Genomic DNA, 115343 nt, shown 5'->3' with positions numbered 1-115343 from the left:
CGTCATACATAATCACATCGCCCGAGTAGAACCAGTCATCACGAATGGCTTTTTCCGTTTCCTCAGGATTTTTATAATAGCCCGAGAAGGCAAAGGGCGACCGGTAGCAAACTTCACCCGTCTTGCGCTTGCCCAAAGGTTCGCCGGCAATCCGTGCTTCCAAGAGGGCATCGGCCCGGCCCACCATATTCTGCCGATCCGCGATCTCATTACGGGGTTTCTCGTCATGGTAGAGGGCAAAACCAGCCAGCACTTCCGTTTGGGCAAAGGAGTTAATGATTTGAAGCTCTGGCTGGCTGATCCGCTTCAAGTCGTCGACTAATTCCGGAGGCAAGACCGCATAGCCGTAGAGAATGGTCGTCAAATGGCTCAAGTCATAGCGCTCCGGCTCGGCGTCATAGGTTTCCACAATGGCCCGCATGGCATTCGGGCTGCCTGGCCAAAGGGAGGTGACTTTTTCCTGGGTCATGGCATCTAAGAGCGCTTCAAAATCCAGCTCGCGGCCAATCACCAAGGCCCCGCCGTGCAAGAAGCAAGACATGGGGAGCGTCTGGTCCGCACAGTGGTAAACGACCGGCAAGAAGCTCACCATGCGGTAGTGGTGGGGCTGCAGCACCCCGCGGCTAAAGTGCATGCCATAGCGGTAGCCGGCTAAATAACTGTATTGGTGGGAAATCATCGCCCCCTTTGGCATGGAGGTGGTCCCAGAGGTGAAGAGAATTTCCCAAACATCGTCGCCGTGAATTTTCACCTCCGGCTGGCGCTCGTCTTGGCCGGCAATAAAGTCGGCAAAAGTTTTAATATCGTCTACGGACTCCCCGTTAATGGGAATCACCAAGTCCACGTTCCGGTCCAGCGGCGCCAAGGCCTCCTGCACGCGCTCCACAAAGGGGCTGTCGCACAAAAGCAAGCGCGGCTCCACGAGGTCCACCAAATAAGCTAAGACATCCGCCGAGAGATTCGGGTTCACCGGCACACTCACCCAGCCCGCCTTGGCCATGCCAAATTTAGCGATCAAGGCCTCGTTCGTATTTTCACAGAGGTAGAGGCATTTTTGCTCTGGCGCTGAACTCACTTCGAGCAAGGCCTGGGCAAACTGATTGCAATACCGGTTCAACTCGCCATAGGTCAAGCGTTGGAAGCGCTCTTCTGTATAGGAATCGGGCGTTGACGCAATCAAGGCCACGTCTTCCGGCCGACTCGCCCCATTTCGCTCTAGTAAATCTCCGACTGCCAAGCGATTAAAAGGCGTGTCATTCCGCCGTCCCGTCAAATGATAAACATCTAAACTCATAAGGTCCCCCTTCTTCACAAAGCAAAATACAATCACTCCTATTGTAGTGGCTTTTGCCTGGTGGACTCAATGTTTTTGCTGGTGGCGGCAGGGAGGAGGCCGTATGAACCAAGCCCCCCTCCGCCAGCATTTTCAATGGCCGAGTCCACAAAAGCTTGCGACTGCCCACTTCTTGGCCCCCTAATAGAAAAAAAGCCCTGACCTGCAGCGATGTGCCCAGCTCCGAGTTGAGCTTTTGTCGCTGCTTTAAGTACATTATTTGTACCCTTAAGGAAACAGGTTTTGTACGATTAGTGTTTTCCAAGCAAACAGAGCAGCCAGCAGAAGCCGTCTGATGGACGCTTCTGAGTCCATCAATTGAGGCCCCAAGCCAAGCCCTCTAAAAATTAAAAAACACCTGCTAAAGTAACTTAGCAGGTGAAAACGGGGACGAATATTAAACTTTGGCTTCACGACTAAATTGGTGCTCCTTTAAAATTTTAATGTGGAGGGCCAAGGCACCAATCATTAAGACGTAAGCCAAGCCCATAACGTAAGCATTGGGATGGGCAAAGGCGGAGTCGGGACGTTGTTGGACCATGACTCCGAAAAGCATCCAGAAAGTGGGCACGGTCAAGGCGAAATTATCATAGCGGTCATAGAGCCAGAAGATCGCAGCACAAGCCACCACCAGCAAAATGACCGTCAGCACCATGTCGAAGTAGGAGAAGCTGTTGAGCCCCCACTTCACCATGAGGGTCATGAAGTTAACGAAGGCGAGGAAAACCACCCAGCCGGCGTGGAAGCCCACCGGAATTTTCAAGAGCCAGGGCGTCCGATCATTCAGATCGGCACGCTGTTGGATGAGGCGAACGAGGCCTAAGAGTGCCCCAGCATAAACCAGGACCGCCAAAAAGGCGAGGAAAACCAGGTCAAAAGACCAAAAGACGAGCCACAGGAGGCTGGCCAAAAGCCACACCACATAGTAGGGCATGACTCGCTCGTGGTAGAAGGCTTGGAAAGCTTGGGAGCCTGCCTTAAGCCAGGGCAGAGCTAACGTAAAGGCCATGGCGATAGCAATCACGACCCAAATCGCAAAGGTAAAATCAACCGGAACGAAGAGATTGCCATATGCATTCAAGATCTCAGCTTGACTATGAGGGAAGCCTAGACCCAACGCTGACAAAGCACTCACCAAAAGGGTGACAATAAATAGAATAACTGCCGTGGTGTACCAGCGGTTTTTGGAGGTAAACATCATATGACCTTCTTTCTTTAGGGGCGGGATAACTCCCAGGTACTTTATTACACTTTTATTATATAAGTATTACAATAGAAGGTCAAGGAAAAACAGTTATCATTATCCAAGAAAACCTTTTTATTTTAAGTTTTCATGCCTTGTAAACACGGGCAGACTTTCGAGGGGTGTTATAACAGAAAAACAAAACACCTGTAACAGATTATCCCCCTGTCCAGGTGTTTCAAAACAGCTGTGTTTTTTAATTTAACGATGAGCGCGATGCTCTTGATGGATTTTCAAATGCAGGTACAAGGCCATAAAGAAAAGGACGATACCTAACAACATGACGAAAATATTAGAATAGTAGAAACTGGAACTGGGCCACTGCTTCGCGATGATACCAAAAAGCGCCCAAAGTGCGGGTACCGTCAAAGCAAAATTATCAAATTGCCGGTAGAGGTAGAGGATCGTTGCACAAGCGACGACTAAGAGCAGCGTTGTTAGCATAATGTCCAAAACCGAGTAGCTGGCAATCCCGCCTTTGATCAGGAGGGTCATTAAATTGGCAAAGGCCGCAAAAACAACCCAACCGGCATGCAGGCCCACAGGAATTTTTAACAGCCACGGCCGTGTATTGGAAAGCTCCAGCCGCCCTGCCAATAAGCGCACCAGGTAGAGGAGGCTTAGGGCGTAGACGACAATCGTCACCAGGGCGAGGAAAATGAGGTTATAGGACCAGAAGATGATCCACAGCAAATTCGCTCCCAGCCAGAGGACATAGACCGGCATGATTTTCTGCTGGTAGAAGCTCTGGAAGGTGCGGGAAAAACCGCGCAGCCAAGGCAAGGCCAAGGTCACCGCCATGCCCAGGTAGATGAGCCCCCAAATGGAGAAGGTGAAGCCGGCTGGCGCCAGGTAATTGGCGTAGGTGTCGGAGATCATTTTTTGGTCGTAGGGGAAGAGCAAGCCCGCTGCCGATAGGTAATTGGCAAAGAGCGTCAAGGCAAATAATATAAGAGCGATGGAATGCCAACGCCTGTTTTTTTCTAACATAGCTGACCTACTTTCTAAAATGCTGGGCGTGTGCCCGTGAGTCACGATTACATTTATTATAGTGGGGCTTGGACGCTGCTCCAATTGATGTGCTCAAAAGTTTTAAAGGCAGAGGACAGAAAAAAAGCCGACCACAAGGCCAGCTTTGGATGCGGATAACAGGACTTGAACCTGCACGAGCGCTTGCTCACTACCGCCTGAAGGTAGCGCGTCTGCCAATTCCGCCATATCCGCTTCAGTAAAATTCATAACATCCCTATTATACTCCTAAACAGAAATTTTTAAAGGCCTTTTTCAAAAAAAGAAAAAAGCTGACCAGCTAGGGCCAGCTTTAGGCTTAGTCGGTTTCTTTTTCTAAGATTTCACCGGTTTCGAAGTCAAACTTGTATTTTAATTTTTGCCCGTCTTTGTTTTTGAGTTTCAGGTCAAATTTTTTCCCTTCACTTTTGACTTTGAGCTCGTATTCCTTAACCTCGTAGCCAACGCCGGCCTCCTGTTTTGCTTGCTCGATATAATGGCCCACCTTATCCAGATCGGCGGGCGTAATTTCCGCCTTTTCGTCTTGTTCGACTTCCTCAGACTCCTTCAAAACGTCGCCGCTTTGCCCATCGATGGTCATTTCGTATTGCTTGCCCGCTGCTAAACCTTCGATATTGTAGGTGGTTTTCCCGTGGTCTTCTTCAAATTCAATTTGGTCAACCTTGGCTTGGCTGTATTTTTCCTTAAAGATACTGAAAGCTTGTTCAATATCCACACCCAATGCTGGGCTGGTCTCACTTTCCTTGCCTTCTTGGTGGGACGGGGTGTCTTGAGAGGCTGCTGTTTTAGGGGCTGCAACCTCCTTGCTGCTCGGTGTTTCCTGGGCATCATTGGCCGTGCACCCGAAGAGTAAACCACCGGCCAATAACAGGCTACCTGCTAATTTTTTCATCTTCTTTCCTCCTTCACTGTGCTTCTATTTATAGGTGATTTCGCCACCTTTTGCAACAAAGAAGGCCGCAAAAAAATTTAAGTCTTGCTTAAGGAAAAGCCGGTAAGTCGAGAGTAAGCTGGGAATGCTAATTTACCGGGGAAATTCAATCTTGATCAGGTCGCCGGTTTGTGCGTTAATTTTAATTTCCATTTCTTTGTCGCCTTGGGCATCGGTGTACTCAATCTCCCAAACGGTCACCTCACCCTTGCGCTCCAGCTCCCACTCATAAGGTCGATAGCCCGCTGGCACCTGCGCCGCTGCCAGATCCATCAAGGCCTCCAAAGGCTGCAAGTGATCCAAAGCCACCGCCTTCTCCCGGCGCCGCACCCCACCCCGGTACTTCTCCTTCAAGGGCTTGGGTTTTATCTTAAAAATGGTTGTCGTCGCCGCATTAAAAGCAAATTCATAGCGGGTGTCATCGTTTAAGCCACGCATTTCGTATTTGAAGCGGGCCCCGTCAAATTTCAATTCCAGGGACTCAATATCGGTTTCTGGAAAATGCTTTTGGAAAAATGCTATGGCTTCCTCCACACCCACCAATTCCTGTGCGGCTAGGTTTTTAAAGTATTGCTGTAAGTTCATCGCTTTCTCCCCTTTCTTCACCCTGAGTATAGCATATTGGGCTTATTATTTCTATTTAAACGAATGGCCGTCACCCTATACTAAAAAAGCCCGACGCGTGTCGAGCCTTATTCCTCTTCTTCTGCTTTTGCGGCGTCCTGATCGCCTTGCGCCTTGGCTGTTACCTTTTTTCCGGCTTCGTCTAAACGTTCACCGCTGTTTAAGTCATAACGCCGGCTCATTTTTTCCGGCAAGTTCTTCGTTGAAGCGACGGGCGCTGCCAAGGTCACTTCCACCTGGGGGCGACTGCCTTCGACAAAAATTTTGAAGGTGAGCTGCGTGTAGTCGCTCCCGTTTTCGGCGGTCATTTCCTTAAGCACGGCCTTCACCTGCTGATTGAGCCTGGCAGAAGGCAGGGTGAGGGCAGGCGTTTGGGGGGCTGTGCCCCTTTCTGCCTGGCGCTTGCCACAGCCTGTGTGACCGTCAAGAGTCATCATATACTGGCCGGCCTCATCCTGGCCCTGCAAATGGTACACGTAGTGGTCCGCTTCGGGGGCCAGGGTGATCTGTGTGAGCTTTGCGTCGGGGTAAAAAGCCTGAAAGTGCGTCACGGCGTCCACCAGCCCAAATTGCAGGTAGGCCAGGCTATTCGCTAAGGGCGACCCATTGGCCGGCAGCAAGGCGCGTTCTGCTGGGCCATTTTGCGGGCGCTCAGCCTCTTCCTTAGCCCCAGCCTTGGCCTCCCGAGCGGCCTCCTGTGCCGCTTCCTTCACATCCTTAGATTTGACGGTACTCTTGTGCTCAGCCACCGGTGTTTCCTCACTCACCGGGGTCAGCCAGTCGCGCACCGTATGCTCAAGGTTTTGGCAGCCTGCCAGGATACTCACGGCTAGTAAAATTATCGCCAGACTTTTTTTCACTTTCCTCACCTTTTCCCTCTCAGAGCACCGCTCTAAGCCAATCTCCTAGCCCCTTTATACAATAAAACGCCCCCACATGCAATAGAAAGTTAGGCATGAAGGGGTAAAATAAGCTTTTAACTAGCCCTCGCTAAGAACGAGGGACTTTCATCAACCACAATAGAAAACTAAAGCCAGGTTGGCCTTTTTAATAGCGCAAAGGAAAACAGGCCGCCGCGCCCGTTTATGATGACTATCCCCCGCTTTCTTGTAAAATTCTTACTGGCGAAATTGTTTCACGCTACCCACCAAAGAGGCGGTCCCAAGCTATTGTGATGATATCAGCTTGGCTTCTCCCCTCTCTGGCCTCACTACCGAAAATAGAATTCATAAAAACGGTAGCCGATGACTACCGTTTGCTTTGTGCCTTATTAATATTCATGTTGCTTCATGAGTTGTTGACCTATTCCCACCGATAGGAAGAGGAGCACGACAGCCAAGAGAAGCAGGCCACCGCTCAAAAGATAGGGCTGGTGGGTGGTCCAGTCGTTGAGTTGCTGGACGAGGACTTGCCGGTGACTGCTGAAAAAGCTACTAGCCAAAAACAAGAGGAAATAGGTGATGACCATCAGGATACGCCCCTTTTCAGCACCAAATTTCAGGATAAAAGGAATCTGAATGGCAGAGAAAAATACCGGCACAAAGAAAGCCAAGGAAGCCAACAGGATAATGAAGGATCTGGGCTTACCATCGCCTCGCAAAATGATGACGGTCGCTATAGCAGCGAGGAGCGCCAAAACCAAGGTTAGCATGTACTTGCTCCAGACATAGGTGCTTCTAGAAATTGGGGTGGTGAAAATAAATTTCCCTGTCCCCGCCTGGGCCTCGCCGCCAAAGGAAATGCCATTCGCCAGCACTGGTAAGTAGACAAAGAGGGCTGGGATCAGGAGCGGATGCCCTTGACTGACCGCATAGATGCCAACGGCCCCTGCTACCAGAAGTAAAAGCAAGTAGGTGGCTTTCGCTTGAACCAGATCTTTGTAGAGTAGAGCTTTCATTGTTCTGACCCCCGAATCGTATAAACCATAATATCTTCAATACTGGGCTGCACCCCGTCCACACCATGAGGCAGGCAGTCCCGTTTAACGAGCAGCTCCTGGCCAAAAGCATGGCGGCGCCGGCCAACAATGGCCTGGGCAGGTAGAGCTTCGGCCTGTTCATCCGTTAAGGTGCAGAGGGCATAAGCCTCCTTAAGCTCGTCTTTTTGGGCAAAAAAATGAATGTGCCCTTCATGGAGGAAGGCAATATAGTCGGCTGCCTTCTCCAAGTCCGACAAAATGTGGGAGGAAATGAGTACCGTATGCGTCTCATCCTGCAAGAAGTCGAGGAGCAGATCCAGCAACTCATCGCGCACCACCGGATCCAAACCAGAGGTCGCCTCGTCTAGAATGAGTAATTTGGCTCCGTGCGAGAGGGCTAAAGCCAAGGATAGTTTCATCTTCATGCCCCTAGACAGGCTTTTCACCCGCCGTTTTTTCGGGAGTTTGAAGCGGGTCAGGTAGCGGTCAAACAAAGCCGCATCCCAAGTGGCAAAGGCCAGTTGGGCAAAACGCCCTGCCTCGGCCACCGTCATCGCGAAGGGCAAGTGCAAGTCATCAAAAACCACTCCCACCTGATTCATTAAGGCCGGCTCCTGGCCTGGGGTCTGCCCCAAAATCTTCACCTCACCCGCATCCGCCTGCACCAAATTTAACAGGGCCTTGAGGGTGGTACTTTTCCCGGCCCCATTTTCGCCGATGTAGCCCACCAAGCAACCGGTCGGCACCGCTAGATTTAGTGGCCCGAGCGTAAAACCGGGGTAATGCTTCCTTAAATTCTTAATCTCAATTGCATTCGTCACCATCGCTATCCTCCCCTAAAGTGTCTAGTATCTGATGGACATCATCTATGTGAAGCCCCACCAAGCGTGCCTGCTGCAGGGCACTGATCAGGGAGGCTTCCACCTTACGTAACTGCTCTTCGCGAATCAATTCCTTATTCTGCACAGAAACGTAGCTGCCCTTGCCTTGAACCGAATGAATAAAACCTTCCACTTCCAAGTCATCATAGGCCCGCTTCGTTGTTATCACACTGACCCGCAACTCCTTAGCCAAAAAACGAATCGATGGTAATTTTTCGCCGGCCGCTAATTCGCCCGCTATGATGGCCGCTTTGAGTTGTCTTTTGATTTGCAGGTAGATGGGTACGCCACTGGCATTGCTGAGTTGAATGTTCAACTGTCCCCTCCTCTCTTCTGACTACACTGTATCTACTGTTTATATATTATATTAACACTTATATACAGCCAAGGCAAAACCGGTCAACAAAGTTTTAAGATATTGGATAGCGATTTCATTTAGGGAATAAAAAACAGGAGAAGGACGTCTCCTGCTAGAGTAGAATATCATCGTACTGGCTTGTTTGATGAAACAAGTGCAGCACGCTTGGTCAGGTTGCGGTCACTTTGACTTTGGCCAGTCGGGCTTTCGCCAGGAGATAAGCGACTAAGTCCTCGTCTAAGCCTTGGCCAAGGTAGGCTTCTTTCACGCCGAGAAAGTCGATAATCCAGATGTTGGGAGAAGCCGATACGGTCAAGCGTCCAACTTCTCGCTGGTGATCGTAAGCCAGCACGGTGTGCGTGCCTTGATCATATTGAAACTCCATGCCTCCACCTCCTCTCTCCCCAAGCCGCTGAGTTACTGCCGGACTTCATCCCATTTCCTGCCATAATAAAAAACACTGGGGCAAGCCCCAGTGTGCGACCCGTGAACTATTTTTTTACCACGTCATCAAATTCATCCGTTTCTCTAAACAGGCGTAAGGCGTAAGGGCAGGTGGCCATCACTTGAACCTTGGCTTCGCGGGCGCCGTTGACCACGGCTTCAACCAGTTGTCGGGCTATGCCTTGATTTTGGTAGTCCTTCTCAACGCCGGTGTGGTCAATAATCCAGATGGTTTCTGAGGGGGAATACGTACACTCCCCAATTTCTTGCTCGCCATCGTAGGCAGCGGCGCGATGTTGATCTTTTTCTAGCGTGATTTTCATGAGCGGCTCCTATTTGGTGGATTCTTCCACGATACGTTTGACATCAGGATCAGCAGCAACATGCTCCATGAATTTCTTCACATTGGGATATTCCTGCCAGGATTTAGGGGTGTTGACCGTCCAACGCGTTAAAATGTAAGCATAGGCATCCAGAACCGTTTTCTTATCCTTGTACAAATGTTCCCGACCGTCGAGCAATTGGTCAAGGCGGGTCATGACTTTATCGATTTGCTTATAAGAAGCTTCCTTCACATGGGCTAATTCTTCATTCGCCGAGCTGGACGTGAACCGTTGGGGCATGAAAAGCGGCCAGAAAGCAGGGTGGACGTCGCCAGTCAAGAAGGCCCCGAGTTCGTTGAACAGGAACTCATCTTCCACGCCTTCGTCAGCACCTAAATCGGCTTCCGGATGGCTAGCGGCGACATATTGCAAGATCGCATTGGCCTGGGTTTTGATTTCGCCATTTCCGCTATCCAAGGCGGGCACGGCACCCAAGGGGTTAATTTTCTTGTATTCGGGGGAGTTGAGTTGCACCCTTTCAACTTCGTAATCTGCCCCTGCCCATTCGAGGGAAATCCAAACCGCTACGGCACAGGTCCCAGGAGCATAGTATAATTTCATTGACATCATAAGCCTCCTAAGAATATTTTAACAGGTCGCAATTTTGACTTGTTAAGGTAAGCATAAGCAATATTCATTTCAAAATCAAACTATCTGCTTGAAGCCTGCCAGCAAGCTACCCGTAAGGCCTTCCCAAGGCTTGGCCACTCATGTTAGAATGAAGGAAAACACGAGGAGTGGGGATACCATGTCTAAACCAAGAAAACCAGTCACTACCGCTTACACTTATGTAGCGGAAGTGGAAGTTCAGCGCACGCCTTGGCCGCGAGAGCGCGTGTGGTGGGGGACACTGTTGGGGGCCTTCTTCGGCAGTTTCCCGGGCGCCCTCTTGGGGACTCTCGTGGCCTATGCCCTCATTTTGCAGCACAATGCCCGGCCAAAAACCACAAGCGTCAAAAAGCGCCTGCCCCTAAGTGCAGATGCTAAAAAAGCTTGCATAAAAGCCGTGCAAGAACTGGAAGGTGACTACCAGACGGCCATGGGTTTCTTGGGCGAGACCACCCACTTAGGGACCTTTTTTAAGTACTTAAAACAAGCAAAAGTGGCAGCCTTAACGAGCTTAAAATTACGAGCCGACTATCATTTGCCGAATAACCTAGCGCCCCATCTGCCATCTGCCGAGGAGGCGGCCGCCTTGGAGGGGCATTTTCTGGCTGACTTCATCCCCCGCTACTATCAAAAGGCGAAGGCAGAGGCGCAAAGCTTGAAAACCCAGCAAGGGATCGAAAATCGCCTCGAGCGCTGCCGGGCGGACTTGCTCCAATACGAGCAGCACCTTAGCCCGCAGTCCTTGGCTTTAATCGAACAATTGTGGGACAGCCCGAGCAAATAATAAGCCGTGAAGCGAGCTCTGTCGAGCCCCCCGCTTCACTTTTTTATTTGGGTTTTTCACTGTAAGTCGCCAGAAAAGTAGGAATATTCAATGCCTCCAAGCGCCCTTCCCCATTGGTGTCATCAAAGAGCGCCCTCAGGATAAAGCCGGCCTCCAACTGGCCGTTCACCTGCTCTTCAATGGTGTGGGAAAATTGCATGCCAAAGTCGCCCGCCGCCAGCTGCTGGCGTTGGTCGGCATTTTTCAAGGGATTGAAGGGTAAATGATTAATAATCTTCGTTTCCGTCTCATCAACAATGTAATTGACCCCAATATCAAGGCCCGCTAACAGCCGGCCGCCAGGCTTTAAGATGCGGTAGCACTCTTACCAAATGGGCTTCACCTCCGCCACATAGCAATTGGATACCGGGTGGAAAATCAGGTCAAAATACTCGTCAGGAAAGGGCAGGGGCTGGGTCATATCATAGTGGATGATATCGATATCGTAATGCTCTTGCTTGGCCATCTGCGCCTCGGTCGCTAATTGCACCTTAGAATAATCCAAGACCGTGCAATGGGCGCCAGCACAAGACAGGAGAGGCATCTGCTGGCCGCCTCCACTGGCCAAGCCTAAAATTTTCCGGCCGCGAATCTCTCCCAGCCAGGCTGGGGGCACGGCTTTAGTGGGCGTGAGGTAGACGTCAAAATTGCCTTGTCGGGCCTTAGCACACGCTGCAGCGCTCACCGGCTGCCCCCACTGCCAGCCGGCTCTAGCCCAGCGATCAATCGTTTCTGAATTACTTTTGGTATAGTCCATGGGTTTTCCTCCTTTGGAAAAGCACACCTTACCTCACCTTAGTTTACCATAGGCCGGCCCTTAAGCCCTGGGAAAGGCTTGCCAGCTTGACGGAGGCTTAAAAGCAAAAAACCAGTCCGTAGACTGGTGAAGGGTTGCTTTAGGGGCGTAGGGTTTGGGCGATATCAGCACGCAAGGCTTCTAGGCTGGGGATATCCAATTCATCCATGCGCTGGGGCAAGGCCGCAATCAATTTCGGGCAGATGTAAGGATCGGTGAAGTTGGCCGTGCCCACGGCTACTGCGCTCGCACCGGCCATGTACATCTCCAAGACATCATCCACGGTCATGACACCCCCCATGCCAATAATCGGCAGGTCCGTTTGCTGGGCAACTTGGCGGATCATGCGAATGGCGACGGGTTTAATGCCTGGTCCGGATAAGCCGCCGACCCCGTTGGCTAGAATGGGCTGGCGGGTATGCAAATCAATGCGCATGCCCACCAAGGTGTTAATCATGGTCAAGCCGTCCGCCCCACCAGCCTCTGCTGCTTGGGCCATTTCCACAATGTCCGTGACATTCGGGCTGAGTTTCACGTAAACAGGCACTTCAGAAACAGCGGTGACTTTTTCTACCAAGCTTTTTAAGATTTCGGGGTGGGTGCCAAATTGAATGCCGCCTTCCTTCACGTTCGGGCAGGAGACATTCAGCTCAATGGCATGGACATTCTCTGCCTTAGAGATCCGGCGGCTGGTTTCCACATAGTCTTCGGCTTGGGATCCCGCCACATTCGCGATAATGGGGAGGTCCTCATACTGGGCGAGGAAGGGCAATTTCTTAGCCAGGACTTCTTCCACCCCCGGATTCTGCAGGCCAATGGCATTCAGCATGCCGGACGGCGTTTCGGCCACGCGCGGCGGTTCATTGCCAAATTTCGGCTTTAGCGTGGTGCCCTTAATCATGATCGAGCCTAATTGGTTCAAATCATAAAAACGGGCGTACTCCTCCCCAAAGCCAAAGCAGCCGCTGGCGGGGATGATCGGATTCTTCAATGCTAAGCCGGGCAGGCTCACTTGGAGTCGTCCCATTAGACAATCACTTCCTTCGCATAGAAAACAGGGCCATCTTCACACACTTTGACCGTATCGAGGGCGGATTTAGGCGTGTGGCAAATGCAGGCGTAGCAAGCGCCTGTCGCACAGGCCATGCGCGCCTCCAGGGATAATTGCACATTATCCAGCTCGGCAAAGCGCCCCATCACACTGCGGAGTAAGCCCGTCGGTCCACAAGAGAAGACTCCAGCTAAATTCTCTTCTTCTTCCGGCAAGTGTTCCATGATCAGGCCAGCTTTCCCGTAAGAGCCGTCGTCGGTTGCCACCACCGTCTCCCCTAAGGCTTGGAAAGCCTCCTCGTAGTAGACTTCCGCCGCTGTTTTAAAGCCAAAGAAGTGCTTTAGGGTCACGCCTTTTTCCTTGAGATCAAGGGCTAATTGGTAGAGGGGCGGCACCCCAATCCCACCACCAATAACGTAGACTGTTTGGCCGGGCTTTAGGTTGTCGAGGTGGAAGCCATGGCCTAAGGGACCCATGATATCAATCTTCTCACCAGCCTTGAGTTCACTAATGGCCCGTGTCCCATCGCCTTGAACCCGGTAAATCATGGCAAATTCCTGCTTCTCGTGGTTAATTTCATTGATCCCCAAAGGCCGGCGCAGGAGTAAATCAGCCCGAGGCGGCAGGAGGTGGACAAATTGACCCGGCTCATGCATTTGGTCGACTAAGTCACCCTTGACCACGAGCTTGTAAATATCCTCGGCAATTTCCTCCTGTGTAACAATCGTCATCGCTTCTGTTTTCACCGTGTCTGTCCACTCTCCTAACGTTTAAAAACCCATTGTCCTCTACACATCGTTTTTTCAATCCGACTTTGAACCCTTTCTCCTAGCCAAGGAGTGTTGCGCCCTTTCGAAGCAAAATAGTCATCCGTCAAGGTATCAGTCGCCTCTAAATCAATCACGGTGAGATCCGCTGGCTGGCCCACTGCCAAGGCACCGCCCGGCAGGTTAAAGCAAGCTGCGGGCCGGCAGGTTAAATGATCCACCAAGTCTTGCAAGGTCAAGAGTCCCTCTTTCACCAAATGGGTGTAGAGCATGGGGAAGCAAGTTTCCGACCCGATGATACCAAAGGGCGCCTCTAAGAAGCCGGCTGCCTTGTCCGCTTGGGTGTGGGGGGCGTGGTCGGTGGCGATGCAATCGATCGTCCCGTCCAACAACCCCGCCCGCAAGGCCTCCCGATCCGCTTGGCTGCGGAGGGGCGGATTCATCTTGTAATTGGCATTCTTAGGATCGACGTCGTCTTCCGTTAAGAGCAGATGGTGCGGGGTCACTTCACAAGTCACGTGAATGCCCGCCCGCTTGGCGTCCCGAATCACGCGCACACTTTCCTTAGCGCTAACATGGCAGACGTGGTAGTGGACGCCCGTCGCTTCAGCTAGGAGCACGTCCCGGGCAATTTGCGTAGACTCAGTCAAACCCAGCATGCCGGGCAGGCCAGCGTCTTTATTTTTCTTCCCAGCGTGCATCACGCCACCATAGAGCAGGCTGTTGTCTTCCGTGTGGGCGGTTAAAATCCCGTCCACCGCTGCCACCGCCTGCATGGCTTCATACATCGTGCCTGCTGTTTGCACGCCCACGCCATCATTGGTGAAAGAAACCGCACCAGCAGCAGCTAGGGCTTTGATATCAGTAATTTCCTCACTGGTTAAGACCTTGGTGATGGGGGCATACTGCTCGACGTGAATTTTGGCGTCTTGGGTGTTGCGCTCCACCATCGCTTGGAAGGCTTCCACCGTATCTGGCACCGGCTGAGTGTTGGGCATGGCACAAACGGTCGTAAAACCCCCCCGTGCGGCCGCTTCGGCACCTGTTTTCACCGTTTCCTTCTCGGTAAAGCCCGGCTCCCGGTAGTGCACATGCAAGTCCACAAAGCCCGGAGCGAGGAATTGGCCGTTTAAGTCTTCAATGGTTAAGTCTTCGCTAGCTAGATGATCTTCTAAATCTTGGCCGAGCGCTTGGATGGTATCCCCCTGTACGAGAATATCCATAGGAAGCAGTTGGTTTTTCCCATCTAGCACCCGTCCATTTTTCAGTAAAATTGCCACATTGACCTCCTAAGAGAGAATGCCTTCTAAAATCGCCATCCGCATGTAAACCCCATTGGACATTTGTTGAACGATGCGGGATTTCGGCGCTTCAACTAAGCTGTCGGCAATTTCCACGTCCCGATTCACAGGGGCGGGGTGCATGATAATGGCGTGGTCTTTGAGCCGGGCCCCGCGTGCTTCGGTGAGGCCGTATTCTTGGTGGTAGTTTTCCTTAGAGAAAGGCGAGTGCTCGTCATGGCGCTCGTGTTGGACACGCAGCATCATCATGACGTCCACCTTTTCCACGAGCTCATCGATCGGTAAGTGTTCGCCGTAATGGTCAAATTCCTCAGGCACATACCATTCCCTTGGCCCAGAGAAGTAAACTTCAGCCCCGAGGCGTTTGAGCATCATCATGTTCGAGCGGGCCACGCGGGAATGGCGCAAGTCCCCCACAATAGCCACCTTCAAGCCATCGAAATGGCCAAATTCCTGGTAGATGGTCATCAGGTCGAGCAGACATTGGCTAGGGTGCTGGCCACTGCCGTCCCCACCATTGATGACGGCGGCGTGCACGTGAGGGCTTTGGATGAGGGGCTCGTAGTATTTGTCTTCGGAATGGCGAATGACAACCGCATCGACCCCTAAAGCCGACAGGGTTAAGGCCGTGTCGTAGAGGGTTTCGCCCTTGCTGGTGGAGCTGGTGCTCGTATCCACGTCTAACACTTGTAGGCCTAAACGACGTTCCGCCATTTCAAAGCTTCGGTGTGTGCGCGTACTGTTTTCGAAGAATAGGTTGGCCACATAGAAATCGCGCTCAGGCAAGGCACTTTTAGCGCCAGCGCGGAATTCCATGGCGCGGTCGATTAAAGCTTGGACATCTTGAGGGGTTAAATTTTCCATGGAAACCAGATGCGGTAAATGCACATGTGTTTCTTGGGACTTGACCTTGACTTCGTTTAAGATTTGCTTGTTATTTTTCATGCTGAACCTCCATGCTTACCCAAAAGTGACGACTAATTTTGACCACTAGGACTCGGCAAGTGGAACCAGACGAATCTGTTCACGCTTGTCAATTTCTGCTAACTCCACAACAACTTTTTCTGCGGGGGACGTGGGAATATTTTTACCGACATAATCGGCACGGATCGGCAACTCCCGGTGCCCCCGGTCCACGAGGACGCAGGCTTCGATTTTCTTCGGCCGGCCCAGATCCATGACGGCATCCAAAGCCGCCCGCATGGTCCGCCCGGTGTAGAGGACGTCATCCACTAAAATCACGGTTTTATCGACCACCGAAAAAGACACGTCCGTCCCCTTCAACTGGGCATCCTGATGCTTCTCCTGCATGTCGTCCCGGTAGAGGGAAATATCCAATTCCCCCACCGGCACAGCAAAATCCTCAAATTTTTTAATATTCTCGGCCAAACGCTGGGCCAAGTAAATGCCGCGCGTTTGAATGCCGATCAAAACCACACCTTCCAAACTACTGCGCTGCTCGATGATCTCATAGGTCAAGCGCGCCAGGGTCCGTTTCATTTTATTCGCGTCCATCAAGACTTGTGTCAAGCCCCCGCCTCCTTCCACAAAAAAACTCCTGCCCGAAAAGGCAGGAGTTCACAGCATTCCTGAAAAATGTCTAGCACCAAACTTGGGCATACTGATGCCCTGGTGTTGTGTCCTTCCTGGCCTCACGGGACCAACCTTTAAAGGATTACTATTCAAATTGCTATTAGTATACCAGTAATAAATAGAAATGCAAGTCTTTTAAGCTAATTTCTAGAAATTTTTCTAGTCAAGTGGGCTTTGAGGTGAAATTAGGCTACTCTTATTGTCCTGAGGAGGCATTTCTCGTCCTTTGGCTTTGCTTCTTGTGGGCGGGTCAGGTTTATGGTCGTCACAGGCTTTCCCGATAGTAAAATTGGCCGCCTCATACTGGCTGAGTTTATTCATCAAAAACTGCCCTTTTTGCCCGCTCAAGCCTCCTAATGATTAGCCTGCCCTGGGTTAATGGGTTTTACTGATAGTAAACCGCCCCCCTGACTCCCCGCCGGCCAGCCGTTAACATCCGGTTAACCAAGACCTGGCAAGCCACTCCCCGGCCTGCTAAAACTTTTCTTAAACATTAATTAAAACTTTAAGAGCTTATCTTGAACGGAATTGGTTATTTATTAAACCAGCAGAACAAAGAGGCTTGCCAGACCATTTTTCCGGTGGCGTTTGTGAAGCAGGCCATCGGCTTTATACTTATCGAATGAAAAAGCAAGGACGAAATTGGACCCGTCAAGGCGCAGCAGCGATGACTGCCATTATCACCGCTCAATCTAATCATTGTTTTGAAGAAGCTGTTCGATCAGATTTTGAAGCTAATACAAGCCCATTTATACCCGAATATCCAGGGATTGTTAGGGCAATACTAAGTCACAGGCCGCAACAAAGTTCTTGTGGTGCCCATCAGGGCACGATTCCAAGTGAAGTGTCAAGCAGTATGGTCGGGAAATTATACCATACATTTTGTTAGCTACTTCGCCAAAAGACACGGAGTGCGTGCTAAAGACCTGCGTTAGCAGTGTTAGCAGGCCGTCCGTATATCTGGCTCTCGGAGTGCCGATAGGGTGAGCGTAGCGAGGCCTTTCCAACGACATAGAGCCAGAATAGGACGGTCAGGCGTAAGCTTTTATGAAGCGTAAGCCGGTGCCACTGCTTTTCAACGCAGCGTCCTTTAGCACAAAAACGAAGTGACTTTTGAATAATTAGATACGAGATAGAGTTCTTTATGATTGACCGAGCATTGCTTGACACTAACATTTCACGCCTAAGCCTTGCATAAACTCTCCCACCATGTTATGGTATGAACCATATCGAGTTAAGCTTAACGAAATGTCACACACCGACGAAGCAAAGAGTAGGTGCCGGGCGCTTTTCTTAGAGAGGCTATTGGGTGAAAATGCCAAAGCCCCCGCCATTGAACCGGATTGCTTGTGGTGAAGTCGTGAAATGAGTAGCGACTTCTGGCTAGCTACCATTAACAGCTGCTGTTATCAGGGTGGATCGTTCCTTTTAGGGACGATTTTTTTGTTTATTAAGGAGGATAAAATGACCCACACGAAAAAAACGGCTCTTGGGAAATTCATACTGCCGTCCCTATTGGGCGTCGTGCTCTTGATGGTGCCCTTCAATTTCGAAGGGGAAACCACCATTCTTGTGGCACTTCTGGCTGATAAACTTCAAGGCCTTCTGGGAAATATCATTCCCACTTTGGTCTTAATCATGCTTTATGTTTCCTTTGGGCTGGCAAGCTTATATAAATTTTTCAAGCCAAAATTCATTGAAAATAGTCCATTTTTAAAACGCGCTGCCGCTTTGACCAATTTCTGGTACGGCGTGCGAGTTCTAGCCGTGATTTTAGGTACGATTATTTACTTTTCCCTCGAGACGACCTATATTGGCCACGAGGAAACCGGGCAGATGATCATGTTTGACTTAATCGGCGGCCTCTTCATTATTTTCTTCTTCGCTGGCTTCCTGCTGCCCTTTTTAACTGATTTTGGCCTGCTGGAATTTTTGGGGGTTTACTTAACCCCGGTGATGCGTCCCCTTTTCGGCTTGCCTGGGCGGAGTGCGATCGACTGTGTAGCCAGCTGGGTCGGCGACGGGACGATTGGTGTCAGCCTGACCAGCCGCCAATACGAAGAAGGCTATTATTCAGCCAAGGAAGCCGCGGTGATTGCGACTTGCTTCTCGGCTGTTTCCATCACCTTCTGTATCGTGATTTTAGACACGGTCGGCCTGCTGAAGTACCTGGGCGTATTCTACCTGACCGTCTGTGTGGTGGGGCTGGCGAATGCTTTTATCCTGCCACGCATTTACCCTTTGAATAAAAAGCCAAATAGCTATTATACGGGCGAAAACAAAAACAAAACGGAAGATTTGCCTGCCGATCAAGGTAAATTAGACTACGCCTTAAAATTAGCGACCGCCAAGGCCGAAGAAAACTTCTCGCTCAAAAAATTAGTGAAGCAAGGGCTGACCACGGCGTTAGATATGTGGCTTTCGGTCTTGCCGTCTATTATTACCTTTGGCACCTTGGCCTTAATGCTGGCAACCTTTACCCCCATTTTCAGCTGGATCGGCCTGCCTTTCCGTCCAATTTTAAATATTCTCCAGGTGCCAGAATACCAAATCGCCTCGGACACGATGCTGGTGGGCTTTGCGGACATGTTCCTGCCGGCCATGATTGCCCAAGGGATTCAATCCGACATGACGCGCTTTATTATTGCGACGGTATCGATCACGCAAGTCCTCTTCATGAGTGAAACTGGCGCCGTGATTCTCGGCAGCAAAATTCCCGTCAATCTCAAGGACCTGTTCGTTATTTTCATCGAAAGGACTCTGATTTCACTTCCGATCGTCAGTCTCATTGCGCACTTGATTTTCTAGATTCAGATTTGCATCCATTAAAAAGGACACTCGCACCGGGCGGGTGTCTTTTTTGTGTGGGGGAATTTTTAATGTGTCGATAAGCGAATGAATAATGGCCAGTGAAAGTGTAATACCAACCGAAACAGAGAAAAATGCACCCAAAAATCGCTTGGCGAAACTTCATTTGGTGTGTATAATATATGTATAGAACAGGGGGGAGGAAGCTTCATATGCCGATAACACCCAGGCAAATGAGCAAATTACTGAGGAAAAATGGCTTTAAAACCGTGAAAAGTAGGGCCGGTAGCCACCAGAAATTTTTTAATCCCAGCACAAAACGAACCGTCATTGTCTCTATGCATAGTAAGGATCTCGGCAAAGGACTCGAACAAGCCATTCTTAAGCAGGCCGGCTTGAAATAATATCCCAAGAAAGGATGATTTGATGTTAGTTTATCCTGCCACCTTAGAGAAAGATGGTCAATACATTTTAGTGAAATTTCCAGATATCCCCGCGGCCATGACCCAAGGGGACTCCTTAGAAGAAGCCTATGCGATGGCAGAAGAGGTCTTAGGCTTAGCCCTTGAAGACTATCAAAAATTTCCCCCAGCAACCCCCATAGCCACGGTGCAAAAGCAATTTCCTACTAAGCAAGTGGCGCTCATCGGCTTCGATCCCGTTGCCTACCGCCGTCGTTACCATGCGAAAAGTGTTCGAAAAAATGTAACCATTCCTGAATGGCTCAATGACTTGGCAAAAATTGAAAACATCAATTTTTCCCAAACATTGACCGAAGCTTTAAAGGAAAAACTAGGTGTATAAACGACTCGACCTTCACCCTTAAAAAGGCATTCGCAGGAAGCGGGTGTCTTTTTTGTGTGGGGGAATTCAAATTGACCCTGTTGTTTTCTAGTCTTAAGATTTTAGTGAGTAAAGATTAAAGGGCTTTTGAATGAATGACCATCTTAGCGTCAAAATTTCCCACTAGAGTGAATAGCAACTCTAAAAAAGAGAGGAAAGAAAAATGGAAAAACTTATTAGTGGTAAGCGCACGACACCGACAGTGCCCACCCAGTCGCCCAAGATAGCCAGCTTTCTTTCTACCGGAAAACGACGGGCGAATTTTTCCTTTTTAACAAAAGTGCAGAAGAAATTAATCCCCTCATCACTTTAGGATACGAATGAGAGATTTCAGGACAATTCGGAATAATATTCTATGAATACAAGTATATTTACACCATATTAAGCGCTAGAGAAGGTGTAAGTACAATGAGAAAAATAAAATTGATTAAGCAGCATGATGAAAAAGATTGTGGTGTTGCATGCCTTTCTATGATCCTAAATTTTTATGATACAAGCGTTCCTATCAGTAAATTACGTTTAATGTCAGGAACAAACAGTCAAGGTACCTCAGCTTTTGGATTAGTCCAAGCATTAAATAATTTCAATTTTCAAACGCAGGTTTTTCAAACTGATGAATCAATTTGGAAAGAGGAACATGTGCCCTATCCATTGATTGCTCACATAATCAATGATGGAACATTCTTCCATTACGTTGTCGTTTATGGAATGAAAAATGGGAAGTTGCTTCTGGCTGATCCGGCTAAAGGAAAAATTGAACGAACGCCAGAAGAATTTTCTTCTATATGAACAGGAATCTTATTAACTACTACTCCTACTGAGAATTATCATCCCACACAAGATAGATCCAATGGTTTATTCTCCTTTATTCCTTTATTGGCAAGCTATAAGAAGATAATTGCCAGTATTGTACTCCTTTCTTTTATATTAACTGGGTTTGGCATCATAGGTTCTTATTACTTTCAAGTGATAATTGATGAAATTGTTCCTTCAAGATCTGTTAACTTATTAGAAATCATCTCAATAGGTCTTTTATCAATGTGTGTGATACAAACATTATTCCAGTATTTTAAACAGTATCTTTTAATTAGGTTGGGACAACAGCTAGGTTCTTCGATTATGCTGAAATATTTCAACCATGTTTTGAATTTACCATTGAACTTCTTTTCAACAAGAAAGTCGGGGGAAATTATTTCGAGATTTTTAGATGCCAACAAAATTATCGATGCCTTGGCAAATGCCACAATATCCCTATTTTTAGATGTATCAATGGCTATATTTATTGGAACTGTTTTGTTTTTACAAAATCGTCTTTTATTTTTAATTAGTTGCATTACACTTCCAATTTACGGTTTAATTGTTTTTCTATTTATAGAACCATTTGATCGAACTAATGAAGAACAAATGGAATCTAGTGCTGTAGTCAATTCTCAGATTATTGAAAGCTTGAAAGGGATAGAGACAATAAAGTCCTTTAATGCGACTGACCAAGTGTTTGATAAAGTTCAGAGTCAATTCAAAGAGATGATGGATAAATCATTCAAAAATGCAAATCTTGATAATCTACAATCGAATTTAAAAACGGCGCTTCAAATAATAGGTTCTACCACGTTATTGTGGATTGGTACGTACTTAGTAATCGAGGGAGAGCTGTCTATTGGACAATTGATTACTTATAATGCCCTGGTGTCTTTCTTCACAACACCCTTGCAAAATATCATTAATCTTCAGGTAAAGATTCAAACGGCAAAAGTAGCTAATGATCGATTAAACGAAATTTTCTCTCTAGATCGAGAACTTATTGGTGAGACAATCAGTCAAAAAATGAATCATACTGAATGCTTTACGAAAGCGCCATTAATCGAAGTAAAGGACTTATCTTTTGCCTATGGATTCGAAGAAAATGTTCTAAATGATCTTTCTTTTTCAATTAATTCAAATGAGAAAGTAGCAATCGTTGGGATGAGTGGATCTGGTAAATCAACGTTAGCCAAATTACTCATGAATTTTTATAGTCCTGAAAAGGGAAGCATACACATTCAAGGTATTTCTATTCAAGATATCTCAAAGATCGGTTTGAGAAATATGATTGGATATGTATCACAGGAAACTTTCTTTTTTAGTGGCACTATCTTTGAAAATCTGAGTTTTGGTTTAGACTATCACCCCACAAAAAAACAGCTTATTTGGGCATGTGAATTGGCTCAGATAAAAGAATATATTGAAGGATTACCCCTTCAATTTCAGTCACCTATTGAAGAGGGTGCCAGTAATCTCTCCGGTGGTCAAAAACAGCGATTAGCTATTGCAAGAGCTCTACTAAAGAATTCAGATATTCTGATACTCGATGAAGCAACTAGTGGATTAGATACTCGTTTAGAACACCGTATCATTCAAAACTTAATGAATATGGATAATAAAACGATTCTATTCATAGCACATCATTTATCTATCGCTAAAGAATGTGACCAAGTATTTGTTTTAGATAATGGACGACTAGTCGAATCTGGCACGCATCTACAATTGAGAACACTCAATCGAACATATGAAGAACTCTGGGAAATAATGACAAAGGTATAAAAATGATGAAAATATAAATCTGTTAATACACTGCCTATTTTATATGATTCTTGTTATAATTAGAGGACTATCAGAATTAGGAGTGTTCTTATGGTATTGCTTGATTCTGTTTCTTACTTTTCAATCGAGTTCTTTGATCTTATTTTACTATTTATATTGATACACTTATTAACCAACATAAAGTCCAAATTATTTCTTATAGGTATATTGTTACTATTAATACCACTTACCCTAATTTCAATGACGAATGCATTTTTAGGAATACTTGCAGTCATGCTCTCAATAACTTTATTATATTTTTATAGATGGAACCGAACTGATATACGCATTCTAATCAGTGATCTTTTTGGGATATTCCTTTCAATATTGATATATTGGATTATTCCGTTTCTTACTTCTAATTTAGCTAGATTTATTTTTAGCCTTAAAATGAATGCATTAAATTATCGAGGAGCTTTAGCAGTTGTTGTTGTGATTACAATGAATTGGCTTTTGTCCCTAGGAATTGCAATAATAATTCAGCGTAAAATATTAAGCCAACCCTTATCATTAGAAGAAAATAAAATCTTTACCATGCAACTAGCTATATTAGTCATCATCATAATTTTATTTAGTGAAATTTTAAGAGAAATGCAAGCTCTGGGTATTTTTAGCCTGATAATGCTTGGATTTCTTATTGCCCAGTTTTCAATTTCAATTTATTTTACCTATCTCTCAATAAAAAAGAATCAAGAAAAAAGAGATCTTGAAAATTTAAAAGAAAAGATGCATATGATGAATAGCTATACAAGTGATATAGAAAGAAACTACCAAGAGTTAAAAAAATTTCGTCATGATTATAAGAACCTTTTAATTGGTTTAAATGCATCACAAGAAATGAATGAAATAAATCGTGAATATTTGGCTGAGATGTTAGACTACTCACATCAGATGATTGACAATAATGTTATGCGTATTTCTGAAATTAGTAACATTCAAGTTCAATCTTTAAAGTCCCTTTTGGCTACTAAACTATTGCAAGCAGAGCAAGAGAACATAAACGTTCATTTTGAATGCCTAAAACCAATAAGTCATTTTAATCTAGAAGAAGTTAAACTAGTTCGGATTGTTGGAATATTGATGGATAACGCCATAGAGGCCGCGAAAGAATCGTCTGATAAAATATTAAATGTTTTAGTAATGGCAAATATTGATATAATAGAAATTTCTATTGAGAATTCATATCAAGGAAAGTTACCTCCCTTAGATTTAATGAATAAAAAAGCGTTTAGTAGTAAGGGACCAGATAGAGGTCTAGGTTTAAACAACCTCAATGACATATTATCAACAACAAAGCAAGCTGATATTATGCATTATGCCGCTGATCAGTTATTTATTTCTACTCTAAATATAAAGAAAGCGTGATTAGTATAGCTTTGCCAATTTTCTTATGTGATGATAATTCAATATTAGTTCAATACTATAAGTCTGTGATTGAAAACTGGATTATGATCAATGATTATGATATGGAGCTCATTTTCGCAACCACAGATCCGGATGATATTTTTCTATATCTGAAAAGAAATAGTATTACTAATTGTTTATTCTTCTTGGATATTGATCTCGGTATGAGTCTTGATGGTATCGATATTGCGCAACAAATCAGAAGTGATAACGAGTTCGCACAAATTGTTTTTATTACTTCACATCAGGAACTAGCCATAAAGACTCTACAAAGACAGATATCACCATTAAATTATATCGTGAAGGATAGTCATACTGAAAAAAAACAAATTCAAAAAGTACTAAATAGTTGCCACCAAAAAACTTTTATTGATCGATCACCTAACCACCGACATTTATCATTTTTGATGGGCTCAAGAAGTATCAGAGTAGATATTTCGACTATTTACTTCATCGAAACTTCTCCCACCCCCCATAAATTAATTCTATATGGTGAGGATATTATGTATGAATTTTATGGAAAGCTGAATGACTTAACCGATGAGTATCCTGAATTGCTTCGTGTACACAAATCATTTTTGATCAATCCACAACAAATAAAATCAATTGATTACAAATCTCGCACTATAATATTTCCTGAGGAATACTCATGTCATTTTCCACTTGTTAAAACTAAGCTATTGAAAAGACTGTTTCATAATTAATCGATTAAGCTTTATCAATATGCATCTAAGAATCTCGCAGAGATATGCGGAGTGTTTTTAGATGCTTTTTGTCTTTTTCAATCATATAAATCATAAAGCTGTAAAAATTGTTGTATACAAAACGAATGGGGCATCCTTCTACATATCATCAGTGCTTAATTATTTATAGCAATGATATTAAAATTAGTTCTATTTTTAAAAAATATGTCATGTGCCTTAACTTAGATTTTGAGATTAAAAAATACGATGTTATGACAATTTAATCCTTTTTAATATGGAGAATCATATACTCTAGTTACAAATTAAGAGGAGTGATGATATATTGAATAGGAAAAAATTGACGAAACAAGAAGCAAAAGCTATCAGAGGGGGAGCGGTAAGAGGTGGATCAATATTTTCGGGAGGGAAAAATGCCGTACAAGATCTGTTTAATAAAGTGAAAGACTACTTTAAATAGTTAACGTCTCATACCGTAACATTCATAAATTGATCTGTAAGCTGAGAGTTTAATTGCTTGATACTACTATCGTTCTTGTATTTTTCAAGCTTGATTTTAGATATTTCATGATAGAATCATTTTTTTAATGTTCACCGTGCTAGAATTTTCTTGTAAAAATAATAAATTGGAGGTTTTTGAATGGAAAAAGTAACGATCTTGTCAGTTGAAGATACCAAAAAAGTAATTGGTGGTAGTGCTTGGAGTCAATTAGGACAAGTTGTTGGTGGAATAGCTACAGGAGCTGCTGGAGGTGCAGGCTTAGGAACTGCAATTTGTGGACCTGCTTGTGGTGTTGTTGGTGGACTATATGGTGTTGTAGCCGGTGGTGCTGCCGCTGGTTGGGATGCAATAAAATAAAGGGGGTTTTGACTATGAATGAAAAAGCACGCACAGTCTCTCTTTCTAATCAGGAATTAAAAGCAATTCGAGGAGGTAGTGCCGTAGGGATTTTAGGTACGACCTTATCAGGGGCAACCACAGGTGTAAAGATATGTTCGGCTGGTGGACCATATGCAATGGCCGCTTGTGGGATAGGTGGCGCTTTGCTAGGAGCTGGTTTTGGTGCATGGACAGGTGCCTAAGAAAATCTTCGGAATAAAAGTTCAAGACTGGTTCATTTCAATAACTAATGTAGTAATGTTTGTCATTTTTTCTAAAATATGGAATGGGGAAAGACTGCTATCCAAATTCCTATTTTTAGGCTTTGTTATACTAGTCAATATTTTTATTTTATGTCACTCAAAATCAATAGGTTCAAAAGAATAGGTCTATGAAAATTCATCGACAATTAAAATAGACTAAAAATAAGTTTGATATTTTCAGGATCATCAAGGCTGGGAAATAAGTCGCCCTAAATAATAAAAAATGCATTGAAGTTATCCATATTTGGCTTCCTTCAGTGCATTTTTTACTTTTAGAGAAATGATTACGAAGAGCTTCTGCTCTTCGCCGAGCTTTAAGGGCTAATTTCGTTAAATTCATGCTCATCAGCATCAATCCGATATCATTATATACGCTTTGTTTGCCTCTGACGTGCGTTCTGCGCATACCAAAGACACCTTTCATCCGTCCGAAAACGGTCTCTATGTCAATTTTACGTTGCGCATAGATTTCTTTTCCAGGTGTGCTTTCTAAATTCTCTTTTGCTTGGTGCTTAAAATATTCCCAATTAAGATTGACCGCCGTCTGGCGCTGACGTCCTGTCGGAGTTTTCGCAAGCTCATTTAAACGCTCATCCATTTGTTCAGTATCGGCTTGATAGACTTTAAACTGTCTTTGGAAACCTTTTTATCTTTTCGCGTACGATAATATGAAAAACTAAAATGAACGCCATCTAAATCCGTATAGGAATCTTCAGCCGCATGATAGTGCCAGTTCTCACGATGCTTGGGTTGGTTTCGATATTTTTTACTTTGTTCTTTATGATACATTCCGTAAGGAATCAAAGGGACTTTCTCAAAGTCATCGATAATCGCCATATAATTCTCTTCACTCCCATAACCCGCATCCGCAACAATATATTGGAACAGATCAAGCGTTGGGATTGTTTTTAAAAACGGAATGAGGGTGCGCGTATCGGTGGGGTTCGGGAAAATATCAAAGTCAATAATATATTGATGACTTGAAGCAACTTGGAGATTATAGCCAGGCTTTAACTCCCGATTTTTCATGGGATCTTCTTTCATACACATAAAGGTGGCATCGGGGTCCGTTTTTGAAAAGCTGTTTCTGCCATTAAATCGTGCGTTCGCTTCCTCGTATTTCTGTTTTCGGGATAAGAAATCCTTCATACATCGATTCCGGTGCTTTTTAAGCGTGCGACGACGTCGCTTGTGTCGAGAACCTCCTTTAGGAATGGTCGTCTCATTTTCAATTTTGCTTTCAACCTCTTCGATTGCTTCATCAAGACACGCAATAATTTTTTCAATCCCATCAGAAGTCGTTAATTCTTCTTCGGTCAAGGCGATATCGACATTCGTTTGAATAAGTTCCTCATATAAACTCGAAACATTTTCATTGAGCTTCGCTTCATAGCGTTCAACAGCTCTTCGCCAAGTAAAACTATAGATGTTCGCATCCGCTTGAATTTTTGTCCCGTCAATAAATAAAGCCTCTGGGTGGATTAAACCATTGTCCCTCAGCAGCATGGTGAAGAGGATAAAAGCATACTTAATCAAGTTCGAGGTATGTTCGCTTGAACGAAAGTTATTGATCGTCTTGTAGCAAACTGGGGTATCGCCCGTTAGCCATTTCATCGGAATAGATGCTTCATTCATTCGTTCAATTTTTCGACCTGAAAACGTTGAGCGACTATAGGCAAATAAACACATCTTTAATAGCATTGCTGGATGAAAAGTAGGAGGTCCCGTATGAGAAGTGTCTTCCAGAATAATTTCCGTAGGAATCGAGTCGACAAATCGGCTGATCAGCCGAGCTCATGGTCCTCAGGAATCGTAAAATCTAGTTTTAGTGTTAAAGCTGTTTCCATTGTAGTATAATTTTGATACAAAGCGAGTTCCTCCTTCGGTTTGCTTACCTTTTATTATAAGGCTTGGAACTCGCTTTGTCTTTATAAAATAAAAAACGCATCAATTAATTTTCGAAATAAATTGATGCGTTTTTTTATTCTGAGACTGAGTTTTTTCTTAGCCTCTTTTTTGGACTCACCCCCGCGTGTGCGGGGAGCATGAAATTTGCCAAAACCTTGACGGCGAAGTTTTTAAAATGGAAGAGCGTGAAACGGGGGTGAACTTTCCGCCCATGCACCCCTACTGCCGGTCAAGCTTTGAAATTGTGGTACCAGAGGACTATGAGGCGCGGTATCGGAGAAGATATGAAAAGAGAACAGAAAATGCTATAATGGATGAAGTAGTTTTACAAAATAGATTTGATTACTTAGACTGTGGAGAGGCCCTTTTTATACCAAAAGGCACTCGGTTTGAAACAACAAAAACAATCGCAGGCTTTGGCACCAACTCAAAGTTAAGAGTTGCCGATCAATTAGCTCATGCATATGGAGGGCGACCGAAGGATTGGGCTAAATGTGTTGGCAAAATAGAATCTAAGTTGTATATTTTTGATATACATTGGTATGAGCGAGAGGAAGAAAATGTTCAAAGAGAAATGAAATTAAAATATAGGAAGGAGAAAAGAAGGTGAAGAAAGTTGTTGGCAGATTAAAATATGTTGGTGAAAGCTTCGGAGTCGATTCTTTAACGAACGGGAAAGTTTATGATGTTTTAGAATTTTTGCCTGATGACTTAGTGAGAGTTATTGATGATAGTGGTGAAGATTATTTATACAGCTTTTCTAATCCCAGACCGCTAGACGGCACTTCACCAGGGGGACATTGGCAAATTTTAAAAGCTGAATTATAAATATATGTTTCATATTAATACTATCTAGAAAATGAAGGGTATTTTAAGAAGTATGATCGCTATGGAAAAAAAGTTTGGAGCACTTTAGACGAAGACCCTGAGATGTTGCATTTGACACTAGGTCTATTGGTGAAAGGTTAGGGGAAACAGATGAAAACAAAAACATTTATTAAGGCCGTTGACGCTTACGGCCAAGCGGTGGAGGATTATCAAGAAAAATTTGGTCCCTATTCTTTAGATTATACAGTCCCTGTTATTAATCCTTTAGCGACAGAACCTGAACTTTGGTTTAAGGCCGCCAAGGAATTACGTCAGCGGATTGATAACAACGATCCTTTATCGCAAGAGGTTGGTGATCCTGAAGTCAGGAGACAAGTTATTTATTAATTTTTTTCGTTTTTAAAAAAGTCGTTTTAGGACGGCTTTTTTTGTTTGTCCAAAGCACTCAAGACATTAAAAGGTGTTGCCTTTTTCGATTGGCGGCGTAACCGCTAAATTTTCGGTTGGTGGCGTAACTGCGGAGGTAAAGCACATGTCAGAAGAAAAAGGCCGGACTTTCACCCGCGACGACGTGGCAAAAATGAGGATCACCCCCGCGTGTGCGGGGAGCATAAGAGTTCTTGAGTCGTATTCTTCTTGTTTCAGGGATCACCCCCGCGTGTGCGGGGAGCATACGTTTGAAAGGGGGTAGAAGGGTGCTTTTTGAGGATCACCCCCGCGTGTGCGGGGAGCATAAGTGATTAAAGATTATACGGAGTACACCATCGGGATCACCCCCGCGTGTGCGGGGAGCATCCTCCCTCATGAGTTTGAAGTGAAAGACGGCTGGGATCACCCCCGCGTGTGCGGGGAGCATACCGGCCGCTCCTCCGCTAATGAAATTTTTGTTGGATCACCCCCGCGTGTGCGGGGAGCATATTGAAAAAGATACGGCAACGATCTTGAATTTAGGATCACCCCCGCGTGTGCGGGGAGCATAGATCTTTCAGCCGGTTAATTTCGTTGGACATGGGATCACCCCCGCGTGTGCGGGGAGCATGGAAAAATAAAATGACAAAAGAATTAACGCTTGGGATCACCCCCGCGTGTGCGGGGAGCATTGTCAATGTTTTTTTCGGGAGCATATATACTTAGGATCACCCCCGCGTGTGCGGGGAGCATACTAAGAAAACGTTGATTTATCAAGTTTTCATTTTTTTACATCCCTGATTTAGGCCCACTTAAACTTTGCCCCTCATCTCCATCTTAGCATAGTCCAGTTAAAATGCTAGTGATATCTTGTAAAAGTCTCCGCCCAGACGGGGTAATGGTATTAGTAGTGAAAGGAGAACTACTTCGTCTGGGCGAAGTAAACAGCTCCATACCAAATGAAAAGAAAAATATAGAGCTGCCCTTGCTTAGCAAGGAACAGATATCATCTATCAAAGACTAAGCCTCTCGTAACTTTTCCCAGCCGCCCAATTTCTCAAGCAAAGCCAAAATCAATCTGGCATCGGCTTCAGCACGATGTTCTTGCTTTTTTGGTAAATTGAAGTAAGCCAGTGCATCAGTCAGACGGTAACCTGGTGTGGACTTTTGCTGCCTCACCAGACTCATCACATCATATGTTTTATTTTTCAAGTGGCAAAACTTTTCCTCCAACAATTTCTGCCTTATGAACTTCACATCAAAATCGATATTATAGCCAACAAGCGGGGCTGTCTGAACGAATTTCAGAAATTGACGCAAGGCCACCTTCAGCTCTTGGCCGTGCTGCAGGTCCACCGTTGTTAAGCCTGTCAGCTTTTGAATAGCTTCTGGCAGAGGGGCGGGGTAAGCAATTAAGGTCTGGAAAGTCTCCAACACCCGCAAGTCACTGACCTGCACTTTCAATGCAGCAATTTCCAAGATTTCATTTTTAACTTCGTCTAGGCCGTCTGTTTCAATGTCCAATAGAATAAAATGATCCATGCTCTTCTTGTGCGACTTGGAAAACTGTCGAGCGCGGTGAAACTGACGGGCTTGACTAAAGCCTCTTTTCGTTTGGCTTTTGGGCTTTTTAGGCAGAAGAATCAAAGGCAGGCCATCAAAAACAATTTTCTCCCGATCGGTATGCCAGGTTTCAAAGTCATAGCCGAGCTCAGAATTTTTGTGGTAGCTTAGCGTCGCCTCACCAGAACCGATCGCTTCCTTGACCCGCTGCCAGATCTGCTCCCGCAAGGCGGCATTCAAATTGCCCACATAAACGCCTGTCGCAATTTCCTGCAGCCAACGCGATAAGTCACCGCGCAAGGCCGCCGGTACCCGGCTTAGGGTAATCACCGTAAAAGGCATCAGTCCTCACCTTCGTAATTCACACCATAAGCTTGCCCCTTACCCTGGTCGTCCCACAGCTTCATCGTCTCGACCGCCACGATACCCTCTTCAATATCCAACAACCATTGAATGTCGCGCACCATTTGCGCTAGCAGTTTGCCATCATAGAAAGCCTCCCGGCATTTCAAGCGCGCCCGGCGTCCGATATCATCTGCTTCTGCTGCTTCCTCTGCTTCACGTGCCACTTGAAAGGCAATGGGAATGCTGGTGTCATGCTTATACAAATCAGCCAAATCATAAACAAAACTCAGGTCATGGCCGGTATGAACAAAACCTAAGCCCGGTGACAGGCCCAAGGCGACCGTCGCACAGTAAGCCAGACCGTAAAGGCAAACGTTCGCCGCAGAGAGGGCACGATTCACCGGATCTCCCTGGGAAAAGTCCTCGGGATCATAGGAACGCTGCCGCCAGGGAACCCCATAGGTCTTAGCCATTTGCCGGTAAAGCTGGCGAACCCGCGCTCCTTCCTTACCACGTAATTGCTTCATGGTTAAGTTGGATACGTCCTCGAAGAACCGCATTTGATACATCTTCCGGGCCACCTGTAAACGCAGTTTGGGGTGGGAGACATATTTTGCCTGCTGGCAAAGAAGGCGCGAGGAGTGGGAAAGGCTGCGCCCATGGGCATACTGGCGCACACCGCGCTCCCCTACCCAAATGACACAAGCTCCGCTATCCCCCAATAATTCCATAGCACGGTGCGTCACATCGGTACCCGGCCCAAACATCAAGAGGCCAAGCATTGCTACCGGAATTTTCACCAAGCCCCGCTTCTCTAAAACGGTGATGGCGCCATTTTCCCGATTGACCTGGCAATGTTCCAGGTAGAGGAAACTAACGCGCTTTGAAAACTGTGGTAATTCTTTGAGCAGGGTTTTTCGTTTTAATGACGCCATGGGACAACCGTCAGCAGCCCAAAGCCATGCGCTTTTTGCCGGCCGATGCCCTCCACCAGGGTGCGGCGAAACTGAGCAATATCCGTAATGCGGAGTTGCCCCTCAAAGGTCGCCTTCTTCAGCATGATGCGCCGCTGTTTTTTCATTAATTTTTCATCCGTTAGAGCGGTCACCGTGAAATGCTCGCGCTCCAGGGCAAAGCCTGCACGGGGGGCGCGTTCCAACAAGTAGTCTTCAATTTCAGTCACATTGGTCAGCGGAATAATTTTCCCCCGCTCCTGGGCGCCGGCAATTTTTTTCCCGGTTTTCCGATCGATTTTTCTAGCGACCACCGGGTTGGCCACCAGGCGGAAGCCCAGCAGGTCGCCTGCGGCTAATTGCTCTAAATAGGCATCATAAGCCTTGGTTTCGGCCGTGCCAGGAACGCCGTATCGCTCTAAAGCGAGTAAGTCGGGCTTCCCGGCGCTGACGATAAGCAAGTAGAGTCTGCCCCCTAAAGGGTCCAGCCGCCAGAGCTTGCGTGAGCGTTCCCCAGTTTGGATCTCCCTGGGAAAGGACGTCTCCACCCAATGATGGAAGGCGCCCAGATGGTTCATTTCCCGTAAATTTTTTCGACTGGCTTGATCAAATTCAACTCGCGATAAATACATTAGCTTTCACCTACTTCCCCAAAAGCGTCATGCTCACTGCTCCTTAAAACGGGCGGAACCAAGAGGCGTACCTCCAAGCGGTAGGCAAATTGCCGGTGCTCTTGTGAGAAGGAAACCACGGCATCTTGCCGCTTTTGCCAAGGCGCCGTTTTATCAAGAGCTCGGTCGGCAAATACTTCCAGATATTTGGGCACTCCATGCTTATAGCGATACCAGTCGCTAGCTTGCCAGTCAAGAGTTTTTAATTCTTCCAGCGGATCCCGTTCACTGGAGTGCATGATCAGGTCATAATTCACCGGATAAGACCGCCGGCCGAGAAAGCCTTGGAAGTAAGGCTTCCTCAAGGCTTCCTGGATCCTATCGATCAAGCTCGCATCCTCATGGCCCAAAGCGACCACGAAGATAGCGTCCTCTAGGTAATAACGGTTGGTGACGTAAGTCCCTTTGTCTTTAAATTTTCCTTTCACATGATATCGAAATTTTTTTTGATACTCTCTAGCGATTTGATAGTCTTTTCTAGTCAAACCTTCTTGGTCCACACGCACAGCAAATTGCAAATCATTTAATACTCTTATTTCTTCTGATTCACGCCGCCAGCCCAGGGCCCCAGCAATGAGACCCAAAACAGCACTTTTCGACGGGTGGCTATCCGTCTCCCGCGTGTTGAAATGTGAATGCGTCCCATAACTTTGCATGGGACCGCGTAATTTTAATACGAGGGTTTTCATCTAATCACCCTTAGAGTAAATGCTTCAGTTCAGCTTCCACGTCAGCGAGTAATTGCTTCAGGGAAGCTTCTTCCTGGCCTAAATGAGTAAAATTGCCCTCTTCTTGAGTCACGTAAAAAGCCTTAATGGGAGCTTCGACAAATTTTTCCACTTTTTCTGCTTCCTGATCCAATTTTTCTACGGATTTTTCTACATAACCCTCTTGACCACGTACCGGTTTTTCAAATGCGGTCACGAGGCTCACCGGACGATCAGCTCTTAGACTTACCATGAGCATGGCTGGGACGGTGGTGTTGGCGTAGGAATTGATTTTCCCCGTCGGTAAGGAGTTAGCAAAGGCTTCCACATAGAGTTTCAAAGACTCAATAGTATAAGCTAAATCATTCTCCATTTGTTCCATAAAATGATGCACATTAACATTCGCATAACGATAAAGAGTGGAAGAATTAAATTCCATGGTGTCAATCATGGCTGCCCCCGAACTTCCTTCTGGTTTTCTGTCATCCACAGCTGTGTAATAATCATATTCTGTGGCGACTTCATGGGTAGAAATCGCATGAGCCACTTGGGAAGAGGCATCCTCATTTAAAGAAGCATCTCCTGCAAGCATCCGTCCAAAAAGGGCAATATCAATATCTGGATGCTCTTTCAACATCTTTTTAATTTTTTTCTGCGTTAATTTACCCTTGATCGCAGCATCTGCAAGCAATTCAGTTTGCTTATTTCCAATAAAAAATAGAGCTTTTGTCGTATCATCAAGCTTTTCAAATTTATCACTAGCTTTATCTAAAACGGCTTTAGCTTTCTCTAAGGCTTTTTCTTTATCAATTGTTGAATCTTGTTTACAAATTTCAGTTGCTATTAAATCAGGAAGGTATTTGGTTCGAACCCCCAATTGGTAACCCTTTTCGCCAAAATAAATCCGCATCGCCCGCTTCCAAGCTTGCGAACTGACCCGTGAGCGATTCACCCCTCCATAAATGGCACTCTTGGGGCTGCCGGTATCATCCCGGTTAATGTTTGAGGGGGGCAAGGTTTGAATCACATGTAGATCTAAAAATAAACGTTCTTTACTCATTTTTTTCTCCTTCTTCCTTTGTCATATGCCCTCTAAAGTATTGCCTCGACCAAGCAACACGCACTTGATTATGCTGTCCTTTTAAGAATGTATAAATATCAGCTGATAAGCAGTTATAATTTACCTCAACTGGTTTTTTATAATTTTTCATTAGTTTGACCATTTGAAGTAAATGATAGCAAAATTTTTCATTATTCCTCGATGTAATTAAAATATTAAAACGATTACCCAGAGCATCTTGGTTATCCTCATCTTTAATTTGGCTCAATGAATAACCCAAATTTTTATATCCATAGCGTTTATTCTCTTGATCTACGGTACGAATATAGGTTTTTCCTTGGTTAAATAACCCAAAAATCTGTAAAGTTATTAAAATAGCTGTTTCTAAATTATTAAGTTTTCCATAATTACTTTGGTAGACTGGATCAATATTTTCAAACAATAATCCTAAAACATTCAAATTGATGGCTTCTTTCCCAATAGAATTTCTCAGATCAGCTAGCATCTTTTTCTGCCAAGCTGTTTTCTCACCTTCCCCTATAGGTTCAAGCATATGAGTCACTTTCTTAACTACTCGATAAATTTCGCTATAATTCCTATCCACCATTCCTCACCTCAACTTAGTTTAAGATAGCATAAATTTATTATTTAATTGTTTTTCAAATTGATCGTATGCAATCGCAATATTTGATAGACATTCGTCGTCGTTCTTATCCGTATACGTTTTTAATTTGAAGTCTTTTATTGTACCTGATTTTAATATTTTCTTGGCTTCTTGAGTGATTAATTTAGAGCATTGCTTTTTCCATTCAATAACTTTAACATCTTTGCTATCTGTAAATTTTATTGAAGAAAGCCATTGCTTGAAAGGTTGATTCATTTGAGAATAAGCTGATTCTAAATTATTCTCAATAAATAAATCAAAAGCGAATTTTTTGTTTTTATTGGAGTTCGATCTTTTCTTTCTTAAATTACGGTGGCTAGCAATTTTAAATAAATAATTTTGATATATATTATCTACTACATTTTTTGTTTCCATAACAACATTATTGATTCGTACTAACCAGCCCTCATCAGAAAAATCCATCAAGACTCTCTCAGCTATATTTAATTCATCAAATATTTCTTGAATAGGAAGATATGAAGCATGTTCACCATCATTTTCCATTCCTACTGCGACCAATTTAATATGTTTCTTTTCCACATTAATTTCCTGATCTATTATTGCCAACCATTCGATTATACCAGGTAATCTCTTCCTATCAGAAGAATTATCTAAATTTACATCAGCTAACAAACCAAATTCTCGCCATAAACTTCCTTCGAGATCATATTTTTTTGGCGTAAAAGACCCTTTAAATTTATTCTTATCATGAAACTCCCAAAGCGTCATTGGCTCTATAAAATTGTCTTGTTTTCTAATTCCTGGTAATTTTACTCCCAGAATCATCCCTTGACCTGGAATAGACATTTTAGGATTTAAGTAAATTAATCGACTATAAAATGTATACAGTGTAGCAATATTATCAATTTGCGATATCTCATTAAACCAATTTTTCTTTTTATTGAACGATAAATATTGTTGACAAAATTTTTTCACACTGACTTCCCAACATGGGGACTGAATTTTACCTAAATTCCCACCTCCATCTGAGGCTAAATAAAAATTCAACATCAAGGTTTCAAATAAGGAATCTCCTTTTAGATAAATTCCGCTAAGTTCAAAAATCCAACCTCCAGATACTTGTTCATACTTTGTTACTTCTTTATCATTTTTACCTATAGCATAGAATTTTGCTTTATCTGCCTTACCTGTATAGGCATGATACATGATTAGCCATCTTATTAATTCACCCTCGCTATTAACATTATCAACTGTATCCTTACTTTTAGGCCGAAATAAATCTATCGTTTTTTCGCTCTCTGTCACTGTCCGATTCATAAGTCTCATGAATGTAAGACCCGTACGTTTCTCTATTTCATTCAATTTTATTTCTGTAATTTTTTCTGCTAATGGAGTAGATTTTAGATAACTAATATCCATTTCAACTAATTCGTCCTCAGTCACCTGCATAAAGGGGTATTCATCCGAAAAGAGGTAGAAATGATCCTGCCATTCGTCAAAATATTTCTTCAAAACAGCGGTCGGGAATTGCTTATTCTGCCAAATGGCCTCCCAGGTGTCCATCAGGGCATCATAGTAGTCATCCAAATCGTCTTCATCAACCGGCCGCACCTGGCGCAGGCGCTCGTCCAGCTCGATTTCCTCATAAACCTTCCCTTGGGCATTGAAGCGGGAGAAGACGGTATGGAGAATGGCGAGGAGAATTCTAAGCACGGCAAAGTCCTGCGTCTTCATGTCCCCTGCCAAGTCTAAAAACTCCGGCGCCCGCTGGAAGAGTTCCTTGAGCGATACCGACTCTGTTTCCCCCTGCAAGTTGAGCACCTTAAGCCAGGGCTCGGTTAGTAAGTTATAGCGATTAATACTCACACCACCACATCCTTATCCTTTTCACAAAATAAACCAACCTTGGTATCATACTTTAAGCAATAACTCCCGATTTTAAATTCATTGTCCTGGTCAAAAATAATTCCCAGCCGGCCTTTGAGCCAGGAACTGGCCTGAAATTCTGGCAGGTTCTTGAGGTTATAGTCCTCGAGAAAATCAAGCGTTTTTTTAATTTGCTCGGGCCAGGATAAAAGCCGCGGCAGGCGCAAGGTCTGCTGGGCCACTTGCCGGGCGATGCTGGGCTCACTGAGCTGGGGTTGGATATTTTCCCCCTGGCTAAATAAGCCATAGCCATCCGCCACCGCCTTTAAGGCAATGACTTCGATCGTCTCCTCAATGTCACGCACCTGGGCAAAGGCTTGTTCTTCCTCATTGGGATTCGCATTGTCCAATAAATCGCGTAAGGTCATTCCATCACGTCCTGACGCCTTGGGAGCGGGCAGTCGGTAGTCTTTCGCTTTTCTTTTTTTCTTCGCAATGCGCTCATCACGTTCCTTATTGAAGCTGGCATAAGTCGCTGCGTCCGCCTCACTCAAGTCCAGGGGATCTTCCACGTCATAAGTGGCCTGCACGAGGCGGGAAATGTCCCCGGGCAGCTCTATCTCGGGCGGCAAGAGGCGATCGGTTCGTGCTAAGAGCAACTTACTATAAACATAGGCCATGCCCTCCTCCTCATAAAGAAAAGCCTCACTCCGGCCGAGAATATAGGCGCGGGGGGTTTCATAGCCAGGTGGACGCACAATTTCGTGGCGGTGCAGGCGGCCTAGGCGCTGAATGACCAAGTCCATGGGCGCGAGCTCGGTAATCAGCTGGTCGAAATCAATATCCAGGGACTGTTCGATCACCTGTGTGCCGATAATAATCATGCCCTTCGGCCGCTGGGCGCCCTTGCCAATCAGGCTAAGCAGTTCTTGCTCCTTGGCCACCCGCTCCGTCGCAATAAAGTTCGAATGGAGCAGGCGGGTGCGTTCTCCCCCGAAACGACCGCTTAATGTTTGGTAGACTTGCTGGGCTTTTTTCACCGTATCCACAATAATACCCAAGACCGCTTGCTTCTCGATCGCCTCCTGGGCCACCTGGATGACCTCCTCTTCCTGAAGGTTAATAATCGCATAGCGCCGCTGTTTTTTGACCTTGGGGAAGTCGGTATACATTTTGACTTCATTCCCGTCCGTATAGGTCACCAGCGGATAGTCCAGCTGAGAGCTCAAAGCCTCCTTTTTCATTTTGACCTCGCGGCCCCGCAAATAGGCTTGAATGAGGTTTTTGCGGGTGTCCATGGGCAGGGTAGCGGATAAAATAATAACTGGCACCCCCATAGCCGAAAGCCACTCTAAAGCGCGCGCCAAGTACTGCCCCATATAGGAATCATAAGCGTGTACTTCATCGATAATGACGACCTTTTTACTGAAGCCCAAGTGGCGGAGGGCGACGTGTTTTTTCTTCAAGGCCAAAAGGAGGCAGTGATCAACCGTTCCCACCACGAAATCATCCAGGGCGGTTTGTTTCTTGCCCGAAAACCATTCATTGACGGTAATCGTTCCCCCGCGGCGGCCTTCGTCCCCATCAATATCGACTTGGTGGGCCATAGAGCGAAAATCTTCATTCAAGGCCGCCTTGCCGTGAACGAGATGAATGGAGAGCGCTTCCTCACTATCCTTTGCGAGGGATTCCGTGAAGTCCTTAATCCGATTAAAAATCCCGTCACTCGTGGCTTGCGTGGGCAAGCCGAAGAAGAGGCCCGACTGTCCTGCCTTTTGAGCCAGGCATTCTGCCCCATAAAGCGCCGCCTCTGTTTTCCCTCCCCCCATCGGTGCCTCTAAAATAAAGATTCCAGGTTCCTCGGCTTCTGTGATAGCTTTTATTAAACCTTCCTGGGTGGCATTAGGCGCAAAAGGAAAGCGCGCTTCAAAGGGTTGGGCTGGCGATTGATAAGGCTTCCAAAGGCCCGTCCTGTGCCAACGTAGCCAGCCCGCTTCCCCGCGTTCCGCCAAAGCTTCGTCATCCATATCACTAGCAATTGGCAAGAGGGGGAAATAGTCTTCATTACTGGCCAGCCAGTCCGCCATGATGAGTAGGCCCGAGAGGACAATCTCTGCCGCTTTCTTCGGCACTTGGGGCACATCTTCCAAGGAAAAAAAGCCCGCCAGACTCAAAGCCTCGGCACAAATCTCCTGGTGCATCCGGTGCCAATCTTCATAATTTTTCCCCTCAGCCTGGTCCGAAAAATAGTAATTCGATAAGTAAGCCTCTTGCTCTTTGAGCTGGGAAGTTTCAATTGGCTTCCCGTGGTGGGCCCCAATGATACAGGTGATCGTCGGATCCAAGCCCATATCGGCTAAAATTTTCTCTCCGGCTAGGGCATGGGGGCTTTTCGACATATCGGCCAGCGTTAAGCTATCCAGATCAATATGCAGGCGGGCCAATTTATCCCATAACAGCTGATCAAGATCTGGATTGCGAATATAGCCTTCCTTCAGTTGAAATGCCGGCGTGGCTTTGCCGATATCGTGGACAGCAGCGAGGAAAATAGCGAGCTCCCGTCCCCGGCCGGGTGTCGTCAGTGATTGATTAAGCAAAGCCTTTTGCCCTGCAGACAGGTAATGATCCCAGAGCTGATTAATCACAAAAGCTGCATCATGCAAATGTACATGGAGCGGCAGCCACTGGAAAGTCGGCTCCGGTGTTTTCTTGGCCCAGCAGGCCCGATAAGTCTCAGTCATCTCCATGCTCCTCCTGATAGTTCTCATGGGCTGCGCGAAGGCGAGCTTGCAAGGTATCGCGCAAGGTGGCAGGTTCTAAAACGGTCACATTTTCTCCCATACTCAAGAGCCAGGTCTCGATCTCCGTCCGCCCCTGCATCTGCGCTTCAAAAATGATGCCGCCTTCAATGGACGTAATTTTTTGATTGGGCACATAGAGATTTTCCTGAACAATCACCGAGAAAGGATAGGCAATTTTTAGCTTGAGTCTCATGGGGTCTTCCGAATAAATCCCGAAATTTTGCCGCATACTCTCACTTAAAGAGAAATTTTCCTGGCGAATAAAGGTCTGCTTGGTGATTTTAAGCTGCTGGATCCGCGACAATTTAAAATAGCGAAAAGCCTGGCGTTTCAAGCAACGCGCCGCTAAATATAAATTGGCCTGGTAGGAAATAATTTCATAGGGTTCCACTTCACAACTTTCCTCAATCAAGGCATGGGGGCCTAGCTTCCGGTACTGGAGGCAAAGTACTTTTTGCTGTTGAATCGCTTGGTGCACATCAGCCAGCCATTTCTCCTCCTGCTGGCGATTCTGGTAAGTTTTAGAAATCGCTTTGGAGAAATAAAATTGATCCTCCGTGCCGGTGTTATAGAGAATTTTACTGATTAAAATCTCAAAGTCCTTAGCAAAAGCTTGATTACTACTGATCACCTGCTCCTTCACCAGCTGCAGCAAATTCTTCTCATGCTGGGTTAGATTAATATCCGATAAGCGCAACTGATTTTCGAGGTAATAGCCCCCACCAACGCCCCGCTTCGAAGCAATATGAATGCCCGCCATCTCGAGATCGTTTTTATAGGTATTCACCATGCGCTTGGAAATCTCCAATTCCTGGGCAATTTCCTCCGCTGAAGCAATCCCACGATTTTTGAGTAGAAAATACATATTTAACGCATTGGAAACCTTTGACATTTCCCTCACCTCAACTAGATCATACCACAAATTGATGAAGCTTACGGTATGAATTTAAATGTTTTCTAAAAAAGGTTAAAGAGTCGTTAGCTTTTGCCTCATTAACTCATGAATGCGAGGGTGGGGCTATGCTGACAGAGCACAATGGTCTCGTGACCCCGCGACAGGTAAAGGGGAGCGGAGCAAGTATCAGCCCTACGAGGATTGGCAGGCCTCTATGATCGATAAGCGTGGCCAGCAGACTTAGAGCACGCAGGCTAAAAAGGCAAGAAACGAAGCGAGCGACTTTAAGCAATATCAAAAATACAAAGAAATATTAAAGAGTGAAGCGCCTGATGCCTTTGAGAAGTTTCAGGGAATGAAGTATGATGGAAGTGATGAGCGGGAAGCACTCAAAGATCATTATTATGTGAAATCCAGATTAGCTGATGGTCGGTGGACAGCCATAATTAATCCTGAAAAGCAAGCACCGCATATGGAATCCACAAGAAGGAAAGGAGCAAGTTATTTCTATGATGAGGTTGATGTTCAAGCCCTAGTTAGTAAATATGCTGGGACTGGATATGTAGAACGTTCGAAGAGCGGCAAGAAGACTAATAAAGAAATTATCAATATAAGCGAAGATATAGGAATAGTGACTTCTGACGGTAAGAAATTTGTAGCCAATCAATTAAAAATTCATTATTCCAAAAACAGGACGCATATTGTTCCAAGGAGGAGAAAATAATGCGGCTTTACGATTTCTTAGGTAAAAGGATTAGCGTGACATTCACTGATGGAGACGTTTTAGAAGGATATGTTAATGGTTTTACTGGTAAAGCAGACACAGAAAATGAATTATACGATGAATTAACTATTGAGACAGACCGTTATCCATATGTTGGGTTTAATGAATCTGAAGTTAAAGAAATTAAAATAATTGATGATTAAGCACTAACCGCACTGAACTGACCCCTGTCAAGTAGACAGGTAAATAAATAAAATATTTGTTTTTGCCATGTATGATATTTTATCATACATGGTTTTTTGATGGGATCCTTAAGCCCATTCGCAGTGTGACGCGCTTGGTATTGTAGAAGTCAATATATTGGTTAATATCAGACGCTAACTCCTCAAAGGTTTGATAAGCCTTTAAGCGATACATTTCTTCCTTAATAGTCCCAAAGAAGGCTTCCATAGGGCCATTGTCAATACATTTTCCAGCTCTCGACATACTCTGAATCACCTGATGCTTGTCCACAAAATTTTTGAAGAAGTGTGAGGTATATTGAAAGCCACGATCACTATGAATAAGAGTTTGCTTGGGTTTCATACGAGCCTTAATTTGACCGATGGTCTGCCGGACTAATTCGTTATTATTATGCTTAGAAAGTTGGAATGCCACAATTTTCTTAGCCCCATAGTCGAGAATCGCACTGAGGTAAGCTTTTGCGCCAAAGCCATATTTAAACTCGGTAACATCTGTTAATAAGACTTCCATGGGCGGATATTCCTTTTGAAATTCTCTATTCAAAATATTTTCGGCCTCATGGGAGGGAAGATGTGGCTTATAACGGTAACGTTTACGACGGATCACCGCTTTTAAGTCTAACAGTTGCATCAAGCGTTGCACGCATTTGTGATTGACTTTGGCGTTAAGAAAATGATTTAAATAGATCGTAATGCGACGATAGCCATAAACCCCCTGATGTTCTTTATAAACAGAAATAATCCATTTGATCAGTTGCCTCAGACGCTTTTCAGAAGCTGTTGGCTTTCGGTTTCGCCATTTATAGTAGCTTGAACGACTAAGGCCTAGAGCCTCACATAAGTGAGTTACTCGGTATCCTTCTTGCTGGAGTTTTTGGACCGTTTGAAAATCTGCTTCATACTGTGTTCGCGTAACATCAACTCTCTTTCCACTTCTTTTAACTTTTTTAAGGCTGCATTCTCTGTTTCTAAGTATTCATTGCGAGCTTTCAAGGCTGCATATTTTGCGCGTATTTTTTCAGTTTCTGTTTGGATCGCCGCAGGTTTTCCACGACCTCGGCCATCAAACAAGCCGTCTGGCCCATGTTGTTGATATTTTTGGACCCAGGAGTAAACATTATGGTAGGAGACTTGATATTTCTCAGCTGTTTCTTTATAAGATAGGCCGTTGGCCAGACAGTCTTTAACAATTTTAATTTTTTCTGCATGAGTCGTTTTTCTGCTTTTCATCGTATACACCTCGGGGTTAGGAGAATAACTTTTGACTGCTTCCCCTCTAGTATACTTCATCAACCAATTTCTAACAGTGGAATGTGATGGGATATTATATCTTCGAGCTAATTGTTTAATTGGAACGCCTTCAACAAGGTGCTCATTCACAACAGCCAGTTTAAAGTCCTTACTATAGTTATTATTCTTGACATGGGATTGGATGCCTTGGCGACCATGGATTTGATATTTTAAGACCTTGTCATAAAAAACAGAATGAGACAATCTTAAACCATGATACTGACACAATTTTTGATAGCTTATCCCTTTTTTAAGGTACTTATCAATATATCGTTCGAGCTCCTCAACCGAGTGTTTACAATTTGAACGCATAAAAATTCCCCCTAAGTAGTTTTACTTTTTTAAGTGTCTACTTTAGGGGGAGCATATCACACAGGTTAGGTGCTTTTTTAATACCTAAAAAGGAGGTAGCATGTGTTAGCGGACTTTAGAAATGTCAAAGAGGTTTGGTATCAAAACAAGCGGATTGATAGTGTTTATGCTAAGGGGGCTCCCCACATGGGCGAGTGCCCTATTTTGACTGCTATTATTTCTTCTATCTCATGGCTTAGCTCCAGCAGTTAGGCCGCCAATCGCAAAAATTTTGAATGTTTTGAGTGCATTAGACAACAAAAAAGCCTGCCAAATGTAGTAACCCCCAAATGTTAGAGTAAAAAATCTAACATTTGGGGGTTACTACAAAAGGATAGTTTTTTCTTCATCGTCAGCAATATCCCTAAGTCATTCAGCATAAAAATTCCCCCTAAGTAGTTTTATTTTTTTAAGTGTCTACTTTAGGGGGAGCATATCACAGTTAACGTTTATCCTTATTTTATATTAACATATTGCTAGCAAAAAAAGCAAAATAGGATGCTTTCGCCGCCCTAGCCCTTTTAGCTTTCTGGGGGAGAGCGAGCATGCCACTAGCCAAGAGCTATTCCGAGCCTTCCTACACCACAGCCTTCCCAGGCTTGGGTATTCCCTTTCTCGATGGGTTAGAGGGCGACTATTACTCGACTCCTGTCAATCACAAGCTTACTAGCAAAAAAGGGTAGGTGTTACCCTTACCCTTAAGAAATCTATTTGCTTATACGAGCTCGATGAGTGCCATTTTGGCGCTATCACCACGGCGGGGTTCCATCTTAAGAATACGGGTATAACCACCTTGGCGTTCTTCGTAGCGTTTAGCGAGCTCGTTGAATAATTTTTGGACGACGGTTTCGATATTGATTTTGTCGTCTTCGGTGAGATCAACGTTCGCGATTTCATCACGCAAGAAAGCGAGTGCCCGACGACGAGCAGCGAGGTCGCCTTTCTTGCCGAGGGTAATCATGCGTTCTGTGCTTTTACGGATTTCTTTGGCGCGCGCTTCCGTGGTTTTGATGCGCTCGTTAATAATGAGATCCGTGGTTAAATCACGAAGTAGGGCTTTTCTTTGGGCTTCGGTGCGGCCCAATTTACGATAACTCATTCTATTCCTCCTTTTCTCCCTTAATCGTCTTCACGTAAGCTTAAGTCCAGGGCAGCGAGTTTGCTTTTCACTTCATCGAGTGATTTGCGCCCAAGGTTTCTGACTTTCATCATGTCTTGTTCGGTGCGGTCAGTGAGTTCATCGACCGTATTAATGCCGGCGCGTTTGAGGCAGTTGTAGGAGCGCACGGAGAGGTCGAGTTCTTCGATCGACATTTCGAGCATTTTCTCCTTCTTATTCTCTTCGCGTTCAAACATGATGCTAGCTTCATGGGTCTTTTCGTTAAGATCGACAAAGATATCCAAGTGCTCAATCATCACCTTGGCGGCCAAACTGAGGGCGTCTTGGGGGGTGATACTGCCGTCGGTCCAAATGTCCATGGTGAGCTTGTCATACTGATTAATTTCACCAATCCGGATGTTCTCGACTTGGTAATTGACTTTCGAGATGGGGGTGTAAATGGAATCGATGGGAATCACACCAATTGCCATGCTGTCTGTTTTATTATGTTCGGCACGCACAAAGCCTCGCCCATTACTCATGGTGAGGGTCATGCTAAGATGCGCACCAGCCTCGACCGTACAGATATAGAGGTCAGGGTTTAAGACATCGAAATCAGCATCTTGTTTAATATCAGCGGCGGTCACCGTTTTGGGCCCTTCAATATCAATGTGAACACTCTTCTCTTCAATATTGTAGAGTTTAAGGGCCAATTTTTTGATATGCAAGACGATTTGGGTGACATCTTCGCGGACGCCTGGGATGGTGGAGTACTCGTGCAGCACGTCATCGATTTGGATGGCGGTCACAGCACTCCCGGGTAGAGATGATAAAAGAATGCGGCGGAGTGAGTTGCCAAGGGTCGTCCCATAGCCCCGTTCGAGAGGCTCAACGGCAAAACGGCCGAATTTTTTATCGTCGCTGATCTCAATCGTTTCAACGGTTGGCTTTTCAATTTCGATCATGGTCTACAAAAATCCCCTTTCACACGTGTTTTTACCACTACGTCAATTGGACATTGAGGGGCTTTAGCCACGACGAGGTTTGGGTGGGCGGCAGCCGTTGTGTGGTAGTGGGGTGACGTCACGGATGGATGTCACTTCAAGGCCGGCTGCTTGCAGGGCACGAATAGCGGATTCGCGTCCGGGACCAGGGCCTTTGACTTCGACACCGACAGCTTTGACGCCATCATCCATGGCGGCTTTTGCGCAAGCTTCAGAAGCCATTTGGGCGGCGTAAGGGGTGGACTTACGGGAGCCTTTGAAACCGAGCGCACCGGCGGATGACCAGGAAATGGCATTGCCGTGCTCGTCTGTAATCATGACGATCGTATTGTTAAAGGTCGAATGAATGTGTGCGATACCGCTAGCGATATTCTTTTTAGCGCGGCGTTTACGCGACACTTTACGTTTAGCTTTTGCCATGTGTTAGCCTCCTTTACTGCTTATTTTTTCTTGTTGGCGATCGCAGCGCCCCGGCCTTTGCGGGTACGTGCGTTATTTTTCGTTTTTTGCCCACGAACGGGTAAGTTCCTGCGGTGACGTAGGCCACGGTAGGAGCCAATTTCTTGTAGGCGTTTGATGTCCATGGTGACGTCACGGCGGAGGTCCCCTTCGATTTTGATGCCGTCGACGACTTTACGGATGCGATCCAATTCGTCGTTCGCTAAATCTTGGGTCCGGATGTCTTCGCTGACGTTCGCTTCTTTGAGAATTTTTTGGGCGGTTGGTTTGCCGATACCGTAGATATAGGTTAAGGCAATAACGATCCGTTTGTTACGGGGAATATCGACACCTGCAATACGTGCCATAAGTGCACCTCCTTTTTTTATCCTTGGCGTTGTTTATGTTTGGGATTGGAACAAATGACCATGACTTTGCCATTACGGCGAATCACTTTGCATTTGTCACAAATGGGTTTTACTGATGCTCTAACCTTCATTGTGTTTCCTCCTTATGCGACGCGTTTACTTGAAGCGGTAGGTGATCCGTCCTTTGGTTAAGTCATAGGGAGACATTTCGACTTTCACGCGGTCTCCGGGGAGGATACGGATGTAATTAACCCGTATTTTTCCTGAGACATGGGCGAGAATTTCAACGTTGTTTTCAAGTTCAACCTTGAACATGGCGTTGGGTAAGGTCTCCGTGACGGTTCCTTCAACTTCAATCATATCTTCTTTTGACACTTTACTCCTCCTTGGCTTACGCCTTGAGTGATCTGAGTGACAAGGGTTGTGTATTCTCTGGGTTAACTTGCTAATTATAGCATATTTCCGCGCTACTGACCAGTTTCGCTGTCTAAGATGCGCTTGATTTCGCCAAAGATCTCGTCAATATTTCCCGTGCCGGGAACTTTGTAGAGCTTGCCTTGTTCCTCATAAAAGTTGAGGATCGGAGCTTGCAATGCTTTGGTGTCTTCAATGCGCCGGGCGACGACTTCGGGCTTGTCATCATCACGAACGTAGAAGTCCGTGCTGCCACAGTGGTCGCAGACGCCCTCCTCCTTCGGTGGGTTAAATTTCAAGTTGTAAGTGGCCTTACACTTGCTACACACCACGCGACTGGTGAGGCGTTCCTTGAGCTCTGCTTCGGGGACGTCAATGTAGATGACGCCACCCAAGTCAAGGTTTAAGTCGTTGAGGGTGGTTTCTAGGGTTTCGGCTTGGTTGATGGTCCGGGGGTAGCCGTCCAACATGAAGCCGTCTGCCTTAACATCGGCTTCGGCGAGGCGCTCTTTGACGATGCCATTGGTGACATCATCGGGAACGAGTTGGCCTTGGTCCATGAGGGCTTTGGCCTTTTTGCCGAGTTCGGTGCCTTCTTTGGCCGCCTTACGGAACATATCCCCGGTGGAGATATGGGGTAAGTGGTAAGTATTGTGGATGCGTTCTGCTTGGGTCCCTTTCCCAGCGCCGGGTAGGCCCATTAAGATAATATTCACAGACAATTCCTCCCAAGTTAGTGGATGAAACCAACGTAACGACGACGAATGAGTCGGCCTTCAATTTGCTTGGCAGTATCCAAGGCAACGCCGACGACGATGAGTAAGCTTGTCCCTCCCAGGCCAAACGTGCGTGAGAGGCCGAAGAAGTAGGACGCAAGTAGCGGTAGGACAGAAATGGCCATCAAGAAGACGGAGCCCACCGTACTCAATTTATTTAACATGTGGCCAATGTAGCGCTCGGTGGCGAGTCCGGGCCGGACGCTGGGGATATAGGCGCCTGATTTCTGGAAGTTCTCCGCCACCCGTTCAGGATTAATCTGAATGTGGGAGTAGAAGAAGGTAAACAGAATAATAATCAGGGCGTAAATCACCATACCGGCTGGTTTCTGCAAGTCGAAGATGGACTCCGTGACTTGGTACCAGGTGGCTTCGCCGAATTGATTACGCAGGAGGCCGAGGACCGTTTGCGGCACCATGATAAAGGAGCTGGCAAAGATCACAGGGATGACCCCTGCGGAGTTAATCTTAAGCGGCATGTGCGATTTCTGCACGATGGCATTGGCCCGCTTGGCATAGCGAACGGGAATCTGACGCTCAGCTTGGTTAATGTAGACGACCAAAATGATCAAGAGCAGCATGGCGAGAAGTAAACCCACACCGATCAAGCTATGCTTCATAAGCGCATCTTGGCTGGCTGCATTAATAAAATACTTTTGGACATTGGTATAAATGTCCTTGGGAATGCGAGCGACGATCCCACTGAAGATGATGAGTGAGACCCCATTACCGATCCCAAATTGCGTGATTTGCTCACCGACCCAGACCACAAACATGGTCCCAGCCGTCATGACTAAGGCAATCAGGAGGTAAGTCGTAAAGGACGGATTTTGAACCAGGCCAAACTGACTGAGGGAGTTGAAACCCACGGACAGGGCGATGGCCTGCATAAAGCCGACTGCGACTGATAAGTAACGGGTCCATTTATTGATTTTACGGCGCCCAACTTCCCCTTGCTTACTCCATTCGGTGAAAATCGGGATGATTTCCATCTGCAAGAGCTGCATGACGATCTGGGCGGTAATGTAGGGCGACACCCCGAGCGAGAAGATAGAATAATTCTGCAGGGCGCCCCCGCCAAAGGTATTTAACAAGCCAAAGAGGCCGGAATTGGCCAGGGTTTGGATGGCTTGGGCATTGACGCCGGGGACGGTAATATGGGCACCGATCCGAAAAACGATCAGCATGCCCAAGGTAAAGAATATCCGCCGCCTAATGTCTCGATCCTGAAAGGCAGCTTTCAGTGTTGGAAACATTAGATCACCTCACAGGTGCCCCCAGCAGCTTCAATTTTTTCCTTAGCAGCAGCTGAGAATTTATGGGCTTTAACGGTCAGCTTGCGTTCTAAGTCGCCTTCACTAAGGATTTTGACGGGCAACTTGGTATTTTTAATGAGACCAGCGTTGACCAATACTTCAGGAGAAACTTCTTCTCCGTCTTGGAAGACATTTAAGTCTTTCACATTTAAGATGGCGTAATTTTTACGATTGATGTTGGTGAAGCCGCGTTTGGGAATGCGACGGAACAAAGGTGTTTGTCCCCCTTCGAAACCTAAACGGACTTTACCACCGGAGCGTTGTTTGAGGCCTTTTTGCCCGCGGCCTGAGGTTTTCCCCCAACCGGAACTGCGGCCCCGCCCAACACGATGGCGCACGTGGCGTGAGCCAGTGGCAGGTTGTAATTCATGCAATTTCATGTGTAGTGCACCTCCTTAGGGCTAAGCTTTTTCGTCGGTGACGCTAATGAGGTGAGCGACTTTATCGATCATCCCATCGATGGCGTCGTTTCTTGTTTTAACCACACTATGGCCGACACGTTTTAAGCCAAGCGCTTTTACGGTACGGATTTGGTCTTCCTTGCGGCCAATGGCACTGCGTGTTTGAGTGATTTTAATTTCTGCCATCACACATGCCTCCTAACCAAAGATTTCTTCAACTGTTTTCCCACGTAAAGCGGCAATTTCAGCTGGAGATTGCAATTCACTGAGACCTTGGACGGTGGCACGCACAATGTTAATTGGGGTGCTCGAGCCCAAGTTTTTGGATGTAATATCGGCGATGCCGGCTAATTCAACCACCGCACGCACCGGTCCACCGGCTGCGACCCCAGAACCTGTTTTAGCAGGTTTCAAGAGGACTTGGCCGCCATTGAATTCACCTAGAATTTCATGCGGAATGGTGGTCCCTGCGCGAGGGATTTCGATCATGCTCTTCTTGGCATTATCGATCGCCTTGCGAATCGCTTCGGGAACTTCTGCGGCTTTGCCGGTGCCAAAACCGACATGGCCGTCCTTATCGCCGACAACGACGAGGGCTTGGAAGTTCATGCGACGGCCCCCTTTAACAACCTTGCTGACGCGGTTGATGGCGACGACGCGATCTTCGATTTCTTTATCTTTGACTTCAACGAATTTTTTTGCCATACGATCTCTTCCTCCTTCGCTTAAAATTCTAAGCCATGTTCACGAGCGGCATCGGCGAGGGCTTGGATCCGGCCGTGGTATTTGTAACCACCGCGGTCAAAGACAACTCGTTCAACGCCAACTTTTTTAGCGGCTTCGGCAATGGCTTGGCCGACTGCTTGGGCACGTTCAACCTTGGTACCTTGGGCTTCCTTTCCGTCAGAGGCGCTAGCTAAAGTCACACCCGCTACGTCATCAATTACTTGCGCGTAGATGTGTTTATTTGAGCGGAAAACGCTCAAGCGTGGGCACTCTTTCGTTCCAGAAACATGTTTACGGAGGCGTGTGTGACGCTTTTGCCGTAATTTGTTACGATCTGGTTTGCTGATCATTTTGTCACCTCTTTATTCTTCCCTTGTGGGTATTTGGCCTTAGGCGGCCAGTGATTGGATACTATTTACCGGTCTTACCTTCCTTACGGATGATGTGTTCATCGCTGTAGCGAATCCCTTTGCCTTTGTAAGGTTCAGGCAGACGGGTTTGCCGGACGTTAGCAGCGAAGGCGCCAACTTGTTCTTTGTCAATGCCTTCAATGTTGATTTCCGTGTTACTTGGCATGTCCAAGCTTAAGCCTTCGGGCACTTCAAATTCGGCAGGGTGAGAAAGACCAACGTTTAAGGTCAATTTCTTCCCTTGGGCTTGGGCCCGGTAACCAACCCCTTGGAGGATTAAGGTTTTCTTGAAACCGTGGGTGACGCCTTCCACCATGTTGTTGATGTGGGCGCGGGTGGTGCCGTGGAGGGCACGCATTTCCTTCAAGTCATTGGGGCGGTTGACTTTGATTTCTTCATCGGTGATTGTGACATCCATGCATGCAGGGATTTCGCGGCTGAGTTCGCCTTTTGGTCCCTTAACGTGGATGGTATGGTCTTTCATTTCGACGGTTACGTCTTTTGGAAGAGTGATAGGTTTTAAACCAACACGACTCATAGAGACTGCACCTTCTTTCTATTTCATTACCAAACGTAGGCGAGGACTTCCCCACCGACGTGCTGTTTACGGGCTTCTTTGTCAGTTAATACCCCTTCTGAGGTACTGATAATGGCGAGACCTAGGCCGTTTAAAACCTTAGGCACTTCGTCGCTTTTGGCATAAACGCGTAGGCCGGGTTTACTGATTCGACGTAAGTTTTTGATGACCCGAGTTTTGTTTTGGCCATATTTTAAGGTCAAGCGAAGCACATTTTGCTTGTTGTCTTCGATGACTTCATAGTTTTTGATGTAACCTTCATCGACTAAGATTTTAGCGATGGCTTCTTTCATGTTTGATGCTGGAACTTCAAGCGTTTCGTGTAGCGCGCGGTTGGCGTTACGAATGCGTGTTAAGAAGTCAGCGATTGGATCTGTCATAACCATAACCGTTTTACCCTCCTTTACTGACGCTTACCAGCTAGCCTTTTTGACGCCAGGAAGCTGTCCTTTATAGGCAAGTTCACGAAGGCAAATGCGGCATAGCTTGAATTTACGATAGACAGAGTGTGGACGCCCGCAGCGTTGGCAGCGCGTATATTCTTGCGTTTTGAATTTGGCTTTTCTTTTGTTTTTTTCAATCATTGATTTTTTAGCCAAGGCAATTCCCTCCTTCGTTACTTTCTAAATGGCATTCCAATTTGTGTTAAGAGTTCTTTGGCTTCTTCGTCGGTGTTGGCGGTGGTGACAACCACGATATCCAACCCTCTCACCTTGTCCACGTCATCGAAGTCGATTTCGGGGAAGATGAGTTGTTCACGAATCCCTAAGGTATAGTTCCCGCGACCGTCAAAGGAGCGATTGCTGATCCCTCTAAAGTCACGAACCCGTGGCAGGGAGACGCTGATGAGCTTGTCTAAGAAGTCATACATGCGCTCGCCACGTAAAGTGACTTTACAACCAATAGGCATGCCTTCACGGAGGCGGAAACCGGCGATGGATTTCTTGGCATGGGTGACGACGGGACGTTGGCCGGAGATTAAGGTTAATTCTTCGACGGCTTTGTCCAAGTTTTTAGCGTTAGCGACAGCATCGCCAACCCCCATGTTCAAGACGATTTTTTCGATTTTAGGTGCTTGCATCACGGATGTGTAGTTGAATTTCTCGATGAGGCTAGGCACGATCGTTTCTGTATATTTTTCTTTTAAGCGATTGGTCATGGATTAAGTCTCCTCCTCTCTAGTCGAGTACTTCGCCAGATTGCTTGGCATAGCGAACCCGTTTGCCATCTTCTTCTTTAATACCGATGCGGGTTGGTTTGCCTGTTTTTGGGTCGACAAGTTGAACGTTAGACACGTGGATCGGTGCTTCTTCCTCCACAATACCCCCTTGAGGGTTAGCTTGGGAAGGTTTTTGGTGTTTTTTAACCATGTTGACACCTTCGACAAGGACGCGATCACGTTTTGGGAAGACGTGCTTCACCATGCCTTCGGTTCCTTTGTCTTTGCCAGCAATGACAAGGACGTTATCTCCTGTTTTAATACGCATTAAGGTCACCTCCACTTATCGATTTAAAGTACTTCGGGTGCGAGTGAAACAATCCGCATGAAGTTATTATCGCGCAATTCACGGGCCACGGGGCCAAAGATACGCGTGCCACGAGGTGACTTGTCGTCACGGACAATCACGCAGGCATTTTCATCGAACTTGATGTAGGAGCCATCGGACCGGCGGACACCGCTTTTGGTGCGCACGATGACGGCTTTAACAACGTCGCCTTTTTTGACAACGCCACCTGGTGTGGCATGTTTGACCGAGCAGACGACGATATCTCCGATATTAGCAGTTTTACGGCCTGAGCCGCCTAAGACGCTAATCGTTAAGACTTCACGGGCGCCTGAGTTATCGGCGACCTTCATTCTGGTTTCTGTTTGAATCATCCTAGAAATCCCCCTTCCCGGTCACGATTAGATGATAACCGATTCTTCGACAATGTCGACGAGACGGAAATGTTTATCCCGTGATAAGGGACGAGTTTCCATGATTTTGACAATGTCACCATTTTTAGCAGCATTTTTCTCATCGTGAGCTTTGTATTTCTTCGAGTATTTGATCCGTTTCCCGTAGGTGGGATGGAACTTAAAAGTATCCACGCGGACGACGATGGTCTTATCCATTTTGTCGGATACGACGGTGCCACGCAATACTTGACGATCATTACGTTCTGCCATAATCATTGACCTCCTTACACGGTTTACTTGGCAAGTTCTTCTTGGCGCAAGGCGGTTTTTACCCGAGCGATGGCCTGACGAACTTGTTTGATGCGAGCGGTGTTTTCGAGTTGGCCCGTTGCCAATTGAAAGCGGAGATTAAATAATTCTTCGCGATATTCTTTTTCCTTGGCTTTGAGCTCGTCGGTTGAGAGTTGTTTAATAGCTTCAAATTTAGTCATTCGCTTCACCACCAATATCACGTTTTACAAATTTAGTGCGTACGGGGAGTTTGTGGGAGGCAAGGCGGAAAGCTTCACGAGCAGTCGCTTCATCGACACCGGCAATTTCAAAGAGAATTTTACCGCGTTTGACGGGCGCTACCCAGCCGTCAGGAGCCCCTTTACCGGAACCCATCCGAACCCCAATGGCTTTGGCGGTGATGGATTTGTGTGGGAAGATTTTGATCCACACTTTACCGCCACGTTTCATGAAACGCGTCATAGCGATACGGGCTGCTTCAATTTGACGGTTGGTGATCCATTTGGAGTCAATCGTCTGTAGGCCGTATTCACCGTACGCGATTTCCTTGCCACCTTTGGCTTCACCGCGCATTTTGCCGCGGAATTCACGTCTATGTTTTACGCGTTTAGGTACTAACATGCTTATTCCTCCTCTTCGTGGTCGAGCGTAGGAAGGATTTCACCGCGACAGATCCAGACTTTGACACCGATCTTCCCATAGGTGGTATCGGCTTCGACATTGGCAAAGTCGATATCGGCGCGCAAGGTGTGGAGTGGAACGGTTCCTTCACCACTCGTTTCGGAGCGTGCCATATCTGCACCATTCAAACGGCCAGCGACGGTGACTTTAACCCCTTCGGCTCCCGCTTTCATGCAGCGTTGCACGGCTTGTTTTTGGGCGCGTCTGAAAGCAACCCGATTTTCTAATTGTTGGGCAATGCTGTCGGCAACGAGTTTGGCATCAAGGTCTGGTTTTTTAACTTCGATGACGTTGATGTGCACCCGCTTGTTGGTTAATTGGTTCAATTGCTTGCGCAAGGCGTCAACTTCCGAGCCGCCTTTCCCAATGACCATGCCGGGTTTGCCCGTATGAATGTTGATGTTAATTTTGTTCGCCGCCCGTTCAATTTCAACACGAGAAACAGCGGCTTCGGCTAAGGCCTTATCGATATATTCGCGGACCTTTAAGTCTTCATGCAAGACATCAGCATAGTCCTTTTCAGCATACCAACGTGCGTCCCAGTCTTTGATGACCCCGATACGCATGCCGGTTGGATTAATTTTTTGACCCAAAGTTACTCCTCCTCTGCTTCTTTGACGACGATAGTGATATGACTGGTACGCTTGTGAATCCGACTAGCGGCTCCCTTGGCGCGCGGACGGAAACGTTTCATCGTTGGTCCTTCATTGCAATAGGCTTCGTTAACGTAGAGGCGGGTGATATCGAGGTCGAAGTTGTTTTCCGCATTGGCAACAGCGGATTTTAAGACCTTCTCGATCACTTCGCTAGCAGCGCGAGGCGTGTTTTTCAAGATTGCGATCGCTTCGCCAACGGTTTTATTGCGAATGAGATCAAGGACTAAGCGGACCTTACGTGCTGGCATGCGAACAGTCCGTGCTGTCGCATGTGCCGTGTTTGTGTTTTCTGCCATTACTTATCCCCTCCTCAATTAGCGAACGGCTGTAACTTTATCAGCTTTGGCATGGCCCCGGAAGGTTCGTGTAGGGACGAACTCTCCGAGCTTGTGGCCGACCATATCTTCTTGAATGTACACCGGAACATGCTTGCGTCCATCGTGAACTGCAATGGTGAGTCCGATGAAATTAGGGAAGATGGTCGAGCGACGTGACCATGTTTTAATGACGGATTTTTTCTTTGCGTCTTGTTGTGCTTCCACTTTCTTCATTAAATGGTCGTCACAAAAAGGCCCTTTTTTAATACTACGGCTCATGTTTGGCTCCTTTCGTTTTTCCGATTTAATGGAGATTATTTCGTCCGTGGACGAACAATCAATTTGTTACTGCGGGCTTTGCCACGACGGGTCTTCACGCCGCGAGCAGGTTTACCCCAAGGGGTCATTTGAACCTTACGCCCGATTGGTGCGCGACCTTCCCCACCACCGTGAGGGTGATCGACAGGGTTCATGGCAGAACCACGAACGGTTGGGCGTTTGTTTAGCCAGCGTGAACGTCCGGCCTTACCGACAGTAATGAGTTCGTGTTGCTCATTTCCGACGGCACCGACCGTTGCACGGCAAGAGCCAAGAATCATGCGCACTTCGCCACTGGAGAGTTTCACGAGGGCGTATTTGCCTTCTTTCCCCAAGACTTGGGCGCTGGTCCCGGCTGAACGAGCCACTTGCCCGCCTTTGCCAGGTTTGAGTTCAATGTTGTGAACCACGGTACCGACGGGGATATTGGCCAAGGGTAGGGCATTCCCGAGTTTGATGTCGGCGTGTTCTCCTGATTCGATTTTGTCGCCTACTTTGAGGCCTTTGGGCGCGATGATGTAGGCTTTGGATCCATCAGTGTAGTTGATCAGCGCAATGTTTGCGGAACGGTTAGGATCGTATTCGATGCCTTTAACGGTTCCGGTGACGCCATCTTTGATCCGTTTGAAATCGATCATGCGGTAGGCTTGCTTGTGCCCACCCCCATGATGACGTACGGTGATCCGACCTTGGTGGTTACGGCCCGCACGGCGTTTTTGTTTCGCAAGGAGCGATTTTTCAGGAGTTTTTTTGGTGATTTCATTATAGTCGTAACCACTCATGTTACGGCGACCATTTGTCGTTGCTTTATAGGTTTTAATCGCCATGTCAATTTCCTCCTATTCTTATTCTTCGGCTTCGTCATCCCCGAAGACGTCAATGGAGTAGTCTTCTTTGAGGGTGACGATCGCTTTGCGGATGCTACGACGGTAGCCCGCATAACGTCCCATGCGCTTTAATTTTCCGCGCACGTTTAAAATGTTAACTTTCTTGACTTTGACGTCAAAGATTTCTTCAACAGCGTGTTTCACGGCAGTCTTGTTGGCTTTGGCGTCTACTTCAAAGGTATATTTGTTGTCGTCCATGGCTTCCATGGAAGCTTCTGTGATGATTGGACGTTTAATAATATCGTGGGCAGTCATTAGGCCAAAACCTCCTCTACATGTTTCAAGGCGTCTTGGGTCATGATAACCAAATCGTTGTGGATGAGGTCATAAACGTTGACGTTCGCTTCGGTCACCACGGTTACTTCTTTCAAGTTCCGGGCAGCCCGCATGGCGTTGTCGTTGCCGTCTTCCAAAACAACCAAGACTTTTTTGGGTGCTTCAAAGGCCTCTAAGAAAGCTTTGAAGTCTTTGGTTTTTGCGTTGTCAAAGGCCAAGCTGTCAACGACGCGTAAAGCTTCTTCGCTCGCTTTTTGGCTGAGCGCACTGCGAAGGGCTAAGCGACGCATTTTGCGTGGCAATTTATAGGCATAAGAACGTGGTGTTGGGCCAAAGACGCGACCGCCACCAACCCATTGAGGGGAGCGGATAGAGCCTTGACGAGCCCGGCCTGTTCCTTTTTGCCGCCATGGTTTGCGGCCACCACCACTCACTTCAGAGCGGTTTTTCACTTTATGAGTGCCTTGGCGACGGCTTGCATTTTGCATCAATACGACATCTGTCATCAAGTCTTCGTGTGGTTCGATCGCGAACACAGCGTCTTTGACTTCGATATCGCCTGCTTTTTGACCGTCTTGTTTAAATAGATCTAATTGTGCCATGATAATCCCCCTTCCTCAATTATTGGGCGCTCTTCGCGCTACGAATTTCCAGATAAGATTTCTTCGCGCCAGGAACATTGCCCTTAATGAGTAAGCAATGGTCGTCGGCGAGAACTTTGACAATTTCAAGGTTTTTGATGGTGATACGTTCGCCACCCATGCGGCCGGCTAATTTTTTACCTTTTAAAACGCGGCCTGGGTCAGAGGCACCGGCCATGGCACCGGGTTTGCGGTGGAAATGAGAACCGTGAGACATGCGTCCCCGTGCTTGCCCGTGGCGTTTGATGGGGCCTTGGTAACCTTTACCCTTTGAGGTGCCAGTGACATCAACAATGTCCCCCGCTTCAAAGAGTTCGGCGGTCACTTCTTGACCTACCTCGTATTCTCCCAGCGAGACATCACGCATTTCGCGAATGAAGCGCTTAGGAGCAGTTTCTGCTTTCTTTACATGACCTTGTTCAGGTTTGTTAGCAAGGCTGTCACGTTTGTCAAAAGCGCCTAACTGAACAGCTTCGTAGCCGTCTGATTCAACAGTTTTCACTTGCAGAACCACGTTAGGATCAACTTTAACCACGGTGACAGGAACAAGTTCGCCAGCTTCGGTGAAAACTTGCGTCATGCCAACTTTTTCCCCTAAGATTCCTTTAGTCATGATACACCTCCGTAAATAAATTTATTTGCCTAAATGGCGGTTTAACGAATTAAAGTTTGATTTCGATGTTGACGCCGGACGGTAAGTCCAATTTCATCAAGGCATCGACGGTTTTTGGCGTTGGGTTAACAATGTCAACCAAGCGCTTGTGGGTGCGCATTTCGAATTGCTCACGGGAATCCTTGTGTTTGTGGGGTGAGCGGATAACGGTGAAGACGGAACGATCGGTCGGTAGTGGGATAGGACCCGCTACATCTGCTCCGGTCCGTTTAGCCGTTTCAACAATCTTCTGTGCGGATTGATCGAGCGCACGGTGTTCGTAAGCCTTAAGGCGAATACGAATTTTTTGTTTTGCCATCTTTATTTCCTCCTCGTCATGATTAAAACTGACTCGCTCCGCGTAAATGACCGGCACGCCCTAATGGCAAAGCGTCCGGGTGTGTCGCAACCTTACGCATCATCGCTAAGCCCCCTTTTTCAATTAGGGGGTGGTCCCCCAGATATAAGGGGTCACCTTGCCTATTATACAGAAGTGCCCTCCCACTTGCAAGGTGTTTTCTGGAAAAAGTGCGATTTTATCGGGATTTAACCCTATCAGGCGGGGCTTTCCTCGACGTCGATTGGGAGAGTGCCCCAGCGCGTGGGGTATACCGATGGTTAACTCAGTAAGCGACTGTCTTTTAGGGAGCTGGTTCGCTAGCGGTATACGGATCGTTAACGCACGCCCCTTCTGAGGCTATCCCATGATGGCGAAAAAGTGAGCCCTTGTCAAGCTTTTTTTGGCTGCTATTGATTATTTTGGTGGCAAACGAGTTTCTACTATATATATAGGACACTTGGCTTCTATAATATAAGCAGGGAGCCATCATTAGCTTGCCAACTTAAGAGCGTTTTCTTTCCCTGGGGGCTGTGCTATAATAAGTTTAAGAAATCAAAGGTAAAGGAGTTCAGCATGAACGTTAAGGAATTGGAGCGGCGGCTTGACGCCTATAAAAAAGACCCGAGCGACGAAAACACGCGGGCGGTGATTATGGCCTTGCAGCTGGCGGAATTTATTTGCCCCTATGTGGTGGATACCAATAAGGAGCCGGCGCAAGAAGAATTGCTCAACGTGGAGGCACCAGATGGGCTGCGCTATTTAGCTATTTTTACGTCAGTGGATGAGATGAAGAAAATGACCGGCAAGCACAAGCCCAAAATTAAGGTGTTCAATTATGCCGAATTGGAGCGGGCCTTGGTGAGTCCTTATAACCACGCCCTCTACGGCTTTATTGTGAACGTGAATAGCCATCACGTGAAAGTACCCGTCCAATTTATCAAGCAGCTCATTAAAGCCAGAGCTGCCTACCTTAAAAAAGAAGACCCAAAGAAGTAAAAAAACCGCTCAGCGCGAGCGGTTTTTTGTTTGATGATGCTATTGGGCGAGTTGACTGTTGGTATGCACGGGCACCCGTCCGTAGAGAATGATTTTCTTCACGACAAGTTTTTGCCCGGGGTGCAACATGGTTTTTTCGGTGACGCCGGGATTTAAGGCTAAGATATCTTTCACGGTGAGGCCGTGGCGCTGGGCGATTGCCCACAAGCCGTCACCGGGCCGCACGGTGTCGTGTTCGACGCGAATGGTGTTATCGTTTGAACTTGGCTGTTGCGGTTGGCTAGGCTTGGGTTTTGCGGTAGCCGTCCCCTTGACCACTAATTTTTGACCGACTCGAAGAATGGTGTTCGTCTTCACGCCGGGATTCAATTTCAGCAGTTCCTCTAGGGTCAAACCGTTCCGATGCGCCACTTGCCACAGTCCTTCACCCTTCCGCACGGTGTCCGTTTGGGCTTGGGGTTTTTCGGGTTTTGGCTCACTGGTTTCAGGCTTTCCCGGGGTGGTTTGGCCCGCCTCAACGACCAATTCCTGGCCAATGCGTAGGATGGAATGAATGGAGACACCGGGGGTTAAAGCCAGCAATTCTTTTAAGCTTAAACCATTCCGGTGGGCGACCTGCCAGAGGCCTTCGCCTTTTTGGACTTTATCAGTTTTAGTGTTCGTGGGTTTCGGTTTTTCTGTTTCAACAGGCTTTTCCGGTTTTTCCCCTTGGCCACTGCCCACTTGGACGACCACTTCTTGGCCGATTTGGAGCAGGGAGCCGACTTTTAAGCTCGGATTCAGGGCGAGCAGTTCTTTTAGGGTCAGGCCGTTTCGATTTGCGACCTGCCAGAGGCCTTCACCTTTTCGGACTTTGTCGGTTTTTTTCACGCCCTCCGGCTTTTCTAAAGTTGGTTTTTCCTCCGGCGCAGGTTTAACACTCGTGCCTTTGACGACTAATTTCTGCCCGACTTTAAGCCCGTCGCCAACTTTAACGTTGGGGTTTAAAGCCAGCAATTCTTTTAAGCTTAAACCATTCCGGTGGGCGACCTGCCAGAGACCTTCACCACGGCGGACCGTAGCGGTCGTTTCGTTCGCCGTGTTTTCCCCTTGGTGCTCGGCGATAATTTCTGTCGTCGTTTTTTTGGAAGCGGTCACGTTCACACGCTGCCCGACTTTGAGGTGCATTTGTGGGGAAAGCGTGGGGTTAAAGTCCATGATTTCCTCGAGGGTCAAACCATTTCGGTGGGCCACTTGCCAGAGGCCTTCCCCCGGCCGCACGGTATCGGTTTTAGGGGCTGGACGGCTCGGTGTGGGTGTTTCTGTGGGCTCCGTGGTTTCTTGCTCGCCCACTTCTTGTTGGACGATGAGGGTTTGTCCCGGATGCAGCATGTAATGGCTACCCAATTGGTTCCACGTCTTCAACTGCGTTAGGCTGACCCCATGGCGCTGGGCAATGGCCCATAAACTGTCGCCAGGGCGGACCACATCCGTCACTTCCGCGGCTTCTACGGTGGTCCCCAAGACCAAAGCGGCGCTGGCTGCCAAGACAGCTGCCGATGCGCTCCAGGCCAGCCTTTGTTTCTTGCGATATTCTGCCATGATGATTCCTCCTTAACGGTCCAACCGTTATTGACGCCCCTGTATTTTGTGGGGCTCCCTTTCATTTTTGTGCTCTTATTGTAACATGTTTGTAACAATTCCTCCACGACCAACCGGGGATTTAAGCTTTTCTTAGGGAAAAGACGACCTTGCTTAAAGAACTTTCTTTCAAAGTTTGCTAAAATATAGCCAAGCCTGCTGGTTTAAAGCCAGCTCATGCTTTGACTGACTCCTTTTAGAAAGGTGATAACGCATGAATAATCCGCTCGAAAAAACGAAAGCCAATATCTGGATTGAAAGTTTGAATGCCAGTACTCACGGCCTGGGGGTCTTATTTAGTCTCATCGCCCTGCCCTTTTTATTTTGGCGGGCCGGTATGGCGGGCGGCTGGCCGGCCATCCTCCTCATAACCGTGTATGGCTTCGGTTTTGTTGCCATGTTTCTCGCCTCTACCCTCTACCACGCCTTCAGCTTCAGCCGCTACCGCCGCTTGATGCGCCACTTCGACCATTCCGCCATCTTTTTAATGATTGCGGGCTCCTATTCGCCCTTCTGCTTTTGGCTGTTACCCAGTCGCCGCGCGACCCTTTTAGGCCTTGCCCTCTGGCTAGCGACGCTTGCGGGTATTGTGGTCAAAAACCTCAGCATGACCGTGCCGGCCTGGCTCCAAGCCGGAGTCTACCTCCTCTTTGGCTGGGTGGGCTTGCTATTGATCCCTGAAATGCTAAGGGCCCTCCCCCCGATCAGTTGGAAATTTCTCCTCGCCGGTGCCCTTGCCTATTCCTTAGGCAGCATTTTCTACGCCCTCAAACGCTGGCCCATCTTACATATCATCTGGCACCTCTTTGTTTTAGCTGGGGCGATCTTCATGTTCTTCGCTATTTACTTGAGTATTGGATAAGACGATATGGTCATTGAGCGCTACTTCAAGGAGTGGCGCTTTTTTAGCATTAAAAAACCAGCTAGCCGAAACTAGCTGGTTAATTTTTTGCTTAAGGGTGATTAGCCCAAGATTTTTGATACAACGCCAGCGCCAACCGTGTGGCCACCTTCACGAATAGAGAAGTTGGTTCCTTCTTCGATAGCGATTGGGTTGATCAATTCAACGGTCATGGTGACGTTGTCGCCAGGCATAACCATTGGGGTGTCTTCACCGAGGTGAACAACACCAGTGATGTCCGTGGTCCGGAAGTAGAATTGTGGACGGTAGTTGTCCATGAATGGCGTGTGACGGCCACCTTCGTCTTTGGTTAGGACGTAAACTTCCGCTTCGAACTTGGTGTGGGGAGTAATGGTTCCTGGTTGAGCCAAGACTTGCCCACGTTCGATGTTTTCGCGAGTCACACCACGGAGAAGGGCACCCACGTTGTCCCCTGCTTCAGCGTAGTCCAAAGTCTTACGGAACATTTCAAGACCGGTAATGGTGGTCTTCATAATGTCTGGGTTGATACCAACGATTTCAACTTCGGCACCAACTTCAACTTTACCACGTTCAACACGGCCGGTAGCAACCGTACCACGACCGGTAATGGTGAAGACGTCTTCGACAGGCATCATGAATGGCTTGTCGGTATCGCGGTCTGGAGCTGGGATGTATTCGTCGATAGCATCCATCAATTCCATGATGTGTTCTTCTTCTTTTTCGTCGCCTTGGAGGGCAAGAAGGGCAGAACCAGCGATCACAGGGATGTCATCTCCAGGGAAGTCGTATTCGGAAAGCAAGTCGCGAACTTCAAGTTCTACTAATTCTAGCAATTCTTCGTCGTCGACTTGGTCGGTTTTGTTAAGGAAGACAACAATGTAAGGAACACCAACTTGGCGAGCCAAGAGGATGTGTTCACGGGTTTGAGCCATAGGGCCGTCAGTAGCGGCAACCACAAGAATGGCACCGTCCATTTGAGCTGCACCGGTGATCATGTTTTTAACATAGTCGGCGTGCCCTGGGCAGTCCACGTGAGCGTAGTGGCGGTTAGCCGTTTCGTACTCAATGTGAGAGGTGTTGATGGTAATCCCACGTTCTTGTTCTTCAGGTGCGTTGTCAATGGCAGCGTAGTCTTTAGCTTCACCAAAGCCTTTTTTAGCTAATACTGTAGCGATGGCTGCCGATAGAGTTGTTTTACCGTGGTCAACGTGACCGATCGTACCAATGTTAATATGTGGTTTGCTACGATCAAAATGTTCTTTTGCCATATTCATTTTCCTCCTCAGATAAATCCTATTTTTAATTTTAAAGATAGTCTTGCCATCATTATAGGCGATGCCGGCAGGGAAAGTCAAGGCTTACACCCGCCTGCTCCGCGCTATGTTTAAAGGTCAATTCAAAGCCACCTTAGTCCGCAGAGGGGACTGGTTGCCAGTGGCCTTCCCTGCTTATCGAGCTTCGCTTCCTTTAGTCCAGTTCGAGCGGGCGGTCAGAACATCCACTTCCCTAAAGGGAGAACCTGGTCACAGACCAGAACCTCCCTTTAGCTCCAGTGCTTCCGACCGCTTTTCCGCTCTCGCTTCCTTTAGTCCAGCTCCCGCCTGTGGGAGGCTTGCGTTACGTCAAAGCGACGAACCTGCCCTAAGGCAGAACCTTCGCTTTGGCCGTCAACTCAGCGCTCCCTCTGTGCGGCGTTCGCTTCCTTTTACTTACTGCCGTATTTTTCGATGATTTCTTCACCGACGGATTTTGGTACGGGTTCGTAGTGGTCGAAGGTCATGGTGAAGGTTCCGCGGCCTTGGGTGCTGGAACGCAAAGTGGTGGCGTAACCGAACATTTCGGATAGTGGCACCATGGATTTGATCATGATGGCATTCCCGCGTGGTTCTTGGCCTTCGATGCGTCCGCGACGGGCACTGACGTGGCCCATGACATCGCCAAGGTATTCTTCGGGCACCAAGACGTCGACTTTCATCATTGGCTCTAAGATCACTGGGGCAGCGGTCTTGGCAGCTTCACGCAAAGCGAGGGAAGCGGCCACTTTAAAGGCTGTTTCACTGGAGTCGACATCGTGGTAGGAACCGTCGTAGAGTTTGGCGGTGATATCCACGAGTGGGAAGCCAGCGAGCACCCCGTTGTCTAGGGCGTCACGCAAACCAGCTTCAACGGCTGGGATAAATTCACGTGGTACGACCCCACCAACGATGGCGTCTTCGAATTCGAAGCCAGAGCCTTCTTCGCCCGGGGTGAATTCAATCCAAACATCCCCGTATTGCCCTTTACCACCGGACTGACGGATAAATTTACCTTGAGCCTTGGTGGGTTCGGTGAAGGTTTCACGATACGAGACTTGAGGGGCACCGACTGTCGCTTCCACGTTGAATTCGCGTTTCAAACGGTCCACGATAACGTCCAAGTGCAATTCCCCCATCCCGGCGATAATGGTTTGGCCGGTTTCATGGTCGGTAGAAGCCCGGAATGTTGGGTCTTCTTCGGCCAATTTGCCCAAAGCGATGGACATTTTGTCTTGGTCGGCTTTGGTGTTCGGTTCGATCGCTACTTCAATCACAGGTTCTGGGAATTCCATAGATTCCAAGATCAGCTTGTGGTCTTCGGCACAGAGGGTGTCACCGGTCGTGGTATTTTTCAAACCAACGGCAGCGGCGATGTCCCCAGCGAAGACTTCGTCGACTTCGGAGCGGGAGTTGGCGTGCATCAAGAGGATACGGCCAATCCGTTCACGGGAGTCTTTTGAAGCGTTTTGGATGTAGGAACCAGCTTCCAATTTACCGGAGTAAACGCGGAAGAAGGTTAAACGTCCAACATAAGGGTCGGTCATGACCTTGAAGGCTAAGGCAGAGAAAGGTAAGTTTTCATCAGCCCGTACTTCGAAGGTTTCATCCGGATTGTCAACCGATTGGGCTTCAATCGGAGGCACATCCAATGGAGAAGGCAAGTAGTCAATGATCGCGTCAAGGACCATTTGCACACCCTTGTTCTTGAAAGCTGACCCACACATGACTGGGAAGAAGTCCAAGGCCAAGGTCCCTTTCCGGATGGCTTGACGTAAGGTGTCTTCACTGATTTCTTCCCCGTCGAGGTAAGCAATCATCAAGTCTTCGTCCAAGTCGGCGAGGGCCTCGATTAAGTCCGTCCGCCATTCTTCAGCTTGTTCTTGGTATTCTTCAGGAATATCGGTTTCTTCGATTTGGGTTCCCATGTCGTCTTTGTAGATTTCAGCGCGCATGGTAACCAGGTCGATGATCCCCGTAAACTGGTCTTCGGCTCCGATCGGTAATTGAATCGGATGAGCGTTGGCACCGAGACGTTCGCGGATAGTCCCTACCGTGTAGAGGAAGTCCGCCCCAATCTTGTCCATTTTGTTGGCAAAAACGACACGAGGAACATGGTAGGTGTCGGCTTGGCGCCAAACCGTTTCTGTTTGTGGTTCGACACCAGATTGGGCGTCAAGAACGGTTACCGCACCATCAAGGACCCGCAAGGAACGTTCCACTTCCACCGTGAAGTCCACGTGCCCTGGAGTGTCGATGATGTTGACGCGGTGGTCACGCCAGTGCGCGGTTGTGGCCGCGGAAGTGATCGTGATCCCACGTTCTTGTTCTTGTTCCATCCAGTCCATTTGGGAAGCCCCTTCGTGGGTCTCACCAATTTTGTGAATCCGACCGGTGTAATAAAGAATACGCTCGGTCGTGGTTGTTTTACCGGCATCAATGTGCGCCATGATCCCGATATTTCTAGTTCGTTCGAGAGGATAATCTCTTTTCGCCATGTCTTAACTCTCCTTTTCTTGGCTTGTCCTAAATAGTAAGCTAACGTGAAGTGGCTTACCAGCGGAAATGAGCAAAGGCCTTGTTGGCTTCTGCCATTTGGTGGGCCATCTCACGACGACGAACAGCGGCGCCTGTATTATTGGCGGCGTCCATCACTTCACGGGCGAGGCGGACAATCATTTCGCCTTCCCCGCGTTCGCGTGCAGCAGCCACCAACCAACGTAAGGCTAAGGTTTGGCGACGTTCTGGACGAACTTCAACAGGAACTTGATAGTTGGCCCCACCTACACGGCGAGATTTGGTTTCTAGTACAGGCGCGACGTTTTCAACAGCCTCTTCAAAAACTTCCATGGGGCTGCGGCCTGTTTCTTCTTGAATCATTTCAAATGCTTTATATAAAATTGTAGCAGCCTTACCGCGTTTCCCATCAATCATGATTTGGTTGATGAAACGAGTCACGACTTTTGAATGGTAAATCGGATCCGGTAAGACATCACGTTTTGCAACATGTCCTTTACGTGGCATGCTAAGCCTCCTTCCTTATCTAGCGAATTATTTCTTTGGCTTCTTCGTCCCGTATTTGGAACGGGATTGCTTCCGGTCGTCGACCCCAGCGGTATCCAAAGCCCCACGCACAATGTGGTAGCGAACCCCTGGCAAGTCTTTCACCCGGCCACCACGAATCAAGACCACACTGTGTTCTTGTAGGTTGTGGCCGATGCCTGGAATATAGGCCGTCACTTCGATAAGGTTAGAGAGGCGAACACGCGCATACTTCCGTAAGGCAGAGTTCGGTTTCTTTGGTGTCATGGTACCAACACGTGTACAAACCCCACGTTTTTGAGGAGAGTTTGAGTGCGTTGGTCTGTTTTTCATAGAGTTCCAACCGCGACCTAAAGCGGGAGATTTGGATTTCTCCTTCGTTGATTTGCGCGGTTTACGAAGTAATTGGTTAATTGTAGGCATGTACTGCTGCTCCTCCTTTCCCCTTAAGGGAATTAATTTGTTAAGGCCACACATCCTGGTGTGTCCCAAAGATTGGCAAAAAAGAAATCATCGACCGTCATCGATGACGTCTCTTCCACACTTGCACTTTCGTATCAGTCAGCACGACTGTTTCGATACAGGAATCTGCATACAAAAAGCACCGATATTAGATTAGCACGCCCAAGACCCTTTGTCAACTGTTCTTGGCGGCTTTTACGAGAATCACACACGGAAGTTTTCTGGGCACCTCTTCAACCATATGTTTCGTTTTTTACTCGCTTTTTTAAGGCTTTAAAAAAATTCCTTCCTTATATATAGCCCTCAGGCAAAAGCAAGTCCCAGCCTTCTTTGGGAAAGCCCAATTGTTTCAGGTCAACGACAGGATGAGCGCTAATGAGGGCCACAAGGCGGTCGTAAAAGACCTGGTAAAGGTCTGGGGGCGTGACCTGGCGCAAGTTGAGGAGGCTGGCCATGAGGGTATTATTTTTCACGCCGGCTTGCCGGAAGCGGGCATAGAGTCGGGTGGGTTTCTCGAGGTAGCGGCCATACAAGCGCCCGTAGTGGGCACAAATATTCCGCAAATGGGAGAAATTGTCCAGCCAGGACTCCAAATAGGCCACCTCTACGTTAAAGCTTTCCGCCACCTGCCTTTTGTCTCCGCTCGCTAGCTGCTTAAATAACTGCACTAAAGTGCCAAAACTCGCCACTTCCACCAAAGCATAAAAAGGCACCTGCCCGCCTTGGTAGTGCTGTTTAAAGTGTTCCACAATCTTAGCCCGTTGACTCCGCTTGGCCTGGGCTTTTAATTCCTTCACTGCTTGGGCGAAATGCGCCTGTTTTTGCCCGCGGCCGGCATTTTCTGGGTGCAAGTGGCCAAAATTCCCGTAGCGCAGGGAGAAATGCTGGGTGATCGCCGCCCGCAAGGCCAATTCCAGCGGCTCCAGCAGGGTCAAAATCAGCCGGCGCAGGGCCTGGTCGAACTGATACAAGTCGACGATATCTTCTAAGCTCGCTCCCGCTATAAACTTGCCCTCCCACTTCAAGGTGCGCCCATAGCCCTTAATGAGGCGGTAGTAGCTCACCCGTTTTAAAATGCGCCTGGCCGCATGCTCATCAAGAACCGTCAAGCCGAGCGCCTTAAGATGCTGAATTTGCTCGGCAATCGTGAGTGGCGGCTGGTGGTTTTTTCTCATCTTGACCTCCTTAAAAAATGACCCGACTTCCTCCTTAAAAGAGGCATGCCGGGTGCGGTTAACTTGATTATACCATGTCCTCCAGGGGTTCGCGAGGCTGAAGTCCCTGGGGGAGGGCTTCATCTTCCTCTCCTCCTTTCCTTAGCGAGTCCTCTATATAAGGCAAGAGCGAGCGATATTAAGGCGTGCTGTCTCCATGAGGTCGCGCCAGTGTCGTCAGGAGGATATGGGCTCTTTTCCCCGATTCTTCAAGGCTAAGCTAAGCCAAGCCCACCCCAAAGCAAAGAAAAAGCCTCCACCTAGTTGGGAGGCTTTTTCTCTAGGAGACAAGGAACTGCCTGTGAATAAAGGGTTGGGGTAAAGGAGTGTCAAGGCAGTCCTAGTGTTTTAGGCATGGGATGGGGGCTCTATTGGGTGAGTAGCAAGCGAGTCCCCCACCGCACGTAGGAATGTCAGTGGAGTGAGTGGTGACAAGGTAAACTTGGCGCACCACCCGGTACCAGCTGATTTTTTGCTTTAAATTACTTATCTTCTTTCTTTGTGGCAGCGATGACGCCTAAGCCCCCCACGCTGGTGAGGACGCCCAAGGCCAGGAGGCTAGCGGCGGCACCCGTTTGTGGCAAGGTTTTGGCTTCATTTTTAGGGAAGTATTTCTTGGCTGCCGGTTTTTCAGCAGGCTTTTCTACCGCTTCGACGGTGCTGCCCACTTGTGGCCGCCATTGAGAAGGTGGCAATAGCACCTCGCCGAGGGAAGGTTTTTCCCCTTCTTCCGGTTTCTCGCCTTCTTCGGGCTTCTCGCCTTCTTCAGGTTTTTCCCCTTCTTCAGGTTTTTCCCCTTCTTCAGGTTTTTCCCCTTCTTCGGGTTTTTCGCCTTCTTCGGGTTTTTCGCCTTCTTCGGGTTTTTCCCCTTCTTCGGGCTTCTCGCCTTCTTCAGGCTTCTCACCTTCTTCGGGTTTTTCCCCTTCTTCGGGTTTCTCGCCTTCTTCGGGTTTTTCGCCTTCCGGTTTCTCGCCTTCCGGTTTTTCGCCTTCCGGTTTCTCGCCTTCCGGTTTTTCTGTGTCTGGTTTTTCCGTCTCCGGTTTTTCTTCTTCAACCACCGTATTGCGGTTAGCAATCGTGAAGCCCATCAAACGTTTGGTTTCCCGCTCTTCACCCTTAGCTAAGTCGCCGCTCGTTTGGTAGAGGTTGACTTTGATGCCTTCCTTCGTCACATTCAGAATATAGAAGTTTTGAATGCTGGCATCGCGGTAGTTGGAGTGGGATTTTTCAAACTTATCGGAGTGGTTGGGTTGATCCATCTTCAAGAACAAATCGCGGTATTCATCCAATTGCGCTTGCGTCAACGGATATTTGCCGTCAGGTGCCAGTTTCTTTTCAATCTTCCACAGTTTTTCCAAGCTCCAATTGTAAATATCGGCGTAAGCCTTAGCCCCGATCGTGTTCGGGTTCAAGTAGAAGCTGCCGTCACTCTTAATGATCGGTTCGCCGTCTGCGTCTTCCCCGACAATGTCATAGTCAGCGACTTTCGCATTGACGAAGGAGTCCTCGTCATATTGGAGGGGCTTGGTGATGGCTAGGGTGTGGTCGTGGCCGGATAAGACGACGTCCACCTTATATTTATCGGTGAGCTTGGCTAAGCGATCGCGGGCTGCCCGCACATCCGCGTCTTGCAAGGCGTGGTAGGAAGCGGAATAGAGCGGCTTATGGTAGGCCAGCATGATGTAGTTCACGCCCCGCTTCCTGGCAGCGGCCAAGTCTTTTTCCAGCCAAGCAAACTGTTCTTCGCCAATGGCAGCGAGGGTGGGCGTGTCATCAGTTGAAGCTTGGTCAGAGTCATTGGTGTTCAACACCACCATGTGGACACCTTGGTAGTCATAGGAGTAGTAGGAACCGCCATCGACAGCGTTGTTGGTGATGGGGGCGTTGGTATGGTCGATAAATTCATAGTCATGAGTGAGGGAGCCTTCGAAATAAACGTTGGTGTTTTCGTCGTGGTTCCCAGCCACAAAGGTGAAGGGGTTATTGAGCATGGTGTCTTGGCTGAGGTTGAAGATGGACTTATACTCATCCTCATTTTGCTCCCAGCCGGTTTCAATCAAGTCCCCGGTGTGCAAGGTGAAGGCGGCACCCCCAAATTTTTCCTTGGCCACTTTTTGGGCTTCAGCGAGGGTGTTGGCCCCAAAGGCTGCTTCATCGCGAACATTTTCATTCCACCAGGCGTTTTGGGAGTCCGTCACATGAATGAAGGAGAAAGGAGCTTCGCCTTCCTTTGCCGTGGTGAAGGAACCAATCTTACTGAGTTTGCCCGCTTCTTGGGACCCCACGCGGAAGAAGTATTTCGTGCCCGGTTTCAAGTCTTTGACGGTGACGTGATTCGTCGTTTCGATGAGGCGTTGGTAGGCGACGCCGCCCGGTTGCTTGCCGTCGGTCCAGGCTTTGTTGTCGGAGGAAATGCCTTCGTCCGTATAGAAGTAGACTTGGCCGGTTTCCTCATCTTCGAAGCCGAAGATTAAATGGCCGTCCTTGGTTTTCTCGTGGAAGTAGGAAGCCACGTCATAGGAATGGGCTTGGTGGAAGATAGCGTCCTTCATATCTTCCCTTTCCGATACCCACACCCCAGCATCTGCCAACTGCTCTTTCGTGAAGTAGCTGAAGTTCATGCTGTGGGCAGGATCCTGGGTCATAGCCATTGCGATGCGGTCGGGCTTGTTGGAGAGTTTAACGGGAGCTACTTCAGGTTTTTGCGTCGATGCGGTGACTTTTTCGTCGCCAATTTCGATCGTTTTTTCCTTGGCCGCGTCCGTATCTTCCCCTTCTTCCGTCTCTTCGTCCTCAGCAGCTCGTTCTGCGGTGGCGTCCGCTTCCTCTAAATCGGCGGTTTCCGCTTCGGCTTCCAGAGCGGCCACCGTGGTTTCTTCTGCTTCTTGGCCTTCGCCTTCCGTTGCTTCCCCGTTCAACTCACTGACGAGTCGATCCTCGTCCACAGCAAATTCTGCGGCGTCTACATTCGTCTGGGCGAGTCCCGCAACCAGAGTTGCCACTGCCACGGAAACCACACCAATCGACAACTTGCGTAAGGCGTAACGTTGGCCTTTCTTCACCAATTTTTCCATTTTGACCTCCCAAAAGTTATTGTTTTTTGACACCTTCAGTGTATCAAGTCATTATCAAGGACATGTAAAAAAGTCAGCCAATTGTAAATTCCCCATGTGAAGCGAGTTAACTTGCTGTAAAATTGCCTTTTTTGTGCCTTTAGCCTGATCTTTTCCTAAAATTTTACTGGCAAAAGAAAAAAGGCCACGGGGTGTGGCCGAATTTAATGCTTTAGTCTTCCTTTTTCTGCCTAGCTGCTAGGCCTAATAAACTTAAACCCGTCAAGCCAACCACAAGGCCGAGACCGAAAGTTGAGTAGGCACCCGTTTGAGGGAGTGTTTGGTCTTGAGGGCGGCTGGGCGCTAGCATGGGACTGGCAGCGGCTCCTACCGGCGGAGTATGAGCTTCTGCATCTGGTAGGCTTGGCTTGGGCTTTTGAGCTGGCTCTTCCTCCGTGGAAAGAAAATCTGCCGCCGTCGCCTGGCGATTAGCGATCGTAAAGCCCATTAAACGGGTCATTTCCCGCTTTTCCCCCTTGGCCAGATCCCCGGCCACTTGGTAGAGGTGCACCTTAATCCCGGCGGGGGTCACATTCACCAAATAGAAATTTTGAATTGAGGCATCCCGGTAGTTCGAATGATCTTTTTGGTATTTTTTTGAGCTATTGGGCTGCTCCATTTTGAAGAAAAGCTTGCGGTACTCGTCCAATTGCGCCTGGGTGAGCGGGTATTTGCCCTGGGGTGACAATTGCTCTTCAACCTGCCAAATTTTCTTCAAGCCCCAGTTGTAAATATCAGCGTAGGCTTTCGTTCCAATCGTATTGGGATTTAAATAGAAGGTCCCGGGGCTTTGAATAATTGGCTCCCCATCCGCATCCTCGCCAAGAATATGAAAATCAGCGACTTTGGCATTCACAAAGGAAGCTTCGTCAAACTGGAGTGGTTTGGTGATGGCGAGACTGTGGTCGTGGCCTGAGAGCACCACATCAACTTGATACTTGTCGGTCAATTTAGCCAAGCGATCCCGCGCTGCCCGGACATCATCGTCGGATAAGGCGTGGTAGGACGCGGAATAAAGTGGCTTGTGGTAGGCCAGTATGAGGTAATTGACGCCCCGCTTGCTGGCGGCTGCTAAGTCTTTTTCCAGCCAGGCAAATTGGGCCTCTCCAATGGAAGCTAGAGTAGGATTATCATCGGTCGAGGCTTTATCCGAGTCGTTCGTGTTCAAAACCGCAATGTGCACGCCCTGGTAATCGAAGGAATAGTAGGAACCCCCGTCCACGGCTTCATTAGTGATAGGAGCGTTGGTGTGCTCAATAAATTCCCGGTCGTCCGTGACCGAACCGCCATAAGCGGGATCAGTGTTTTCATCATGATTACCGGCGATAAAGGTAAAGGGTTGGTCCAGCATGGTGCCTTGACTCAGGTTAAAAATAGACTTGTACTCGTCCTCATTATTTTCCTTGCTGGTTTGAATGAAGTCTCCAGTGTGTAAAATAAAGGCCGACTCGCCGTACAGGGCCTCGGCAGCTGCTTTAGCGTGGGCGAGTGTATCGGCCCCAAAAGCCGCCTCGTTGCGCACATTTTCATTCCACCAAGCATTTTGGGAGTCCGTGACATGAATAAACGTAAAAGGCTTAGCGCCAGTTGCTGCGGTTTTAAATTGGCCAATCGGGCTCAATTTTCCTAAAGCCTTGGAGCCTAATTGGTAGAAATAACGCGTGCCGGGCTTTAAATTTCGCGCCGTCACTTGGTTGGCTGTTTCCCAAATAATTTCATAAGCCACGGTGGCGGGCTTACCTTTACTATCCGTCCACGCTTGGTTGTCCGAACGAATACCAGCGTCCGTATAATAGTAGTTTTTCCCTGTTTCTTTATCCTCACGCTTGAAAATCAGGTAGCCGTCCTTGGTTTTTTCATGGAAATAAGAGGAGACGGGAAAGGAATGAGCAGGAAAGAATTGAGCATCCGTTAAATTCTCATTTTCACTCACCCAAACACCCGCATCGTCTAAGGCATCCTTCGTGAAGTAATTCCAGTTCATGCTGTGGGCGGGATCTTCCGTCATGGCCATCGCAATCCGATCAGGTTTATTGGACAGTTGAACCGGCGCTACTTCCGGTTTTTTGGTGGAAGCGACGACTTTGTCAGGGCCGATTTCATAGATTTTCTGCTCATCGACAGGCTGCTGATCCGGCATGGCCTCTGTTGTTTCCCGAGGAGTGGTCTGCTTGTTTTCTTCCACTGGGGCGGCTTCCTGATCCTCTAAGGCTTCGACCAAAATCGTCTCGTCAACTGCAAATTCAGCTGCCTGAACTTGACCTGAAATCGCTACCCCCATAACGGTGGCTACCGCCACGGACACCAGACCCCCTGTTAACTTCCGCAAGGCATAACGCTGTTTCTTCATCATTTTATTCATGGTCATCCTCCATTATGTTTTTCTTAAGCCCAGCCTAGCAAAGGCAAAACAAGAAGAGGTAAAACTTGGTAAGCAGGCGTAAAAATCCCGTTAAAGAGGCGTAAAGGTAGATTTTGGCATTAAACTTGATCGCATGCTAGTGGTTTTTTAACAGCCGACTAAAATCGAGGCTTCCATTGATCAGCAAGGTCAGATAATAGGCGAGGAGCGGTAAATAGTCTGGCAGCGACAAACTTCCCAAAACAGGAAAAACTTGCTGCCCGTGTGGCCCAAAGCGTATAGCCAGCAAGGTGAGAGCCAAGCCTAAAAGGGCAAGAGAGATTCGCCTTGGTCGGGTTAGGACGAGGCTTGCCCAAGAATTCAGTAAAAAGAGTCCTAGCCAAAACGCGATATGTGTTAATAAGTAGCCTATCATTTGGCTCCGTTCAAAGGTATCCATACGAAAAGGCAAGCGAGTGATTAGGAATAAGCCTAAGAGGGGAGAGACCACCTATACGATTGAAAAAAGTTTTCGCTGCATTTTTCCTCCTAAAATCTTACCTCAAGCTCAACAAGGGTATTTTTCTTATAATTCGTTCTCCCTCGCGCAGATGACACCGCACCATTAGCTCCTATACTAGAAGGAACATAACCCCACTTCGGAGTCATAGTGAAAAAATTGCCCGATGGACGAGCTACTCCAGTTTTTGCTAGAAAATTAATCCCGTAATTTACTTTTCTCTCCGTCACAATAAGCCCTTTGATGGACGGAACCCAATACCCTGTTATTTTATTGATCCGAACATCACCTTTCTTATTACGATTATAGTTAACTAAAAGGCGAGCTCGAATACCCCCAGAATTCTTATAACTGCCTAATTCATCAGCATAAGCTGTTTTAACAGTCAACATCTTTTCTTTTAATGGCGTTACGACCTTATTAATAAGAGATAACCCTTCTTCCTTAGGCGGCGTATCCTCTGCGGGAAGTTCAAATAAGACCTCGAGCTCTTTTTCAAAACACTCTGAACTTCTCGTTTCAATATCTGATACATTCAATATCTTTATATTTCCATTCTTGATCCCATACTCGTCTCCCATTCTAGCCACAAAGACCACGTCACCGACAGGAATCTCTTCTGCCATAGTGGCTTATGTGTCATTGTTAGAAACCGCTTTTAAATTGGTCGAACATAAAAACAAACAGCTAAGTAAAGCAAGTAACATTTGAACAAAGCGATACCATTTTTGCAACATAAGACGAGCTCCTTTTTTTTAATTAACAAGAGTATAATCTATTGTTGCCTTGTAAGCAATAGGATTTTTTATTTTCATAAATATTATTTTCTCGCCTACTTTCAAGTTTAGTTTTCCCTACAGAACGCCGTCCCGCTCATCCAGCACGGGGACGGCGTGCTGGCAAATAGAGGAAATACATTTCAGCTAGATCCTCCTATTTAGCCAGCAACTTAACCCTCCCCTTTTCGATGTTCACTGGCGTAAACCCACGTTATAAGAGGAACAACCAGGCAAAGTGTCAAAGAAGCTCTTCCCAGCGAAAATTTACCGGGTGATCGTTGGCCGAGGTAAAAAGCAAGGGCATCATGAGGAAACAAGCCCTAAGATATAAAATAAACCGACCATTTAATTTGTAATTTTTTATATCTGCTATGTCATATATAAGGGAGGGAAATAGATGTTAACGAATAAGAAACGTGGTCTGCTGCTAGGGATTGTTATTTTCCTGTATGTTTTATTGGCGCACAAATTTTGGCCTAATCTTAATGTTCTTTTCAGCTGTAGCTCCCAGTGTCGTTAAGGCTTCACAATAGGCCACTCATAGCAAACGAACCATTATTAATAAACGCTGTTTTTTAATAATTAATATGCAAGCTTCAGATGATCTACTTGAGGCAACAATGACTAAAATAATATGTAAAATTACAGACCGTAGACAAAATAGATTGAAAATAAAAAAGACCTTACGCTAGGTCCATTTTCTTCTTCATTTTTGCTAATTTCTTCATATAATATTAAATAAAAAGTGTTTTCTTTGTGAAATTTTTATATTTATGTTAACTTACAAGTAGGTAAGGAGGAAGAGAAATGTCAACAAATTGGAAACGTGGTCTGCTGCTAGGATTTTTTATTTTCCTATATGTTTCAGCTTCACAAAAGTTTTGGCCCGATCTTAATATTTTTTTAAATGCGTTGTTCGGTGCCATTGTAGGCCTGATAAGCTATAAGATTGGTGATTTTGTCTTTAAAGACTAAGTTCATAGAAAAACACTTAAATTTTTGACCCTATTTGTGTCTAAATTTAAAGGAGAGACATGTATGTTGAAGAAAGTTTTATCAGTTAGTGCCCTAGCGTTGATGTCCTTTTCAACTGTAGCTCCTAGTGTCGTTAAAGCTTCACAATATCATGCCAATATAGAACAAAACAAGGTACCCAAGCAAAATAATGAAAAACAAGAAAGATTAACCGAATATATTAGTGAATATATTGAAGAAAATATTGAAGGGGATTCTGGAACGGTAGAAATATCGGATACCAATCTAATAAAAGCATTCGATAAGGCAGGATATGATGTTCCTGATACTATACCGTTTGCTAATGGTGTGACGAAAGTTGACATTCATTCCTTAAAACAAGGTAATGCAGACTTATATCTAAGCAAAACATTTATTAATAATGCCATCTCTGGAGGTGCAGGTGCAGTAGGTGCTGCTTTGGGTAGTTTACTCCCCGGTGTAGGATGGGCAGCAGCTATTGGTGCGATTACTGGGATCATTGGAGCTCAATCTGTTGACCATGGAAAAGTATTTAGTATTAGAAACTTTAAGTATGTTGGCTCCAGAAACCAGTAGCATATAAAATAAAATAAGAGAGTTCAAGGGGAAAATGGCTCATCACAGACCATTTTCCTTTTTTTATAGACTTTTACAATCCGGTGCACAGGCCTCTAATGGCGCCTAGCGTTATTTGAACTTCGCAGCCTTCTTTTACGGCTTTAAATTTGCTAGAATAGAGGGGAAAGCGGTTATGCTGAATATTTTTAGGAGGTTAGGGATGAAACCGATTATTTTCGATACGGATCCGGGGATTGATGATGCGATTGCCCTATTGGCGGCGATGGCGGCTCCGGAGCTGGATATTTTAGCGATCACGAGTGTTTGCGGTAACGTCAATATTGACTTGACGACGCAAAATGCCCGTAATTTAGTAGGCTTTATGCATGCCGACATTCCAGTGGCACGGGGGGCGGAAAAGCCGCTCTTACGGCCTTATGAGGATGCCAGCTATGCGCACGGAGAGACGGGCATGGGCGGCTACACCTTCCAAGGGGAGCCGGCAGCTTTGAGTGAGAAAAATGCCCTCACCTTAATGAAAGATGTGATCGAAGCAGCCGAAGAGCCCGTGACGTTGGCGTGCTTGGGGCCATTGACGAATGTGGCGCTCTTCTTGCACAGCTACCCCAACTTGAAGGCAAACATTAAGGAAATCATCAGCATGGGCGGCGTCTATGGGGCTTTGGGGAATACACATTCCTTGGGCGAGTACAATTACTTTGGCGACCCGCATGCGGTGAAAATGGTCTTCCACAGCGGCGTGCCCGTGACCATGCTTGGGCTCAATGTGACCCACACCACCAAATTATTGAAAGAGGATTTAGATCGCCTCCAAGACGCGGGTGAAGTGGGACAATTGGTGCACGGTTCCCTGAGCCATTATACCGGCGGAAATTTGGCTCAGGGCTACCACATGCATGATGCCTGTGTGACCCTCTATGCCTTAAAGCCTGAACTCTTCAAAACGAAAGCCTTGGCTTTGGATGTGGTGACAGACGGGGTGGCCCAAGGTGCGGTCGTGAGTGATTTTCTGAGCGAGCATGCGCCCAACGTCAACGTGGCCCTGGCGGCGGACGTTGCGGCCTTCCGAAAAGAATTAGTCAAACGCCTCTTCGCTGCTGAAGATTGGCGGCAAAATCACGCAAAGGAGGCCTAGCCGTGAGAAAGATCAAAGCGGATTTCACCCCCCTCACGATTCTCTTAATTCCGATTGCGGTCGCCATTAACTTTTTAGCGGGTACCTTAGCCTTTAACTTAAAGCTACCTATTTATATGGATATGATTGGTACCTTCATTGTCAGTTTCCTGGGCGGACCTTGGATTGGAGCCTTAACCGGTGTTTTAAGTATTGCCTTAAACTCGATTAATGACCCCATGCTTTTTCCTTATACCCTGGTCAGTGGCCTTTTGGGTTTTTTGGTCGGCGTTATGACGCAGTGGGGCTGGTTTAAGAATGCTTGGCGCACCATCCTGAGTTCCCTCCTCATTGCGGCTGTGGCGGCTGGCGTCTCCATCCTTATTACCGTCGGCTTCTTCGGGGGTTTTACGGCTTCAGGCGTCGCCGGCTTAAAGGCAGTCTTAATGGAAGCATTTGGCTTTAGCTTCTGGGGGGCGCAAATTACGGGCGGAATCCTTTCTGAAATTCCTGATAAATTAATTTCCCTCCTGATTACTTACTCCATCGTCAAGAGTATCTCCGCTCGCTACGTGATTAAATATCCGAGCGGCAGAATTTTCGCTGACAAGGCCGAGGTGAAATTACCAGGCAGCCTCAGGGAAAAAGTGGCGGCAGCGCAAAGCCAAGAAGCCCAAGGAAAAGCGCGCGGGCGGACAGCGCCTGGCCAAGGGAAAGTCCAAGCAGGCCGGTCGAAGCGTGAGGCTTTGAGCGCCCTCTTAGGCTTTAAGTCGGGGCTTGGCCCCGTGCGGACGAGTCAGGCCACTCAACCGATCACCACGCCGGAAGCGACGGGGGTCATGCGGGAAGCCGGCGGGGACGCTCCCGTCTTAGGGCAAATGTCCGATGCAGAGATTCTCGCCTACCTGCAACCAGAAAAGCACGGGCTGGAGGCTTTAAGCCCCCTGACCTGGGTGGCCTTTACCCTGGTGGGGGTGGTGGGGAGCATCCTTTTCGACGGGCGCTTTATTTTGCCCTTCGTCCTTGTGACCTTACTCCTCGCCCTCAATACTTCCCACAGGCAACGTTTCTTCAAGCGTTGGCTGAAAACAGCCGTGCTTTTAGCGATCGTCATTGCCTTCTTCCAAGTGCTCGTCATTCATAGCGGCGAGGAACTCTGGCGGCTGGGCTTCTTCAGTGTGACGACAGATGGTGTCCAGCGAGCCTGGCACTTTGGCTTGCGCATTCTGGGGATTTTTACCCCCGTGCTCTTGGCCATAGAGGTCGTGGACGCGAACGACCTGCTTTTAACCCTGGAGCAAAAAGGCGTCTCTCCCTTGGCCAGTTATGTCATTTTATCGAGCTTAAACATGATTCCTGAGATGGGAGAGCGTTTGAAGGTGATTACCGATGCGCAAAAGTCCCGCGCTATTGAAACCGAAGGCAGCCTTTGGACGCGCTTTAAGGCTTTTGTGCCGGTTTTAACCCCAGTGATTTTAAGTGCCATTGTGGGCATTGAGGAGCGGGCGATGACCTTAGACGTGCGCGGCTTTGAAGCAGCTTGCCCAAAAACAGCCCTGAAGGATGTCAGTGATAGTAAAGGGCAAGTTTGGCTTCGGCGCCTGTTTTATCTGGTGATGCTTCTGATGTTAGTAGGGAGGGTATGGTATGGCTTACATAACGCTTAGGGACGTGTCTTTCACCCACGAATTGGCGAAGGAAGCAACCTTAAAAAATTTGACTTTCAGCTTGGAAAAAGGCAAAATCTACGGTCTGATTGGGGCTAATGGGAGTGGGAAAACCACTCTCTGCAACGCCTTACGCGGCTTTATCCCCCACTACTTCCCTGGCGACTTGTCGGGGGAGATCACTTTAGACGGCCAGCCCCTAAAAGCTTATACGTCAGGGGAATTGGCGCAAAAAGTTGGCTACATTTTCCAGAATCCTTTCAGCCAAATTTCTGGAGCGAAGCGGACGGTGTTTGAGGAAGTGGCTTACGGCTTGGAAAATATTGGTGTGGCGCGTTCCGAAATGTTCCAGCGCGTGCGGAAAGCATTAAGCGCCACGAACACGGAAGCCTATGCCTTCCGCGATCCTTTCGCCTTATCAGGGGGCCAGCAGCAGCGGGTGGCTTTTGCGAGCGTTTTGGTGATGGATACGGAATGCTTGATTATCGATGAGCCCACCTCGCAATTGGATCCGGCTAGCAGTGAGGAAGTGTTCGCAATTATGGCCGACTTAAAGGCCTCAGGCAAGACGATTCTTCTCGTCGAACAGAAAATGGACGCCATTGCCCGTCTGGCGGACGAACTATTAGTTATGCGGGACGGGGAACTCTTGGTACAGGGTGCCCCCAAGGAAGTTTTCAGTGCTGAGTGGCTGCCTGAACTGGGCGTGGAATGGCCGGAAGTGGTGCAGCTGAGGGAAGCTTGCCGTGAGGCAGGCTTAGCGGTCGACCCCGAGGCCATTACGCCAGACCAGCTCGACAAAAGCCTCAGTCAGATTTTAGAAAAGGAGGCTGGCCATGCTTAAACTCGCTCACGTCAGTTACCACTACCCTAACGGTTTTTTGGCCGTGGACAATTTAACTTTAACCGTCCAAAAAGGAGAAAGTGTCGCCTTAATTGGGCAAAATGGGGCGGGAAAAACAACGACGGCGAAATTATTGAACGGCCTATTGAAGCCCACGGCGGGAGAGGTTTATATTAATGACCAAAACACCAAGGACTATACCACAGCCGAAATGGCGAAAACAGTCGGTTATGTCTTCCAAAATCCCGACGACCAGCTTTTTAACAGCACGGTCTACGAAGAATTAGCCTATACCTTGCGAAAAAATCAACTGACCGATGACGTGCCCGCCGAAGTTGCACGCTGGGCGGAACTTTGCGGCATTCAAGGGGAATTGGCCATGAATCCTTACGACCTGCCCCTCTCCGTGCGTAAATTTGTCGCCATCGCTGCGGTCTTAACCATTGACCCGGAAGTCGTTATCATGGACGAGCCCACCGCCGGCCAAGACCACCACGGCCTTGACGAACTAGCTGGCATTGTCCAAGCCCTGAAAGCCATGGGCAAAACGATTATCACCATCACCCATGATATGGCCTTCGTCGAAAAGGCCTGCGAGCGCATCGTCGTCATGGCTAATCGCCAAATCCGAGGCGAAGGCAGCGCTGAAAGCATCTTCACGAACACCGAACTCATGCAAGTCGCCCAGCTTAAAGCGCCAATCCGATACCGGCTCGCCCGCCATCTACATTAATGATGCAAGAAAGCGTGAATTTAACCTTCACGCTTTTTTCTTATCAAAACTTCCCTCCTGGTTCAAAACACCACTGCCTGCCAGCAAAGAAAACATTTAATAAGCAATATTTCCGCTACGGGATCCACAGACAGGCCTTAGCCTTGCGCTGGCTTCCGTGCAAGCTCTAGTCATTCCGTTAAAAAATAAGCCTCTCAGCCAAACTTGGGGTAAAGAAATAACCGCTCATGGGCTTGTCAACTCACCGCTCCCTCTCCTCGGCGCTCCCTTCCTTAGTCCAGGTCGACCAGGCAGGCTGGACTTCCACTTCACTCAATGGAGAACCTGATTTTAGACCAGAACCTTCCTATAGTTGAACTCACCACCTGTCTCTGCACTTGCGTTACTTTTGCGAATGAACCTGGCTAAAGCCAGAACCACTCGCAAAAGTCAACTCAGTGGAGACTTCGGTGGGTTCGTATCCTGGAGTTGCGCTCAGGTGGGACAGCAAGGCTCCACTTCTTCAAGCTGTTAGAGACCACGCTGCGCCGTCTCTGCACAGCTTGACTCCAGTGGTCCTGCTGTTCTGGCTTCGCCTCCTTTAGTCCAGGTCGACCAGGCAGGCTGGACTTCCACTTCACTCAATGGAGAACCTTGCTAAAGCAAGAACCTCCATTGAGTTCCAGTGTTTCCTTAGTGTAAAATTATGCTCGGTAAGACTTGAAAAATAAAAAAAGGACATCTATCTTTAAGTTGATCAAAAAAAAGAAAGAAGATGTCCTCATGAATGATATTATCACAGATATTCTAAAAAAGACGGAAAATTGCTCATCTTTAGGTGACTTTGAAGATCTTGTTTATCCGATATTAAGCAATTTTTGCTGTGAATGTCTTGCAGCGGTTTTCACTCAACTTGATCAGCAATTAATTCAAAGATACCAAGCCGAAGGCTGGAAAATTGCTCGCTATGAACCACGCACACTATGTTTTATGTTTGGTGCCGTCACTTTTAGACGCTGTCGGATGAAAAAAGAAGGTCACTCTAGCTTTCTTCCCCTAGATTTGTGTTTAGGCCTAGAAGCAAGAAGTCATCTTTCTTCTCAGGTCAAAGAAAAAATTGCCCAGCTTTGTACGAAGCAAACTTTTCGTGCGACTGCAGAAGCCTTCAATGCTTTAATGCCTTTTAGTATTTCGCATCAGACCGCACATCATATTGTTCAAGAAATTGGGCAAAAAATTTTAAGCTTTGAGAATAAAAAAGCAGAAGAGAAGGAACTGGCTTACTCTCAAAAACGATCCGTTCCTTTTCTGTACATTGAAGGGGATGGGGTTTTAATCACTAAGAAGAAGAAAAAAGGGAAAAGGACAAAACATCTTCAACTACACCGTGTGACTCTCTATGAAGGCGTCGATCGATCCACTTCGCGGCATCAACTTATTCAAGCTCATTATTTTTCTTCTGTTCAATCTAGTGCAGCCCTTCGAGAAAAAGTTAGCCGATTTCTTAACTCCTACTATGATTTACATCAAACGATTGTGATTTCTAATTCGGATGGTGGCAGTGGTTATACGGAGGAAGATTTTAACGAGATGATTGGGGTATGCCTTCGGCATGAACATTTCTGCGATAAATTTCATGTCATTCAAAAAATCAGAACGCGCCTATTTTTTGATCATAAAATACGTCAATTCGTCATTAAAAAAGTGAAAGCTTATGATTTTGAAGGGATTCAAGTTGCTTTGGAGACATGTGAAAGTCGCTGGCAACATCAACAGGAATTTTTGGCTGAAATTGAAGCTCTAAGAGCTTATCTTCAACGGAATTGGTTACTCATTAAACCAGCAGAGCAGCGAGGCTTACCGAACCATTTTTCCGGTGGCGTTTGTGAAGCAGGCCATCGGCTTTATACTTATCGCATGAAAAAGCAAGGACGAAATTGGACCCGTCAAGGCGCAGCAGCGATGGCTGCTATGATCACCGCTCAATCTAATCATTGTTTTGAAGAAGCTGTTCGATCAGATATTGAAGCTAATACAAGCCCATTTATACCCGAATATCCAGGGCTTGTTAGGGCAATACTATGTCACAGGCCGCAACAAAGTTCTTGTGGTGCCCATCAGGGCACGATTCCAAGTGAAGTGTCAAGCAGTATGGTCGGGAAATTATACCATACATTTTGTTAGCTACTTCGCCAAAAGACACGGAGTGCGTGCTAAAGACCTGCGTTAGCAGTGTTAGCAGGCCGTCCGTATATCTGGCTCTCGGAGTGCTGATAGGGTGAGCGTAGCGAGGCCTATCCAACGACATAGAGCCAGAATAGGACGGTCAGGCGTAAGCTTCTATGAAGCGTAAGCCGGTGCCACTGCTTTTCAACGCAGCGTCCTTTAGCACAAAAACGAAGTGACTTTTGAATAATTAGATACGAGATAGAGTTCTTGACGCTTGACCGAGCATTGCTTGACACTAACCCAGTGTTTCCGCCTGCTGTTCTGGTCTCCCTTCCTATGATATAATATAAGCATGTTTTGTTTTGTTTGGGGGTTTTGCTATGGGTGTGCTGTTTGGTGCGCTGTCAGGTTTGTTATCCTGGCGCAATGTGTTTAATGTGCTGGATATTTTGCTGGTGTGGTTTTTATTGTTCCAGCTTTTGAAAATTATTCGCCACACGAAGGCAGTTAATATTTTAAGCGGACTTTTTGTCTTTATTTTAGTGAAAATTTCTTCGTCTTTACTCGGTTTGGAGACGATCGACTGGTTGATGAACAACATTATCCAGTGGGCGGTGATCGGGATGATCATCATCTTCCAACCGGAAATTCGGCGGGCTTTGGAGCATTTGGGCCAGCGGCTGTTTCAATCGAAGCAGCGGATGGGGGCTCAAGACCCAGTGGTGGCCATGGTGGACGCCATTGTGCAGGCGTCAAATTACATGGCCAAGCGGCGGATTGGCGCCTTGATTTCCCTGGAAAAGCAGCAGACCTTAAATGAATTTGTGCGCACGGGGATCAAGATTGACGCAGCGGTGTCTCAGGAGCTACTGATTAATATTTTCATTCCCAATACGCCCCTCCATGATGGGGCAGTAATTATTCAAGAAGGCCGGGTGGCGTCAGCGACGAGTTTTCTGCCCTTGTCCGAAAATCCAAGTATCCCCAAAAATCTGGGGACCCGGCACCGGGCGGCAGTGGGCTTGAGTGAGGTGAGTGATGCCTTGACGGTGATTGTGTCCGAAGAAACGGGCAATATTTCTGTCACTTATGAAGGGCAAATTAAGCAAGCCTTGAGTCCGGACGCCTTGCGCCAAATTCTCTTGCGCCACTTCCAGCCTGAAGGCGACGTTGAGGGCCACAGTCGCGGCCTGCCCAGCTGGCTTGCGCGCTTTTTCACGACGAAGGAGGATGGCGATGAATAAATTATTCGAGAACCGGGTGGCGATGGCGCTGGTGGCTTTGGCTTTGGCCCTCTTACTCTTTGTATTTGTGAAGGCGGAGCGCTACAATGATAATCCGGTGACCTTTTTCAAAAATGTGAGTGAAAATACGACAGAGACCGTGTCCAATGTACCGGTTCATATCAAAGGCAATGTCGATGACTACTATATTACGGGCTTGCCAGACACGGTGAGCGTGCAATTATCGGGGCCGGCCAATTTAATCCAGCAAACTCTGGAAAGTGAACAGTTAAAAGTGGTCACCGAGGATTTGAGTCAATTAGGCGAAGGCCAGCATTATGTGCGACTAGAAGTAGGAAGTTTGAATTCCGATTTGAAAGCCTCCGTCCAACCCTCCAGCGTAAACATTACGATTTCTACCTTGGAGTCGGCGACTTTCCCCGTGGAAGCCCACGTCGACCAGAGTCAGGTGCCGGCGGGCTATGCCTTGGGGGCAATTCGGGTGAAGCCAGAACGCGTGACCTTGCAAGGCTCGGCAAGGGTGTTGGAACAAGTGGCGCGGGTGGGCGTCAATGTGCGTTTGCCGGAAGAAGCCAGCGGTACCTATGAGGTGGACGCCACGGTATTGATCACCAACAGCAGCGGCCAGATTCTCGATGTGAATGCGGATCCGCAGCGAGTCAAGGTGAGCGTGGACGTGGCACCCGAGGAGAACACCGTGCCCATTCGTCTGGATCCTAAAAATGAGGATCCAAACTTCTCCTACCACTTTGAATTATTATCGGGGAAGAATGCGACCCTAAAAGGCCCGCTCGAGCGCCTCAATGATATTCGCGCCCTGACTGTCCCTATCGATGTGAGTGGGATTGAAGGGGAAGATACCCTGACCCTGCCCCTGCCCCTTCCAGATGGGATTCGGGAAGCCTTACCGGAGGAAATTACGGTGCGGGTGAACGCGACGAAAAAGAAAAAGCAACAAAATCAGGAAGAAGAGAAGCGCTCTGAGCCGAAGGACTTGGACGTGGACCAACCGAAGAAGAAAGATAGCAAGCAGAAAAAAGCGGCCTAAGTTTAGGCCTTGGTGGCCAGTTCTGTAACTGGCCGGCGAAAAGGAGTTTGAAACATGCGACATTATTTTGGTACTGATGGCGTTCGCGGGGTAGCGAACAAGGAATTGAGTCCGGAATTAGCCTTCCAATTAGGGCGTTATGGCGGTGCAGTCCTCTTGCGCCATGCGGGGGAAAGCGAGGAAAAGCCCCGTGTATTAGTGGGCCGGGATCCGCGTATTTCAGGCCCGCTTCTAGAGCATGCCCTGGTCGCCGGCTTGCTGTCGATTGGCATGGATGTTTACCAATTGGGCATCGTGCCCACCCCGGCGGTCGCTTACTTGACCAAAACGACTGGAGCCACAGCGGGGGTAATGATTTCGGCCAGCCATAATCCGGTAGAAGACAATGGCATTAAATTCTTCGCCAACGATGGCTTTAAACTCTCCGACGAACAAGAAATGGAAATCGAAGCCCTTATTGCAGCTGAAACCGACGACTTGCCGCGGCCGAGTGCTGCCAACTTGGGCACTGCCCATGAGTACTTGGAAGGCATTAGTAAGTACCTGGAATTTCTCGAAAGTACCGTGCCGGGCGACTTTGCGGGCTTAAAAATTGGTATCGATGCGGCTAATGGGGCGACAGCACCGATCGTTAACCGCCTCTTTGCGGACTTCAACTGCGAATTTGTCACCATGGCGACGCAAACGGACGGCCTCTCCATTAATAAAGGCGTTGGCTCGACCCACTTAGATGCCTTGGCTAAAATGGTGGTGGAGAAGGGCTTGGATTGTGGCGTGGCTTTTGACGGAGATGGCGATCGCTGCCTGGCCGTGGACGAATTGGGCCGGACGGTGGACGGCGACCACATCATGCTGCTCTTGGCTAAGAAAATGAAGGAATGCGGAAAATTGGCGGATGACACGGTAGTGGCCACGGTCATGAGTAATTTAGGCTTTCGCCATGCTTTAAAGGCTTTGGACCTAAAAGGAGTCACGACTCAGGTGGGCGACCGCTATGTCGTGCAGGAAATGCGGGCTAAGGGCTACAATTTGGGCGGCGAGCAATCCGGCCACATTATTCTCTTCGACCACAACACCACGGGGGACGGGCTGTTGACCGCTGTGCAACTCCTTGCCATTTTAAAGGAAAGCGGGCAGAAATTCTCTGAACTGGTGGATGAGATCATGACGACCTACCCGCAAGTTCTCGTGAATGTCCAAACCACCCCCACGGGCAAGGCTCAAGCCCTTAAGCAAGCCGAGGTCAAAGCAGCTATTGCCAAGGCGGAGGAAGAGCTGGGAGCGGACGGCCGTATCCTCGTCCGGCCGAGCGGCACGGAACCCCTCTTGCGGGTGATGGTGGAAGCCAGTACCCCAGAAGAAGCCCAAGAAAAAGCCACTGCCATCGCCCAAGTCATCCAAGACCGCTTCGGCGCTTAATGTTAAGAACAACGCTTGGGCAATTCATTTCAAGAACAATACTTCGGCAGTTACTTTCAAGAACAAGGCTAATTTCAAACAAAAAGCTTGCCTCTAGGCAGGCTTTTTTTCTTAGGCAACTTGACAGCGGACCTAGGGATGTGTATTATCTAGTTACAATAACGAGTTATTAGGAGGCCTTATGACCATTCACTTACCGGACTTAAAACATTTCCGCTGCCCGCGCTTTCGGGACTTGCCCGCAAAGCCTTGCTTCAACCAAGAAGCGGTCCACTTTGTGACCCAGGCGCTCGCGCCCTTGGACTTGGCAGCTGACTTAACGACAACGATGGTACAAAATTACGTGAAATGGGGTTTTTTAGAGCGACCCCAGGGCCGGAAGTACGAGCGCACGCACGTGGCCTACTTACTGGTGATCACGGTGTACAAGGCGGTCTTGCCCTTGGCGGAAGTGAAGCGGGGCGTGGACTTGCAACTGGGCGTGATGACGCTGCCCGAAGCCTACGACACCTTCGCTGGGGCTTTGGACTTGGCTTTAACGCGGGTCTTTCACAACCTTTTTGACGGAAAATCAGCCGCTCACTTGCCCGCCCTCACCCTACCGAAAGAGCAACTCGGCGTGAGTGCCGTGGCGGAAGCCTTTGCCTTTCGCCTCTTAGGACGCTATATTTTACAGGAAAATGGCCTTGCCCAAAAGGAGAGACAATGAAAAAACTAGCCATTGTGACCGATACGTCCGCCAATTTAGCCTTCGACCAGGCCAAAAAAGTCGGCCTCGCCCTCATCCCCTATTCAGTGCGGATGGGTGGGGTGGTCTACCAGGACATGGTGGAATTGGATTCCCGCACCTTCTACGAGCAAATGACGAACCACGACGACCTGTCCACGGGCACCCCGCCCCTAACGACGGTGAGTGACGCCCTCGAAAAACTTCACGCCCAGGGCTACACGGACGCCCTCTGCCTGACGTCCGCGCCCCAATTGACGGGCATGGCGGGCCTTTACCACGCCATGGAAAAAGCCGGGGACTGCCCCTTGAAACTCCACCCCTACCCGACCCGTCAAGTCGGCCCTGCTGTCGGCTTAATGGCCATGCGAGCGGCTCAGTGGCGCGATCAGGGCTGCCCGGTGGAAGATATTCTAAAAAAACTGCCGGCCTTGGATCAGGCCAGCGACACCTTCGCCCTCTTTCGGACCTTGAGCTACGTGCGCCAGGGCGGGCGTTTGGGCCACTACCGGAATATTTTAGGGAATATTTTAAATATTCAGCCGGTCCTCACCATCAATCAAGCTGGCCGCATCGAATTGCTCAGCAAAAAGCGGGGGAAGAAGCGGAGCTTTCAGGCCCTTTTAGACACGTTAGAGGGCAGGTTAAAGGATATTGGCCCCTACTGGCTCAGTATTTTCTCTGGCTACAATGATTTGGAGCGGGAAAGCTTGAAAGAAGCCCTCGCCCCGGCGATTGAGCGGGCTGACTTTTACCTGGAGCGGGAGCTGACTCCCGTGCTGGGCGTGCATGCGGGCCCCGGTGCGATTGGGGCCGCCCTCTTGCCTTTGGAACCGAAACTTTAGGACGGCTGAACTCCTCTTGCAGATTAAAAAGGGGCTGGGAAATAAGTCGCCCTAAATAATAAAAAATGCATTGAAGTTATCCATATTTGGATTCCTTCAGTGCATTTTTTACTTTTAGAGAAATGATTACGAAGAGCTTCTGCTCTTCGCCGAGCTTTAAGGGCTAATTTCGTTAAATTCATGCTCATCAGCATCATTCCGATATCATTATACACGCTTTGTTTGCCTCTCACATGTGTTCTGCGCATACCAAAGACACCTTTCATCCGTCCGAAAACGGTCTCTATGTCAATTTTACGTTGCGCATAGATTTCTTTTCCAGGTGTGCTTTCTAAATTCTCTTTTGCTTGGTGCTTAAAATATTCCCAATTAAGATTGACCGCCGTCTGGCGCTGACGTCCTGTCGGAGTTTTCGCAAGCTCATTTAAACGCTCATCCATTTGTTCAGTATCGGCTTGATAGACTTTAAACTGTCTTTGGAAACCTTTTTTATCTTTTCGCGTACGATAATATGAAAAACTAAAATGAACGCCATCTAAATCCGTATAGGAATCTTCAGCCGCATGATAGTGCCAGTTCTCACGATGCTTGGATTGGTTTCGATATTTTTTACTTTGTTCTTTATGATACATTCCGTAAGGAATCAAAGGGACTTTCTCAAAGTCATCGATAATCGCCATATAATTCTCTTCACTCCCATAACCCGCATCCGCAACAATATATTGGAACAGATCAAGCGTTGGGATTGTTTTTAAAAACGGAATGAGGGTGCGCGTATCGGTAGGGTTCGGGAAAATATCAAAGTCAATAATATATTGATGACTTGAAGCAACTTGGAGATTATAGCCAGGCTTTAACTCCCGATTTTTCATGGGATCTTCTTTCATACACATAAAGGTGGCATCGGGGTCCGTTTTTGAAAAACTGTTTCTGCCATTAAATCGTGCGTTTGCTTCCTCGTATTTCTGTTTTCGGGGTAAGAAATCCTTCATACATCGATTCCGGTGCTTTTTAAGCGTGCGACGACGTCGCTTGTGTCGAGAACCTCCTTTAGGAATGGTCGTCTCATTTTCAATTTTGCTTTCAACCTCTTCGATTGCTTCATCAAGACACGCAATAATTTTTTCAATCCCATCAGAAGTCGTTAATTCTTCTTCGGTCAAGGCGATATCGACATTCGTTTGAATAAGTTCCTCATATAAACTCGAAACATTTTCATTGAGCTTCGCTTCATAGCGTTCAATCGCTCTTCGCCAAGTAAAACTATAGATGTTCGCATCCGCTTGAATTTTTGTCCCATCGATAAATAAAGCCTCTGGGTGGATTAAACCATTGTCCCTCAGCAGCATGGTGAAAAGGATAAAAGCATACTTGATCAAGTTCGAGGCATGTTCGCTTGAACGAAAGTTATTGATCGTCTTGTAGCAAACTGGGGTATCGCCCGTTAGCCATTTCATCGGAATAGATTCTTCATTCATTCGTTCAATTTTTCGACCTGAAAACGTTGATCGACTATAGGCAAATAAACACATCTTTAATAGCATTGCTGGATGAAAAGCAGGACGTCCCGTATGAGAAGTGTCTTCCAGAATAATTTCCGTAGGAATCGAGTCGACAAATCGGCTGATCAGCCGAGCTTCATGGTCCTCAGGAATCGTAAAATCTAATTTTAGTGTTAAAGCTGTTTCCATTGTGGTATAATTTTGATACAAAGCGAGTTCCTCCTTCGGTTTGCTTACCTTTTATTATAAGGCTTGGAACTCGCTTTGTCTTTATAAAATATCAAAACGCATCAATTTATTTTCGAAATAAATTGATGCGTTTTTTATATTCTGAGACTGAGTTTTTTCCCAGCCCCTTTTTCTTTAGCCATCAAATTCCGAATCCGATAATGTTCGGTAGGCCTGCCAGTGCTTCTGCAGGTGCTTGTCACATTCCTGGTCCACGCCGTCGATTTTTTCGGGCGCATAGAGCACATACTGGCAGTGCCCGTCCTCGTCATCGACAATGGCCACCTCGTCGTACTCCGCCGCCAGGTCAAACAGCCGCCTCGGGTCACATAGCGCCTCCTTAAGCGTCAGCTGGGGCACACTTGGCTTCACCATCACCACACCTCATTTCAAAAATTCGGCTTGTCATATCTGCCTCAAATATACCATAAGCCTAGGAAAAAACAGGCTCAGCCACAAAATATTTACGGAGAATTAATAAAGGGGGAAGGGTGAGGGCTTGAAGTGGAGCGTCAACGTCCATCTGCCAAGCCTTTAATTCCTTTCCGGATAGTGGGGTTCCTGGGTGATGTTGATGCCGAGTTGTTTGAGGGTTTGCTGGTTTTGCTTGGAGAGGATGACGGTGGAATGGGCTTCGGCGTTAGCGAGTTGGGAGAGGCAGTGGTAGGCCAGTTTAGCTGTGGGATTGGTGAGGGCACTGATGGACAGGGCAATCATCAATTCGTCTAGGGACAGCGTGCTGGCTTTTTTATGGAGCTGCTGGAGCTTGAGATCCTGGATGGCCTCTAAGACCATGGGGGCGAGGAGGTCGATCTGGTCGCCAACGCCGGCCAAGGTTTTTAAGGCATTCATCAAAGCTGCCGAGGAGGCGTCCATCAAGTCGCTGGTGCGACCGGTCACCTGTTGGCCGTCTGGTAATTCGATGGCCAAAACGGCTTGCCGGCTGTCATCCTGGTAGCGTTCCTTGAGGCTGGCCTCGTAAGTATGGGCGACGTTAACAACCGCGCGATCGGTAGGCCTCAACCCACTCTCCTCCATTAAGAGGTGCATGCGGGCGCGGGCGTCGTCATTGAGGCTGCCTTCTTTATAGTCGACTTCCACGTCGAAGAAGCGGCGGATAATCTCCTGCTGGGCAGCGGCGCGAACGAGCTTGTCGTCCGTGATACCGGCTTTGACGCAGTTGACGCCCATATCGGTTGGGGACTGATAGGGGCAGGGTTCGCCAGTGATGGTGCTTAAAATCCGTCGAATGACCGGGAACATCTGCACGTCGCGATTGTAATTGATGGCGAGCTTGTTGTAGGCCTCGTAGTGGTAGGAGTCGATGACGTTAGCATCCTGGATGTCCACGGTGGCCGCCTCATAGGCCACATTCACCGGGTGTTTGAGGGGCAAATTCCACACCGGAAAAGTCTCAAACTTCGCATAGCCTGCTAAAATGCCCTGCTCGTGCTCGTGGTAGAGCTGGCTGAGGCAGGTGGCGAGTTTCCCCGAGCCCGCTCCCGGGCCGGTCACAATGACAATGGGCTGCTCGGTTTCAATGTAGGCATTCTTCGCAAAGCCTTGCTCGCCAAAGAGCACCTCCACGTCCGTCGGGTAGCCTGGAATTTTACCGTGCGTATACACAGCGACCCCCATGCGTTCCAACTTGTTTTTGAAAATCAGGGCGGCCTTCTGCCCCTCGTAGCGTGTCAAAAGCACCGAATTGACGCGAATCCCACGGTCGGCATATTCCCCCAGCAGCCGCAAGACCTCTTGATCGTAAGTAATCCCGTAGTCGCTGCGCATTTTATTTTGCTCAATGTCACCGGCGAAAACGCAAATGATCAATTCCGACTTGTCCTTAATTTTACTGAGGAGCTTGAGCTTGATGTCCTCGTCAAAGCCTGGTAGCACACGTTTCGCATGCTTATCCCCTAGCAATTTCCCGCCGAATTCCACATAAAGCTTGTCCTTGCCTGCCACCCGCTCAAAAATTTTGGCGGACTGTTCCTTGAGGTAAATTTCATTATCAAAACCAATGCCTGGCATTCCGATTCCCCCTAATCATCTCATATCAACTTATTATACCGTGTTCTGGGGGGAATGACAAAAGCAACCTCGCGCCCTTTTTCCCCTGAAAACCAGTAAAAAAGGACTTTTAGCGCCAGCTAAATTTTTTATTAAATCACTGATGCCGGCTAGCGGGCGAGGAACGTCACCGCTTAAAATGTGAAGGAAACCTCTCGCTGCTGGCCGCTACCCCAGCTCCACTTCAAAGTCCATTTTCAACTCCCTCGCGTGTTCGCTAGTTTGTTCGCTCAAAAAAAGCCTTTGTACCCGCCCTAGGGCGAAAGGACACTTTTTGACGCTTTCCCTTTTTTTAAAAGCTTGATTTGACGGGCTTTTGCTAAAAATATTGGCCAAGTGCCCTTTTGCCGGGCTGTTCGATTTGATCGAACAAGAATTAAAAAGAGGCGCCTCTTTGCAGGGAGAGGCGCCAGAAGGCTTAGGCAAACAAAGTGATGATGGCTACGATGCCGGCGATGGTTATGAGCAATAAGCAGAGGCTGGCTATTTTTTTCGAGCGGGCTTCGGCTTGGGCCTCAGCTTGGGCGAGGTCACGACGAGGATGGCGGCGCCGATACATGAAGTAAAGCAGGAGGCCGCCGCTCCCTTGACCGCTAGCAGCGAAGGCTCCCCAGAGTTTGGGACGTTTGAGGCCGCGCGCCTTGGCATCGAATTTAACGAGCTGGTAAATTTGGTAGGCACAGGTCAGGCCGGCAACCAAGAGCATGGCCAAGCAGGCGAGGCGAATGAGTAGAGTCGAATCCATGGCGAAAACCTCCTAAAAATTCTGGATCAATTGGTAAAGCAACAGGCCCGAGGTCACGACCATCAGGCAGAAAATGCCCACTAAGTAGTAAGAATTGGCAGGGATAAAAGCCTGTAGAGCCAAGAGTAAGGCCACCAAGATAAAATGCAAGACGATGGCCCAGATGAGTTGCCTGTTGACTTTAACGGTGTTGGTGCTATCTTCTAAGTGTTTCATTAATGCGTCGTCTCCCTTCAGCAAAACGTCCAAACTGACGCCGTACAGGTCGCTCAACGCTACCACACTCATGATGTCTGGGTAAAATTTACCAGTTTCCCAATTGGAGACCGTCTGCCGCGACACATGAATCGCTGCCGCCACGTCAGCCTGCGTGAGGTTGGTTTGCTTTCTGGCCTCCCGCAGTTGTTCTGAAATTTCCATTGGCTCCTCCTTTCAGCCTTAGACTACCTTCTTGACGCCAAAACGTCGACCAAAAGTCTTGGACAAGGCCCACTTTCCTTGTCAAAAAGCTTGGACAAGCCGTGTACGACGGCTTTTTAGCAGTCTATTTAGAGTGTCTAGGCCTGGCTTCGTCTAAGTCTACCTTCATTTTATCGGAAAGTAAGGCAAAAGGACAATGCGAGGCAAGCTAGGGATCCATAAAGTAAGAGAAAAAGCGATGTTAAGGATGAGCTCTCGTTATGGTTAAACAGCCTTAAATCTTTAGCCTTCCTCATCTGGAGTCTCATCTAGGGAAGTCGAGCGCTGCTCTTCTGGCCTGGAGCTGCTGGAAATAAAAAGAGAAGCCCAGCGATTCACCGCAAAGCTTCTCCTTTATTCTCCTTCACCCTCAGGAAGGACTCACCAGATCGTACTGCCAGCTAGCCTGACGCCGCAATAGATCGTTTAAAATAGTTTCATTTTTCCCTTTCCATCATGTTAAGGGTATACACCAAATCTGATCTTTTAATGATTTGTCGGTCGTGACTAATGACCAAGACCAGCAGTCCCTGTTCCTTGGCGAGGCGTTTTAGATAAGAAAAGATTCCCCAAGCTAAGGGCTCGGCTAAATTAGAGAAAGGTTCGTCAAAAATCAAAACTGAACTCTGAACTTTGAGCAGGGTCAATAAAATGCCAAAACACTGCCTCTCTCCGCCCGATAACTCCTGAACACGCTGCTCTTCCTTCCCCCTGAAGTCCAAAAAGTGCTCTTCAAAATACTCTAGTCGCTTCCAATATTCGTCAAGCAAGCCCAGGGCCTTACACTGGTTTTGATAGGTGCAAAAATAACGCGCCAGAGAAATATCGGCCAGCTCTTCCTGCTGAAACATGAGAGACAGGTGCTGGGCACGGATGGCCGCCATGTCAAGCTGCTGGTGGTCGATGCCATTCCACTTGATTGCTAGCCCTTCTTGGGGTTGAAGCAGGCTTAATAAGGAGAGGATGAGGGTCGTTTTCCCAGCTCCATTTTCCCCAGTCAACACCGCACACTGCCCCAAACCCAAGCTCAGATGAAAGTCGTTAAAGGGAGCTATCGCATCGATCTCAATCTGCCTAATTCTTCCCAGCGTTTGCTTGGACGTCACCCTTTCTAGAGGTAGGGCAAAAACATCTCCCAACCGGCCTTGGGCAACCTTAAACTCTTGAATACTCACCGAAAGATTAAAGAAAAACTCAATACTTGCGATCAGCAGTGCGAAGTATTGCGTTAAAATAACAAAGTGGCCAATGGTTAAATCCTGCTGAATCACGGCCTGTCCTCCCAAAATAAAGCATGTCATTTGGGCAAGCATGATGACCACTACTTTGAAACTTGACAGCCTAAAATTCAAAATAAAATCTTTTTCAATTGCCTGCATAGCCGTTGCTTTATCATCATGAACAAAGTTGAGCTCAGTGCCCAAATTTTGCTTACCCTTGATCGCAAACAGGCGATTAAATATAGAGTTGAGCTTGGAGAAATAGCGATCGCGGCACTCCCTCACCCAATGAAAATTGGTGTAAAGTTTCTCTCGACTGCAGGCATAGACGAGTGTATAAATAAGACAAAGGCCTAAAAAAACGAGAGCAATAGCAGGCATGATGGCATAAATCACAATCATGACCCCACCAATTAATAATAAATGCCCACAGGCTTCTGGGAGGGCACTATATAGCATTCCAAAAACAGTATCAATATCGCCAGCGATGCGCGTATGCAAGTAGGCGCCTTCGATAGAGCGAATATTCTCTCCCTCCACCTCAGTCAGCCTTTTTATGAAATGTTCTTGAACCTGATAAGAAAAATCTGTTAATTTCACATAATGAATGCGATTACTAAAATAAGAAGAAATGAGTTTAACCAAACCTAAAAAAACTAAGCAGGCAACGACCATATAAAATTTGCTGATCGAACGGTCAATGGTGATAGCATTAATAATCTCACCTTCAAAAAAAGGGAGCAAAATAGCTAAAAGTTGAAAGATAAGCGCTAAAATAACTTGTGTGCTGAGCAAGCCAGCTGAAAGCAGACCCATTGTTCGCAATTTTCTCACTTTTCATTCTCCTAACAGTTATAGAATAATCTCTTCAAAAGCTAGTACATCCTTCATCGCTTCAAGATCATCTGCCCCTCCGCCACAGATGGGCCTCCTCTAACCAGATGGGTAGGGTTTTGAACACCCTTGCCAAAAGAATGATCAGGCATATTAAGCAACGCCATCCTTTTTTGTAAACCGTTACATCATTTGTATGGAATTATACCACAATAAAAAAAAAAAAAAAACAATACTTATTTAACATTTTTATAGAGGGTATGTCTAGAGTTGTCAAACCTATGTCATACAACTTCTAATTTAACTGGAGACTTAATCCTTTTTTGCCCTTCCTTAAGAGGGAGCCAAAGGGGGCGCTGTAACATCCATCTCCGCTCCCGCTTTCGCTTCCCCTGCGTCACCTGAGAAGTAAATATTTTCTCCCAAAATATTTCTCGTCCGGTCAACTCGGTAGTTAGGACTTCCACTTCACTAAAGGAGGAACCTGGTTTTAGACCAGAACCTTCCTTTAGTTGAACTCACCGCTCCCTCTCCCCGGCGTTCCCTTCCTTTCTATCCTGCTGGTGGGGAAATGGCATTTTTTCTCCTTAAGGCAAAAAGAAAAAGCTTGATTTAACAAGCTTTCTGCAAAAATAAATGGGAGGTGCGCTTCTGACGGGGTGTTCGTTTTTATCGAACAAAAGTTTAATGATCCACGCATTCTCCGTCTTTGGCCCAGAGCCAGCCGACGGGAACATTTTGGGCATGCAAGAGGTAGGCGAGCTGGCCGTTCACTTTTTTGACACTGGCGACGGGGTAAGTTTGTCCTTTGACCCAAGGGGCAATGGCTTGACCGGTTTGCCAGCGCTGGGCATCGTTGTGGACTCGGATTTTTTTCGGCAGCCCCCAGACAGCTTGGTTGACGAGGCTTTGAATTTGCTGGGGCTTATAGCTGGCTGCTTCTAAGCGTCGGATCCGTTCCGCTCCTTGCCCCCACTGGCCAGCTTGAACTTCCCGAGCGATGATGCTGTAAGCTTTTAGGGGAGTGGCTGTCAGGGCTTCTTCCAGCCGGTAGGCCGGGCGCGCAAGCCCCTTAATCCGCCAATCGGTATGGGTATAGCATTTTCGCCGTACTTGACATTGGCTATTGCCTTCAATGGTTTGAATTTGCGAGCCCTGAATCTTTTCCACGAGGCCAATGTGGTCTGCCCAGCCGTTCGCCTGCCAGTCGAAAACAATCACATCGCCGGGACGGGCGGGCTTGCGGCCTAGCCAGATGCCCTTTTGCTTCATCAGCCGGACGTGGCGCTCGACCCCACACTCGCGCCCGATCAAATGACTCAAGTGGCACTGGTCAAAAACCACGGTGACAAAAATATCACACCAATCATCGCCCACCTTAACCCCGTAACCCCGTGGCCAAGGCTTCACGCGCCGGTAAGCTGCCACGAGTGCCCGGTGCCGCTGGCTGCCTTGAATCACACCAAGATATTGCCTAGCTTTTTGTAGAATTTGGGACGCCATGTCCGCCACCTCCTCGGTAATGCTGGCTGGAGAGTTGGAGTAGGCTGCCCAAAAATACCGCCAGTAAATTCACGGTGCCTACCCATTCCTCCGTCAGGGGTAGGCTGTACAATTCCCCCAGGCCTTGCAATAAAACAGCGACCGCTGGCAAGCCAATCAAGGCCAGCCATTTCAAGCGATCATACACCGCATTCGACATGCGCATACTGCTTCAACTCCTCCACCTCGGCGGCCATTTCCTCCACCGCCAGACCCAAACCTTGCAGGTGCTTGTCCAGGCGGCGTTCGGCCTGAAGCCGGTCTTGCCGCTCCATTTCAAAGCGTTTTAGCCCGGCGTTGAGGGCTGCCATGTCTTCAAGCAGGCGCTCCTGCAGGACTTCGACTTGGGTGAGTCGGTCTAGGACGGCTTGAATTTTTCGGACTAAAGTGAGCAGCTGCTGCCCTAAAGCCAAGATTGACAAGCAAGCCCCGGACCAGGCCCCAATTTTTAATAGCATTGACCTGCCTCCTCTCTAAACATTAAAGTTAGAAAAGGCCCAGGTTGCCCCAGGCCACAACATCTAAGCTACGGCTTCATCTTGGGCCACGTAGATATCCTCCACATTGCGGGTCACATAACGCGCCCCCACGGCTTTAGCATAGGGCTTTAAGCCTTCATCATTCAGGAAAATATCCGTCGCCAAGAAGGCTGCCAGTGTGCTTTGAGCTTCCGCTTCGGTAATGCCTGCCTTGGGTTGACTGAGCGTGATTTTCTTGGTGCGTTCAGCCTCGTCTTTAAACAATAATTCAAAAGTTTTCTTCATCTAAACCCCTCCTAGGCCACGAGATAGGTTTCGGCCACTTGTACTTCTAAGACTTCCTGCTCTAGTAAAGGCGCCAAAGCTTCCTTCACCTGCAGCATTTGCTCGGCGGCCGCCCCTTCCTTCAGCTGGCTAAGGGTGACACTCCCCCGCTCACCAGTCTCCAAATTTTTGGTCACTAAACGTAAACGTCCATCCTTAAATGCCTTCATGGCAATCCCTCCTTTGTGTTTCAGCGCGCTTACTCCTAAGGACGAGCGAGGGAGCTTAAACGTCAAGGGGCTTTTTAACAGAAGCTTGAAAAGGGGGGGAGGTCAAGCCCCTGGCAGACTTTTAAAAGCTAGCCTACCTGGCTACGAAAAATAAAAATATGCCTCCTTAGCCCTCGGGACAGTTAACCAAGCCGAACCGCCAAAACCCTGCAAAATACCGCTCGCTACTGGCTAATAGGACAAGCCAGCAAGGCCTTAAAAATGCGGACCCCATCGTGTCCGCATCCCCCTTTAAATTTCTAGCCACGTTTTTAAATCCGCCAGTTTCCTGCGCAGACGGCAGCGCCGCTCATACAAGGCCTGGGTGGAAATACCCAAATCCTTAGCTAAGCTTACCCAACTCTCACAGGCAATCACCTGGCAGAGAAAGGTATAATCAGCCGCTGAGAGGCGTTTGCAGGCTGCCTTTAGAAAGGGTCGCCAGCCACACGTTGCCCCTTCACCAGCGTCATAGAGAAAAAAATCCGCCGTCAAAATCTCCCCTCGGGGCGCCTGGCGCAAGAGATCGATGAGCTTATGGTAGAGGGCCTGCTTGGCGAGGGCGGTAAAGCGATAGCGATCGACGCCTAAGGGCTCCCCCGTAAAACGTTTCGCCAGCAATAGTAATTGGCAGCGTAACTCCTGGGCTAAATCCTCATACCTTGCCTCCTCTTGCCCCACACCCGCCCGCACCAAGGTGTAGTGGATCAACTTCTCAAACTGACGCAGCAGCTGATCGGCCTGTAAACATGCTAAATCCATTGAAAACCTCCTTCTTGCCCCCACTGAATTGAACTATGGTTCTAATTACAAATCAGTCTTAGTACTCTTCGTCTTCATAGGGGGCGATTATCCACAAATAGTTTCTTAACAACTTGCTTTTGGGCGCTCAACCTTCATTTTTAGGAGCATGAGCGCTAATTTTCGCCTTGTCCACAACTTATCCACAGTTTACCTGGGCATAAGTTGGCCTTTTTGGGGATAAGTCCCAGTAAAAAGCCTGTCGTATCGGAATTTTGCTCTTTTTATCCACACAGACTTCTCCACAAAGCGAATTTATCCCCAGCCAGCTGTGCACAAGTTAGCCCTCTTGCTCCTGATGTTGGTCGAGCGCTTGCAATTTTTCCTGGGCTTCTGCATCCCCTTGCAGCAAGCGCAGGCTTGCTTTTTTTGAACGTTTAGAACGTATGTTCGGAAAGTGGCCTTTTGGTGCCAGGCGTCCTTTAGCCAAGTCCTCCGAATTTAATAAGGCCAGGTAGGCCAACATCTCTGTCGTCACCAAGGACGGCCCCATTTTAAGGCGCAAGCGTTTGAGCATGGCCTCCAAATCGCGCTCAGGGTACTCGCATACCACAGTCAGCCAATAGGCAATCCGCCGACGGTCATATACAGGCAGGCGCCAGAGGTAATGAGCCTGGATCAACTCCTGAAAGGCCGTCCGCACGGCATGGGCACCATCCGTCGCATGGGTTAGAATTTCTTTTTGTACGATGTTCCAATTGTCCGGCAGGCTGAGCAAGTACGTCATCAGCCCCTTGGCCTTGAAACTGAGATTGGGGTTATGGATATAGTGATTGTGCACCATCGTGAAATCCCCCAATGCCTTATCCCGCCGCAAAAAATAGGTCGTTCGCTGGTACATGTTCTCCCTCCTTGACTCGCTGTTCTTGTTTTTCTTGACCTCCTTTCACCTCATATCGTACACATGTTCGATAAGGAAGTCAAGGGAAGTTAACCTGATGTAAACAAATGAGGTGAAAAGCGATGCCCAGCTTGCCTTAGCGTGCTTCTTTTGGCCACCAGTCTTCAAGGACGGAACGGTAGCGACGACTGATGGGGAGGCGCTGACCAGAGCGCAAGATGACGTCATGCTGGTCAAAGCCTACCATATAGGTTTTATTGACTAAATAACTGCCATGGCACTGAAAAAATAGCACGTTTCCAACGACTTTTAGGAAGTGGGCGAGTTGCCCGTAAAAATAGTGCACGGTCTGGTCTTGCCAATAAACATAGACCCGTGGGCTATCAGACATGATGTAAACGATGTCAGAAAGGGTAAAGGTCAGCCAACCCCTGTGAGTAAAATACCAGGAAAAGTTAGGCTGGCCACTCAAATAGAGGAGGGCCTGCCTTAATTGGGGACGCAAATGCCAATTCCAGCTGCTGGGAGGGAGAATAAATATTCCTTTTTGTCTCATTCGAAGGCTCGAACCCCAGTCATGATGCCGATCTTTTAGCCAAAGAAAGGCTGGGCTAGGCTGCTGTTTTATGGGTCTTGTTAAAAACGGAGCCCCTGTCCCTGTTTTTGGCAGCAGTAGCAAATCAACCTCTGACCCAACCTTCTCTTCCTCTTCAAAGGAGTGATTATCATGAAGCTGGTAAGCTAAGCCAAAGGCAAGGAGAGACTGGGTCAAGGCCGCAAAAAATTGCGAGGGAAAGGCAGAACGCTCACCCAAGACGCCAATCTTAAGCATAGGAGGCGTCCTCCGTTTTTGGCGCCGGCCCAATATGAACCTCCCGATCACATTGCTTTGCAACCGCTGGATCATGAGAAACGAGCAGAATTGTTTTCCCCATTGCTTGCAGAATTTTCAGGCTCTGGATAATTCGGTCACGATTCCCTTGATCGACCGACCCTGTCGGCTCATCCGCCAGAATTAAATCACAGGGCTTCACCATACAACGCGCTAAGGCGATCCGCTGTTGCTGCCCGCCCGAACACGTATAGATTTTATTTTGTTCATAACCGCTAAGGCCAACGGTCTCTAGGGCCTTGGCAATCGCCGTTTCCTGCTCCTTAGCGCTGAGGCCAGCGTATTTCATAGCCAATTTTAGATTATAAGCAACGGTTTCATGGTCAATGAGGGCAAAATTTTGAAACAGAAAGGCAATGTGCTGGCGGATCAGCTGATTAGCGGCCTGGGTATTCACCTGAGGAGCCTCCTGGCCAAAGAGGTGATACTGCCCATCATCGTAGCTTTCGATCAAACCTAGAATATTTAATAAGGTCGATTTTCCGCAGCCAGAAGGCCCAACCACTGCCAGCATTTCCGCCTGTTCGACTACGAGGGAAAAATCTTCGAAAATCACATGGTCCCCAAATTGCTTGTGTAAATGGCTCAGTTCAATCGTTCTCATTAACGTTCTCCCTTCAAGGCGGGGACGAGCTGCGTTTGGTCCTCGCGCCACAAAAAGTAGCCTAATAGTAAGGCATCAACAATAATTACGAGTCCATATAGGATAAAAACACGTCCATCACGGGCTAAAAGGAGGGTTTCAACCAAGCCTAAGCCATAGAGCAAGACCATCAACAAAATATCGGCTCGATATCGTGCCCAGAGTGTAAAGCCCAGCAGGCGTTTCACCAACATTTCTTGCTTTTGCAAAATGGCAATGAGGGTAAAAATATAGTAAGAGGCTAACCAGCTCAAGAAAAATGTCAAGCCAATGATTCCCAGCCAAACAACAATATTGAAGCGCGCAATTTGTAAGCCAGCCCTGACCTCCCCATCTGCAATCGGCAAAAATTCCAGTTGAAAATTTTCAAGAGCAAACTTTTGAATGGCTTGGGCAATGGCACGTTCATGCTCGGGTGTTTTCTGGATGCGCATGGGATTAGCGGTCCCCGTGTTCGTCAATAAATAAGACGAATTTTGAATTTCACTTGGCGATAATCGGTGGATGATCGGATTTTGAATAAAGGTCACACCTTGCTCCAGCAAGTCCATATCCTCAGCAAAAATGGGAGGCGTCGTCTCTTCATAAGGGATGAGCTTGATCGTGGGCTCTTCTTGCCGGGTGGGACTATTGTTTGCGACACGCTCCTTAAGCCAAGCGAGAAGGAGGGGCTGCTGAGCCATCAATGCTTGGGGAACATAGTAAGTGAGTGCATTCTCATCTGTCTCCTCTGGGTCTGGGATAGCTTTATGGAGGCCTGTCGCCTGTAAATACTGTTCATTGCCTTCCAAGAGAAAAATAGGCTGATCAGGCAAGCGCCCCTCCTGGCTATTCAGAGTTTGAATACTGAGGAAGGTCGCTTGAGCGGTTTGTTCGACTTCCTGAAAGAATTGTCCCATTTTATATTCCAACGAATCGGGGTGGTCCATGGGAAGATTAGCGCTGCCATAATGGACTCGACTCAAAGTCATTTGATCACGACGTTTAAGAAACTGCGCTTCGGCTTCTTGATAAGCATGAAGGTCATCCAGCGCTCGAATCGTTTGCGGTAAGATGCCAATCAAGGCGAGGAGGACGCCAAATTTAACCGTATAAGAAACAATAATCGGCAAGCGAGCATTGAAGAAATGCTTCAGGATATGAAGCAAATGATACCGCCGAATAAAAGCCAACATCACAACCGACAGGACAAAGGTCAATAGGAAGAAAAGTGCCATTCCTAGGCCTTGCCAGAAAAAAAACGGCAGAGAGGCGTCTGGAATAAAGAGCGCTTGCAAGGGTAAAGTCAGGAGGTAAATAATAATGGGCCAAAGCAAAATCGAGCGATTTAAAGCGAGCCAAATATCTCGTTCCTTAAAGCCAAGCAATTTCATGACGCCAATATCTTCCAGTTCTGAAATGGGATAAAAGGCACTCAGTAGCAAGTAAAGCGCAAATACTAAGCCCAGCAAAACCAATGTTAAAAAGAAAAGCGTGCCTGAATCATAGGTCTGCCCACTGGTGGCTTGCTGTAAGCTATGTGCATCCGTCTCAAAAAAATCAGCAAGCTCTTGGAAAATCTTTTCATGCTGGTCCAAGGGAGCAATGAGAGCATATTGCCCATTACTACTCTCATCTTGGTGCGTTTGACTATAGGTCGCTAAGTCAACCATCATGACCGGCAAATCATGAAAAAGATCCCGAAGACGTCCCGTTTGTTTTGGGGCTTGCGTTTCAAAAGTCGCCAAAAATTCGCCCGCTGCTTTCGGGTAGCTGCCTTGCGCTAAAGGGGGTTTTGCCTCCGTATAGTACGTGGGCGCATAAATGCCGGCCTTAATGAGCGTCAGCTTGCCCTGCACCTCTTCGGTACTTGTTTTGACGATGGAGGCTTCATACTGCTCAGATAATTGAGTCAAAAAAGCGAGGGAAGCTGATAGGGGACGGTCACTATCACTAATATAAAAATGCGTGCCTTGGGAAGTCATTTCAATATTTTGTAGGCGGCGGTTTTCAGTGGCATTCGTTTGAAAAATGAGGGCAGCAGTCAATAGCAAGGACAGCAGGGACAAGAAAAAGATCAGCATTTTTTTCATCTGGCTACCTCCTATTTCCCAGGGGAGGTTGCCCTCCCCCTAACTTACATAACATTGTAATAGAAACTACAGCCAGAATATCGCAAATAATTATTGGCCTTCGCCCAAACGTCTGCATTTCTGACGACACGATTAGAGCCATCAACCGGATGAGAGACTGTGGCTGAATGTCGCCGTGTCTCATGGTAGTAATGCGAGTAAGAACCGGTGGGATTCACTCCCTTCTTCCAAATCCCCCCAGCAGGATAAGAGGTCGCCGCCTGAACGATGCCGGTCATTGCCACCCAGAGGATGGCCCAGAAAGCAAATATTCTTCGTATCTTTTTCATCCTTTTCTCCTCCTCAAAACCTATCGTAGCAGCTATAGAATGCGCATTCACATTTACTCTAGCAGAAAATAATAATAAAGCAAGGAGAATTGCGAAATTAACCTCTTTTTTGTCATTCACAAATGATATTGTCTACTTAATTAACAAATGAAAATGTCCATAAACTGGTAAAATAATAATTATTAGTTTATGGAGGATCAAGATATGAAGGAGTATTTAACCGTGAATGAACAGTATCGCTACGACGTGATTAAAGATCTAGTGAATGACCGTATTTCAAAAGCTCGAGCTTGTGCCAAATTAAACCTCAGCGCGAGACAAGTTCAGCGGCTGGTGTGTCGTTATCAGACCCAAGGTCGCCGAGGTTTCCGCCATGGCAATGCAGGTCGACAACCGACGACAACCATTGCCGCATCAGTGAAAGAACGTATCATCGAACTCTATCAAACTAAATATGAGGGGTTTAATCTGACGCATTTTCGTGAAAAGTTACTCGCCTTTGAAGGGATTGGGGTCTCTTACACGACCTTACGGACACTATTTCGCGACCATCTCATCATGACGCCCAGAACCAGCCGAAAAGTGAAGCGTCAAATTCAAAAAGAACGCGAAAAACAAAAAAAGACGCCCTTATCAACGTCTTCCCGTGCAGAAGATACCTGCAATTCTATTCCTCTTATTCCAGCCGAACGTGCTCATCCCACCCGTGAACGAAAAAAATATTTTGGCGAGCTTTTCCAAATGGATGCTTCCGAACACCGCTGGTTTGGTGATCAGAAATATCACCTTCATGCGGCTATTGATGACGCCACAGGTCAAGTTGTGGGGGCTTATTTCGATCGACAAGAAACCTTACGAGGCTACTATCAAGTCACGGAACAATTTATTCAACAATATGGCATTCCCGTCCGCATTTTAACCGATAATCGAACGATCTTCGCTTATAAAAAAAGCCAAGACCCCAATCTTGACGGTGGAGTCCTGACTCAATATGGTTATGCTTGTCAAACGCTGGGCATTGCGCTGGATACGACCAGTATTCCTCAAGCCAAAGGCCGTATTGAACGTCTGTTTAATACCTTCCAAGATCGATTAATTAACGAAATGCGCCTGGAAAATATTACGTGCGTTGAACAAGCCAATGCTTTCCTAATGGCATACCTTCCAACGTATAATCATCAGTTCGCATTGTCCATTAAGGATAGCATAAACGCGTGCGTAGATCTAGATTCTAGTCAAAATCTCGATTATATTCTAGCTATTTTTAATGAGCGAGTCATCGATCACGGTCACGCCATTAAATACAAAAATAAAACGTATCGCTTACTTGATCAAAACGGCCAACAGGCCTATCTTCCCCATCGCACTCGAGTTCAAATTATTGAAACTTACCAACAAGAATTATTCGCTAATCATGCGAATCAATTATATCGATTAGAGGCTATCCCACCACATGAACGCTACTCCAAGGAGCTGGATCAAGTTCCTGAAAGGAAACAGCGAAAACCTTATATTCCACCCCTCACTCATCCTTGGCGCATTCAAAATTATTATCTCTTTCGTAAAAAACAAACCGTTCTGAGAGAATAATGTATAAAACGCTCAGAAATGGAATGAACGACCCGCTTGAGTGTGAAAAAAATCTACCTCAGGTTTAATTGGGTAAAAAAATTGAATTGATCTTTTCGTGGAGTTCGTTCCATTTCTGAGTGTAAAGCAAGCGAAGCGCGCTAGCTTTTTCACCCAAAAAAGTGTAAGCAAAATTGCGTATTTTTCGGACAAAGTCATTTGCGATTGACAGGAGAATTGCGAAATTAACCTCTTTTTTCATGATTTTTCATTGGCCACTTTTTGCTTGGGAAAATGAACGTGCTATAATGGAGAAAAGCTTGCCCCCAAGGAGGAATACGATGGCGTTTAAATTTGATAAAGACAAAATTCAAGAATCAACCGACTTTTTTGAGCGCTGGCTGGGGCCAAAGCCTGCTAGCAGCCAGCCGGAAGTTGATATTCACCAGCTGAGGAACGTGCCCTTAGCCAATCTCTTGACCAATACCTTCCTGCAAGACCACACCGCCTATGCCTCACAAGCGGATCTCGCCGCCCAGTTAGGCCTAGTCGATATTGAAGCCCTCAAAGACTGGCCAGAAGCCGACTTGAATGCCTGGACCCAAAAGCAGACACGTTTCGACTCGTTTGCGGCCTTGCTGGTCTGTGCCGGCCAAGAGCGTCAGCATTAAGGCACCACTAAAACCCCGAAAACCCCCACTTGGACAACCCAGTCCCCGAGTCAGTCCAAGGGGGTATTTTTTTGATGTAAAGCCTGCTATGATCAAAGTGAAGGAGGTGCTCCCATGAAAATTAAGCTGAAAATTGCTCATCACTGTCCCAGCGAACCTGAAGTGATCATTCAAGCCCAAGAGCTAACCCCAGAAGTCAGAGAAATGCTTGCTGCCTGCCAAAAAACTTTGCAAAGGAAACCCCTTGTGGGTGAGCGAGCGGGAAGCTATTACCCCGTTGTTTGGGAGGAGGTCTGCCGCATCGTCGTTGAGAACCGCAAGCTCTCGCTCAAGCTCCAAAACGGCCAGAATCTTACCCTCCACCGTCCCCTCTATGAGGCCCTCAGCCTGGCCCCTTATGCCTTCGTTCAAATCAATAAGAGTGAAGGTATCAATGTCCACCAGCTGGCCTCCCTAGAATTATTAGCTAATGGTCTCATTGCCCTCACCCTGAAAAATGGCGATGTCACTTATTGTTCCCGTCACTTTGTTCAAAGCATTAAGGAGCGTGTTGGTTTATGAAAATCTCGGCAAAAAAATTATTACTCAGTGGCAGTCTGGGCGGTAACTTCGGCCTGCTGATTTCCCTGGCCTATAACGTCCTCGCCCAAAGCCCCACCTATTATCCGACCAATCCCACCAGCGCTGTTGGCCAATGGCTGACGAGCCATACATCCGTCGTCGGCGCCCTGCTCTACTCCTTCGTTCTCTGGTGCGTCATGGGGGTCTGGGCGGAAATCGTGAGTGCCCTCTTCCAGCCCAGTGAACGTCGCCCCCTCACTTATCGCACTCTCAAGCACCTGCTCGCCCTCTTTGTCCCTTACCTGGGCCTGGGTGTTTTAGCCGGCTGGTTTCCGCTCAATCTTGGCGCTTTCTTGAGTTTTGTGGTCAGCTTCTTGATCATCTACGGGCTCATCTGGCTCGTCCTCTACCTCAAAACGAAGCGAGAAATTCAAAAAATCAATCAGAAATTACGCTAAGCGAAAAGCTGCCGTGAGAAGCAGAGCCCCAGGTGAAAAAGAAACGCCCGCAAAAAACTGGGCTAGCGGACGAAAAGAAAAACAGTGAACCTTGGCCTTAGGTTCACTGTTTTTTTAGGGCTTTAACACTGTCTGCCTGTGCCGACTTGAAGGGCCTAGAAGAGGGCAAGCAAAAAGCCCCGACCACTGTGGCATCTGTCAGTGATCGGGGCCTTTTAGCGTCTAGGGGAGAGTGATTTTTCTAGACGCTTTTTATGACGGGGTATCGTGAATCCCTGCGTCGATACCTGGTTTTTTCCATTTAACTTTCTTTACGGCCTTTTAAATGGAAGATCGCACCACCGATTCCCATGAGGGCCAGGCCGAGGCTGACGCTGATAGCGGCGTTAGCATCGGTCGCGCTCGTTTGTGGGAGGGTGTCCGCTGTTGAAGCTTCGGGTGCGGAATTATCTGTAGCATCTGTCGCACCAAGAGCTCCGTTGCCTGAGCCCGGTTTTTGTCCGGCATTTTCACCGGCTCCAGGCTGGTCTGTCGGTTTATTTTCACCAGAACCAGGGTGGTTGCTTGAGCCACCTTGGTCCCCGTCATCAGGTAATACACCAGGAATCGTGATTTTCACGGCTGAACTTGGTTTTTTGCCGTGTTCGGTTTGCGTAATCGACAAATGGTCGCCTGGTTCGACCGGCTTGGGCAAGGTAATGGTCCACTGCCCCTGGGCGTCGACTTGGCCGGTATCAATTTGACCCGTGCCGTCCACAATAGCGATGTCCGCGCCGGCTTGGCCCGTCCCGCTAATGGTGGTGTCGCCTGGTTTGATCGGCTTAACGCTTGGTTTAGCACTTTCCTCTTCCTTGTCAGACTCTTGAACCGTGGCTGAGATCGAAGTAGGTTCTTTGCCTTCTTCTTGTTGGGTGATCGTTAATGTATCGCCTTTTTCAACTGCGTTTGGTAAGTCGATCTTCCAATCGCCATCCTTGTCGACGGTGGTGGTGTGCGTCTTGCCATTTTGGTCGGTGACCGTGATGGTCGCGCCAACTTCACCTTTACCAGAAACGGTCTTGTCACCAGCTTTGACGTCTTCAACGGTAGGTTCGGCGCTTTCCTCTTCCTTGTCAGACTCTTGAACCGTAGTGGAGATAGAGGTTGGTGCTTTACCATCTTCCGTTTGGGTAATGGTGAGTTCTTCACCTTGTTTCACCTCAGGAAGATCAACGCTCCAGTTGCCATCTTGGTCAACAGTGGTTGTGTAGGTGTTACCATCTTGGTCGGTTACCGTAATGGTGGCACCGGCTTGGCCTTTACCGGAAACTACTTTGTCACCAGCTTTGACGTCTTCAACGGTAGGTTCGGCACTTTCCTCTTCCTTGTCAGCTTCTTGAACCATAGTGGAGATAGAGGTTGGTGCTTTACCGTCTTCTTGTTGGGTAATGGTGAGTTCTTCACCTTGTTTCACCTCAGGGAGGTCCACACTCCAGTTGCCATCTTGGTCAACAGTGGTCGTGTAGGTGTTACCATCTGGATCTTTAACCGTAATGGTGGCACCGGCTTGACCTTTACCGGAAACTACTTTGTCACCAGCTTTAATGTCATCAACCGTTGGCTTAGCACTTTCCTCTTCCTTATCGGCTTCTTGAACCGTGACAGTTGTAGAAGCAGGTTCTTTGCCTTCTTTTTGTTGGGTAATGGTGAGTTCTTCACCTTGTTTCACCTCAGGGAGGTCCACACTCCAGTTGCCATCTTGGTCAACAGTGGTTGTGTAGGTGTTACCATCTGGATCTTTAACCGTGATGGTGGCACCGGCTTGGCCTTTACCGGAAACTACTTTGTCACCAGCTTTGACGTCTTCAACGGTAGGTTCGGCACTTTCCTCTTCCTTGTCAGCTTCTTGAACCATAGTAGAGATCGAAGTAGGTGCTTTGCCTTCTTCTTGTTGGGTGATGGTGAGTTCTTCACCTTGTTTCACCTCAGGAAGATCAACGCTCCAGTTGCCATCTTGGTCAACAGTGGTCGTGTAGGTGTTACCATCTGGATCTTTAACCGTAATGGTGGCACCGGCTTGGCCTTTACCACTGATGGTCTTGTCACCAGCTTTGACATCCTCAACGGTAGGTTCGGCACTTTCCTCTTCCTTGTCAGCTTCTTGAACCATAGTAGAGATCGAAGTAGGTGCTTTGCCTTCTTCTTGTTGGGTGATCTCAAGTTTGTCACCTTGTTTCACCTCAGGAAGGTCCACACTCCAGTTGCCATCTTGGTCAACAGTGGTTGTGTAGGTGTTACCATCTGGATCTTTAACCGTAATGGTGGCACCGGCTTGGCCTTTACCACTGATGGTCTTGTCACCAGCTTTGACGTCCTCAACCGTTGGCTTAGCACTTTCCTCTTCCTTGTCAGCTTCTTGAACCATAGTAGAGATCGAAGTAGGTGCTTTGCCTTCTTCTTGTTGGGTGATGGTGAGTTCTTCACCTTGTTTCACCTCAGGAAGATCAACGCTCCAGTTGCCATCTTGGTCAACTGTTGTCGTGTAGGTGTTACCATCTGGATCTTTAACCGTAATGGTGGCACCGGCTTGCCCTTTACCACTGATGGTCTTGTCACCAGCTTTGACATCTTCAACGGTAGGTTCGGCACTTTCCTCTTCCTTATCGGCTTCTTGAACCGTAGTGGAGATAGAGGTTGGTGCTTTACCGTCTTCTTGTTGGGTAATGGTGAGTTCTTCACCTTGTTTGACTTCAGGAAGATCCACACTCCAGTTGCCATCTTGGTCAACAGTGGTTGTGTAGGTGTTACCATCTGGATCTTTAACCGTAATGGTGGCACCGGCTTGCCCTTTACCGGAAACTACTTTGTCACCAGCTTTGACGTCCTCAACGGTAGGTTCGGCACTTTCCTCTTCCTTGTCAGCTTCTTGAACCGTAGTGGAGATAGAGGTTGGTGCTTTACCGTCTTCTTGTTGGGTAATGGTGAGTTCTTCACCTTGTTTCACCTCAGGGAGGTCCACACTCCAGTTGCCATCTTGGTCAACAGTGGTTGTGTAGGTGTTACCATCTGGATCTTTAACCGTGATGGTGGCACCGGCTTGCCCTTTACCGGAAACTACTTTGTCACCAGCTTTGACGTCTTCAACGGTAGGTTCGGCACTTTCCTCTTCCTTGTCAGCTTCCTGAACCGTGACGGTGAGCTCATTACTACGGTTCTTGCCGTCTTCTTGTTGGCTGACGGTGAGGGTGGTGCCAGCTTGGGCGGCTTGGCCGAGGTCCACTTGCCAAGTCCCGTCTGCACTGACCTTCGTGGTATGGCTGTTCCCATCTGGGTCTTCGACCGTGATGGTGGCGCCGACGACTCCGGTCCCGCTCACCGTGGTGGCGCCGGCTGCGATCGGTTTGACGACCGGTACGGCGCTGGTAGCCTTGGCGGCGTCTTTCGCGTCGGTGGTAACAGGAGCGCTCGGCTGCTTGCCATCTTCCGTTTGGGTCACGGTAAAGGTGTCCCCCACGGCGATAGGTTGGCCGAGGTCCACCTGCCAATTGCCGTCTTGGTCAACCGTGGTCTCGCCTAATTGTTCACCTTGGGCATTGGTGATGGTAATCGTGGCGCCTGCTAGGCCGCTGCCGGTCAGGCTTTCCTCACCAGCGGTCGGCCGCTTGACGCTCGGTTCCGTGCTCAATTCCTGGGCCTTGACTTCGGCTGTGGTGGCGTCACTAGGCTTGGCCCCGACTTCGGTTTGCGTGGCCGCGACGCTTTCCCCCTCAACTAAAGGGGTGTCCAGTTGGACCTCCCAGTGGCCATTGGCATCCACCGTCGCTGTCTTCTGCTCGCTATCAGGTAAGATGACGGTGATGACTTCGGCATTGGGGACCCCTTGGCCAGAAATCTTAGTGTCACCCGCGGTGATCGGGTCGATCGTGGGCTGGGCACTGGTATTCAATTCGGCCGCTTGGACGGTGGTTGTGGCCAGAGGGCTTGCCTCCTTGTCGTCCTCCGTTTGGCGGGCGGTGATGACTTGATCCGTTTCGACTGCTTTAGGCAGCACTGCGGTCCATTTACTGTCCGCATCGACCACCACAGTGACGGGGTCTTGGCCTGGCGCGCTAACGGTAATGCTGGCGCCGGGCAGGCCGGTCCCTGTAATCTTGGTGTCGCCATTGTCCACCGCATTCAAGCCCGGTACGGCAGAAACAGCTTTGGCTTGGACGGTCGTTTCGGTGGCTTCACTGACCTTTTTCCCAGGTTCGGTTTGGGTGGCACTGACCGCTTGGCCGGCTGCTAAGCTAACGCCTTCCGGCAGGGTCAAGCGCCAACGTCCATTTTCATCGACTTTGGCGGTGTAGGTTTCCCCATCCGTTTGGACGATGACGGTACTGATCTCTGAACCAGCAATCCCCGTTCCGGAAATGGTCGTATCGCCGGCTTCGAGGGGATCAATGGTTGGCTGACTACTTTCCCCTTGGAGGGTTTGGGCTTGGACGGTCGTTTCGGCGGTGTCACTTGGGGCTAGGCCAGCAATTTCCTGGGTGGCGGTGAGCTTTTGGCCCACTTCTGTTAAGGCTTCGTCCAAAAGCACCAGCCAAGTGCCCGTCTCATCGACTGTCGCTTCATACGTTTCACCTTGTGGGTCGGTGACCACAATCTTAGCCCCTGGGGTCCCCGAGCCACTGACAAAGCGGTTGCCGACTTCGGGCGTGTTTAAGCCCGGTTGGGGAGATTTTTCCAAGCCTTCCACCGTGCGACTGACAGCTTCACTGGGCTTGGCCCCCATTTCAGTTTGCGTGGCTTTGACGGTCTGGTCAGCTTCTAAAGGTTTATCCAGCGTAATGGACCAGCGATTATTTTCATCGACTGTGGTTTCCACGGTCTTCCCATCCGGTAGGGTCACCACAATGACTTGGGAGCCAGCGATCCCGTGGCCTGCTACCGTGGTGTCGCCGGCTTTGAGGGGATCGATCGTGGGTTGGGCACTGTCATTTTGGACAGCAGTGGCTTGCACTTGGACCCTGGCGAGCTCACTGTCTTTTTGGCCAGGCACGCTTTGGCGGGCGGTTAGTTCCTGGCCTGCTTTGACCGGCTGTTTGACTTGGATGGCCCAATTCCCCTGGGCGTCCACCCAATCGGTATAAGTGTTCCCTTCGTCGTCGGTAACGGTCACTTTCGCCCCGACTTGGCCGGTCCCGGAGATCGTCTTGTCGCCCGCTTTGGGCGTATCAAAGCCCGGAACCCCGGCTTGAGGCTGAGCGATGGCGGTGGCGGCCACCACAGGACTTGCTTTCTCGCCCGGCTCGGTTTGGCTAATCTCTACCTCGTCGCCCACTTGGAGGGCTTTAGGCAGGCGGGCTGCCCAGTAGCTATCCGCATTGACCGTGACGGTTTGCGTGCTGCCATCGGGGGCAGTTACCGTAATGGTCGCCCCCGGCACCCCTTGGCCGGAGACGATATCGCTATTTTCTTCAGGCGTGGTTAAAGTTGGCGTGGCACTGGTATTTTGCTTGCGCTGGCTCACCACCGTACTCTCAGTGGCCGCACTGACCTTCTTGCCCTCGCCTTGCTGGGTGGCGGTGAGCAAGTCCCCCACGGTTAAAGGCGCAACGTCAACAGACCACTTGCCCGCTTCATCAACGGTCGTCGTATAGGTTTGCCCGGCCGCTTCCAGCTGAATGCTGGCGCCAGGAACGCCACTCCCGCTGACGGTGGTGTCGCCAGCTTGGGCACTGTTAATAGCTGGCGCTTGGCTGACGGGTTGGGCTTTGACACTGGCCGTGACGGCTTGGCTTTCCCGCTCGCCTTTTTGCGTTTGGGTGACGGTTACAGTGTCCGCAGCTTGGAGGGCTTCCGGGACGGTGAGGGACCAGTTTCCTTCAGCATCGACCGTGGTGGTGAGGTCTGTGCCTTGGAGCTTAATGGTCGCACCCGCGATCCCGGAACCGGTAATGGCGGTCGCCCCTTCCATGAGCGGATGAATTTCTGGAGCAGCGGATTCGTTGGCAAGCGTCACTGCTTGAGCGGTAGCCTCTGCTTCGCCACTCGGCTTCTTGCCGGCTTCACTTTGCACGGCATGAATGGTATCCCCCACAGCGAAAGGATCCTCCACCCGCACACGCCAGTAGCCGTCTGCGCCTACGGTTGTCGTAAAGGTTTTATTTTTCGAGTCGGTGAGGGTAATCGTCGCACCCGGCACCCCGGTCCCATTGACGAAGGTGTCGTTTTCGTCCGGCGTATCAAGCCCCGGCTTGGCACTCACTTCCTGGGCCTTCACCTTTTGCGTGATCGGCTCACTCGCCCGCTCGCCTTTTTCGGTTTGCGTGGCGGAAATTTTGGCTTCCGCGACTAAAGGCGTATCCAAAGTCAGCGTCCAAGTCTTGTCGTCTTGGACGGTGACGTCTTTCGTTTGGCCATCGGGGAGGGTGACAGTAATAGTTGCGCCGGGCACCCCCGTCCCGTTGAGTTCTTGCTCGCCTTCCAGTGGCCGGTTTAGGGTCGGTTGGGTACTTTGGTTCAAGAGGGCAGCTTTCGTGACCGTACTTTCCGTCGCGGCACTTTCCTTTTTGCCCGTTTCGGTTTGCGTGATGCGGATTGCTTCGCCTTCCTGCATGGGTTCATTAAAGGTGAGCGCCCAGCGGCCATCCTTGCGCACGGTGGCTGTCTTTGTTTGGTTACCGACCGTGGCTTCGATGGTGGCGCCGGCGACCCCCGTCCCGATCAGATCCGTGTCCCCAGCGCTCGGCGGGTTCACCCCTGGTTTGACACTCACAGCTTGGGGCGCAACGGTCCCAATAGCAGGGTCACTAGGGGCTTCTCCCGCTTCCGTTTGCGTGGCTTTAATCATTTGCCCTTCTTCTAGCGGCTGATCGAGGTCGACCCTCCAGGTGCCGTCAGCGTTGACGGTCGTCTTCTTCTCTTCACCACCGGGCAGAATGACGGTCACCACTTCCGCGCTCGGTACCCCGTGGCCGGACACGCTTGTCGCACCGGCCTTTAGGGGATCTAGCGTAGGCTGGGCACTTTGGTTTTGGACCTTGGCCGCATCCACTGTGGTGGTAGCTTGGGCACTAGCCTTCTTACCCACTTCTGTTTGCGTGGCCTGCAAGCTCTCGCCCGCTTTGACCGGCTCGTCAAAGGTCACGCGCCAATGTCCCTTGACGACGGTTGCCGTTTGTTGCTCGCCTTGGGCATTGGTTACCGTAATCGTCGCGCCTTCGATCCCAGTCCCAGTAATGTCTTTGTCGCCATCTTGGGGCAAGTCAAAGGCCGGTTTCGCACTTTCCTCCTGGGGAGCGGCTTTGGCGGTCACAGTCTTACTTTCCTGCTTGCCAGCTTCCACTTGGGCCACTTTTACGAGGTCCGCTTCAACCAAGGGCTCTTTTAAGGGCACGGCCCAGCGGCCATTTTGATCCACCGTGGTTTCCATTTGCTGGCCAGCGGGGGTGGTTAAAATAATTGTCGCACCGGCCACCCCAGCACCGGTCACCACGTCTTCACCGGCCGTCAGGGCATCAATTTTTGGGGGGCTGGATTGCTCTTGCGGTGCTTCAGTGACAGTGATCAATACATCGACCACATCTACCGTGCCGTCCGCATAGGTCACTTTGATGGCGCCCTTGTAGGTGCCTGGTGTCGTGTTGTCATAGCCATAGGAATCGTCCCCGGCCAGCTTGGCTTCTTCTGTCACATCCTCAATGTTAGGCTCTTCTCCCGGCTTAAAGGTGTAAGCTTGCCCGGCTTCATCCACATAACCCGTCACATTATTCGTCAGGTCAATGGCTTGCCCGGCATGAATTTCTTCAGGGGCAACAGTGGGTTCATAGAGCTGGCTCATGGCCAATTCGTACTTTGCGTCGAAGAAGGAGTTGGCGTAAGAACCTTGCAGGCGCTGATGGGCTTGGCCGTTATCCGCATAAGGAGTGGCTCCATTCAAGGCCCCTTGCGGCGTGTTGACAAAGTCCGACTCCAGCCAGGATTCAAAGAGCAAACGCTGGTTCTGCTTTTCTGCAATTTTAGCCAGCTCGCGGCCGATATCCGCCTTCGATTTCCCCGCGATAAGGGGGTAGACAATCGTATAGGTACGCGGCTGGCCCAGCGTCCCTTCAAAAACATTGTCGTTTAAAACGCCCTGTGCTTTCCCAAGCGCGGCAATTTGTTCCTTTCGGCTCAAATTGTCCGTTTGCGTGATGGAAATATTCGGGTTCCGGCTGGAATCCACCAGGCCATTCTCGTCAATGGTCAGTTTCTGCGGCGTAATGCTACCCCCAATGGACGTGCTCCAGCGATAAGGATTCTTCTCGTCATTCATCGCCCCAAGGAGAATATTATCCCGGTCGATATAAGGCAGGAGGGCCTTAGGAATGCGCTCTTTCACGTAGAGGAGCCAGTTGTAGTTCGACTGCAGGAAATTTTGCGGCGGGGTGAAGGTGTGGCGGGAGACAATCGCATGCAAGTTTTCGTCATAGTAAACCTGCTGGCTCACGCCCTTATCAGTGAAGAGTCCGTCCGCAAAGCGGTTATCGCCCACTGCTCCGGCAACCCGGTGGGGGGCATAATTTCCGTCCTTCAAGTCCGGATTATTCGGGTTTTTCTCCTGAATCCAGCCGTTAATGAGGGTCCCGTTGACGACTTTATTGTAGTCGTTTTTGGCCCCTTTCCCCGCGACCATGCCAGCGGTAAAGCTCAGCGGAGTTTCCGACAGGCCCAAGCTGCCCAGCGTTTTTTGGTCTTTTAAGGTGATTTTGATATTGAAATTGTGTGGCGAACCGATCACGCCGGCGCCCAAGTTCGCATTGTTGAGTTCCATGAGCCAATCGCGGCCGCTATTGTTTTTCTTCCATTTAGTTTCTCCCGCCGGCCCGTTGGCTTGTTCGGTATCAATGGAAGCAATGTTTTCATAGAAATCAGGATGGTTGAAGCTGATGACGTAATGCCCCGCATATTTTTCCGCATTGGGGGTGGTTCCCCAGAGTTGGGCGGCTCCCTCCCTCGGGAAAATCGTCATCTTCAATTTGATGACATGGCCGTCTTGTTCCACCCCGTCATACTCCAGCACGCTATTTTTAATCGGCCGGGGCGTCCCCGGTTTCAATTCTATTTCCCCAAAGGTTTCATCCAAAAAGGGCACATCGTTGTTGAAAGTTTTGTCGCTTTCCACTTCAGCTGCCAGCGTGTCCGCCGCTTCCCGGCGTTCGGCCTTATTTTTGGGACGGATGATCGTATCGGCTTCGGTGGCGGCCGTTACTTTTTTTGGGGTCGCCAAATAAGCCCGCTCACCCAAAATTTCCTCGAGGACGGCGGCTTCCTTGGCCGCTTGACTCACCGTGGCTGTGTCTTTTAAAACCGCAAGCTTCCTGAGGGAGCGTTCTGGGCCGGCAAGTTTTTCCACCCGGGGAGCTGGCGTTTCTGCCGGCTGCACGGTCGCAAGCTCCGCCCCAGCAAGGCGGTCAACCGTCTCAGCTTCCTTGCTGTCGGCTTCTTCCTCGTTTGAAGTGGCTTCTTCCTCGTTTGAAGTGGCTTCTTCCTCATGAGAAGTCGGCTCTTCCTCAACGTCTGCTGAGGTTTCCGGGGCATCTTCTGCCTCGGCTTCGCCCGCGGTTTCCGAAGCTTTTGGCGTCATGTCTCCTTGTAAGTCAGCCAGTAAGGCGGCCACTTCCGCCTGCCAGGCCTCTTCGTCCGTGGTAGAACTGGCCTCCTCCACCTCAGCCTGTGCTGCTGCCTTGGCTTCTTCCGCTGCTAAGGCCCGCGGCGCTTGGCCAAAGAGCAAAAAGGCTCCGATGGCCACCGAAGCGGCCCCAAAACTTAATTTCTTGATCGTGTAACGGGTAATGGTGTTGGCCTCTTTTTCGCGGCGCAACTGCCAATTATTTTTTCCAACCATGCGTGGCATTCCTCCTTCAGATTTGTGACTTAACCAACCACTTAAGTCCCATAATCAGTCACCTAAGTCGCTTTAATTTTACAAAAAA

The 115343-nt window shown here is 48.1% G+C and carries 121 protein-coding genes, 1 tRNA gene, 2 pseudogenes and 1 CRISPR repeat array (1 of these 125 cut by a window edge); of the genes and pseudogenes, 35 read left to right on the top strand and 89 right to left on the bottom strand.

Annotated features, from left to right (window positions below; genetic code table 11):
- From WF803_RS05360 to WF803_RS05300, 13 genes are all read right to left on the bottom strand, one after another.
- Positions 1-1294, bottom strand: the 5' portion of a protein-coding gene (locus tag WF803_RS05360) for a class I adenylate-forming enzyme family protein (RefSeq protein ID WP_489610519.1). It extends 359 nt beyond the left edge of the window; 1294 of the gene's 1653 nt are visible here — the first part of the coding sequence; the start codon lies at positions 1292-1294; the stop codon falls past the left edge of the window.
- A 436-nt stretch (positions 1295-1730) separates the two neighbouring features.
- Entirely contained in the window at positions 1731-2531 is an 801-nt protein-coding gene (locus WF803_RS05355) for a hypothetical protein (RefSeq protein ID WP_489610518.1), read from the bottom strand.
- A gap of 246 nt (positions 2532-2777) precedes the next feature.
- The gene (locus WF803_RS05350) at positions 2778-3566 is read right to left on the bottom strand and encodes a hypothetical protein (protein WP_489610517.1); all 789 of its coding nucleotides are present in this window, start codon (positions 3564-3566) and stop codon (positions 2778-2780) included.
- A 150-nt stretch (positions 3567-3716) separates the two neighbouring features.
- A tRNA-Leu gene (locus tag WF803_RS05345) sits at positions 3717-3800 on the bottom strand.
- Between the two features lie 103 nt (positions 3801-3903).
- Entirely contained in the window at positions 3904-4497 is a 594-nt protein-coding gene (locus WF803_RS05340; protein ID WP_489610516.1) for a PepSY domain-containing protein, read from the bottom strand.
- Between the two features lie 132 nt (positions 4498-4629).
- Positions 4630-5121 (bottom strand): PepSY domain-containing protein, encoded by a 492-nt coding sequence (locus WF803_RS05335; RefSeq protein ID WP_489610515.1) that lies wholly within the window; start codon positions 5119-5121, stop codon positions 4630-4632.
- Positions 5122-5228: 107 nt separating this feature from the next.
- On the bottom strand, positions 5229-5987 hold the full coding sequence (locus WF803_RS05330; protein ID WP_489610514.1) for a hypothetical protein: 759 nt from the start codon (positions 5985-5987) through the stop codon (positions 5229-5231).
- Positions 5988-6430: 443 nt separating this feature from the next.
- Positions 6431-7057 (bottom strand): ABC-2 transporter permease, encoded by a 627-nt coding sequence (locus WF803_RS05325; RefSeq protein WP_489610513.1) that lies wholly within the window; start codon positions 7055-7057, stop codon positions 6431-6433.
- Positions 7054-7902: an ABC transporter ATP-binding protein gene (locus WF803_RS05320; RefSeq protein ID WP_489610512.1), complete on the bottom strand. Its 849-nt coding sequence runs from the start codon at positions 7900-7902 to the stop codon at positions 7054-7056. The genes WF803_RS05325 and WF803_RS05320 overlap by 4 nt, the downstream gene beginning before the upstream one ends.
- Positions 7883-8275, bottom strand: coding sequence for a GntR family transcriptional regulator (locus WF803_RS05315; RefSeq protein ID WP_489610511.1), 393 nt, complete (start codon positions 8273-8275; stop codon positions 7883-7885). Before WF803_RS05315 ends, WF803_RS05320 begins: the two co-directional genes overlap by 20 nt.
- Positions 8276-8486: 211 nt before the next feature.
- Entirely contained in the window at positions 8487-8702 is a 216-nt protein-coding gene (locus tag WF803_RS05310) for a hypothetical protein (RefSeq protein ID WP_489610510.1), read from the bottom strand.
- Positions 8703-8808: 106 nt separating this feature from the next.
- On the bottom strand, positions 8809-9084 hold the full coding sequence (locus WF803_RS05305) for a GNAT family N-acetyltransferase (protein ID WP_489610509.1): 276 nt from the start codon (positions 9082-9084) through the stop codon (positions 8809-8811).
- 9 nt (positions 9085-9093) lie between these two features.
- Complete coding sequence (locus WF803_RS05300; RefSeq protein ID WP_489610508.1) at positions 9094-9711, bottom strand: glutathione S-transferase family protein; 618 nt, start codon at positions 9709-9711, stop codon at positions 9094-9096.
- A gap of 181 nt (positions 9712-9892) precedes the next feature.
- Here WF803_RS05300 and WF803_RS05295 point away from each other — a divergent pair, with 181 nt between their 5' ends.
- Entirely contained in the window at positions 9893-10537 is a 645-nt protein-coding gene (locus WF803_RS05295) for a hypothetical protein (RefSeq protein WP_489610507.1), read from the top strand.
- Between the two features lie 43 nt (positions 10538-10580).
- On the opposite strand, the gene WF803_RS05290 is transcribed toward WF803_RS05295, so the two are convergent.
- From WF803_RS05290 to pyrR, 7 genes are all read right to left on the bottom strand, one after another.
- Positions 10581-10784: a methyltransferase gene (locus WF803_RS05290; protein ID WP_489610506.1), complete on the bottom strand. Its 204-nt coding sequence runs from the start codon at positions 10782-10784 to the stop codon at positions 10581-10583.
- 117 nt (positions 10785-10901) lie between these two features.
- Positions 10902-11333: a class I SAM-dependent methyltransferase gene (locus WF803_RS05285; RefSeq protein WP_489610505.1), complete on the bottom strand. Its 432-nt coding sequence runs from the start codon at positions 11331-11333 to the stop codon at positions 10902-10904.
- Between the two features lie 139 nt (positions 11334-11472).
- Complete coding sequence (locus tag WF803_RS05280) at positions 11473-12399, bottom strand: dihydroorotate dehydrogenase (protein WP_489610504.1); 927 nt, start codon at positions 12397-12399, stop codon at positions 11473-11475.
- Positions 12399-13169 (bottom strand): dihydroorotate dehydrogenase electron transfer subunit, encoded by a 771-nt coding sequence (locus WF803_RS05275; protein WP_489610503.1) that lies wholly within the window; start codon positions 13167-13169, stop codon positions 12399-12401. Before WF803_RS05275 ends, WF803_RS05280 begins: the two co-directional genes overlap by 1 nt.
- Before the next feature lie 17 nt (positions 13170-13186).
- Positions 13187-14470, bottom strand: coding sequence for a dihydroorotase (gene pyrC, locus WF803_RS05270; RefSeq protein ID WP_489610502.1), 1284 nt, complete (start codon positions 14468-14470; stop codon positions 13187-13189).
- Positions 14471-14479: 9 nt separating this feature from the next.
- Positions 14480-15436, bottom strand: coding sequence for an aspartate carbamoyltransferase catalytic subunit (locus tag WF803_RS05265; RefSeq protein ID WP_489610501.1), 957 nt, complete (start codon positions 15434-15436; stop codon positions 14480-14482).
- A 45-nt stretch (positions 15437-15481) separates the two neighbouring features.
- Positions 15482-16006, bottom strand: a complete 525-nt coding sequence (gene pyrR / locus WF803_RS05260; protein WP_489611894.1) for a bifunctional pyr operon transcriptional regulator/uracil phosphoribosyltransferase PyrR — start codon at positions 16004-16006, stop codon at positions 15482-15484.
- Positions 16007-16646: 640 nt separating this feature from the next.
- Here pyrR and WF803_RS05255 point away from each other — a divergent pair.
- From WF803_RS05255 to WF803_RS05205, 11 genes are all read left to right on the top strand, one after another.
- On the top strand, positions 16647-16973 hold the full coding sequence (locus WF803_RS05255; RefSeq protein WP_489610500.1) for a hypothetical protein: 327 nt from the start codon (positions 16647-16649) through the stop codon (positions 16971-16973).
- Positions 16974-17548: 575 nt separating this feature from the next.
- Positions 17549-18892, top strand: coding sequence for a YjiH family protein (locus tag WF803_RS05250; protein ID WP_489610499.1), 1344 nt, complete (start codon positions 17549-17551; stop codon positions 18890-18892).
- A 212-nt stretch (positions 18893-19104) separates the two neighbouring features.
- The gene (locus WF803_RS05245) at positions 19105-19296 is read left to right on the top strand and encodes a type II toxin-antitoxin system HicA family toxin (RefSeq protein ID WP_489610498.1); all 192 of its coding nucleotides are present in this window, start codon (positions 19105-19107) and stop codon (positions 19294-19296) included.
- Between the two features lie 22 nt (positions 19297-19318).
- A complete protein-coding gene (locus WF803_RS05240; RefSeq protein ID WP_489610497.1) occupies positions 19319-19696 on the top strand; it encodes a type II toxin-antitoxin system HicB family antitoxin in 378 nt (125 codons plus the stop codon).
- Between the two features lie 447 nt (positions 19697-20143).
- Positions 20144-20524: a cysteine peptidase family C39 domain-containing protein gene (locus tag WF803_RS05235; RefSeq protein ID WP_489610496.1), complete on the top strand. Its 381-nt coding sequence runs from the start codon at positions 20144-20146 to the stop codon at positions 20522-20524.
- A 6-nt stretch (positions 20525-20530) separates the two neighbouring features.
- Positions 20531-22315, top strand: coding sequence for a peptidase domain-containing ABC transporter (locus WF803_RS05230; RefSeq protein WP_489611893.1), 1785 nt, complete (start codon positions 20531-20533; stop codon positions 22313-22315).
- Between the two features lie 90 nt (positions 22316-22405).
- Positions 22406-23719 carry a sensor histidine kinase gene (locus tag WF803_RS05225; protein ID WP_489610495.1) on the top strand — a complete coding sequence of 438 codons (1314 nt, stop codon included), beginning with the start codon at positions 22406-22408 and terminating at the stop codon, positions 23717-23719.
- Complete coding sequence (locus WF803_RS05220) at positions 23716-24462, top strand: LytR/AlgR family response regulator transcription factor (protein WP_489610494.1); 747 nt, start codon at positions 23716-23718, stop codon at positions 24460-24462. Before WF803_RS05225 ends, WF803_RS05220 begins: the two co-directional genes overlap by 4 nt.
- Positions 24463-24784: 322 nt before the next feature.
- Positions 24785-24919, top strand: a complete 135-nt coding sequence (locus WF803_RS05215; RefSeq protein WP_489610493.1) for a hypothetical protein — start codon at positions 24785-24787, stop codon at positions 24917-24919.
- Between the two features lie 180 nt (positions 24920-25099).
- The gene (locus tag WF803_RS05210; protein WP_489610492.1) at positions 25100-25318 is read left to right on the top strand and encodes a bacteriocin; all 219 of its coding nucleotides are present in this window, start codon (positions 25100-25102) and stop codon (positions 25316-25318) included.
- A 14-nt stretch (positions 25319-25332) separates the two neighbouring features.
- Positions 25333-25542 carry a Blp family class II bacteriocin gene (locus WF803_RS05205; protein ID WP_489610491.1) on the top strand — a complete coding sequence of 70 codons (210 nt, stop codon included), beginning with the start codon at positions 25333-25335 and terminating at the stop codon, positions 25540-25542.
- 196 nt (positions 25543-25738) lie between these two features.
- Here the strand turns inward: WF803_RS05205 and WF803_RS05200 are convergent.
- Positions 25739-27470, bottom strand: a pseudogene (locus tag WF803_RS05200) (IS1182 family transposase).
- Between the two features lie 215 nt (positions 27471-27685).
- On the opposite strand from WF803_RS05200, the gene WF803_RS05195 reads away from it, so the two are divergent.
- From WF803_RS05195 to WF803_RS05185, 3 genes are all read left to right on the top strand, one after another.
- Positions 27686-28120 carry a hypothetical protein gene (locus WF803_RS05195; protein WP_489610490.1) on the top strand — a complete coding sequence of 145 codons (435 nt, stop codon included), beginning with the start codon at positions 27686-27688 and terminating at the stop codon, positions 28118-28120.
- Positions 28117-28338, top strand: coding sequence for a hypothetical protein (locus WF803_RS05190; protein WP_489610489.1), 222 nt, complete (start codon positions 28117-28119; stop codon positions 28336-28338). Before WF803_RS05195 ends, WF803_RS05190 begins: the two co-directional genes overlap by 4 nt.
- A gap of 150 nt (positions 28339-28488) precedes the next feature.
- Entirely contained in the window at positions 28489-28725 is a 237-nt protein-coding gene (locus WF803_RS05185; protein WP_489610488.1) for a hypothetical protein, read from the top strand.
- A 197-nt stretch (positions 28726-28922) separates the two neighbouring features.
- Positions 28923-29500: a CRISPR direct-repeat array (repeat unit 29 nt; unit sequence GGATCACCCCCGCGTGTGCGGGGAGCATA).
- 266 nt (positions 29501-29766) lie between these two features.
- Here the strand turns inward: WF803_RS05185 and cas2e are convergent.
- From cas2e to WF803_RS05140, 9 genes are read right to left on the bottom strand one after another with little or no spacing between them, the layout of a single operon-like run.
- The gene (gene cas2e / locus WF803_RS05180; RefSeq protein WP_489610487.1) at positions 29767-30651 is read right to left on the bottom strand and encodes a type I-E CRISPR-associated endoribonuclease Cas2e; all 885 of its coding nucleotides are present in this window, start codon (positions 30649-30651) and stop codon (positions 29767-29769) included.
- Entirely contained in the window at positions 30651-31589 is a 939-nt protein-coding gene (gene cas1e, locus WF803_RS05175; RefSeq protein WP_489610486.1) for a type I-E CRISPR-associated endonuclease Cas1e, read from the bottom strand. Before cas1e ends, cas2e begins: the two co-directional genes overlap by 1 nt.
- Entirely contained in the window at positions 31577-32239 is a 663-nt protein-coding gene (gene cas6e / locus WF803_RS05170) for a type I-E CRISPR-associated protein Cas6/Cse3/CasE (RefSeq protein ID WP_489610485.1), read from the bottom strand. Before cas6e ends, cas1e begins: the two co-directional genes overlap by 13 nt.
- Entirely contained in the window at positions 32239-32967 is a 729-nt protein-coding gene (cas5e, locus tag WF803_RS05165; protein WP_489610484.1) for a type I-E CRISPR-associated protein Cas5/CasD, read from the bottom strand. Before cas5e ends, cas6e begins: the two co-directional genes overlap by 1 nt.
- 10 nt (positions 32968-32977) lie before the next feature.
- Complete coding sequence (cas7e, locus tag WF803_RS05160) at positions 32978-34045, bottom strand: type I-E CRISPR-associated protein Cas7/Cse4/CasC (RefSeq protein ID WP_489610483.1); 1068 nt, start codon at positions 34043-34045, stop codon at positions 32978-32980.
- The gene (casB, locus tag WF803_RS05155; RefSeq protein WP_489610482.1) at positions 34038-34649 is read right to left on the bottom strand and encodes a type I-E CRISPR-associated protein Cse2/CasB; all 612 of its coding nucleotides are present in this window, start codon (positions 34647-34649) and stop codon (positions 34038-34040) included. The genes cas7e and casB overlap by 8 nt, the downstream gene beginning before the upstream one ends.
- A 21-nt stretch (positions 34650-34670) precedes the next feature.
- A complete protein-coding gene (locus tag WF803_RS05150) occupies positions 34671-36536 on the bottom strand; it encodes a type I-E CRISPR-associated protein Cse1/CasA (RefSeq protein ID WP_489610481.1) in 1866 nt (621 codons plus the stop codon).
- Entirely contained in the window at positions 36533-39277 is a 2745-nt protein-coding gene (gene cas3, locus WF803_RS05145) for a CRISPR-associated helicase Cas3' (protein WP_489610480.1), read from the bottom strand. Before cas3 ends, WF803_RS05150 begins: the two co-directional genes overlap by 4 nt.
- A complete protein-coding gene (locus WF803_RS05140) occupies positions 39270-40202 on the bottom strand; it encodes a helix-turn-helix transcriptional regulator (protein WP_489610479.1) in 933 nt (310 codons plus the stop codon). Before WF803_RS05140 ends, cas3 begins: the two co-directional genes overlap by 8 nt.
- A gap of 385 nt (positions 40203-40587) precedes the next feature.
- On the opposite strand from WF803_RS05140, the gene WF803_RS05135 reads away from it, so the two are divergent.
- Entirely contained in the window at positions 40588-40956 is a 369-nt protein-coding gene (locus tag WF803_RS05135) for a polymorphic toxin type 50 domain-containing protein (protein WP_489610478.1), read from the top strand.
- Positions 40956-41159: a hypothetical protein gene (locus WF803_RS05130; protein WP_489610477.1), complete on the top strand. Its 204-nt coding sequence runs from the start codon at positions 40956-40958 to the stop codon at positions 41157-41159. The genes WF803_RS05135 and WF803_RS05130 overlap by 1 nt, the downstream gene beginning before the upstream one ends.
- 82 nt (positions 41160-41241) lie before the next feature.
- On the opposite strand, the gene WF803_RS05125 is transcribed toward WF803_RS05130, so the two are convergent.
- The 31 genes and pseudogenes from WF803_RS05125 to rpsJ all read right to left on the bottom strand — a co-directional run bounded on the left by WF803_RS05125 (position 41242) and on the right by rpsJ (position 57306).
- Positions 41242-42174, bottom strand: coding sequence for an IS3 family transposase (locus WF803_RS05125; RefSeq protein WP_489611886.1), 933 nt, complete (start codon positions 42172-42174; stop codon positions 41242-41244).
- 38 nt (positions 42175-42212) lie between these two features.
- Positions 42213-42800, bottom strand: a pseudogene (locus WF803_RS05120) (transposase); the annotation flags it as partial.
- Between the two features lie 754 nt (positions 42801-43554).
- Positions 43555-43938, bottom strand: a complete 384-nt coding sequence (gene rplQ, locus WF803_RS05115) for a 50S ribosomal protein L17 (RefSeq protein WP_489610476.1) — start codon at positions 43936-43938, stop codon at positions 43555-43557.
- A gap of 20 nt (positions 43939-43958) precedes the next feature.
- Positions 43959-44903 (bottom strand): DNA-directed RNA polymerase subunit alpha, encoded by a 945-nt coding sequence (locus tag WF803_RS05110; protein ID WP_489610475.1) that lies wholly within the window; start codon positions 44901-44903, stop codon positions 43959-43961.
- 63 nt (positions 44904-44966) lie between these two features.
- Entirely contained in the window at positions 44967-45362 is a 396-nt protein-coding gene (rpsK, locus tag WF803_RS05105) for a 30S ribosomal protein S11 (RefSeq protein ID WP_489610474.1), read from the bottom strand.
- 20 nt (positions 45363-45382) lie between these two features.
- A complete protein-coding gene (gene rpsM, locus WF803_RS05100) occupies positions 45383-45748 on the bottom strand; it encodes a 30S ribosomal protein S13 (RefSeq protein WP_489610473.1) in 366 nt (121 codons plus the stop codon).
- A gap of 17 nt (positions 45749-45765) precedes the next feature.
- Positions 45766-45879, bottom strand: a complete 114-nt coding sequence (rpmJ, locus tag WF803_RS05095; RefSeq protein ID WP_489610472.1) for a 50S ribosomal protein L36 — start codon at positions 45877-45879, stop codon at positions 45766-45768.
- A gap of 25 nt (positions 45880-45904) precedes the next feature.
- The gene (gene infA / locus WF803_RS05090; RefSeq protein WP_489610471.1) at positions 45905-46123 is read right to left on the bottom strand and encodes a translation initiation factor IF-1; all 219 of its coding nucleotides are present in this window, start codon (positions 46121-46123) and stop codon (positions 45905-45907) included.
- A 92-nt stretch (positions 46124-46215) separates the two neighbouring features.
- Positions 46216-46878, bottom strand: a complete 663-nt coding sequence (locus WF803_RS05085) for an adenylate kinase (RefSeq protein WP_489610470.1) — start codon at positions 46876-46878, stop codon at positions 46216-46218.
- 17 nt (positions 46879-46895) lie between these two features.
- Positions 46896-48194: a preprotein translocase subunit SecY gene (secY, locus tag WF803_RS05080; protein ID WP_489610469.1), complete on the bottom strand. Its 1299-nt coding sequence runs from the start codon at positions 48192-48194 to the stop codon at positions 46896-46898.
- Entirely contained in the window at positions 48194-48634 is a 441-nt protein-coding gene (gene rplO, locus WF803_RS05075) for a 50S ribosomal protein L15 (protein ID WP_489610468.1), read from the bottom strand. Before rplO ends, secY begins: the two co-directional genes overlap by 1 nt.
- A 21-nt stretch (positions 48635-48655) precedes the next feature.
- Positions 48656-48841 (bottom strand): 50S ribosomal protein L30, encoded by a 186-nt coding sequence (gene rpmD, locus WF803_RS05070; protein ID WP_489610467.1) that lies wholly within the window; start codon positions 48839-48841, stop codon positions 48656-48658.
- 12 nt (positions 48842-48853) lie between these two features.
- Positions 48854-49360 (bottom strand): 30S ribosomal protein S5, encoded by a 507-nt coding sequence (gene rpsE, locus WF803_RS05065; protein ID WP_489610466.1) that lies wholly within the window; start codon positions 49358-49360, stop codon positions 48854-48856.
- A 20-nt stretch (positions 49361-49380) separates the two neighbouring features.
- A complete protein-coding gene (rplR, locus tag WF803_RS05060) occupies positions 49381-49731 on the bottom strand; it encodes a 50S ribosomal protein L18 (protein ID WP_489610465.1) in 351 nt (116 codons plus the stop codon).
- A 61-nt stretch (positions 49732-49792) separates the two neighbouring features.
- A complete protein-coding gene (gene rplF, locus WF803_RS05055) occupies positions 49793-50329 on the bottom strand; it encodes a 50S ribosomal protein L6 (protein WP_489610464.1) in 537 nt (178 codons plus the stop codon).
- Between the two features lie 26 nt (positions 50330-50355).
- Complete coding sequence (gene rpsH / locus WF803_RS05050; protein ID WP_489610463.1) at positions 50356-50754, bottom strand: 30S ribosomal protein S8; 399 nt, start codon at positions 50752-50754, stop codon at positions 50356-50358.
- Positions 50755-50781: 27 nt separating this feature from the next.
- Complete coding sequence (locus tag WF803_RS05045; RefSeq protein WP_489610462.1) at positions 50782-50967, bottom strand: type Z 30S ribosomal protein S14; 186 nt, start codon at positions 50965-50967, stop codon at positions 50782-50784.
- Between the two features lie 17 nt (positions 50968-50984).
- Positions 50985-51527: a 50S ribosomal protein L5 gene (gene rplE / locus WF803_RS05040; RefSeq protein WP_489610461.1), complete on the bottom strand. Its 543-nt coding sequence runs from the start codon at positions 51525-51527 to the stop codon at positions 50985-50987.
- A 19-nt stretch (positions 51528-51546) separates the two neighbouring features.
- Entirely contained in the window at positions 51547-51855 is a 309-nt protein-coding gene (gene rplX, locus WF803_RS05035; RefSeq protein WP_489610460.1) for a 50S ribosomal protein L24, read from the bottom strand.
- Positions 51856-51878: 23 nt separating this feature from the next.
- On the bottom strand, positions 51879-52247 hold the full coding sequence (rplN, locus tag WF803_RS05030) for a 50S ribosomal protein L14 (protein ID WP_489610459.1): 369 nt from the start codon (positions 52245-52247) through the stop codon (positions 51879-51881).
- Positions 52248-52274: 27 nt separating this feature from the next.
- A complete protein-coding gene (gene rpsQ / locus WF803_RS05025; protein ID WP_489610458.1) occupies positions 52275-52538 on the bottom strand; it encodes a 30S ribosomal protein S17 in 264 nt (87 codons plus the stop codon).
- A gap of 23 nt (positions 52539-52561) precedes the next feature.
- A complete protein-coding gene (gene rpmC / locus WF803_RS05020) occupies positions 52562-52759 on the bottom strand; it encodes a 50S ribosomal protein L29 (protein ID WP_489610457.1) in 198 nt (65 codons plus the stop codon).
- Positions 52752-53180: a 50S ribosomal protein L16 gene (gene rplP, locus WF803_RS05015; protein ID WP_489610456.1), complete on the bottom strand. Its 429-nt coding sequence runs from the start codon at positions 53178-53180 to the stop codon at positions 52752-52754. The genes rpmC and rplP overlap by 8 nt, the downstream gene beginning before the upstream one ends.
- A 2-nt stretch (positions 53181-53182) precedes the next feature.
- Positions 53183-53833: a 30S ribosomal protein S3 gene (gene rpsC, locus WF803_RS05010; protein WP_489610455.1), complete on the bottom strand. Its 651-nt coding sequence runs from the start codon at positions 53831-53833 to the stop codon at positions 53183-53185.
- 2 nt (positions 53834-53835) lie between these two features.
- The gene (rplV, locus tag WF803_RS05005; RefSeq protein WP_489610454.1) at positions 53836-54192 is read right to left on the bottom strand and encodes a 50S ribosomal protein L22; all 357 of its coding nucleotides are present in this window, start codon (positions 54190-54192) and stop codon (positions 53836-53838) included.
- Between the two features lie 18 nt (positions 54193-54210).
- Positions 54211-54492 (bottom strand): 30S ribosomal protein S19, encoded by a 282-nt coding sequence (gene rpsS, locus WF803_RS05000; RefSeq protein ID WP_489610453.1) that lies wholly within the window; start codon positions 54490-54492, stop codon positions 54211-54213.
- A gap of 35 nt (positions 54493-54527) precedes the next feature.
- Positions 54528-55358: a 50S ribosomal protein L2 gene (gene rplB / locus WF803_RS04995; protein WP_489610452.1), complete on the bottom strand. Its 831-nt coding sequence runs from the start codon at positions 55356-55358 to the stop codon at positions 54528-54530.
- An 18-nt stretch (positions 55359-55376) separates the two neighbouring features.
- The gene (gene rplW, locus WF803_RS04990) at positions 55377-55673 is read right to left on the bottom strand and encodes a 50S ribosomal protein L23 (protein ID WP_489610451.1); all 297 of its coding nucleotides are present in this window, start codon (positions 55671-55673) and stop codon (positions 55377-55379) included.
- The gene (gene rplD, locus WF803_RS04985; RefSeq protein WP_489610450.1) at positions 55673-56296 is read right to left on the bottom strand and encodes a 50S ribosomal protein L4; all 624 of its coding nucleotides are present in this window, start codon (positions 56294-56296) and stop codon (positions 55673-55675) included. Before rplD ends, rplW begins: the two co-directional genes overlap by 1 nt.
- Positions 56297-56315: 19 nt before the next feature.
- The gene (rplC, locus tag WF803_RS04980; protein ID WP_489610449.1) at positions 56316-56948 is read right to left on the bottom strand and encodes a 50S ribosomal protein L3; all 633 of its coding nucleotides are present in this window, start codon (positions 56946-56948) and stop codon (positions 56316-56318) included.
- A 49-nt stretch (positions 56949-56997) separates the two neighbouring features.
- Positions 56998-57306, bottom strand: coding sequence for a 30S ribosomal protein S10 (rpsJ, locus tag WF803_RS04975; RefSeq protein WP_489610448.1), 309 nt, complete (start codon positions 57304-57306; stop codon positions 56998-57000).
- Positions 57307-57900: 594 nt separating this feature from the next.
- Here rpsJ and WF803_RS04970 point away from each other — a divergent pair.
- Complete coding sequence (locus tag WF803_RS04970) at positions 57901-58323, top strand: SseB family protein (protein WP_489610447.1); 423 nt, start codon at positions 57901-57903, stop codon at positions 58321-58323.
- 39 nt (positions 58324-58362) lie between these two features.
- Here WF803_RS04970 and WF803_RS04965 read toward each other — a convergent pair whose 3' ends face one another.
- The gene (locus WF803_RS04965) at positions 58363-59904 is read right to left on the bottom strand and encodes a LysM peptidoglycan-binding domain-containing protein (RefSeq protein WP_489610446.1); all 1542 of its coding nucleotides are present in this window, start codon (positions 59902-59904) and stop codon (positions 58363-58365) included.
- Between the two features lie 253 nt (positions 59905-60157).
- Here WF803_RS04965 and trhA point away from each other — a divergent pair, with 253 nt between their 5' ends.
- Positions 60158-60805, top strand: coding sequence for a PAQR family membrane homeostasis protein TrhA (gene trhA / locus WF803_RS04960; protein ID WP_489610445.1), 648 nt, complete (start codon positions 60158-60160; stop codon positions 60803-60805).
- A gap of 101 nt (positions 60806-60906) precedes the next feature.
- Here trhA and tuf read toward each other — a convergent pair whose 3' ends face one another.
- The 8 genes from tuf to WF803_RS04920 form a co-directional block, all read right to left on the bottom strand.
- Positions 60907-62094, bottom strand: coding sequence for an elongation factor Tu (gene tuf / locus WF803_RS04955; RefSeq protein WP_489610444.1), 1188 nt, complete (start codon positions 62092-62094; stop codon positions 60907-60909).
- Between the two features lie 437 nt (positions 62095-62531).
- Entirely contained in the window at positions 62532-64616 is a 2085-nt protein-coding gene (gene fusA, locus WF803_RS04950; RefSeq protein WP_489610443.1) for an elongation factor G, read from the bottom strand.
- Positions 64617-64671: 55 nt separating this feature from the next.
- Positions 64672-65142 (bottom strand): 30S ribosomal protein S7, encoded by a 471-nt coding sequence (gene rpsG / locus WF803_RS04945; protein WP_489610442.1) that lies wholly within the window; start codon positions 65140-65142, stop codon positions 64672-64674.
- 27 nt (positions 65143-65169) lie between these two features.
- The gene (gene rpsL / locus WF803_RS04940; protein ID WP_489610441.1) at positions 65170-65583 is read right to left on the bottom strand and encodes a 30S ribosomal protein S12; all 414 of its coding nucleotides are present in this window, start codon (positions 65581-65583) and stop codon (positions 65170-65172) included.
- Positions 65584-65912: 329 nt separating this feature from the next.
- Entirely contained in the window at positions 65913-66797 is an 885-nt protein-coding gene (locus WF803_RS04935; RefSeq protein WP_489610440.1) for an Abi family protein, read from the bottom strand.
- Positions 66798-67318: 521 nt separating this feature from the next.
- On the bottom strand, positions 67319-69910 hold the full coding sequence (locus tag WF803_RS04930; protein WP_489610439.1) for a metallophosphoesterase: 2592 nt from the start codon (positions 69908-69910) through the stop codon (positions 67319-67321).
- A gap of 211 nt (positions 69911-70121) precedes the next feature.
- On the bottom strand, positions 70122-72311 hold the full coding sequence (locus WF803_RS04925; protein ID WP_489610438.1) for a metallophosphoesterase: 2190 nt from the start codon (positions 72309-72311) through the stop codon (positions 70122-70124).
- Between the two features lie 528 nt (positions 72312-72839).
- Complete coding sequence (locus WF803_RS04920) at positions 72840-73436, bottom strand: hypothetical protein (protein WP_489610437.1); 597 nt, start codon at positions 73434-73436, stop codon at positions 72840-72842.
- A 960-nt stretch (positions 73437-74396) separates the two neighbouring features.
- Here WF803_RS04920 and WF803_RS04915 point away from each other — a divergent pair.
- The 12 genes from WF803_RS04915 to WF803_RS04860 all read left to right on the top strand — a co-directional run bounded on the left by WF803_RS04915 (position 74397) and on the right by WF803_RS04860 (position 86953).
- Complete coding sequence (locus WF803_RS04915; protein WP_489610436.1) at positions 74397-74564, top strand: hypothetical protein; 168 nt, start codon at positions 74397-74399, stop codon at positions 74562-74564.
- A 63-nt stretch (positions 74565-74627) separates the two neighbouring features.
- Entirely contained in the window at positions 74628-75161 is a 534-nt protein-coding gene (locus WF803_RS04910; protein ID WP_489610435.1) for a hypothetical protein, read from the top strand.
- Positions 75162-75363: 202 nt separating this feature from the next.
- The gene (locus tag WF803_RS04905; protein ID WP_489610434.1) at positions 75364-76299 is read left to right on the top strand and encodes a nucleoside hydrolase; all 936 of its coding nucleotides are present in this window, start codon (positions 75364-75366) and stop codon (positions 76297-76299) included.
- Between the two features lie 2 nt (positions 76300-76301).
- Entirely contained in the window at positions 76302-77945 is a 1644-nt protein-coding gene (locus WF803_RS04900) for a CbiQ family ECF transporter T component (protein ID WP_489610433.1), read from the top strand.
- Positions 77926-78789, top strand: coding sequence for an energy-coupling factor ABC transporter ATP-binding protein (locus tag WF803_RS04895; RefSeq protein WP_489610432.1), 864 nt, complete (start codon positions 77926-77928; stop codon positions 78787-78789). Before WF803_RS04900 ends, WF803_RS04895 begins: the two co-directional genes overlap by 20 nt.
- A complete protein-coding gene (locus tag WF803_RS04890; RefSeq protein ID WP_489610431.1) occupies positions 78782-79522 on the top strand; it encodes an energy-coupling factor ABC transporter ATP-binding protein in 741 nt (246 codons plus the stop codon). The genes WF803_RS04895 and WF803_RS04890 overlap by 8 nt, the downstream gene beginning before the upstream one ends.
- A gap of 732 nt (positions 79523-80254) precedes the next feature.
- Positions 80255-81685 (top strand): ISLre2 family transposase, encoded by a 1431-nt coding sequence (locus WF803_RS04885; protein ID WP_489610430.1) that lies wholly within the window; start codon positions 80255-80257, stop codon positions 81683-81685.
- Between the two features lie 413 nt (positions 81686-82098).
- On the top strand, positions 82099-82914 hold the full coding sequence (gene cdaA, locus WF803_RS04880; protein WP_489610429.1) for a diadenylate cyclase CdaA: 816 nt from the start codon (positions 82099-82101) through the stop codon (positions 82912-82914).
- Positions 82907-83962, top strand: a complete 1056-nt coding sequence (locus WF803_RS04875; RefSeq protein ID WP_489610428.1) for a CdaR family protein — start codon at positions 82907-82909, stop codon at positions 83960-83962. Before cdaA ends, WF803_RS04875 begins: the two co-directional genes overlap by 8 nt.
- 54 nt (positions 83963-84016) lie before the next feature.
- The gene (gene glmM, locus WF803_RS04870) at positions 84017-85381 is read left to right on the top strand and encodes a phosphoglucosamine mutase (RefSeq protein ID WP_489610427.1); all 1365 of its coding nucleotides are present in this window, start codon (positions 84017-84019) and stop codon (positions 85379-85381) included.
- Positions 85382-85562: 181 nt separating this feature from the next.
- On the top strand, positions 85563-86090 hold the full coding sequence (locus tag WF803_RS04865; protein ID WP_489610426.1) for a DUF1836 domain-containing protein: 528 nt from the start codon (positions 85563-85565) through the stop codon (positions 86088-86090).
- The gene (locus WF803_RS04860; protein WP_489610425.1) at positions 86087-86953 is read left to right on the top strand and encodes a DegV family protein; all 867 of its coding nucleotides are present in this window, start codon (positions 86087-86089) and stop codon (positions 86951-86953) included. The genes WF803_RS04865 and WF803_RS04860 overlap by 4 nt, the downstream gene beginning before the upstream one ends.
- Positions 86954-86976: 23 nt before the next feature.
- On the opposite strand, the gene WF803_RS04855 is transcribed toward WF803_RS04860, so the two are convergent.
- From WF803_RS04855 to WF803_RS04770, 18 genes are all read right to left on the bottom strand, one after another.
- Complete coding sequence (locus tag WF803_RS04855; RefSeq protein ID WP_489610424.1) at positions 86977-88665, bottom strand: IS1182 family transposase; 1689 nt, start codon at positions 88663-88665, stop codon at positions 86977-86979.
- A 153-nt stretch (positions 88666-88818) separates the two neighbouring features.
- On the bottom strand, positions 88819-88968 hold the full coding sequence (locus WF803_RS04850; RefSeq protein ID WP_489610423.1) for a hypothetical protein: 150 nt from the start codon (positions 88966-88968) through the stop codon (positions 88819-88821).
- Positions 88969-89217: 249 nt separating this feature from the next.
- Positions 89218-90714, bottom strand: a complete 1497-nt coding sequence (locus WF803_RS04845; RefSeq protein ID WP_489610422.1) for a DUF1846 domain-containing protein — start codon at positions 90712-90714, stop codon at positions 89218-89220.
- A 207-nt stretch (positions 90715-90921) separates the two neighbouring features.
- Positions 90922-91089, bottom strand: a complete 168-nt coding sequence (locus tag WF803_RS04840) for a hypothetical protein (RefSeq protein WP_489610421.1) — start codon at positions 91087-91089, stop codon at positions 90922-90924.
- A gap of 82 nt (positions 91090-91171) precedes the next feature.
- Complete coding sequence (locus tag WF803_RS04835; protein WP_489610420.1) at positions 91172-91498, bottom strand: hypothetical protein; 327 nt, start codon at positions 91496-91498, stop codon at positions 91172-91174.
- A 12-nt stretch (positions 91499-91510) separates the two neighbouring features.
- On the bottom strand, positions 91511-91918 hold the full coding sequence (locus WF803_RS04830; protein WP_489610419.1) for a helix-turn-helix transcriptional regulator: 408 nt from the start codon (positions 91916-91918) through the stop codon (positions 91511-91513).
- A 476-nt stretch (positions 91919-92394) separates the two neighbouring features.
- A complete protein-coding gene (locus tag WF803_RS04825) occupies positions 92395-94011 on the bottom strand; it encodes an ATP-binding cassette domain-containing protein (RefSeq protein ID WP_489610418.1) in 1617 nt (538 codons plus the stop codon).
- Positions 94012-94695: 684 nt separating this feature from the next.
- Positions 94696-95514: a CHAP domain-containing protein gene (locus tag WF803_RS04820; RefSeq protein ID WP_489610417.1), complete on the bottom strand. Its 819-nt coding sequence runs from the start codon at positions 95512-95514 to the stop codon at positions 94696-94698.
- Positions 95486-95719: a phage holin gene (locus WF803_RS04815; protein WP_489610416.1), complete on the bottom strand. Its 234-nt coding sequence runs from the start codon at positions 95717-95719 to the stop codon at positions 95486-95488. The genes WF803_RS04820 and WF803_RS04815 overlap by 29 nt, the downstream gene beginning before the upstream one ends.
- Positions 95694-96011, bottom strand: a complete 318-nt coding sequence (locus tag WF803_RS04810; protein ID WP_489610415.1) for a hypothetical protein — start codon at positions 96009-96011, stop codon at positions 95694-95696. The genes WF803_RS04815 and WF803_RS04810 overlap by 26 nt, the downstream gene beginning before the upstream one ends.
- 63 nt (positions 96012-96074) lie before the next feature.
- A complete protein-coding gene (locus WF803_RS04805; RefSeq protein WP_489610414.1) occupies positions 96075-96317 on the bottom strand; it encodes a DUF2922 domain-containing protein in 243 nt (80 codons plus the stop codon).
- Between the two features lie 11 nt (positions 96318-96328).
- Complete coding sequence (locus tag WF803_RS04800) at positions 96329-96526, bottom strand: DUF1659 domain-containing protein (protein WP_489610413.1); 198 nt, start codon at positions 96524-96526, stop codon at positions 96329-96331.
- Positions 96527-96817: 291 nt separating this feature from the next.
- Entirely contained in the window at positions 96818-97327 is a 510-nt protein-coding gene (locus WF803_RS04795; protein ID WP_489610412.1) for a sigma-70 RNA polymerase sigma factor region 4 domain-containing protein, read from the bottom strand.
- Between the two features lie 319 nt (positions 97328-97646).
- Positions 97647-98207, bottom strand: coding sequence for a hypothetical protein (locus tag WF803_RS04790; protein WP_489610411.1), 561 nt, complete (start codon positions 98205-98207; stop codon positions 97647-97649).
- A 136-nt stretch (positions 98208-98343) separates the two neighbouring features.
- Positions 98344-99039, bottom strand: coding sequence for a LytR/AlgR family response regulator transcription factor (locus WF803_RS04785; RefSeq protein ID WP_489610410.1), 696 nt, complete (start codon positions 99037-99039; stop codon positions 98344-98346).
- Entirely contained in the window at positions 99032-99703 is a 672-nt protein-coding gene (locus WF803_RS04780; protein WP_489610409.1) for an ABC transporter ATP-binding protein, read from the bottom strand. The genes WF803_RS04785 and WF803_RS04780 overlap by 8 nt, the downstream gene beginning before the upstream one ends.
- Positions 99703-101814 (bottom strand): hypothetical protein, encoded by a 2112-nt coding sequence (locus tag WF803_RS04775; RefSeq protein ID WP_489610408.1) that lies wholly within the window; start codon positions 101812-101814, stop codon positions 99703-99705. The genes WF803_RS04780 and WF803_RS04775 overlap by 1 nt, the downstream gene beginning before the upstream one ends.
- Before the next feature lie 44 nt (positions 101815-101858).
- Complete coding sequence (locus tag WF803_RS04770; RefSeq protein WP_489610407.1) at positions 101859-102143, bottom strand: lactococcin 972 family bacteriocin; 285 nt, start codon at positions 102141-102143, stop codon at positions 101859-101861.
- A gap of 204 nt (positions 102144-102347) precedes the next feature.
- Here WF803_RS04770 and WF803_RS04765 point away from each other — a divergent pair, with 204 nt between their 5' ends.
- The 4 genes from WF803_RS04765 (at position 102348) to WF803_RS04750 (ending at position 105402) form a co-directional block, all read left to right on the top strand.
- Positions 102348-103733 (top strand): ISNCY family transposase, encoded by a 1386-nt coding sequence (locus tag WF803_RS04765; protein WP_489611892.1) that lies wholly within the window; start codon positions 102348-102350, stop codon positions 103731-103733.
- Between the two features lie 320 nt (positions 103734-104053).
- Positions 104054-104383, top strand: a complete 330-nt coding sequence (locus WF803_RS04760) for a hypothetical protein (protein ID WP_489610406.1) — start codon at positions 104054-104056, stop codon at positions 104381-104383.
- 114 nt (positions 104384-104497) lie between these two features.
- A complete protein-coding gene (locus WF803_RS04755) occupies positions 104498-104944 on the top strand; it encodes a LytTR family DNA-binding domain-containing protein (RefSeq protein WP_489610405.1) in 447 nt (148 codons plus the stop codon).
- Positions 104941-105402 (top strand): DUF3021 domain-containing protein, encoded by a 462-nt coding sequence (locus WF803_RS04750; RefSeq protein ID WP_489610404.1) that lies wholly within the window; start codon positions 104941-104943, stop codon positions 105400-105402. Before WF803_RS04755 ends, WF803_RS04750 begins: the two co-directional genes overlap by 4 nt.
- A 301-nt stretch (positions 105403-105703) precedes the next feature.
- Here the strand turns inward: WF803_RS04750 and WF803_RS04745 are convergent, their stop codons facing one another.
- The gene (locus tag WF803_RS04745; RefSeq protein WP_489610403.1) at positions 105704-115255 is read right to left on the bottom strand and encodes an Ig-like domain-containing protein; all 9552 of its coding nucleotides are present in this window, start codon (positions 115253-115255) and stop codon (positions 105704-105706) included.
- Positions 115256-115343 lie beyond the last annotated feature (88 nt).

Source organism: Aerococcus sp. BD502, assembly GCF_057919555.1.
This window is presented reverse-complemented; position numbering and strand designations above follow the sequence as displayed.

What these genes read in the sequence shown, in the direction of transcription:
- WF803_RS05355 (WP_489610518.1), bottom strand. Translation starts at nt 2,531, where the DNA reads ATGTTTACCTCCAAAAACCGCTGGTACACCACGGCAGTTATTCTATTT.
- WF803_RS05350 (WP_489610517.1), bottom strand. Translation starts at nt 3,566, where the DNA reads ATGTTAGAAAAAAACAGGCGTTGGCATTCCATCGCTCTTATATTATTT.
- WF803_RS05340 (WP_489610516.1), bottom strand. Translation starts at nt 4,497, where the DNA reads ATGAAAAAATTAGCAGGTAGCCTGTTATTGGCCGGTGGTTTACTCTTC.
- WF803_RS05335 (WP_489610515.1), bottom strand. Translation starts at nt 5,121, where the DNA reads ATGAACTTACAGCAATACTTTAAAAACCTAGCCGCACAGGAATTGGTG.
- WF803_RS05325 (WP_489610513.1), bottom strand. Translation starts at nt 7,057, where the DNA reads ATGAAAGCTCTACTCTACAAAGATCTGGTTCAAGCGAAAGCCACCTAC.
- WF803_RS05320 (WP_489610512.1), bottom strand. Translation starts at nt 7,902, where the DNA reads ATGGTGACGAATGCAATTGAGATTAAGAATTTAAGGAAGCATTACCCC.
- WF803_RS05310 (WP_489610510.1), bottom strand. Translation starts at nt 8,702, where the DNA reads ATGGAGTTTCAATATGATCAAGGCACGCACACCGTGCTGGCTTACGAT.
- WF803_RS05305 (WP_489610509.1), bottom strand. Translation starts at nt 9,084, where the DNA reads ATGAAAATCACGCTAGAAAAAGATCAACATCGCGCCGCTGCCTACGAT.
- WF803_RS05300 (WP_489610508.1), bottom strand. Translation starts at nt 9,711, where the DNA reads ATGTCAATGAAATTATACTATGCTCCTGGGACCTGTGCCGTAGCGGTT.
- WF803_RS05295 (WP_489610507.1), top strand. Translation starts at nt 9,893, where the DNA reads ATGTCTAAACCAAGAAAACCAGTCACTACCGCTTACACTTATGTAGCG.
- WF803_RS05285 (WP_489610505.1), bottom strand. Translation starts at nt 11,333, where the DNA reads ATGGACTATACCAAAAGTAATTCAGAAACGATTGATCGCTGGGCTAGA.
- WF803_RS05280 (WP_489610504.1), bottom strand. Translation starts at nt 12,399, where the DNA reads ATGGGACGACTCCAAGTGAGCCTGCCCGGCTTAGCATTGAAGAATCCG.
- WF803_RS05265 (WP_489610501.1), bottom strand. Translation starts at nt 15,436, where the DNA reads ATGAAAAATAACAAGCAAATCTTAAACGAAGTCAAGGTCAAGTCCCAA.
- pyrR (WP_489611894.1), bottom strand. Translation starts at nt 16,006, where the DNA reads ATGGACGCGAATAAAATGAAACGGACCCTGGCGCGCTTGACCTATGAG.
- WF803_RS05250 (WP_489610499.1), top strand. Translation starts at nt 17,549, where the DNA reads ATGACCCACACGAAAAAAACGGCTCTTGGGAAATTCATACTGCCGTCC.
- WF803_RS05245 (WP_489610498.1), top strand. Translation starts at nt 19,105, where the DNA reads ATGCCGATAACACCCAGGCAAATGAGCAAATTACTGAGGAAAAATGGC.
- WF803_RS05240 (WP_489610497.1), top strand. Translation starts at nt 19,319, where the DNA reads ATGTTAGTTTATCCTGCCACCTTAGAGAAAGATGGTCAATACATTTTA.
- WF803_RS05235 (WP_489610496.1), top strand. Translation starts at nt 20,144, where the DNA reads ATGAGAAAAATAAAATTGATTAAGCAGCATGATGAAAAAGATTGTGGT.
- WF803_RS05225 (WP_489610495.1), top strand. Translation starts at nt 22,406, where the DNA reads ATGGTATTGCTTGATTCTGTTTCTTACTTTTCAATCGAGTTCTTTGAT.
- WF803_RS05210 (WP_489610492.1), top strand. Translation starts at nt 25,100, where the DNA reads ATGGAAAAAGTAACGATCTTGTCAGTTGAAGATACCAAAAAAGTAATT.
- WF803_RS05205 (WP_489610491.1), top strand. Translation starts at nt 25,333, where the DNA reads ATGAATGAAAAAGCACGCACAGTCTCTCTTTCTAATCAGGAATTAAAA.
- WF803_RS05195 (WP_489610490.1), top strand. Translation starts at nt 27,686, where the DNA reads ATGGAAGAGCGTGAAACGGGGGTGAACTTTCCGCCCATGCACCCCTAC.
- WF803_RS05185 (WP_489610488.1), top strand. Translation starts at nt 28,489, where the DNA reads ATGAAAACAAAAACATTTATTAAGGCCGTTGACGCTTACGGCCAAGCG.
- cas2e (WP_489610487.1), bottom strand. Translation starts at nt 30,651, where the DNA reads ATGCCTTTTACGGTGATTACCCTAAGCCGGGTACCGGCGGCCTTGCGC.
- cas1e (WP_489610486.1), bottom strand. Translation starts at nt 31,589, where the DNA reads ATGGCGTCATTAAAACGAAAAACCCTGCTCAAAGAATTACCACAGTTT.
- cas6e (WP_489610485.1), bottom strand. Translation starts at nt 32,239, where the DNA reads ATGTATTTATCGCGAGTTGAATTTGATCAAGCCAGTCGAAAAAATTTA.
- cas5e (WP_489610484.1), bottom strand. Translation starts at nt 32,967, where the DNA reads ATGAAAACCCTCGTATTAAAATTACGCGGTCCCATGCAAAGTTATGGG.
- cas7e (WP_489610483.1), bottom strand. Translation starts at nt 34,045, where the DNA reads ATGAGTAAAGAACGTTTATTTTTAGATCTACATGTGATTCAAACCTTG.
- cas3 (WP_489610480.1), bottom strand. Translation starts at nt 39,277, where the DNA reads ATGACTGAGACTTATCGGGCCTGCTGGGCCAAGAAAACACCGGAGCCG.
- WF803_RS05140 (WP_489610479.1), bottom strand. Translation starts at nt 40,202, where the DNA reads ATGTATTTTCTACTCAAAAATCGTGGGATTGCTTCAGCGGAGGAAATT.
- WF803_RS05135 (WP_489610478.1), top strand. Translation starts at nt 40,588, where the DNA reads ATGAAGTATGATGGAAGTGATGAGCGGGAAGCACTCAAAGATCATTAT.
- WF803_RS05130 (WP_489610477.1), top strand. Translation starts at nt 40,956, where the DNA reads ATGCGGCTTTACGATTTCTTAGGTAAAAGGATTAGCGTGACATTCACT.
- rplQ (WP_489610476.1), bottom strand. Translation starts at nt 43,938, where the DNA reads ATGAGTTATCGTAAATTGGGCCGCACCGAAGCCCAAAGAAAAGCCCTA.
- WF803_RS05110 (WP_489610475.1), bottom strand. Translation starts at nt 44,903, where the DNA reads ATGATCGAAATTGAAAAGCCAACCGTTGAAACGATTGAGATCAGCGAC.
- rpsK (WP_489610474.1), bottom strand. Translation starts at nt 45,362, where the DNA reads ATGGCAAAAGCTAAACGTAAAGTGTCGCGTAAACGCCGCGCTAAAAAG.
- rpsM (WP_489610473.1), bottom strand. Translation starts at nt 45,748, where the DNA reads ATGGCACGTATTGCAGGTGTCGATATTCCCCGTAACAAACGGATCGTT.
- rpmJ (WP_489610472.1), bottom strand. Translation starts at nt 45,879, where the DNA reads ATGAAGGTTAGAGCATCAGTAAAACCCATTTGTGACAAATGCAAAGTG.
- secY (WP_489610469.1), bottom strand. Translation starts at nt 48,194, where the DNA reads ATGTTTCCAACACTGAAAGCTGCCTTTCAGGATCGAGACATTAGGCGG.
- rplO (WP_489610468.1), bottom strand. Translation starts at nt 48,634, where the DNA reads ATGAAATTGCATGAATTACAACCTGCCACTGGCTCACGCCACGTGCGC.
- rpmD (WP_489610467.1), bottom strand. Translation starts at nt 48,841, where the DNA reads ATGGCAGAAATTAAAATCACTCAAACACGCAGTGCCATTGGCCGCAAG.
- rpsE (WP_489610466.1), bottom strand. Translation starts at nt 49,360, where the DNA reads ATGGCAAAAAAATTCGTTGAAGTCAAAGATAAAGAAATCGAAGATCGC.
- rplR (WP_489610465.1), bottom strand. Translation starts at nt 49,731, where the DNA reads ATGATCAGCAAACCAGATCGTAACAAATTACGGCAAAAGCGTCACACA.
- rplF (WP_489610464.1), bottom strand. Translation starts at nt 50,329, where the DNA reads ATGAGTCGTGTTGGTTTAAAACCTATCACTCTTCCAAAAGACGTAACC.
- rpsH (WP_489610463.1), bottom strand. Translation starts at nt 50,754, where the DNA reads ATGGTTATGACAGATCCAATCGCTGACTTCTTAACACGCATTCGTAAC.
- rplE (WP_489610461.1), bottom strand. Translation starts at nt 51,527, where the DNA reads ATGACCAATCGCTTAAAAGAAAAATATACAGAAACGATCGTGCCTAGC.
- rplX (WP_489610460.1), bottom strand. Translation starts at nt 51,855, where the DNA reads ATGCGTATTAAAACAGGAGATAACGTCCTTGTCATTGCTGGCAAAGAC.
- rplN (WP_489610459.1), bottom strand. Translation starts at nt 52,247, where the DNA reads ATGATTCAAACAGAAACCAGAATGAAGGTCGCCGATAACTCAGGCGCC.
- rpsQ (WP_489610458.1), bottom strand. Translation starts at nt 52,538, where the DNA reads ATGGCAGAACGTAATGATCGTCAAGTATTGCGTGGCACCGTCGTATCC.
- rpmC (WP_489610457.1), bottom strand. Translation starts at nt 52,759, where the DNA reads ATGACTAAATTTGAAGCTATTAAACAACTCTCAACCGACGAGCTCAAA.
- rplP (WP_489610456.1), bottom strand. Translation starts at nt 53,180, where the DNA reads ATGTTAGTACCTAAACGCGTAAAACATAGACGTGAATTCCGCGGCAAA.
- rplV (WP_489610454.1), bottom strand. Translation starts at nt 54,192, where the DNA reads ATGGCAGAAAACACAAACACGGCACATGCGACAGCACGGACTGTTCGC.
- rpsS (WP_489610453.1), bottom strand. Translation starts at nt 54,492, where the DNA reads ATGAGCCGTAGTATTAAAAAAGGGCCTTTTTGTGACGACCATTTAATG.
- rplB (WP_489610452.1), bottom strand. Translation starts at nt 55,358, where the DNA reads ATGGCGATTAAAACCTATAAAGCAACGACAAATGGTCGCCGTAACATG.
- rplW (WP_489610451.1), bottom strand. Translation starts at nt 55,673, where the DNA reads ATGACTGCCCACGATATTATTAAACGTCCAATCATCACAGAAGCTTCC.
- rplD (WP_489610450.1), bottom strand. Translation starts at nt 56,296, where the DNA reads ATGGCACAATTAGATCTATTTAAACAAGACGGTCAAAAAGCAGGCGAT.
- rplC (WP_489610449.1), bottom strand. Translation starts at nt 56,948, where the DNA reads ATGACTAAAGGAATCTTAGGGGAAAAAGTTGGCATGACGCAAGTTTTC.
- rpsJ (WP_489610448.1), bottom strand. Translation starts at nt 57,306, where the DNA reads ATGGCAAAACAAAAAATTCGTATTCGCCTTAAGGCTTACGAACACCGT.
- WF803_RS04970 (WP_489610447.1), top strand. Translation starts at nt 57,901, where the DNA reads ATGAACGTTAAGGAATTGGAGCGGCGGCTTGACGCCTATAAAAAAGAC.
- WF803_RS04965 (WP_489610446.1), bottom strand. Translation starts at nt 59,904, where the DNA reads ATGGCAGAATATCGCAAGAAACAAAGGCTGGCCTGGAGCGCATCGGCA.
- trhA (WP_489610445.1), top strand. Translation starts at nt 60,158, where the DNA reads ATGAATAATCCGCTCGAAAAAACGAAAGCCAATATCTGGATTGAAAGT.
- tuf (WP_489610444.1), bottom strand. Translation starts at nt 62,094, where the DNA reads ATGGCAAAAGAACATTTTGATCGTAGCAAACCACATATTAACATTGGT.
- fusA (WP_489610443.1), bottom strand. Translation starts at nt 64,616, where the DNA reads ATGGCGAAAAGAGATTATCCTCTCGAACGAACTAGAAATATCGGGATC.
- rpsG (WP_489610442.1), bottom strand. Translation starts at nt 65,142, where the DNA reads ATGCCACGTAAAGGACATGTTGCAAAACGTGATGTCTTACCGGATCCG.
- rpsL (WP_489610441.1), bottom strand. Translation starts at nt 65,583, where the DNA reads ATGCCTACAATTAACCAATTACTTCGTAAACCGCGCAAATCAACGAAG.
- WF803_RS04935 (WP_489610440.1), bottom strand. Translation starts at nt 66,797, where the DNA reads ATGAGAAAAAACCACCAGCCGCCACTCACGATTGCCGAGCAAATTCAG.
- WF803_RS04930 (WP_489610439.1), bottom strand. Translation starts at nt 69,910, where the DNA reads ATGGAAAAATTGGTGAAGAAAGGCCAACGTTACGCCTTACGCAAGTTG.
- WF803_RS04925 (WP_489610438.1), bottom strand. Translation starts at nt 72,311, where the DNA reads ATGAATAAAATGATGAAGAAACAGCGTTATGCCTTGCGGAAGTTAACA.
- WF803_RS04920 (WP_489610437.1), bottom strand. Translation starts at nt 73,436, where the DNA reads ATGGCAGAAGAGATTCCTGTCGGTGACGTGGTCTTTGTGGCTAGAATG.
- WF803_RS04915 (WP_489610436.1), top strand. Translation starts at nt 74,397, where the DNA reads ATGTCAACAAATTGGAAACGTGGTCTGCTGCTAGGATTTTTTATTTTC.
- WF803_RS04910 (WP_489610435.1), top strand. Translation starts at nt 74,628, where the DNA reads ATGTTGAAGAAAGTTTTATCAGTTAGTGCCCTAGCGTTGATGTCCTTT.
- WF803_RS04905 (WP_489610434.1), top strand. Translation starts at nt 75,364, where the DNA reads ATGAAACCGATTATTTTCGATACGGATCCGGGGATTGATGATGCGATT.
- WF803_RS04895 (WP_489610432.1), top strand. Translation starts at nt 77,926, where the DNA reads ATGGCTTACATAACGCTTAGGGACGTGTCTTTCACCCACGAATTGGCG.
- WF803_RS04890 (WP_489610431.1), top strand. Translation starts at nt 78,782, where the DNA reads ATGCTTAAACTCGCTCACGTCAGTTACCACTACCCTAACGGTTTTTTG.
- WF803_RS04875 (WP_489610428.1), top strand. Translation starts at nt 82,907, where the DNA reads ATGAATAAATTATTCGAGAACCGGGTGGCGATGGCGCTGGTGGCTTTG.
- glmM (WP_489610427.1), top strand. Translation starts at nt 84,017, where the DNA reads ATGCGACATTATTTTGGTACTGATGGCGTTCGCGGGGTAGCGAACAAG.
- WF803_RS04865 (WP_489610426.1), top strand. Translation starts at nt 85,563, where the DNA reads ATGACCATTCACTTACCGGACTTAAAACATTTCCGCTGCCCGCGCTTT.
- WF803_RS04860 (WP_489610425.1), top strand. Translation starts at nt 86,087, where the DNA reads ATGAAAAAACTAGCCATTGTGACCGATACGTCCGCCAATTTAGCCTTC.
- WF803_RS04845 (WP_489610422.1), bottom strand. Translation starts at nt 90,714, where the DNA reads ATGCCAGGCATTGGTTTTGATAATGAAATTTACCTCAAGGAACAGTCC.
- WF803_RS04835 (WP_489610420.1), bottom strand. Translation starts at nt 91,498, where the DNA reads ATGGATTCGACTCTACTCATTCGCCTCGCCTGCTTGGCCATGCTCTTG.
- WF803_RS04830 (WP_489610419.1), bottom strand. Translation starts at nt 91,918, where the DNA reads ATGGAAATTTCAGAACAACTGCGGGAGGCCAGAAAGCAAACCAACCTC.
- WF803_RS04820 (WP_489610417.1), bottom strand. Translation starts at nt 95,514, where the DNA reads ATGGCGTCCCAAATTCTACAAAAAGCTAGGCAATATCTTGGTGTGATT.
- WF803_RS04815 (WP_489610416.1), bottom strand. Translation starts at nt 95,719, where the DNA reads ATGCGCATGTCGAATGCGGTGTATGATCGCTTGAAATGGCTGGCCTTG.
- WF803_RS04810 (WP_489610415.1), bottom strand. Translation starts at nt 96,011, where the DNA reads ATGCTATTAAAAATTGGGGCCTGGTCCGGGGCTTGCTTGTCAATCTTG.
- WF803_RS04805 (WP_489610414.1), bottom strand. Translation starts at nt 96,317, where the DNA reads ATGAAGAAAACTTTTGAATTATTGTTTAAAGACGAGGCTGAACGCACC.
- WF803_RS04800 (WP_489610413.1), bottom strand. Translation starts at nt 96,526, where the DNA reads ATGAAGGCATTTAAGGATGGACGTTTACGTTTAGTGACCAAAAATTTG.
- WF803_RS04795 (WP_489610412.1), bottom strand. Translation starts at nt 97,327, where the DNA reads ATGGATTTAGCATGTTTACAGGCCGATCAGCTGCTGCGTCAGTTTGAG.
- WF803_RS04790 (WP_489610411.1), bottom strand. Translation starts at nt 98,207, where the DNA reads ATGTACCAGCGAACGACCTATTTTTTGCGGCGGGATAAGGCATTGGGG.
- WF803_RS04785 (WP_489610410.1), bottom strand. Translation starts at nt 99,039, where the DNA reads ATGCTTAAGATTGGCGTCTTGGGTGAGCGTTCTGCCTTTCCCTCGCAA.
- WF803_RS04780 (WP_489610409.1), bottom strand. Translation starts at nt 99,703, where the DNA reads ATGAGAACGATTGAACTGAGCCATTTACACAAGCAATTTGGGGACCAT.
- WF803_RS04775 (WP_489610408.1), bottom strand. Translation starts at nt 101,814, where the DNA reads ATGAAAAAAATGCTGATCTTTTTCTTGTCCCTGCTGTCCTTGCTATTG.
- WF803_RS04770 (WP_489610407.1), bottom strand. Translation starts at nt 102,143, where the DNA reads ATGAAAAAGATACGAAGAATATTTGCTTTCTGGGCCATCCTCTGGGTG.
- WF803_RS04765 (WP_489611892.1), top strand. Translation starts at nt 102,348, where the DNA reads ATGAAGGAGTATTTAACCGTGAATGAACAGTATCGCTACGACGTGATT.
- WF803_RS04760 (WP_489610406.1), top strand. Translation starts at nt 104,054, where the DNA reads ATGGCGTTTAAATTTGATAAAGACAAAATTCAAGAATCAACCGACTTT.
- WF803_RS04755 (WP_489610405.1), top strand. Translation starts at nt 104,498, where the DNA reads ATGAAAATTAAGCTGAAAATTGCTCATCACTGTCCCAGCGAACCTGAA.
- WF803_RS04750 (WP_489610404.1), top strand. Translation starts at nt 104,941, where the DNA reads ATGAAAATCTCGGCAAAAAAATTATTACTCAGTGGCAGTCTGGGCGGT.
- WF803_RS04745 (WP_489610403.1), bottom strand. Translation starts at nt 115,255, where the DNA reads ATGGTTGGAAAAAATAATTGGCAGTTGCGCCGCGAAAAAGAGGCCAAC.